This is a genomic window from Vibrio sp. 99-8-1, from assembly GCF_013114595.1.
Classification (GTDB): Bacteria; Pseudomonadota; Gammaproteobacteria; order Enterobacterales; family Vibrionaceae; genus Vibrio.
This window is the reverse complement of the sequence record NZ_VTXE01000004.1, coordinates 57,672-173,014: the sequence shown is the minus strand read 5'-3', so window position 1 is coordinate 173,014 and position 115,343 is coordinate 57,672. Positions and strand designations below refer to the sequence as shown.

The following is a 115,343-nucleotide window of genomic DNA, read 5'->3' as shown; positions in this document are numbered from 1 at the left end:
AACTAACTTCTTACAGTGAGACTCCCCACACATCCAGAAATCAAGCTGATAAACGTCGTGACCAGAGGCAAAAGAAAGAAAGTTGGGATCGATAAAATCAGGGCCTGTTTTGAACACGCGAACTTTTTTACCTTGCAGAGTAAAGTGTCTAGCCAGCGCTGCGACAACGGTTGTTTTACCACTGCCTGAGCTCGGTGCGGCCACAACGAGTGCCGGACAAGCGACTGTATAATGAGCCGTCATATTTTTGCTCTCACTCACTTTACTTACCATGCTGATCCCATTGACTAAAGTTCGGCCATAGTTTATCCAAGTCCAAATGTTGCTCTATTGCATCCGCTACTCGGTTAATACCCTCTTCACGCATCTGTTCAAAGTTACAGCCTGTCGCATCTGCCAAACCAGCCCAACGCAGTATCGCTGCACAAGCAGGTTCCGACTCGAAAATACCATGCAGATAACAACCAAACACCAAGCCGTCATCGCTAACACAACCATCTAAACCAGACTCCAAAGCTAATGGAGCATTATGGCTAATGCCTTTAGTCACACCCGCATGAATCTCGTAACCGAACACGTCAACTTTCTCTTGTTCTGGAAGTTGCAATGTTCCACTGGCGCGTCGCAACTGTTTATCATCTTTTAGCTCGGTCTCTATCGGTAAGTAACCCAAGCCAACACTCTCTCCTGCGGGTCCCTCAATCGCCAATGGGTCAGATAGCAATTCACCAAGCATTTGATAGCCACCGCAAATTCCCATGACTTTTCCGCCGAAGCGAAGATGCCTAGCGATCTGTTTATCCCACCCTTGCTGTCGAATAAAATCCAGATCGCTTCTGACGCTTTTTGAACCCGGTAAGATAATAAGATCAGCAGAGGGTAATGGCTGGTTCTTTCCGACAAAAATCAGGTCAACATTTGGATGCATACGCAGGGGGTCAAAGTCAGTATGGTTACTGATTCTTTGCACCACAGGAACCACCACTTTTAATTGCGGTTCATCACTGCTTAATTGACTAACATTGATGGCATCCTCTGCCTCTAACATTAAACCGTGTAGATAAGGCAGCACACCGATAACAGGCTTTCCGGTCTTATTTTCTAACCATTCTAATCCGGACTCAAGCAAGGCAATATCGCCGCGGAAACGATTAATAACAAAACCGGCAATGCGGTTCTGCTCTGATTCACTCAATAACGCTAATGTGCCGTATAAATGTGCAAAGACACCACCTTTATCAATATCAGCAACAATAATGACCGGTACATCGGCTTTTTCAGCAAATCCCATGTTAGCAATATCGTGCTCTCGTAAATTGATCTCTGCCGGGCTACCTGCCCCTTCTATCATTACTGCTTGGTAGTTCTCTTTTAGCCGGTCAAATGACTCAATAACATAACGCATTACTTCTGGTTTAAACTCATGGTAGGTCTGGGCGTCCATATCGGTTAACGCTTTACCATGCACAATTACCTGAGCACCAATATCGGTGTTTGGTTTTAGCAAAATAGGGTTCATATCTGTTGTCGGTTCAATACCGCAAGCATAGGCCTGAACAGCTTGAGCTCGTCCAATTTCACCACCGTCGATCGTTACAGCACTATTCAGTGCCATATTCTGTGGCTTAAATGGCGCAATCTTGATGTTTTTTCGCGCTAAAACTCGACATAGACCAGCAGTAAGCACACTCTTACCCGCATCAGATGTTGTGCCCTGAATCATTAAATAATTATTTTTTTCAAACACTTAAAACCACCAAAGTTGATTGCAAATCATGTATTTGCGAGAGTTAGAATTAAACAAGAGAGAGGTTTCAACGCAATCTATCCAGCTCAGAAACCAAAATTTAGTACTCAGTCGGTACATAACCGTATGAGTACAATTCTACGCTATTTACTATGCAACAAACTGGGATTTTTTACACTGCGAGAAATGCTAGTTGGGGCACAGTTTTATCATAAAAATAAGCAAGTTCGGTATCTTTAGTACTGTTAGAACACTATGTATTTATTGCACATGATTGCAAGCAAATCTCTAACCGTGCCACTCTGATTTAAACTGGCCGAAATTTAGTTTTATATTAAAAACACAAGTTAATTTAAACCTTAATTTTATTATTTTAAATATTAATAAATAATTATTAAAAAAACAGAATAAAAAACCATTAACAGTTATATTTAATCACAACACCTTTATTGCTTTAGTTCTATAAATCATAGTGTTAGCATTCAGAAAAATAACAAAAGGAATGAATATGAAACAAGTAATAATATGCTTATCTCTGTTAATTAGTACCCTTGCATTTGCTGAAGATAATAAAGGGTTTTATATTGGTGCCGGTATAGGAACAACAAACTTTGAAGACGACAACCTATTTAAAGACGCCAATGTGCCTTTAAACTCAGACTATGATGGGAATACATTTAAAGTTATATCTGGCTATACATTCAATAAAATAGTCTCTTTAGAGCTTCAATACACATCTTATGGTGATACTGAATACAAAAGCAATGGCGTACGTCTTGTAGACTTTAAGCATAAATCAACGTCGTTAGCAGCCAATGTAGGATATACATTTGATAATGGCCTACGTCCATTTGGAATCATTGGTATATCTAGCTTAACTGCAAAAGCAAAAGGAACATTAGCAAGCAGTAGCGATACCGGAAGTGCGATTCGCGGTGGGTTGGGTCTTGAATATACACCGCATTTTCTAAATGGCACCAGTATTAGAGCGGCATACGAGCAGGATACATTCCAAATAAAATATAGTGGCAATCCCGAAAAATATGATCAACGCGTAGATTCATTCTACATTGCACTTATTCAAAAATTTTAAAGAGAGTTAATTAAAATAGTGAATATACCTTTTAATAATACATCCGTTGTTTAGCAGGTATATTTCACTAACCACTATAAAGTTAATTTAATAATCACTTCTAGCATTTCACCAAAGCAAGGGGCAAGGGCATCTTCATCCACAGCATGGCAATAAACACCTTCAATTTGATCCGCTTGGAAATCAGCAGAGAGCGATGTGTCGTCCAGCATTATAGTGTCATTTGCCATACGCATTAACATATCTTCACCGTATTCGCTATCAGGTCCGGACTGTTGTTGTAATCGAGAACCCAATCCAAGAGTGAACACATAAATACCCTCTTTTCGAGCCAACTCAGCCATGTCCTCTGATAGGTTACGAGAGATGCGACTCACTTTCCTAAACAAGTCATTACTGGAGTCTGAATGTCTATCGTACTGTGTGACAGGACGGTAACCCAAAGTCGAATTATAAGGTCCATCTGATAAATTATTGTTTACTATTAATAGTTGATCAGAATTGGCACTAGGCGCATTAACATCTCCGGCAGGGTTTGTTACATACTGAGGAACATAGCCAACACTATCGCCGCTATAACCGCTAGCGTGAGTATTATAATAAGTTGGAAGCTCGGTGAGGTAATCGTCGATACTGCTACTTCTCCAAGAGTAGTCTGAATTGGTGTCATACACTTCATCATGTTTATACAAACCTCGTGGTGTACCACTTGTTCCGCTAGATGCTCGTAACGATCCTGTATAGACATTACCATTTGTCAGCTCGAACTTACTGGAAAAAGTATTCGGCGCACCATCGGTAAAAAACACAATCACTCTTAGATCCGCTGGATTAGGAACTTCACGCAACTGCTTTAATGCCAGATAAAAGCCTTCAGAAGGGTTAGTAAATCCATCAAATTGAAACGCGTCGATGGCGCCATTAATGCTAGTACTATTAAATCCTCGGCTGTTTGTAAATGCCTGAGGCACCTCGGCACCATGGCCATAAGCAATTAATGAAACTCGATCAAAATTTTCATGAAACTTACCAATAAAATCTTTAGACCGAAGTTTAATATCGTTGGTCACATCCCCAAGCGACCCCGCTCTTAACGACGACGAATTATCAACCACAAAAGCAATATCCACAGGACGTCTCGTTGCTTGAGCTACCGCACTAACAGGGACATCATCGTAACCAAACATATTAAGTAAACTGGTCGGCATTACTGCGCTTGCACTAATATCAATGGTAATATTACCGGCACTGTCGCTCGGGTATGAGCTGGGTAGAACTAAAGTAGGCGTACTTCCGAGAAAATCTGCACTTATATTGGCATTAAAGTAGGCCTGAGCCGCTGCATTTGCCGCAGCATCCCCTTCTTCAATCGCTCTTGCTGCAGCAATAGCAGCCGCATCTACGGCAGCAAATAACTTAGCTTTAACCAGATAAGCTCTGCCCATATCAAATGCAAGACCAGTAAGGAGGAGTAAAAAAGGCAGCGCAAGAATGGTGACCAGTTCCACCAAACCAGCTAATCTTTTTGTGTATGTGCGATTAATGGTTTTCATAGTTAATCTCGTTACTATTAATTTCGCTACAACTCGCTACCGTACAAATAGCCCTTTTATAAATAAGTGGCCTGCCCAATAGTGACATCTTCATCAACAACGAAACTAAATATTGGCCGATAGGTATAAAACACCTCGACCACATATACCGAATCATTGTCTTCCATCGTAATGGGGAAGCCTGTTAGCTCACGGGCTGCCGTATCACTGGGCAGCTCACATTGACCAGATACCCAACTGGCACAACTGGGCCAAAGCTCACTTGCTTTGTCGATGCCCGCTTGAGTCCACTTAAACTGTTCTGTGATATAAGGGTTATCACCTGTTTGACCAACCACATGACTAATATAGATAATGCCATCTGAATTCATATCAACAAATTGAGACGTAGTGGCAACCACGTCCATTATATTTTGTTCGGTATAGTCTGATGTTCTGGATATTAAATGGGCACTTTCTCGGCTAAGATTTACAATTACGCTTTGAGTATGAAGCATTTGGACAATTTCATATAACCCAAAGATAAATAATAAAAAAACGGGAATAATAAGAGTCAAGGTCACCGTTGCATAACCTTTAATTATTTTATTAATTGTTAGGACTCTATACATTGAATATCCCTCTAGAAGTTTTCATTTTTGACCGTTGCACTAACCGTAAAATTATATTTCCCATCATCCACCATGGGATACAAAAATGGACTCGATATTGGCCAAGTACAATCTAAATGAATAGCAATCAACTCCCCTGACTCTCCAAAACCAGCAACGGGGTTACCATCGATATCTAATACTCGAATATTGTCTACTGTCATTACATTACTGAACAGCCCATCGGACGATTGACTGATTTTAGCGATAACCGCCTCTTTACGGTCAGCACCATCGGTTGTGTCTGGATCGAGATCAGCTAAACCAGTAATAGCGTAACGAGCACCTTCGCTGACAGCGTGCTGCATAGTAAGCTTTACATAACCATATACGCCAAAATCGATAACCGTGAAAAGCATGAAGAAAAACAGAGACGCCACTATACTAAACTCAATTAGAGCGCTACCCTGTTGCTTGTTTTTTCGCTGACAAGTCAGCAGCTCACACTCTCGAGTGTAATAGCCGCTGTCACCAATTATTTTACTGTACATATACCTAGCATCCCAACGTACAATGGAGTAGTTGCGAAATAATATTATTTATATTTATTATTAAGTTATCAGAACATTATTCGAACCCATTAACAATTGCTCATATTATTATAGGATATACAATGCGTTCTATTATTCACTTTTGGTGATTTATTTTAATATATTTCAAAAGTAAGACATTGCTGCCAATATAACCACACCCTAATATAGAAAACTTAGCTTTACTTTATTAAATCCATTTATTCCATAGCATTGATTATAATATTAATAATCAATGCCTTATATAACAATTGTTTTAAACTTTCCTTTCGATAAGTTCATTAATATTTATTATTTCATATCTAAATTAAAGAATGTCCATTATTTTTGATTCTGGCATAGGCCGATAGAAATGATATCCTTGAATCTCTTCAATATTCCAACTACACAGTTTTCTCACTTGCGAGGCAGTTTCCACCCCTTCTGCCACTGTCGTCAAACCCAATTCCTGCGCCATCTTAGCGATATTTTTAACAAGACTCTTTGCTCGATCATTCGTTTCAAGTTGATCGATATAGGATTTATCAAGCTTCACAATATCTAAAGGGAAACTGCATAGAGTACTAAATGACGAATACCCCGTACCAAAATCATCCAGAGCAAATAAAATTCCGAAGGATTTAAGCTCTTCCATTAAAGATATAATCTCATCTTCAATGCCCATTAGCATACTCTCCGTTATTTCTATCACTAGTTGACCTGGCTGAATATGATATTTAGCTACAAGCTCCTGCAAAAACGAGCTCAAATGGATGTGATAAAAATGAGGTGCACTCAAGTTGACATGGATTGAAAACGAATTCCCTGCACTATTAGAATAAGTAGCATTTACTTTCTCGATAAACTGGCATGATTGAGAAAGAATTTTCTCACCAAGTTCAACAATCAGATCACTTTTTTCTGCCAATGGTATAAAGACTTCTGGTGAGACAAAGCCAAGTTCAGGGTGCTGCCAACGAGCTAAGGCTTCAAACCCTTTTATCTCCCCTGAATTAGCATCAACAATAGCCTGATAATGAGCATGAATACTGCCATCACGAACCGCACTCAAGATATCTCGATTGATTCTAGAAGCAGCTTGAGACCTCTCAAACATGTTACGAGTAACGCGAAGAACATGAGTTCTCTTATCCGTTTTGCCATTTTGAATAGTGTAACTTGCCGCTTGAAGAAGAGAATTCAATTCATTATCTGATATCTCAGGATCAATCATGCTAATTTCACACTTCAAATCAATTTCAATACCGTTAATAGTTTGTTTTTCAGAAAACTCTTCAAGTAATTTCGTTGCTCCTCGGCGAGCATCTTCGACATTATCTAGATTTGGAACGAGTGCAATAAATTCATAAGCGCTGATACGCCCAACTAAATACTCGGTGAGTTTGCTGCCAAACTGTGCAGCGACAAATCGTATTGCTTCATCATACTGCTCGTGCCCATAAATTTCTGCAATCAGATGAAGATTCGGCATTGATATATATAACAAAGTATAATTATTAGCTTCTAAACAACTCGCTTTCTCAATTATCGCCTTTCTGTTCCACAAACCTGATAAGTGATCTCTTTCTACAAGGCTTTCAATTAATTTAGCTTGCTCTCTTTTCTCTCGGACATCACTTACCGCTAGCATCATTACATCGCCACCTTGATATTGAATAACACTAATCTCAATATGGCAATCAATCTCATGGCCTTGGCTGGTTAGCAGCTTCCCTTCAAATTGAGTTTCACCCAAATTAAATTGGTGATAAAGAAAGTCAATATGACATTCATTTGGATCATCATCCGGACACAGCATGTCTAGAGGTTTGTTAAGAATCTCTTCTTGTAAATAATCTAGCATGGATAAGGCTGTGTTATTTATATCAATGATAACTCGATCTCTAATTAGCAACACCCCCATTGTTTGACTCTGATAGAGCGCATCCAACTTTTGCTGAGTATCTTGCAAACGTTCCTGTGTAATGGAGTTATCACTCGCCACTGCTTGTATTAATGTTGATAACCGATCGAGTTCATCTTTATTGGAGGAACTCACTCCTGCGAATTGATAGGAGCTGAGGAGTTGATTTATATCTCTCTCAAGATCAGAGAAACGCACCGCTACTCGGCGACGAAACAAAAAAGCGGTCACAATAGAAATGATTACCGCAGCAACAACAACAGCGATAAATAGGTAATTAAATAGAATGTTTCCCTTTTTGAAATAATGACGTTCAATAGTCGTAGTAATATTGGCGATGGAATGGCCAGAAATATCAATTAATTCACTCCATAACGTCATAGTATTTTTTGTTTTAACTACTTGATCAATCGTTTCAGCCCTATCATTTAGTGTAATCGCATTCTCTGCAATCAAAATAGAGTCATATTTACCAGGGAAACGGGAAGATAAATTTTGCCCCCAGATTAACCATCCAGATGAAATTGACGTACCTTCACTATCACGAACCGGGGCCACGCTGACATTCCAAATTTGACCATTCAGCAAAAGCAAACCACTTTTGCTTCTTTTATTACTATCAAGTACAGCGGTCATATTTTTAAAATGTTGCTGAACCCCTTCACTCAGCATCAATTGTGACACCAGCACCGTATCGTATTTTTTGCTGTCGCGAGTAATGGCCTCGATCACTATTTGTCGCGAATCAACAAAGATCATTAAGTCGAGGTTAAGCTCATTTAACCCACCCTGACTTAAGTTCTTTTCTCTATATGAACGGCTATCCCCATTGACTAACAGCTCGTTTGTCTCATCCCAATAGGCCCAATCAAAAGAGCGAGCTTCAACATCAGTCGACAGCTTAGTTATAAGACTTTGAGCTTGCTGGCTTGCCCTTGATAACTGCATGTGTTCAATTTCATCAATACTAATGAAAAAGAAGTAACGCGTTATGTATAAACAGCTCACGGTAATACCGAGTAGCCCAAGGACAAAGTAGAGCGCTGTTTTTGTCTGGAGTTTAAGGTTGCGCAAATTAAACCGATTCACTTCTAAGGTTATTAACTTATATATTAGCAAAGTTAATTATAAATGCCGTGACTTATTGCAACTCTATCCATCAAAACAACTAATTATTAGATAGTTATAAAATATGTACTAATGGCATCATCCCGAATAGGCGTGATGCCAATCTTTCCAAACCACTTGAAAACCACGTTTCATCACAGCTTGCGCTACATGGTCGACACTGCGTTCGTCACTTATTTCAAACTGTTCCAGCTCTTGCTGCGTATCCTCAGCGTATCCGCCCGGTTGAGTTTTTGACCCTGCAGACATCGTAGTCACACCTAATGGCAGCACATTATCCCTGAACTCTGGAGATTCCCGTGTAGATAGAGACAGCTCTACTTCAGGGTTGAGTAATCGGTAAGCGCAAATCAACTGAACGAGCTGACGATCACTCATCTCTGACTTCATCTTCACGCCACCTTCACACGGCCGCAACCGAGGAAAAGAGATGGAGTAGCGGCTTTGCCAGTAAGTACGTTCTAGATAATCCAAGTGAGCCGCAACATGGAATGCGTCAGTGCGCCACTCCTCTAGACCAATCAAAGCTCCGATACCAATTTTATCAATTCCTGCGCGGGCTAAACGATCCGGTGTTTGCAAACGGTAATCAAAATCCATTTTTTTGCCACGTAGATGATGCTCCGCGTAGGTTCTAGGGTTATAGGTTTCCTGATACACCATCACAGCATCGAGCCCTAATCCTTTCAACTCAGCATACTCTTGCTGCTGCAGAGGCTGAACTTCCATTGCTAAGTAACTAAATTGCGATTTGATCTCTGGTAGTACTTCACGAAAGTAATTCATGCCCACTTTTGTTTCGTGCTCGCCTGTCACCAGTAAAACGGAATCGAAGTTGAGTTGCTTAATCGCCTGACACTCTTGCTCTATCTCTTTTCTGTTCAGAGTGCGTCTTCGGATTCGATTTTCCATAGAGAAACCACAGTAGCTACAGGCATTGGCACATAGGTTTGATAAATACAGAGGAACATAAAAACCAATAGTGTTACCAAACCGCTGGCGAGTCAGTAACGCTGACTGTTGTGCCATTGATTCCAAGTAAGGTTCAGCCGCTGGGGAAATTAGTGCCTTAAAATCGTCTAAATCTCGCCTAGATTTATTCAATGCTCGTTCAACATCTTTAGCGGTCTTGCTATATATTGATAAGCAAATATCATCCCAATCCATTCGGGAAAAATGTTCAGAAAAACTCATCAGATTTCCCTTAATCAAGAAATGCAGTCAATGGACTAGAAGAAATGGCATGGTTTGCGGTTCCAGCTAACCCAGCCTTATACGCCATTCGGCCACTTTCAACTGCCAGTTTAAACGCCCTGCCCATGAGGATAGGGTCATTAGCAACAGCAATTGCTGTGTTGACTAACACCGCATCGGCTCCCATTTCCATCGCTTCCGCCGCATGAGAAGGCGCACCTATTCCGGCGTCCACCACCACGGGAACTCGCGCCTGATCAATAATAATTCTGAGAAAATCTCGCGACGCCAATCCTTTGTTAGAACCAATAGGCGAACCAAGTGGCATTACCGCAGCGCAGCCAACTTCTTCAAGTCGCTTACATAAGACCGGATCAGCATGACAGTACGGCATTACAATAAAACCCTCTTTTACTAGCTGCTCTGCAGCCGCGAGTGTTTCAATTGGGTCAGGCATTAAGTATTTTGGATCGGGGTGAATTTCCAGTTTAAGCCAATTGGTTTGCAAAGCTTCTCGGGCCAACTGCGCGGCAAATATCGCCTCTTTGGCGTTTTTCGCACCGGAGGTGTTAGGTAATAAGTTCACACCCGCATTGCGTAGCGGCTGCAAAATATCATCCTCTTTGTCATCGATATCAACTCGCTTTAATGCCATTGTCACCAGCTCTGATTCAGAGGCAATTATCGAATTTTGCATATTAATGGCGTTCGAGTATTTTCCCGTTCCGGTAAATAGACGAGACTGAAACTGTTTATCGGCAATTGTTAACATGATTAACCTCCTGCAATGGCTTGAAATAAGGCGATATGGTCACCTTCGTTAACGACAGTCTCATTCCAGAGCTGGCGAGAAATGATCGCTTGATTGACCGCGACAGCAGATGCGCCATTTGGCATCTGTAACAAAGCAAGCAGCGCTTCAATCGAGGTATTTTCGGCAATCGACATAGGCTTGTCATTCACCTTTATTTCTATGGTTGACATGGTATTTCCTTATTAATCCTTGGTTCTTTATCCAAATCTTGTTCAAATGACGTGGCGCAGATCGGGCAGTGAACATCTCGAGAAATCGTCAGCCGTTGCCACTTCATTTGTAGTCCGTCAAACAGCTGTAAATGAGCAAAGTTCACCTCTCCGCAATCGGTGATGGCTTTTATTGCTTCGAGCGCCTGCATCGTACCCATAACACCCACTACGGGTCCCGAAATGGCGGACGTTCGGCAGCTGTTCTCTTGTTTATCTTGCTGTTCTTGTTGCGGAAAAAGACAGTGATAGCAAGGCCCTTGCTGTTGACGAAAATCGAAGCTCACGAGTTGTCCTTGCCAACGAATCGCGGCTGCCGATATCAAAATTTTCTTCTGTTCGAAACAGGCTTTATTAATGGCATAACGAGTGGAAAAGTTATCACTACAGTCAAGTACAATATCCGCCATACTCACTTCAATACTCAGTTGTTGGCCAGTCAGTGCCGTTTGAACTGTGCGTATGGCGACTAGCGGATTGAGTTGCTTCAATTGCTCTGCTGCACAGCGAGCTTTATTGTCATTTTGATGATGATCGCGATAGATGATTTGGCGCTGCAAGTTTGACCTCTCTACGCTATCGCCATCGGCAATCACAATATGACCAATCCCAGCAGCCGCTAAATACAGAGCAGCAGGAGAGCCTAACCCTCCAGCCCCAACGATCAACAAACGGCTATTTTGCAACGCAACTTGCCCCGTTTCCCCCAGCTCTTCTAATGCAATTTGGCGGTTATAACGGAGAAACGCCTCATCAGTTAACATCATCAGCTCCCGACACCGATTCTCTCGTGACACTCAGCTTCTCGGCAAAGGCAGTAACCGCTTGCTCCACATCGCTGGCTTGAGTGATAGCACGCACTACCGCCACACTACTCACTCCCGACTGCCAAACTGCCGCAACGTTAGAAAGATCAATTCCGCCGATTGCCACGGTAGGAAATCGGCCCGCAACAGTATTGATATGTTCAGTGAGCGTCGCGACACCTTGAGGTGAGGTTGGCATCTGCTTGGTTGGGGTTGGAAAAATATGTCCAATAGCAATATAACTGGGCCGAATTGCTAAGCCTCGCTGCAGCTCGCGAGCAGTGCGAGTGGAGACTCCTAAACGAATATTGGCCGTTTTCAGAGCATCAAGATCTGCGCTGTCCAGATCTTCCTGTCCTAAATGAACGCCATAAGCGTGATGTTTGAGCGCCAGTGGCCAATAGTCATTAATAAAGACTTGCGCTTTATATTCTCGGCCAAGACGTATCGCCTCAATAATTTGTTTTTCTAAATCGGGTTGATGTTCATCTTTGATTCTAAGTTGAACGGTTTTTATCCCGAGCGCGAGTAATCTGGCGATCCAGTTAACATGATCAACCACAGGATAGAGATTACCAATTCCTCCTTCTAATGGAGCAAACGGGCAATGTGCAGTTGGCGCGAGTTCGCGTTCGGTATAACAATGAGATTGACGTGCATTCGACATAGCAATTTCCTAATAATTAATGATGGAAAATGCTTGGCGGATAGGTGCTTACAGAGCAAGTGTTTGATCTTAATTACGGACAGTATCAGATCAATATAGAGAGAATTTGCTCTTGTTCCTTTCGCAGGTGTTAGCCTGATCAAGTTCAACGGATCCCGCAATGCGGTCTCAGCCAGTTGGCACTCCGACAAGTATCGTTTGCGAGTATAAAAACAATATCGACTCCGCGCAAGCGCTTGTTAACCGCATTGCGCAAATAGTAATAGCTCAATAAGTCTTAGTGATATTTAACCAATAGCTATATCTGATTCTTGCCCTGAAGATGCCTCGGAAGCACCAATTCCGATTATAGGGCAGCAGTAAATGTAGGCGTAGCTACTGAGTTGGGGAGAGGTTTGCTGCTGTAATGTCGCTTTCTTTCGTTGTATAGCGAGTCTTCAACGCTAAACAAGTTTTTCAAATAGTTGTAGGTGGTTGCTGGCACAAACTTGTTAATTTCATTCCAATCATTATTGAATAGAAGATGACGTACCAGTGAAGCAGATATCGGTTGGTTCTCCATCTCTTTACGTGGAATTTCTATCAAGTTAATGGCGTCATAATCCAATGACGGTGTGGTTAACCAGTTCTGCATTTGCTGATTATAAAAGCGGGTGACATTACAAATAGGTTCGGTGCCAACAAAACGGTGGGTAATTCCTAACGATGGCCCGATAAAACTTCTAAACAGTTGTAGATCAACCGCGGTATGGCAATAGTTAATAACGCCATCATCTTTCAAGAAGTAACTTGGAAATGTGGCACGAGAGATGATGTAATCGGACCCTTGATGGACAATAACATTGTCGAGGTCAGAAACCCCCTCCTCAATCATATTAACCCTGTCTTGATAGGTGAAAAAAGAGCTATCCTCTTTCACCACAAAAAGGTGCAACCAATCACATTGACTTGCTGCATGTTCAACCAAGTATCTATGTCCATTGGTAAACGGATTGGCATTCATAACAATACTGCCAATTTTACCACCCGCTCTTTTTAATGATTGAAGCTTACGACAATATTTATTTAAGCGACTTTTACTATTTTCTAAAAGAACAACTCGATCTTTTACTGAAGTAAGTAAATAAAAGCCCGCCTTATTAAACATTTTATAATTTTCGGGTTTGGTATATATAAATAAATTATAGCGACCAAGGTCATATGCATAAGTCACAAGTTGAGACAGAAGCTTAGTAGAAAGTCCTTCACCCTGATAGTCATTGTTCACTGCAATGGACTTCAGTGTATTCCCCGCAAGACCACCACATGCAACGATTTCGCTGTCGTGATAAGCGCAGACAAAAAACTCCACATCAGCATCGATACCAAGTCCCATGCTGTTCAAAAAGTTATTAACCATTACCAGTTTTCGACCTGCTTTGGTTTTTATTTTTTCGAAATGAATTGTCGCTAACACTAGCTTGTCTCTATATTCTACTTACCGATAAAGTGTCTCTCTTCATGGGTTTTAAAAATATGATTTAAATCATGGTTACGCTGGAATATAGTCAAGTAATTGTAAGGTATTTGTTTAACAAGATTTTATTCGCGTCGAATTATATAAATGACAAGCCAATAATAAAAAGCACAAATTAGTAAGCGTCTTATATGCTCAAGTAAACTCTATGGCATAACAAGCAAAAAAGCCGCTCGAGGAACGGCTAAAACAACTCATTTTAGAGCATTTTAAAATGTACTTACATAGCAGTTAAGTACAATAGAGAAACGTCATCAGGAGAAAGCTGACGTGGGTTGCCTCCCATACAAACATCTGCAAGCGCTTTATCTATCCATGCATGGCTATCTGATTCTTTGATGCCTAAGTCAGAGAAACCGGCTGGAATGCCGACTTCTGACGACAACTTACGTATCAGCTCTATGGCTAACATCGCCGCATCCATATCGTTTAACAAACGAGTATCTCCGCCCATTGCTTCTGCCACTGCGCGATAAGGTTCAGGGTTTGTCTTGGCATTAAATTCACTAATAACAGGCAACAAAATCGCGTTACACACCCCATGAGGTAAGTTATGCGTCGCACCCGGTTGGTGAGCTAGTGCATGTACTGCACCTAAACCCGCGCTGTTAAATGACATTCCCGCCAAAAACTGTGCATCCGCTAACTTACCACGAGCGTCAATATTCGCACCGTCTTTCACCGCAACAGGCAGCCACTTGGTAATTAAGCGCACAGACTCTAGTGCTGTTGGCAAAGTTAAGGTATGCGCTCCCGGCGTGACTATAGACTCAATAGCATGCGTCAATGCGTCCATACCCGTTGCGGCGGTAACACTTGCCGGAAGACCTACCATTAAGCTCGGATCATTCACCGCAACATCGGGAATTTGTTTGCCGTCAACGATAACCATTTTCACGGCATTTTCTTCGTCAGTAATGACCGAGTTAGAGGTCATCTCAGCCGCGGTCCCCGCAGTTGTGTTAATCGCAACAAAGAATACACCGGGATTTTTGACTAGACCCACACCATTGTAGTCACAGATATCCCCTTCGTTGCTTGTCACTATTCTGATCGCCTTAGCGCAATCAATTGGGCTGCCGCCGCCAACCGCGATCAAACAGTCACATTCAGTCTCTTGATAGAATGTCTTTCCGTCACGAACTAACGTGGCAGTTGGGTTTGGCGTAACCTTGTCAAAGACTACATACTCAAGGCTTTTGTCGTCTAGTGCTTGATAAAGCGAATCCAAGATACCCAGCTCAATAAGATTATTATCCGTAACAATCATCGCTTTTTTAACGGCTTGTTCAGAAAGCACGTCAACCGCGTCTGCGACTGCGCCTACACCAGACAAACTTAATTTTGGTAAATTTAATGCAAATGCCATTTTAACCACCCCTATTATTTTTCTTCTACACGTAAGCCGTATGACTTAAATTTCTCAATAACCAACGCCATTTTTTCGTCACTAAGTACATCGTACTTTTGACCTGTACTTAAGATTTTCACGTAGGTTTCCGCTAGCACTTCTACTTCATGCGCAACCCAAAGTGCTTTTGCAAGGCTATCTCCGGTGGCAATACAACCATGATTTCCTAACAAAATGGCTGAGCTCTGTTTAATACCTTTGGCAACATTCGTAGCAAGTTCCACACTGCCAAATGTAGCGTAAGGAATACATGGAACTTCGGTTGTTCCAGTGACCGCTACCATATAGTGAATAGCAGGAATCGGCTTATTTAAGATAGAGATAGTGGCACAGTTGATGGCATGGTTATGAACCACCGCATTCGCTTCTTCCCGTGCTTGATAACAAGCTAAGTGAAAAGCCCATTCACTTGATGGAAGTTTACCCTGTTCAAAATTGCCTTCCGCATCAACATAAACAATATGATCTGGAGTAAGTTGCTCGTACTGGATGCCAGTTGGAGTGATTAGCATGCCATCATCATAACGAACACTGATGTTACCTGCTGTGCCTTGGTTAAGTCCTAGGCGTGTCATTTCAAGACAAGTATCAATTATTTCTTGAGATAGTTGTTTACGGTTCATATTTATTCCTTAATTGGCGTAACGCCTTTCTTTAAAATGATGTTGCCATACTTTGCGGTCTCTCCGGTTAGTACAACAGCAGAACAATTTTTTACACGTTGATAAAAACTAAAACGCTCTACACGCTCCAGTGCTGGCGGACTTTCTAAATGTTGACTTATCGCCGCCATGTACCTTTTTTCAACCGATGGATCGAGCTCATCACCTTCCACCGCGTCCATCATGACAAGAGGGCATTCGACATACTGATCAAGTTCAAAAAGAGGAATAATTCCATCTAACAACGTAGATACACTAATGCCATCAGCACGAATCACATTGTTATTAAATGTGTTAGCGGGAAAGTGCGCATCCGCTAACAAAATCTCATCACCATGGCCCATTTCACAAAGTGTCGACAGCAACTTTGGACCAATGGCCGGGTGTATATTTTTAAGCATATTTCTACTCCAACTCGTTGTAATATTGGAAATAATTGTTATTGGGACAATGACGTTACTCGTATCAGCCTTGACGGGGAGTGACAGTAGTAAACGACGGTTTCATCGCCTTTTGCGCTTCATCTGCACTTTTATATACGCCCGCTCCTGCCAGCGCGTACATTGCCGCTCCCATTACGGTGCATTCCGGTTCATCCACCACCAAAATAGGCACTTCAAGTACATCCGCTCGTATTTGATTCCAAAGGCTATTTCTCGATCCCCCGCCTACCACTACTAAGCTGTCCACTTGGAACTTACCCACCTCAGAAAGGGTGGCTAAACTCTCTTTTAGCTTGCTCGCCAGTCCTTCTAGCGCAGAGCGATATATCTCACCCCGCGTGGTGTTGATGGATAGTCCAGAGATGTGCCCACCGGTGACATCGTCTTTTTTAGGTTGAAATGACGGTATAAATTTCACCCCATTGCACCCCGCCGGTACGGCACTTCCTTCTTTGATCATTTGCGAGTACTTATTAGGCTGTTGCTGTAGATCCGGAAAATACGTACTGGAAACCCACTCCATTACCGCACTGGACAACCACTGCACCGCTGGGTTATACAAGCCCCGTTTCGCATCAAGTTCCGTGGTTAGGCCATCAGCTAAATAACTAGGGTTTAGCGTCATGTTATTGGCTCTCGCCATGAGAATTTCCCATGTACCAGAGCTTAAAAATGGTTGATTCTCTTCAACACCGGAACCAAACAGAGCAAACTGAGTATCATGTCCGGCAGAGATAACCGCCGTACTGTCTGGCACATCGAACAGTTTCGCCATTTCATGACTAACCGTTCCAATCACTTCACCCGCATCCACCATGGGAGGAAAGTGGTCTTCCGTCAGGCCAAGATAGTCAAGCGCCTCTTTATTCCATTCACCCGTTTGCAAGTTTGTCAGCATTGACGTACCTGCCATGGTGCGATCGGTAGTCAACTTGCCAGTGAGCCTGTGGTTGATCATTGAAGAGATAAAAACAAACTTGTCCATCTGTTGATAAACCTCAGGTTCATGCTCTTTGAGCCACCTAAGTTTATAAAGAGTGTTAAAGGAGTAATCTCCAACGCCGTTTTCTAAATAGAGCTTTTGACGATCCATCTCTGCTTCAACTTGTGCCATTACTGCAATGGTTCGCGAGCATTTCCAAGAGATGATGGGATAGATTTGCTGACCATCTTTATTGAATGGTGCGCCATCAACACCAAAAGTGGTGACCGCGATTGCTGAAATATCCGCCCTCTTCATGTCCGGTAGTTGAGCCGTAACATTACCAACACATTGAACTAATTTGTTCCAGATATCGTCAAAATTCCAAACGTGCTCATTGCCTGTCTGAACGGTTTCATTGCTAATATGATGAGAAGCCACAATATGACCTGATGACTCAACAGCAATAGCCCTAACGTTTGTAGCACCACAATCTAATATAAGTGCGATAGACATATTAAAACCTCAAGAGAGCGCCCCAATAGGGCGCTAAAAGATAATTACTTATATAAAGGACCGAAGTTACTGCACGCTCGGTAATCTTGCCCCTCTGCGTCTTGGCCAAATGCCGACCATGTATGAGGACGGAAAATATCTTGGCTATCAACATTGTGCATAGAGACAGGAATTCGAAGCATTGCGGCTAACGAAATAAGATCCGCACCATGGTGTCCGGAAGTTATAACGCAGTGGTTAGCGCCCCAGTTCGCCATAACGTCATAAACATTCTTAAAGGCTCCTTCACCCGTAAGACGAGGGACAAACCAAGTGGTTGGCCATGTTGCGTTGGTACGTTCGTTAAGCGTGTTATGCACCTCTTCCGGCAGTTCTATTGAATGCCCTTCGGCAATTTGCAGCACCGGGCCTAAGCCATCAACTAGATTGATACGGTGCATGGTAAATGGCATACCACCTTCAGTTAAAAATTGAGACGAGAAACCGCCACCACGGAAGTACTCTTCAATGGCTGGGCACCATTTTGTGGCGTTTAGCGACGCTTCCACATCTTGCTGAGTTAACTGCCAGTGCGGTTTCATCACTGGCTGGCCCTGCTCATCTCGTGCTTTACCTGCACCGTCAAGGGCAGCAGATCCAGAGTTAACAAGGTGGAGGAAACCAATCTCAGGACGATACCCGGTTACACGCTCAACCGCGTCTTGAGACCAATAGGTACGAACATCATGGAATATCTGCGCCTCGCCGGTAAGTAGCTTGCCGAACATCATATTGACACCATTCAAGCTGTCATTTTCCGTCGCTAGGCAGAGTGGCTCGCGAATCCCATTCCAGTCAAAAGAAGAGTTAAGAATCGCTTCGGAGAAATCACCATTTGGTAAGTGATCCGTCCAATGACGTTGACCTTGGAAACCACCTAAAATTGCGTTGTGGCCAAGTGACTCTTCACCAAATCCAAGCTCTGCTAAGCGAGGATTACCATTCATCAAGTCACGCATAATCATGGTCATTTTCACCACAGTGGCCCAATCTTCCGCTTTACGCTCTTCGGTAAATGGTGTGCCGTTGTAGTCTTTGCCTTCTTTACACCACTCTTTTACCCAAGACAAAGCAAGTTCCAGCTCTTCTTTGTCGTAAACTTCACGATCCAATCGACGTTTGATTTCCATCATGTCGACATATTCATTACGCATTCCAAGGTATTTTTGGAAGAACTCAGGGTTAACCACCGAACCGGCAATTCCCATAGAAACCGATCCCATGGATAGATAGGATTTACCACGCATGGTTGCTACCGCTAAACCAGCGCGACAAAAACGTAGAATTTTCTGTTGTACATCGGCAGGAATAGTTTCATCCCCTGCTTCTTGAACATCTTCACCGTAGATAGAAAAAGCAGGCAATCCCACTTGAGAATGTCCAGCCATTGCCGCCGCGAGGTAGACTGCACCAGGACGTTCGGTGCCATTAAAACCCCAAATTGCTTTAGGTGTATGCGGGTCCATATCAATGGTTTCTGTGCCGTAACACCAGCAAGGAGTGACGGTCATGACTAGGCCAACATTTTCGCCTTTGAATTTCTCAGCACAAGCTGCCGCTTCTACAACGCCGCCAATGCATGTATCTGCAATGACGCATTGAACACTCTCACCATTAGGGTGACGTAGATTGGCTTCAATAAATGCAGCCGCTCGCTCAGCCATGCCCATCGTTTGGGCTTCTAAAGACTCTCGTACACCCATACGACGACCATCAATGGTAGGACGGATGCCGACTTTTACTAGGTTTGTCATGTTTCTATTCCTGTATTAACGTTCTAGTCCTGCATTAATGCGACTATTTTGCATTAACGCCATATGGCTAGTTATTTCAGTTCTACTTGACCAGAAATCTATCACTTAGTCTGCGGAATCAGACTCATTCTGGGCAGGTAGCTAATAAAATTCATATCACTGAGCAGATCCTAGAGACATCGGCTCGCGCTAATGCCTCTAAAATTAACTCGTTAACGGTTATTTTTTACCGAACGGATAAAGCAATGTTTGCATTTCAGGGCTATCAATATTGTCTGCTGTAATCACTTTTACAGGGATATCCATTACTGGTGGTACGTTTTTACCTTTAAGTACCGCGTATAATGTTTTTAGTCCTTGATAACCGATTTGATAAGCATCTTGTACAACAAAACCTTGGATAGTTCCCGCCTTCAAAAAGCTGATAATGCCTTCCGTGCTATCAAAACCCACAACCAATACTTTGCCAGCTAAGTTCATGCTATCGATCGCATTTGCAACACCCAGTGTCGCCCCTTCATTAGTCGCATAAACAGCCGCTAAATCAGGATTTGCACGGTACATATCAATGGTTTTATCCATGGATTTTTGCGGGTCACCATCACTATATTGAACTTCTAACAAATTGATTTCTGGATAGTATTTTTTCATCGCGTCGATAAAGCCATTTGAGCGTTCAATCGCACTTTGCGTACCAGCAACGTGAGCAACGATACCAACCTTGCCTTTACCTTTAAGCATTTGTCCTAACGCCATTGCCGCGTCACCACCCGCTTTAATGTTGTTCGTGGCGATGAAACTCTTTGGTATATCTGAATTAACGCCAGAGTCAAAAGTGGCAATCTCAATACCTCTCGACTTCGCCTCTTCGACTGGAAGCACCAATGCATTTGAGTCTAAAGCCGCAAGTAAAATGGCTTCTGGATTCCTCGCCATCATGTCTTCCATCAGCTGAATTTGCTGAGAGATTTGAGTTTCATCCGCAGGACCAACAAAGCTAGTTTTGATGCCTAACTCTTCCGCAGCAGTGTCAGATCCAAGTTTCACTGTTTGCCAGAACTCATGTTGATACCCTTTACTAACAACAGGAATATAAATTTCATCTTTTGCTTGCGCTGTACCAAAGCCGATAGCAGCAAGTGTCAACATTAGTGGTAATTTAATAAACTTCATTGATGTTTCTCCGTGTATATAGGATATAAAGGATTAATATTGTTATTTCATTTTCTTTCTTAGTGTGTCTAGATAAACCGCTGCAACAACCACAATACCCATTGCAACCATTTGCCAGAATTGAGAGACCCCCATTAGGTTAAGTCCGTTTTTAAGGATGCCCATAATCAACGCACCGATAATGGTTCCGCCAATTGTTCCGATACCACCCATAAGGCTGGTTCCGCCGATAATTACTGCTGCAATAGCTTCTAACTCATACCCAACACCAACCGTTGGCTGACCAGAATTTAGTCGAGACGTTAAAATGACACCGGCAACACCTGTTAATAGCCCGCAAAATGAGTAAACAAACATTTTGACCTGGTCGACCTTGATGCCTGATAAGTGAGCAGCATCTTCACTGCTGCCTACCGCATAGATGTAACGACCAATCACTGTGCGCTTCAAAATATATGCAGAGATAAGAGCGATGATGGCAAAGTAGATAACAGGGTAAGGAATCAGATCGAACAGGCGACCTTGCGCCAGCATTCTGAATGTTGGGTAGTCTTGAAAATAAAGAGCTCTACCGTCAGTTAGAACAAGGTTGATTCCTCGCACTGACATCATCAAACCTAGGGTAGCGATAAAGGGTGGAATGGCTGCGCGAGTAACCAACAAACCGCTTAAGCAACCACATAGCAAGCCCGCTAGCGCCCCGGCAATAACACACATCCATAGCGGCAAACCTATTGATGCGGCTAATCCAACTGCCACACCTGAAAATGCCATGACGGAACCAAGGGATAAGTCAATTCCTGAGGTGATGATGACGTAAGTAACACCAATAGCCATGATGCCAATAACAGCGGTTTGTAATGCTACGGTCAGTAGGTTTGACACATTCAAAAAGTAAGGTGTAGCAAAACTAAAAAATACCATTAATAGCACTAGGCTAATCAGCGGAGCTAGCTTCATTAGAAGCTCTTTGTTTATCAATGTTTCTTTTGGAGCGATTGATGGTTTTACATTGGTAGACATTTTCTTATCCTTCTAAAGTGGCATATTTCATGATGTTTTCTTGAGTGGCACGTTCGGCTTCTAACTCACCTGTGATCTTGCCGTTACGCATCACCAAGATACGGTCAGACATACCTAATACTTCAGGCAGTTCGGAAGAGATAACGATGATGGATTTACCTTGCGCGGTAAGCGTATTTATGAGTTCGTAGATTTCCAGTTTTGCACCGACATCAATGCCGCGTGTTGGCTCGTCAAATATAAGAATCTCAGTATCTTTACAGATCCATTTGGCGATGATGATTTTCTGCTGATTACCGCCACTCAAATTCCCAGCAAGCTGGTCTAAATCAGGGGTTTTGATCTTCAATTTATCTTTCAAATCTTGGCTTACTTCATGACATGCAGCCTCGTCAATCACCGAAAACTTATTCGAATACTCTTTATAACTACTGAGCATGGTGTTGACATTGACGGACAAACCTAGTGCTAACCCTTCTTTCTTTCTGTCTTCAGTTAAATAACCAATACCAAGGTCGATTGCCGAGTGAACGTTCTTTATCTCAGCGCGTTTTCCAAATAGGGTGATTTCACCGCTGTCTATAGGATCGGCACCAAATAGAGCCCTAGCGACTTCCGTACGCCCTGCCCCCATAAGCCCGGCAAACCCTAAAATTTCACCACGTCTAAGGTTGAAATTAATGTTAGACAGAACCCCTTTTCGGCTTAAGTTCTTAACCTCTAATACCAGTTCATCACTCGGTTTATTGTGTCGTTTCGGAAAGATATCGCCGAGGTCGCGACCAACCATCATTGCGATCAGTTCATCAATAGTGGTTTCAGCATAATTAACGGTGCCAATATAGGTTCCGTCTCGCATCACCGTTGCTCTATCGGCGATCTGCACCAACTCTTCTAACCTATGGGATATGTAAACAATGGCGACACCTTGCGCCTTCAGCATATTCGTTACGTCAAACAGGCTTTTTATTTCACTCTCTGTTAGCGCCGCGGTTGGCTCATCCATAATTAAGATTTTGGCATTAACAGAAAGCGCTTTTGCAATCTCAATCATCTGCTGTTGCGCTACTGTTAAGTTTTCAACTAAAGTGTCGGGTTTAATATCAAGATTTAACTTGTCTAAAATCTCCTGAGCCGCCTTTTCTTGCGCAGCTTCATCAAGCATCCATTTATTAGCGCCACGAAACTCTCGACCAATAAATATATTTTGTGCAACGGTCAGTTCAGAAAATAGATTAAATTCCTGATGAATAATGGCGATGCCTTTATTTTGGGCGGCAATAGGAGAGCGAAGCTCCACATAGTCCCCTTCAAAGTGAATCTTACCTTCGTTAGGAACATGGACACCGGACAGCACTTTCATTAAGGTCGATTTACCTGCGCCGTTCTCTCCCAACAGTGCATGAACTTCCCCACGTCTTAAATTAAAATTGACGCGATTTAGCGCTAATACACCGGGAAATTTTTTGGTGATGTTTTCCATTTTCAAGATTGTAGTATTCATAAAATTATCCTTTATTTACCTCACCAATGGGCACATCCAAAGAGAACTTAGTTACGTTTGACATATTTATTCCTCAATATTGCTTTGTATATTTCAGGCAAGATTATCCCTCGACCGAACACTTAATATTCAGCCAAAACTAAAATTTTAGGTATATATATATTTTATTTATATAGACATCAGTTAACTACAACATTATTTTCTTTTAACGTCATAACATCATCTTCTGCAAAGTTTAAATTAGTAATTAAATGGTCTAACGCGTTAATATCACAAACCTTCAGCAAGCTTCTCTTATTTACCTTTGATTTATCCGCAATAAGAACCACTTTATTTGAAATTTTAATTAATGACTTTTTGATCTCATGATTATATTCATTAGAATCCCAAACCCCACTATTAAAGTCGACACCAACACAGGAAATAAAACAGACATCAAGTGACATCTTATCTAATGTTTCTCTCGCAATAGACCCATAGAACGATTTATATTTCTCAGAATAATTCCCACCCAAACTTATAATATCTATATTGGTTTTCTTTTCTAGTGCATTAATAATGTTAATTGAGTTAGTTACTACCGTGCACTCTATATTTGGTAGCGACTGGGCCAATAACCAACTTGAAGAACTTGCGTCGAGCCCTATCACTGAATGCTCATTAATTTGACTTATCGCCATCTCCACCAGCTGTTGTTTGTCTCCAACATTGCTTTTTGCACGTTTTACAAATGATGTTCCAATATCGTTAGTATCTTTGCTTATTGCTCCACCATAAACACGAACCAGCAAACCTTTTTTATCAAGCAATTTTAAGTCGCGTCTAATTGTTTCAAGTGACACTCCAAACATGTTGGAAAGTTCGTCGACTTTTACTTCACCCGTTTCATTAAGTAGTTTGCAGATTCTAGTTTTTCGCATTTCGTTTCCTCTCGAAGTGGGAGAATAATAAAATCTTATTTATAGTTTTTCTTAGACTCTCGTCACGAAATGACCGTTTTTGCCTGTTTTTGCGATCTATGACCGTTATTTATCTCAATAAATGCCCGTAACGGGCATTTTGATGGCAAGTCGGGCACTAATTTGGCCTATTTTTGATGAATTGATTAATGTTAAGTTGCTAAAACAGAGAAACGGCTAATGCTCATTTAAAAATCGGGAGTAAAACCACGATTTCGGGGATAATAAATAGACTAAAGACTCAACAACAGTCATTTTTTGTGGCATTCGTTGACAATCGGTCATAAACGGGCACAATGTGACTCCTGTCTAGGTTTTCTATTTCAAATACGTTTAGTATCTTTTACCCACAAGAGGAGCAGTAATGCGCAAGAAAAAAATTGTTGACTACGTTAATACCAACCAAGAAGCTACTGTTGAAGAACTGGCTAATATGTTTAACGTATCAGTGGAAACCATTAGAAGAGATTTAAAAGCTTTAGATGAGAAAGAGCTATTAATTCGAGTTCATGGTGGTGCCACTATTAAACAAACAAATGATGTTGGTACCTCGTTTAACAATAGAGCAAAGAACAACATCGAAAGTAAGCAGCTTCTTGTTGATGAAGCGATGGGCGAAATTTCAGAAGGTGCCGTCATTGGGCTTGATGCGAGCTCTTCAAGTTGGTTATTTGCTCAAGCAATGCCAAATATCTTATGCACAGTTGTGACCAACTCTATAAACGTAATATTAGCTTTAGAAAAAAAACGTAATATCAGCATCATTAGCCTCGGCGGTAATTACTCCGAAAAATACAAAGCATTTTACGGAAAAAATGCCAATGACAATCTGCGAGAAATGAACTTAGATTTGTGCATTATTTCGTGTGTCGGTTTTAGTGAGTCTTCTGGTGTATGGGACTCTAACGAATATAACTGTGATATTAAAAAGACATTAATATCCGTTTCTGATAAATCAATATTAATTGCAGACAAATCGAAACTGAATAGAAAAAGTCTCCTTAGAATATGCAACTATTCAGATATAAACTTAGTCATTACGGACGCAATATAGTGAGTTAAGCACTATTTATTAAAGCGTCACATTACAACAGAAAGCACTTTATATACTCAAGTGACCTCAAGGATTGTAAAATGTCGGATCTATTATGCAACACACATTATAAAAATAGTGCAGAAGTTATTCCTCAAAAAATTCGAATTGCCTTCTGGTTACTTTGCACCTGTTTTGCCATGTGGGGCTTAGCAAATAATATGACTGATGTGCTTATTGCACAGTTTCGTAAAGTTTTTACTTTAACAGATATGCAATCTGGTTTAGTACAAACCGCATTTTATGGTGCCTATTTTGTGCTGGCATTACCTGCGGCGCTGTTTATTCAAAAATACAGTTATAAAGCAGGCGTCCTTCTCGGCTTAGGGTTATTCGCCGCTGGATCACTGCTTTTTTACCCGGCTGCTCAAGCGATGGAGTATATGCCGTTTTTAATAGCGCTTTTTGTTCTGGCTGGCGGCTTATCTATTCTAGAAACCAGTGCTAACCCCTATATTCTAGCCATGGGCCCAGAGGAGACCGCTACTCGCCGACTAAACATTGCTCAAGCCTGTAACCCTATCGGTTCGATCACTGGAGTGGTGATAGGTAAGTTCTATATTCTCACCAAACTCGACTCTGCCACCGATCAAGAGCGCCAAGTCATGCCAGCTGAACAACTGGCTGAGATTCAAACAGCAGAACTTAGCGCCGTAATGACGCCCTATCTATTGGTTGCCGCGGTTATCGTCTGTATCTGGCTTGCTGTCATGTTTACCAAAATGCCTAAGATTTCTGACAACAGCTCTGCCGATGAAAAACATGACTCTATAACCGCGACTTTTGGTCGCCTAATAAAACGTAGCCACTTCACCAACGGCGTTATTGCGCAGTTTTTTTATGTAGGCGCACAAATTGGTTGTTGGTCATGGACCATTCGATATGTGATGAATGAAGTAGGCGGTACAGAAGCAGAAGCATCCAGTTATTTACTCACTTCAATCATTGTTTTCTCTATTTCGCGCTGGGTTTGTGTTGGCTTAATGAAGTATATGGAACCACAACACCTGCTATGCGCATTATCTGCATTCGCCACACTCTTTATATCCGTAATTATGTTTGTCGGTGGTGAGATGGGAGCATACGCGCTAGTTGGCGTCTCAGCGTGTATGTCGCTAATGTTCCCTACTATTTTTGGTTTATCTTTGCGTGATCTTGGCGGTGACTCTAAGTTTGGGGGCAGTCTGCTTATTATGGCGATTCTTGGTGGTGCATTACTTACCGCAATTATGGGACAAATATCTGACTCTCACGGTATTCAAGCCTCGTTTGTCGTTCCTTTGGTGAGCTTTATCTACTTAGTTTATTTCGCTGCCGTTGGTCATAAAGTCAAAGTATAGCGTGGCCTATACTCAAGTGCTCTTAAAGCGCTGGATTCGAGTAGCATCAACAGTTTCGATTAGAGAATGTCACATGGACATTCTCATTTATCTCAAAATCGGTTGTCTTAACTGATGATGCCTTTGCGGAACAGTTCTGCAATCAAGTTCCCTCGGTTTTTCGCTCCAAGCATTTGTCTCATCGCTTCAATATGGTATTCCACACCCGAACGACTTATATGTAACTTCTCTGCCATTACTCTGGTAGAAAAGCCTTCAGCCATCATTTTTGCGATATGAATTGCATTGTCACAAAATGTCCCTCTCACTTTGTATAGATTAAAGCCCTTCCCCTCAAATGCCATCCATAAGGTGTAGATCTTATTGGCAAGGGCAACGAGCTTATCTTGAAAGCGATGCAGAAATAAGCTTGGGTTAAAATCCGATTCTGAAGAGAAGCTGAAGCAGACTGACGCTTTCCAACGATCTTCTATCTCATCACTCACCGGCACTAAAATCGAGTAGCTGTTTTCGTATTCAACATTAAAACGACGACTGAATTTTTTTAGCGCCACCTGCTGCTCTTTCTCAATTAACGAACTGTTATGCAGTATTGGTATCTTTGCTGTTAACGCTCGCTCAACGTTATTGTCGTTATAACTTAAAAAAGGTGGAGGGCATCGCCAAACATACTCAACGGGAACATCCTTGGTGGAATATACCAACGTCATGTATTGAAAATCTTTTTCTTTGAATTGGGTTGTCGCGCGATCGTCTGTTCGCAAGCCTCCCCAAATATCAAAGCTGGTTAGCTCTGCACCATCAAATGTTATCGTTTCATCTTTCCAGTGATTAAACAGGGGCAGGTTCATTTTGGCACCACTCCTCAGCACGTTGTTTTGCTTGCTGTTTCTCTATGTCGTTCAACGTGAAAAGCACATCACTCAATAACTCTTTCAAATTCGGCATGCCATAATAATCACAGAAAAAATACAAGCTATAAGCTTTGATTACATCCTTATTGATACCAAAACCATGCTCTAACATCGCCCCCATCACTAAATATGCAGGCAGATATTTTTGCTCCATCGCTAGCACTATATTTTTTCGGGCAAAAATATAATCTGTTGGCACCTCTTTACCTTGGTAGTAGATGACTCCGAGTCGATATTGAGCAAATCGGTCCCCCGCATTGGCGGCTTGCTGTAATAGCTCTATCCCTTTAGCGACATCTTTATCCACGCCTTTCGCTTCTAAGTAGCAATCTGCGAGATTTGTTTTTGCTTCCATCACCCCTTGTTCGGCTAATTCAATCAGAAGTTCTGTTGCTTGATGATGTTTATCTTCATGTCGATACAGAGTCGCCAAAGCAAATTTCGCCGGAACAAAACCGCTCTCCGCGGCGAGAGTAAACCAGTCAGATGCCATGCTCAGATCTTGTTGACAATAGCGACCTTCTGCATAGAGAACACCTAACTGATATCTCGCTTCATCTAAACCTAACTCAGCGGACTTATGCAGCAATTCAATCGCGGATGCGACGTTAACTGAACGACTATTTTGTTTCATTTGGTCAGCGGCTTGTTTGTAATAATCAAGTGCTCTATCTGACATTTGTTGTGCTTCTATCTTTGACATAGGCGATCTACTTTGTTGACTTTTGATACTCAAGCAACCTCTAGACTATTGTTTCTCAAGCATTTTTCATTCCTGCATCTGGAGGTCACTTGAGTAAATCACGTTCATTAACAGCTGATTCATCTATTGATGGCGCTAACCTTCGGTTTTATTTGGAGCAATCTGGGTACGCCAAGTTACAACGAATATGGCGATAGAGATTAGACCAAACATAATTAGCCCCATTGCCCCTGACTGAGGTTCACGCTCAACGAAGGATGCCCACGACCATGCAATGCAAAACCACATACCAATAGCAGAAGCAATCAGACCAAGAGTCGCAATGATATTTAGCTTATATTGGCTAGCTATTTTTCTATATCCTACAAATGCCGCCACCGTTAACATTCCTAGCAGGTACCACATCAATGCCATCATAATTAGTTCTCCTTATCACACTTCTATATCTTTGCCGGTTTTCCAGAAATCATGAACCGCTTGCTCATCAAACACATTGCCGTAACCAAACAGCTCATCCATCACTTTCATAAAGGTATGAATTGGGCCACCAGTATAGGCGTTCGATGCATCGATCAATCTGTGATGCCAGAAATCAGGCTTGTTCCAAGGACAAGCAGTTAAGCAAATAGCACAATCGGTACCGCTATCTACCCAGTACTTGTAGCACTTCTTAGCGTCGTTATAGAATTTCTTCACCCCACGCTGGTGATGCCATGAATAATTGGGGTCTTCGCCATTTTCATACGTTGGTTCCCAGCCTGGCTCGTCATCCATAGTAATTGCTTGAGAAGGACACTTCTCCGCACACAATTTACAGTTTTGACAGAACTCCATGATGCCGTAGGTTTTTGGCGTATCGTATGCCTCCTCAGGCAGTTCCATATCCGTATAAACTTTGGCAATTCGAACCCGGGGACCAAATCGAGGCGCCATTAAGTGACCATTTCTCGCCCCTTCACCTAAACCAGCTTCGATCGCATAAGCCACGCTGTTGCCTAGGTCGTTTCCTGAAGCAACTGCTTGATAACCCAACCCACGTACGAATGACGCCAAACTGCCGGCAACCGTCGCCATTTTTGAGTACCCCATGCCGATTGCAGCGCCCGAAACAAATGAAGGAGCTGTCGCCAACGCTTCATAGTCTTCATCCACCAAAACCACAATGACGCTTTTAGGCTTAAACGGAAACTCATCCCATGAAACTTCACGCTCCTCTTCATAGTCGTACAACGGATCCCAGTTCCACACCTTATGATTGCGGGTGATGCCACAACGTGCAGCGCCTAACAACCTTGCGGCCGATTTGATGCTTTGATTGGCGTCTTCTCCACTCTCAAATTGCCATTTGTGAGGCATCAAACCATGCTGTTCCCAACCATACACTCCTGAGTTAATGGCTAACCGAGGAGAGCCGTCGGCTAAAGTATCATTCATAGCCCAACCGGCAATTTCCAGCGCCAAATCTAACTGACGCATCCCCGGTTTACTGTTGTCCAAACCCACCATTGGGCTAAACATGTTTTCTTGAAAATTCCAGCCTCCAGCAAAGTTTTGGTTTCGCTCTGGGTATTTTTCTCCCAGCGCTTTACTGCTGACAAACGCCCAAACCGAATTTTCCTGAGCCATCGGTTTTAAGACGTCAGGATCAATCGGTACTGGAAAGTTTTTATGGCTTTGGCTTTCAATTTTATTGCTCGCATAAGCGCCAGTTGCACTGACACCTGCAATTGCGGCCGCTCCTAGACCTAATTTAAAAAAATTACGACGGGAGTTGTCTTTAATTTCATTTGTACTTTCAATTTCAGTTTCTTTTGACATAATAAAATCTCGTTTGTAAAGATTTATAAATAATGTGTATTAAGCAATGGATTTATATCCCACGTTTATTTATTAACGAAATCAGTTAATGTTGGAAATGCCAACATATTGGAATACAAATGATAATCACTTTCAGAAAAGGCCTACGCTAAATGAAAGATTTTAACTACAATCAACTTATTTCTTTTGTTGAGGTCGCCTTATATTTAAATATTTCTACAGCCGCGCAACATTTAAATAAAAGCCGAGCAACAATATCAGAACATATTGAATCACTCGAATTTGAACTTGGTCACAAGCTTTTTTATAGAAGTGGTAGAAAAATCAGCCTGACTCCATTTGGTGAAAAGATACTCAGGCCATCCATTTTACTGACGCGACAAATATTTACTTGGCAAAACACTGTTGAGAAAGCGAACCCAAATACAGACCACAACTGCATTCGTCTCGCTTACGATAATGTTATGCCCAAGAAAGATATCAAAGGTTTAATGGAACACTTCCATCATCAAGGAATAGATATAGAGTGCGTTTCATTAAGCTCAAATATATCAACCGATCTGCTTACTAAAAAAGCGGTCGACATTATTATTGCGCCTAACGAAGATGAAAATATAAGTGCGGAAGTAAGACGTGAAATTGAATGGAAAATAATTGGTTCAATGCCGTACCGATTTTACGCCCATCGCGACTATTTTAGTGAAAAAAAAGTTGAACTCAGCCAATTGCTTAGCAAGATTCAAATATTGCCAAATGAGTATCAAAATAAAAGCAGTGATGAAAAATTTATATTTTCATCTAACAATAAGATTATTAATGATCTCGATCTACTTAGGAGTGCACTAGAAAACAAAATGGGCTGGGCATTTTTGCCAAAGCATATACTTGCCGAACAGTGGAACGATATCGAAGAGTTTCAGTGCTCTCTTGGCAAAGAAGGATTTGTGACCCCAATTTTAGCAAGGTGGCGTCCCGGAGAAGAGGTCATTATCTCGTCAGTATTGACCTATTTTGAACAAAATGAGGTGTCGTTTCCATAGCGACGACAACGCCATATCGGCTACAAAGGTATGTCTGCGCATAGAGTGTCATTATCATCTCATGGGCGCAGACTATGTTTTGTTCCGTTTTTTACTCTATCCAATGTGCCACGGCGTTATCAAGGCTGGCTATGATCTGCTGTGAAGAGAGGCCTTGCTGTTCTGCATAGCGTAATGTTGCGCCAAGACCGCAACCCTCTACCACATAACCTCTCTCATACATTCTAATCGCGTCATAACGTGAGTGATTAAAATCAACAATAGGTGTCACTAATTGACTGTTTTTAGGCAAATAACGAGCAGAAAAAGTAGCGTCTGTAGAGTCCATAATCCATCGTGTGGTCGCAATATTTATCCGCTCCACCCGTGACGTTTGCATAGCAATGACAGGCGCAAAAAACATGGTTCCCCCAGCAAGATTAATCTCTGGCAATCTATTTGCTAACAATGCACAAGTTGCCCGCTGAATAGGGTCAGACAGGGACTTATCATTTAAAAATAGCGACACATCCCTTGCAAAGTCACAAGTTTTCGATAATAGCTGCCGAATCAGTTGCTCTTTTCGGGTTAACTTTATTGGGTCTTTAGTGCTACCAGCCAACAACATCTCTTTGCTCAACCAGTGCTTTAACCAGACAGTGGCGTAAGTGGTTCCACCAATACCTGACTCAGCGATGAGATGCTGCTCATTCATGGCCGCTTCTCGCTTTAACTCGGGCACCATCACTGAATTTATCAGTTGTTGTTCTTCGCCACATTCACATTGATGAACCACCACATCATCCAGCTTGCTGTTGGTGAAATCGGGGAGATGATCTAAGCCGAGCTGGTAACAGTGTAAGCGTATCTTAAAACCTTTCTTTTGCAGAGCAGTCAATATGCCATGCACCAAAATCGCCGGAGTAACAGAACCATTGGTTAAGCACGGTGAAGGCAAAAAACGCCCCTTCAGAGGGGTATTAGCTTGTCCACATGCTATTAACTCGGTATCACGAGTAGGGTGATACTTCATTAACCCCTCCCCTGCACCAGCATCGCTAACAAGATGCAGATCTTTAATGGGAGCAACACCGTTAAAAGTAAAGTAATTCAACCACATGCTTTTATGCCTTGTCAGTTTCATCTTTTAAATGCAGATCTTTTAGATGCATAGGTAAACCGGCAGTCACCAAGGTAACTTTAGCAACTTGAGCGGCAATTGATTGGTGCAACCATCCAGCTTCATCGACAAATTTACGGCTTACTTCTCCCATTGGAACGATGCCACAGCCCACTTCATTACTAACTAAGATAACTTGCCCAGGCAGCGAATCTAAGGTCGTAAGAAACTCCGACTTCCACTCACTCCACGCTTTTTCTGTGGTTGAAAATAAGCAGTTACTCAACCACAAAGTTAAGCAGTCAACCAGAATACAGTTATCTTCGGTACTGTTGTCTTTGAGAGATTGCGCGAGTTGAAGTGGTTCTTCAATTAATTGCCACTCTGCCGGACGCTGACGCTGATGGTGCTTAACTCTTACTGCCATCTCTTTATCACCTACCTCGGCAGTAGCAATATAGATAACCGGTTTATTGGACAACGCAGCTTGACGTTCAGCGTAACCACTCTTACCGGAGCGAGCACCACCCAAAACTAACTCAATATGAGGCCTTATCTCCATTTATGCGCTTTCCTTTCGTTTATTCACGACTTGTTGTAAACCCTTTTCTAGCTGTTGCCATTGCTGCGGGTTTGCAGGTAAACCGAAGCGAATCGCGTTTTTCTCATCGCATAATCGGGTCAATATTTTTTGCTCGCACAATAATCGGTGGCAAGTCTCTGCGTGATCAAGATAAACCGTGGTGAATAAATCTGTACCACTAAATTTTACTCTTGAAGACGATCTATCTACCGGAGCTCTATTTCCTGCTGATGACGGGTTGATGGAAAAATGATCAGCTAAAGGGTACAACTCAAGTAGCTTTCGTAACTTCTTCATCTGCTCATTCAACCGAATCCGGTTCTGCACCTGCCAAGAAGTATCTTGTAATGCCTGACGAACAACCCAGCGGCTTGGCCCAGTTACCGTCCATGGGCCTAAATACTCTTGCACAATCTCTAGCAATTTATCACCCGCAAACAGGAATCCGACTCTTGCACCTGCCAGACCAAAAAATTTGCCGACAGAGCGCAATACTACGCAGTGATCAAACGAAGAAGTAACCGGTAACAGAGAGCCATTTTCAACACTGTCACCGAACGCTTCATCAACAATTACAAAGCCGTTTTTACTCTGCATAGTTTCAGCAAGTTGCTGCATCTGTTGTTGGCTATGAAGCACACCTGTTGGGTTGTTAGGGTTAATCATCAACACAACATCCGATCTTTCTATCTGCTGTTCGCTAGGATAATCATCATAGAACTCTATTTGCCAAGCCTGATCAAAATAATGAAAAGATTGCCAAGCATGCTGATGCTCCTTATAACCCACCCGAGGAATCGCGATAACTCCGCAATAACCAAGTTGTTTAGTGATGCAAGCGGGTAAAGCCATAATGGCTGCTTGAGAGCCCGCGACAACTAAAGGTTCAATTGAGGCAGCATAATAGTGCTTCGCCGCTTGCTCTAAGCCATCATACTGTTCAGGTAATCGATTCCAGCACTGTTCGGGCATCTCTGTCATCGGATAAGTAAAGGGGCTGACACCTGTTGATAAGTCCAACCATTCACTCACATCGCTGTTCATCTGTTTTGCTATGGCAAGCAAATTTCCACCATGAGTCATCGCCATTTAGGAGACTCCAACCAATACTGTGACTAACCAAATGTAACTCAATGTCATGCTTCCTCTCGTCACCAACTGATTGGCTTTAAAGATGGCTCGCCAGTCAGCGACCTCTCCCACTCCCATCACCTTCTTATCATGTAACACACCATGGTAGTAGGTGGGCCCACCTATTTTTATATTTAAACTGCCCGCTCCCGTGGTCATCACAACGCCACCATTAGGACTGGCACACTGTTTCGCCTGATGCTTCCAGCAATGGAAACCCTGCTTAATGTCCCCTTGAAAGGCGTACACTATGGCCGTTAGCCTTGCAGGTAACCAACCAAGCAGATCATCGATTTTGGCGCTACACCGACCAAACAGTAAATAGTGTTCTGTTTTATATCCCCACATGGCATCTAACGTGTTTGCTAGCCTTAACAGCACCGCACCCGGAGCACCGAGCAATACCATCCATACCATCGGCGCAAAGACCGCATCGTTGCCGTTCTCTAATACTGATTCCACCGTAGAAGAGACGATCTCTTTCTCGTTCATCTGCTCGGTATTACGGCTAACAATCATAGAGAGTTGATATCTGGCGCTCTCTAAATCACCGGTTTTTAACGGCTGATAAATATTATCCGCATGTTGAATCAAACTTGTACCGCCCAGTGCCAGATAGCCAATAAGTGTATTGAACACAAACCACAGCATAATGTGGATGTTCGCTAACTTAACCGATATCAGCAGAGTGATCACAACCAATGGAACCACAGCAATCACCCAAGCTAGACAGCCTTGAACTAAAGGGGACACAAAGGTTATCTTTCGACAACTATCTTCAACTTTACTCGCCCACCAGCCAAAGCCAACTAATGGATGATAGCGACTTGGCTCTCCCAGCAGTTTATCCAGCCAAAGAGCAACAGGTACGCTAATGGCAATGAGGACAATTGCCACATCACCCGTTAATGACGGATTCATTACATCAAGCAACATCAGCACAATTTGTCCGTAACTGACGAGTAGATAGCTCGTCACCCTCTTCAAAACGACTCTCATTGATAACGGCATGCTGCGAATCATCAAGCAGTAAGCCTTGATCGATTGCCCACAACCTTGCGTTTTCATTCAAAGGGACAGTTTTTGCTTGAGTTAATGCATCAGCATGATGCTCTACAATGGATTGAGCCACGGCGATATCATCCACTAACAACCAATCGATATTCGGCAGTGCATACTCTAGTGGCTGGCTATGACGGCGACCAATTTGATAGTAATTTTGCTGGCTCTCAAACACTTTATTGTGCTCTAAGGTCAATATCATTGACTGTTTGCTGATGGGCTGAGCATTTATGGCGAGATCCGCCAGAGCTTTCACCACATGTTTATCATCACTGCAAATAGGCATAGAGAACTGGCGAATATCCCAACGATTTTCTCGTAACGATTGCCACCACAATTTAAACGTTGCTAAATCTTCAAATGCCAACTCTTTTTGGATTTGAAAAAACGCTAACTCTTCAGCATCGATAAAACTGTCCGTCGGCAAATAGTCGATATCAATGACTTCTGCTCCACTGTTTTTCAATGCCCGCTTATCTTCATGCTGACCACATATCAAAAAACGTTGCCCAGCTAATGGCAAATGCTTACGCCAATCTAACTGCTCTGCTTGGGTAACAACGTCTCCGATCACCACTAAAGCTGGTCCCGATTGAGGAGAACGGTTCACTCGTTCACCAATATTTTCCAAGGTACCAGTAATACATTGATGGTCCGCACTGGTGGCGGATGAGATAAGTGCCACAGGGGTATTGGGGTTACGACCACTCTCAATCAGATTTTTAGCATGCTCTGTCAGTTTTTTTGCTCCCATATAGAGCACGACAGTGCCACCGGTATCCTGCTCCGATTTCCATGACTCCATCGCTTTCAAATGCTGATGACCACTAATAAAAGTAACGCTAGACGCTACGCCACCGCTGGTTAATGGAAAACCTGAATAAGCGGCAGCGCCCAGTGCTGCGGTTATACCGGGGACAATTTCATAGGCGATATCGTTATCAATCAGCTCTTTACACTCTTCCGTTGTACGGCCGAATATACATGGGTCACCCGCTTTTAAACGCGCAACCGTCTTCCCTGCTAAAGCGTACTCCATCACATCAGGATGCATTCCATAATTAATATGGCAGTTCTGATAACCACGATAACCAACTTGATGCAACTTAACGTGAGCAGGAACGCTGGCTAAGATTGCCGCACTAACCAGTTTGTCATAACAGACTACATCGCATTCCGATAACAGTTGCTTTGCTTTACAAGTCAGTAGCGCGGGATCCCCGGGACCTGCGCCAATAAGGTACACCTTACCGTTAGTCATGAGTGACCTCCTGCTCCTTATCTGCTGTTACCGTAGCAACGGTGGCCTTTCGACAAGCGTGAGAAAAGCTTGGGTCATACAGCTTGGAGTCGACAAAATCATCAATAGCAAAAACCTTGCTCACGATTATCATGGCGGTAGAACGGATATTGGCTTCATGCATCTTGTCTGCGATATCTGCCAGCGTACCACGAAGTATACGCTGCTCTGGGTGAGACGCCTTCTCCACCACCGCTACCGGCCAAGTTTGCGGATACACATCACTTAACTCTCTGACCACTTTGCGGATCAAAGTCGCACTTAAAAACAGGCATAAGGTCGCTTCGTGAGCAGCCAAGGATTTTAAGTTCTCTTTGTCTGGTACAGGAGTGCGGCCTGATGCTCTTGAAAGAATGATGGTTTGGCACTCTTCTGGTAAGGTCAATTCTTGTCCCAAGGCCGCAGCGGACGCTTGAAATGAAGAGACACCAGGAATGACTTTCCAGTCAATGCCTAGATCGTTTAAGCGTCTAGTCTGCTCGGCAAGTGATGAATAGATAGACAAATCCCCTGTCTGCACTCGGGCTACATCATGTCCCTCTTTTTGAGCTGTGGTGTAAACCGCGGTAATGGCGTCTAAATCCATATCGGCTGAGTTTAAAACCAACGCATCAGGTCTAGCTCTCTCTATAACCGCTTTAGGTACTAGACTGCCGGTGTAGAGTACAACAGGACAGCTCTCCACTAGTTTGGCACCTTTAACAGTAATTAGGTCCGGATCTCCGGGGCCTGCTCCAATGAAATAAACGGTCATACTGCTTCTCCAGTTTCTTGTTGTTCTATATTTTTTAGTGCTTGTCCCGCACGTTGCCCTTGCTTGGTTGCGCCATCTTCTAGTGAGTATTTTTTGTTATACCCTCTTGGAGTCACTATCCAATCATCAAATCGATAGCTGCTGCTATTACCAACAATAACCGCCGCATTCATGGCAAACTCTAACTCAACGAAATGTTCTAATGTTGATAGCTGAACCGACTGTTCATCTCTATATGCTGCATTCACCACCGCTACAGGCGTCTCTTTGCTGCGATGCTGCAATAAGATATCTCTCGCTTCGACGATATGGTTTTGACGTTTCCGCGATCTAGGGTTGTAAAAAGTAATCGCGAAATCCGCTTCCGCAGCCGCTTTTATACGCTTGATAATCACAGGCCACGGCGTAAGTAAATCGGACAGGGAAATTGTGCAGCTATCATGGCCAAGTGGAGCCCCAACCAAAGACGCACAAGCGTTGGCTGCGGTTATACCGGGAACCGTTTCAACTGAAATATCCAATGATTGTGACGAGATAAGTTCAAATATCAGTGGAGCCATGGCGTACATACCCGCATCACCAGAGCACACGAGTGCGACATTCTTTCCTTCTTGAACCTGCTTTATTGCGCTATCCGCCCTTTGCCACTCTTTTGTCATGCCACTACGCACCAATGTCTGGTCGGTAAGCAGAGGTTGAATCAACTTAACGTATAAACCGTAACCCACCACAACATCAACACTCTTAATAACCTGCTGAGCTTTAACTGACATGTGTTCCAAACTGCCGGGCCCTAAGCCCACCAAAAATAATTTAGCCATTTGCTGATTCCTGTTGTGCTGAACGCTCTTCTAACGATGAATTATCCGATGATGTCTCTTCAATTTGGGCTGTAGTCTGTAACTCTTCTGCTGGGGCAATCACCGCAAAATGCTCATCACCAAGTCGTTGATGTAATGGCGTATTATCAGCCAGAGCATTGAAAACAACTCGCCATTTATCTTCTGATATTTCTTCAATATTTTTTAGCCAGAGTCCGTCATTAATGGCGGCTTGCCCTTGCTCATGACGTTGATATATCACCATGGTTGCTCGATTTCTGCATGCTCCTGCGCACATGGTACGGGAGATTTTGATACGTTTATTTCCGGCACCAAGTCCCATCTCTTTCAATAACGTTCTCAGTTCATGGGCGAGATTTTTACTGCCCGCCTTAGCACATCGGCCGCCTTCGCAAAGTAAAATGTGGTGACTGTGATAAAGCATGGGTCGATTGAGGTCTACATGTTTAGGTTTACATTGATAACCCTCAACGACTTCGTTTCCATAGGCGTTCAGTTTTATCGGCTCTGGTTTAGCACCGTGCCCGTGGTGACGTTTTTTGTTTAACCAGTTTTTTCTGTTCTGCTGAACAAGAGACTCACTAAATTCGCGACGACAGCAGGCTAAGGTCATGTTGTAACCATCCTGCTTAAACACCCACTTCGCAACCACTAACGAGTTAGTTTTACTTAGCGTTAATGCGGCCGCTTCAGCAACCGACTGGCTCCCAGTGACTTTTTTGACATATTCCGACGGGTTTTCAATGCCTTCTGCACTATCAAGAACGGCAGGCGCGAAGGTATCAAATGACCATTGATTCTGTTCTGCAACCGTAATAATCCCCTGCTCATCACTTTTCAGATCGATACTCGAAAGAGCCGCTACTGAGTCGAGGCTAAGGTTAAACTGCTGGCTAAACTGCGCTAAACCCTCTTTGATCACTGAGGCTGGTGTATTTCTGTCACATCCTATGCCTAGCACCAAGGATTTTGGACGCCACAACACCCACTCTTTTTGCCAATTTGGGATAGAAACGTCTAGCTGATCGCTAATGACAATCGCCCCTTGAAAATCAGAGGGATTGATACCTTCAACAGTATTGTGACAAACAATGTGCGCAGGCATACGTTTGTCATACTTCCACCACTTTCTCTCTCCCGCTTGCTGCACAATAACAACCGGCTGATCATTGATCACCGCAGCAGAGACACCCGTAATGTGTTGTTCCGTTTTACTGTCCAGTTGCCAACCAAACGGAGCGCCTAACATATCCACAGAAACACTTTCAGACACATCTGAGGCGGTTGTGATCACTGCCGTCGCCTTCACGATATGTGCCACTCGTTCCGTTAATGCATTGGCACCACCACGGTGACCCGATAACAGCGAGATAGCAAAGTTGGCTTGCTCATCAAGAGTCACCACTGCCGGATCCGTTCGCTTATCGACAATTAATGGCGAAATGACACGGCTGACAATTCCAGTGGCGCAGATAAATATATGCGCATCAAAATGTGCAAACTGTTGCTCTACAAACGTCGAAAGAGGAAAACTAAGCAGTTGTGACTGATCTCCTTCCTGCCGCCCTACTTCTGCGACAAACAGCTGAGAATAGGGTAACTCCTGCTTTAACCGACGCGCATGCTTTGCGCCATGTTTGGTAATGGCATATATGGCAATGTTCATGCTAGTCAACCTTAGCCACTGAGCCGTCTACACCATTGCCCCGTAGAATGCCCCGACGAGAACGAATAGATAGCTGAACCATAGAGAAATAGCGGTGCCCTTCAGGAACCTCCTTCAAATTGCTATAGATCTGCTGCTGTTCACAACTGGCATGAGAGACATAGGTAGCACAGTCTAAAATATCCAATTCTTCTAGTTTGGCAATCAGAGCAGGGATCATTCGCCCTGCTTTGATCAACATAATGGTGTCAAACTCCTTCACCAACTGAGAAAGACACTCGATACCATAAGTCGCGGGAACCACACAAAAGCGTTCTTGGCCGTCAGCTAGAGGGATTTTAGTCGCGGCAGGAACCGCAGTAATTGAAGTGACAGCCGGAACAATAATCGGCTCAATATGCGGAGCCAACTGTTGTAACTCTTCTTGAATATAAGCCCAAGTGCTAAATACTGAAGGATCACCTTCAGTAACAAACACAACGGATTTTCCGTTTTCAATATGATCGAATATTTCCCTTGCGGCTGTTTGCCATGCTGGAACATTGATCGATGCATCTCGGGTCATTGGAAAGTGCAAAAAGCACTTCTCTCCCGCTATATCCGACTCGTTGATCGCTCCTGACACAATCTCCCACGCAAACGAGTCAGCTTGACCTTTATTTTTTTCTGGAATAGCAATAATGTCTGCTTGCTGAATAAGTCTTGCGGCTTTTAGTGTTAAAAGCTCACTATCCCCTGTCCCAACTCCAACTGAATATAATTGGCCTTTTGTAATAGTTTTCATCTTTTTCTCTCCAATCTATTCGGATATTAATTTTCTGTAGCTGAGGATTGCTCTAGCGACATTGGTTTTGTAAATGTAAATAGGTGAATCGGATTTTCTGCCTGATACCGCATGTAATGAGCAAGCGGTTGAGTTTGTGAGATATTAACCAACTGAACGTCCATATTGAGTTTTTGCTGCTTACTCCACTGATACACTTCAGCCACGGTATCTAATGTCACCGCAGAGACCACTAAGCGCCCATTTGGTAGCAATTTATGCCATACGAAAGACAAAATATTCTCCATCTCTCCGCGGCTACCCCCGACAAAAACGGCATTGGGTGAAGGGAGTTCCAATAGAGCTTGAGGAGCTTTCTCTTTGACTAACTGGAGATTATCTGTGCCGTGAACGTGGAGATTATCCTCAATAGCATCAAAACAATCACTGTTACATTCCACAGCAAATACCTGTTTTTTCCAGCACTGCTTCGCGGCTTCAATCGCAACAGATCCCGATCCTGCCCCTATATCCCACATCACATGATGTCGATTGAGTCGCAGCTGGCAGAGTACTAAATGTCGCACTGACTGCTTGGTGATTAAGCCTTTATGCGGGACACGCTTAGCAAAGCTCTCGTCATCGGAGAACTGTCCCTGCCCTCCCCAGTACGTCCGTTCACCACGTTTTGCCACCAGAATATTTAGCTCATCAAATCGCTCGGTAGAACTCGCTAATTCCGCGACGGTTAGCGTGGTAATTTTCTCCCTACTGCCCCCTAGCTGTTCGCAAACAGACAACTGCCAGTGATTCTCGTTAAACGTTTGAAGGTGTTGCGCGATCACTTGCGGTGTATTCTTACCGTCGGTCAAGATAGCAAACAGATCACCTTGCTGTAATCGGCTGACAACACCCTGCAGTTCTCGACCATGAAACGATAAAAACTGCGCATCAGACCAAGGTAGAGCCAGTCGGGAAAAGGCCAACTGAGCGGAGCTCGAAGACGGAATAAAAGCGAGCTCCTCACTGGCTACTTTTTTAAGCAGTGTAGAACCAATTCCAAAGAACAGTGGGTCGCCGGAGGCCAGTACAACAACCCCTCCCTCTTCGCTCTCGTCGATAACTTGACTGAGCCAGGATGAGAAGCCTTGTGACATATCTAAAAATGCACCTTGGTATTGAGGAAACCAATCTAGATGCCTTGCATGCCCTGCAACGACTCTTGCCTGAGTAACCGCGCTCACCGCTCGGCTGGATAGGCTCATGCATCCATCTTCAGGTACTCCGACTACGGTTATTCTGATCATACGCTTTGTGCCAATAGCGCATGAATGGTTGAGACGACAATTGGACTTCCACCTTTACGGCCAACGCTGGCAATATACGCTACGCTACTTTGTTCAATTAACGCTTGTTTTGACTCTACCGCTTTAACAAACCCAACAGGAATACCAATAATCAAAGCAGGATTAATCTCTTTGTTCGCCACCATCTCTAATACTTCAAACAGAGCGGTAGGCGCATTACCAATACCAATAATCGCGCCATCCAATAGCCCAGCATCTCTTGCTTTGCGCATAGACCAAATGGCACGCGTATCACCCCGTTCTTTCGCTGTTGCGATAACATCATCATCACCGATAAAACAGTGAGTCTTGTTGCCATACACTGACAACCTTTGGGCGCTCAATCCACTGGTGATCATGGTGACATCACTAACAATCGGGCACCCTGCCTTTATGGCTTCTATGCCTTTCTCAACCGCTCCTTCACTGAATCGAAACAGAGAAGAAAACTCAAAGTCACCAGTAGTATGAATGGCACGTCTAACCGCTTGCCATTGATTATCCTGAAAGCTATGCCCGCCATGAATCTCGTTAATTTCACGATCGATAATCGAAAATGAACCTTCTTCTATTTGTCGCCCTTGACGGGTCATCTGTTTCATTTTGTCCATCTATTTTCTACCTTAGTTATTATTATCGAGTCGTTACTCGATCGGCTCATTCCGTCAACCGATCAGCAATATCAACTCTTTCTTCTGGATAGCAAGCTAACAAGCTTCCATCAAAATCAATAAGTAGCACGTTGATTTGCAGTGCATCCGTGGTATACGCCATAGCGTGTTGATGCGTTTCCTGACATAAGCGGGTGAAGTAGTGGCCATGCTCTTTCCCCCTCAATAGGTCTAGAACATGTCGACCAGTATTGGCCTGTTCAATTTGTCTACAAAGTGGCTCAGATATTCCCTCTTCACTGGCAATATCAGCTAAACGGGTAAAATCTATGGCATGCCCAGAGACGTGTGTCATCATTCGACCGGACACCAACTTGGCCATTTTTCCTATCATGGCAACCATGGTGACTCTTTGTAGTGCATAGCGCTTCGATGCTCTGAGTCCTACGCCCAGAAAATCGCCCGCCTGAATAAATGCCATAGTTGAAAGTTGTGGCAGCAATGCCATAGCAGCTTGTTCCGAACGACTGCCGGTGGTTAATACCACATGATGGTGATGATTGGCTTGCGCGATCTGAATCGATTGTCTCACTGAAGCCGAAAACGCTGAGGTGGAGTACGGTTTTACCGTTCCTCTGGTACCCAGAATCGATATTCCACCTATCAACCCTAGTCTTTCACTGATGGTCTCTTTAGCAACCTCTTCCCCCTTGGGAACACAGATTTCCAGCTCTAATCCAAACTGTATATCGCGATTATTCTCTGTTTGTGTCCACTCCAAGGCTGCCATCTCTAGAATATTGCGCTTTGGTACCGGATTAATAGCAGGTTGCCCCACTGGTAGCTCTAAACCGGGCAATGTAACGACCGCAACGCCTTTGCCGCCAATCAAAGAGATGCCGCTCCCTCTGGTTTTTCTAGCAATACATTGAATTTCAATACCATGAGTACAATCAGGGTCATCGCCAGCGTCTTTAACCACTCCAGCAATAACTTCATCCGACCCTTCAAGGCGTGCTAATGCAAAGGTAACAAACTCTCTATTTGGCAGTTGTATTTCAATATCCTTAAATGGTTGTCCATGAATAAGATATCTCACTGCCGCTCGCGCTGCCGCTGCCGCACATGCTCCCGTGGTGTATCCACCGCGCAGCTCTGTTTTACTGGCAGAACGCTTTAGTCTTCCCACGAGATGTACCGCTTAGTTAAACAAAGAAAATTGGGATGGCCGCAAATATGGCCATATGATGCTTTTGCCACAAGACAGATATAGATAGTGACGAGTTGCTTAATACTGCCACTCTATTTATGTCAAAAGAGAAGGTTATTGCCTGACTGCCCATTGCATCGTTACCTTAATGTATGGCTATCTTGATATTTCGTTATCTAGATATCTGATTTTATTGCGAAATAACTTCATCAAGTTACTTTGTATCCCCAATAAATCTATGCGCGCCATGGCAATAATTTTCAATTACTGAGTGATCCCGCCCAGACTATTGGAGTGTCTTGTTGTTAGCAGGTTCTGACTTATGATGATTTTGCACTACAGACAAAACATCATTTACAGTTGCGGGTACAGTTTAGGATTTTCACCTAATTCACTTTTAACCTTATCTCTAAGGTATGCACTAACGACAAGAAAAAGTGTCGCATAGCCTAGAAATAGTTAATTTGATTAATATCAAAATTACTAACACGCAAATGACGTGGAATTAATAAATAAGCAGCATTTCACCATAGAACTAAAAACTGAATGCCATACAGTTCAACACCCTAGAGAGTTTTTATCCAATGAATGGCGACACTCTTCAAGTCTTTGAAAAGTTTCTAGTTTAGTGAACATCATCACGATTACTTACATTAACAGTGGTTTTGATAATTAACTGTTATTTTTCCCATGGACAGTGAGCAGATAAAGTCACATTTTGTGAATGTGACCTGAGTCAATTACGCTAAAGTCACATTTACATCTTTCAACACTCTTTATCCTCGTTGCTAGACTATATTGTTCTGCTTTTTCCGCAAAAAATTAGCGAATATGCCTCATTGACCAAATAATGAGCTTGTAATTAGCCACATTCAGAAGAGAATCATTACAAAATCACAATTGAAAAATGTTATTTAAATCAAAAAAATGCATCTTTTTTGTAAAATAGTCCAGTAATTACATAAAGTTCACCTAATATTCGTTGACTTCCTACGATATTGATTTAAGCTCCCAAACGGCTAGAAAGAAAAGCTTTTGTTTTAGGATTTACAAGTAAGTCGTTGGTCAGCTCAAAACTCTCCGCCGTGTTGTAACTAAATAGCAATCTATTTTTTCCGCGCTATCTAAATTTTCCCATAAGGGATCAACACAATTTTTATTAGGAATTAAGACTATGTCCAACACAGTGACTGGTACAGTAAAATGGTTTAACGAAACTAAAGGTTTCGGTTTCATTCAACAAGAAAACGGCCCAGACGTATTCGCTCATTTCAGCGCAATCCAATCTGACGGCTTCCGTACTCTTGCTGAAGGTCAAAAAGTTGAGTTCACTGTAACTCAAGGCCAAAAAGGCCCACAAGCTGAGAACATCAAACCTGTTTAATTTGGTTTTGATACATCGCTAAAAATTTTATAGCCAGTCTTCACGACTGGCTATTTTTTTGTCTCTGTTTCACTGTCTCGTCCCCAATGCGCAGAAGCAAAATTGAGTCGCATCCAAACTAACAAGCTATATCTTCCTTAAGATCAAAGCTAAGAGAAACTACCACCATGGCTTTAAAACCGACCATTTTTAAGTTCCGAATCGCCCTTACCGATTTAAATCGCGATTATTATGATTCAATCAGCTTAACCACTGCTCTGCATCCATCAGAGACTCACCAACGAATGATGACCAGAGTACTTGCGTACTGTCTCAATGCCTCTCCTGAGCTTACCTTCACTAAAGGCCTATCTACCATTGAAGAGCCGGATATTTGGTGTAAGACACTTGATGAACAGTTACAACTTTGGATAGATATTGGTGAGCCTGATCCAGAAAGGGTAAAGAAATCTACCCGATTGGCCAAAAAAGTGCTTATCTATAGCTTTAATAGCAAATCATCTGTTTGGTGGACACAAAACTCAGCTAAACTTAACATGCTTGATGCTTCAGTTTTTCAGTTCGATCATTCCGAGATATCGCAACTTGCAGAGCTGATTGAAAGAACCATGGATATTTCCGTTATGCTTACGGGTAACTCTGCTTACATTTCAGCAGCAAAAGGTGAGTGTGAAGTAACGTGGCAAACATTGAAGGAGTAGGTGTTGATGCGTGAAATCATCGTCAGTAGTTTAAAGCAGCAACTTGAAATTGCTGGAGTGGATACGCTTCATCTATCAGATAAAGAAGCCAAGTTATTCGCACAGTTTATCGAAAAACAGGCCGCCTTTTTTGATGCTGTTTGTAATAAAAAAAGCGACCAGAATCCTCAGCTATTACTTCTTGGCCTGTTAACCAAACAGCATGTAGAAGCGACCCATACTTTAGAATCTCAACTGGACGCAATTACTGCTATGCATGATGTGTTTGCTAACGCAGTCGGAAGCAAACAGTCTGATAAACTGAATGCTGATTCAGTTATAGAGCTGTCGTTAATCACTAAGCTCTGGTTGATGCTACAAGGCAACCTCGACATGGACTTTAGCTTGGCGAATGATCATGCAACCCAGACCGCAGAACTCCTGTCTAAAGCTCTACGAGCACACAGTCAAGAGATCCGCACAGAGCTTATCGCCAGTTTCTATCACGGCAAAGAAACGGTGCCATCACCGCAATGGTCCAATAAAGTACTCAATTGGGTTAAATCCATTACGAAGGCTAATTGATCTTTCGAGTAGCCGTTTTGTTCTATCTAAAAGCGTCAACATGTTAAGTAAAGAGCTCTATCAAAGGGCGACGTTAATCTCACTTCTCTTTTATTATTAGCTCACTATGTCTTCCACAACGTTTTCACTACGTGATAACCGAACTTAGTTTTAACGATAAATGGGGTTAAAACCTCATTACGAAACACCGCTTTATCAAACTGTGGAACCATTGCACCTTGACGAAACTCCCCCAAATCGCCACCTTTTTTCCCAGATGGACAAGTGGAGTATTTTTTTGCCAGTAAATGGAACTTAGCACCTTTTTTTAGCTGTTTTAAAATGTCATTCGCCTGAGCTTCATGTTTTACCAGAATATGGAGAGCAGCAGCAGTTCTTGCCATGATTTTTTCCTGTATCTAATCATTTTAAGTAATTTTAACGGATTAGCTCAACTTCTTCAGCATATTGCCGATAAAAAGTATTCAAATAACCAATGTAAGGGAATATACTAGTATTCAGGTGATAATACGGTATGAGTTAATAAGATTCATCGTATTGACAATCAAATCACCCACTAATATTCCCCTATTCGACAGACAGATCTCGCTAACTAGTTAGGATTTTGATATGAAAAGCAAGGCTAACCAATCCCAAGGTATGCTGCTATTTAAACTCTCTTTAAATCAACAGAGTTTTGCTATAGGAACCCTAAAAGTCAGAGAGATAGTCCCGTTTACCAAGACCACTCAAATACCACACTCTCATCATCATGTTATTGGTACGGTAACTATTCGTGATTTAACTGTTCCGGTTATTGATATGGCTGCCGCTATCGGCTTTAGAGCCATTCCTGCGGAAGAGTATCAGAATAGCTATCTTATCGTGACGGACTGCTTACGGACTGTTGTTGCTTTTATGGTGAGAAGTATAGATAAAATCATTGACTGTGATTGGCACGCTATCGAACCATCACCTGAAACCGCAGGCAGAAATGTCTTCGTTACCGGAATCACTCGACACAATGACTCTATTGTTCAGATGCTTGACGTGGAACTGCTGTTGTCGAAAATCTACCCGCAAGACGCATCAGCTCGTATTCCTATCCTGACAGATGTCGAAAGAGAACGTTTAAAACCTATCAATATTTTGCTCGTGGATGACTCAGGTATTGCACGTAAGCAACTTTCTGATGCTCTGGACAGTATTAATATCTCTTACTCTGTGTGTAAAAACGGTTTAGACGCCTTAGAGCTCATGCGTAAATTTGCACAAGAGAACAATCCAGTTGAGCTGCTGGTTAGTGACATTGAAATGCCCGGGTTAGATGGCTATGAGTTGGCATTTGAAGTACAAAATGATCCACAGTTGTCTCATACATACCGTATATTGCACACGTCATTATCCAGTGAAATGAGTGCAGATAGAGCGCACCAAGTTGGTGCTCACGAAGCACTGGAAAAATTTGATGCTACAGAGTTAGTACAAGCGATGTTGCGTGGCGCAGAGAAGATAGAGAACAAAGAACTTTAATAGCAGCCTTGTTTTGATCACACTAAAGCCGCGACCTATGTCGCGGCTTTTCATTATGACTATTCTGCTTCTTCCAATTTCACAAGCTTGGTATTGCCACCATGTATTTTCTCTCTCCGCTTCTGTATCAAAGCATAGAAACCGGGAATGAGGAACGTTCCCGCCAGCAACACACATAACAACCCACCTGTTAATGATACTCCTAACGAGTTCTGACTGATATGCCCTGCCCCTGACGCAAATATCAATGGTGTAATACCCAATATAAACGACCAAGAGGTCATATTCACGGCACGAAAACGCAAGGTTCCACCTTTTACGGCTGCATCTTCAACGGCCATATTGTTCTCTTCCCGTTCATTCTTGGCAAACTCTACAATCAAAATCGCATTTTTAGCCGCCAACGCGATGAGCAGTACTAAGCCTATTTGTGCATACAGGTTAAGTGGAATGCCGGCGATATTGATTGCAATAAAGGACCCCAAAGTCGCAACGGGCACCACCAATATAATGGCGATCGGAATACTCCAACTTTCGTACTGAGCAACCATAAAGAGATAAATAAATATCAAAGCCAATGCAAACGCGTAGATAGCTTGGTTACCCGCTTTCACCTCTTGATACGCCATGCCTGTCCATTCGTATTGATAACCTTGAGGCAGTACCTCTTTTGCCGCTCTTTCCATCGCAGCGATAGCATCACCACTGGAGTAGCCATCAGCAGGCTGTCCCTGAATAACAGCAGAACGATACATGTTATAACGCCAAGCAACATCGGGCTCAAACACTTGCTGGTAACTCACCAGAGTACTCAGCGGTACCATATCGTTAGACGCTGAACGAACGTGAAAACGGCTCAGCTCTTCCATGCTGTTTCTATACTCGCTGTCCGCTTGCATTGTCACTCTAAAGTTCTTACCAAACATAGTGAAATCATTCACATATATGGAACCTAGATTTCCCTGTAAAGTTTGGAATATCTCGCCTAGCGACACCCCTAACTGCTTCGCTTTCTCTCGATCAATATCCAGATAATAGTGAGGCACATTGGCTCTAAAGGTACTGAACGTATACTGTATCTCCGGTTGCTTATTGGCCTCTTCAATCACTTCCGCCATAACTTGTGCCAAATCCGTACGGCTACGACCTAAAGTGTCTTCCAGTACAAATTCAAACCCGGAAGCGGCTCCCATTCCCGGTACCGCGGGAGGACCCATGGCAAATACCATCGCTTCTGGCATCTCAATGGCGGCTTTGGCATTAATACGCTGCGAGATAGCAAATGACGAATGATCACCTTGCAGATCATTTCTCTCTTGCCAGCTCTTAAGCTTAATAAACAACGATGCTCCATTTGACGCTGCAGCTCCCGTCATAAAGGCATAGCCATTAGCAACCGTTACACCATCAATACCCGGCTCTTGCTCGACTATTGACATCAACTTGGCGCTCACTTCTTCTGTTCGCGATAGAGAAGCAGAATCCGGTAACTGCACATTTACTAGCAAAATGCCTTTATCTTCTTGTGGAACAAACGCCGTTGATGTGTTGCTACTTAGGAACGATACCGCAGCAACAGCTAGGGCAAAGAACGCCGCAAGTAATACGGTTTTCTTGACCAAAAAGCCCGCGACCTTGCCATACTGACTAGTGACTTTGTCCAAACCACGGTTAAAGGCTTTAAACCAGTTGGCGGTATTGCCTCCTCCTTGTTTAAGAACCAATGAACACATTGCAGGAGATAAGGTTAAGGCATTAATTGAAGAAATAACCACAGAAATACAGATAGTCAGCGCAAACTGGCGATACATGATGCCTGTGATTCCCGGTAACATGGTAACGGGTAAGAACACCGCAAGTAACACCAAAGTAGACGTTATAATTGGCCCCGTAACCTCTTTCATTGCTTTTAATGTGGCTTGAGCAGGCGTTAATTTAGGATCATTTCGCATCGTGGTATCGACATTTTCGATGACCAATATTGCGTCATCCACCACAATCCCGATAGCAAGAATCAACCCAAACAAGGTCACGGTATTAATGGTAAAACCCGTTAATAACATAAATGCGAATGTGCCGATTAACGATACAGGAATCGCAACAACCGGAATCAGTGTCGCTCTCACACTACCTAAAAATAGATAGGTAACCGCAATAACGAGCAATATCGCTTCGATCAGTGTTTTCACAACACCTTTTATCGATTCCTCAACAAAAACCGTGGTGTCATAGCTGGTTTCATACACCATTCCTTGCGGGAAATTCACGCTCATATTGTCGAGCAGCGCCATCACCGCTTTGCCACTTTCTAGCGCATTGGCATCCGATTGCAATGAGAGAGTGACAATTGAGGCTTCTTGTCCTCTAAACTGTCCATTGCCATCATAAAATTTCTTTCCAAGCTCTACGCGTGCAACATCCTTAAGATAAATTGCCGAGCCATCATTGTTTGCTCGCAGAACTACATTTTCAAACTCTTCAACAGACTCTAATCTTCCTTTTGTCACCAAGTTAAACTGTACTTCTTGTGCATTATTGTATGGTGGTGCGCCAATTTTACCCGCTGCAACTTGAACATTCTGTTCAGCCAACGAAGCATAAACATCTGACGTGGTTAAATTTAAGCTGGCCATTTTCTCTGGATCGAGCCAAACCCGCATGGCGTATTCGCCGCCACCAATCACACCAACTTCACTAATGCCTTCTACTCTGGCAAGTTGATCTTTGATGTTGAGATTGACGTAGTTGACCAAAAACTGATCGTCATACTGGCCATCTTCAGAGTAAAAGTTCAGTACCATCAATAAGTCGGGAGAACGTTTCTTTACCGTAACCCCAACCATTCTCACTTCTTGAGGCAGCTTAGACTCTATTTGCGACACTCGGTTTTGCACATTAACCTGAGCCATATCAGGATCAGTGCCAACATCAAAAGTCACGTTAAGGTTATATGAACCATCATTCGCACTTTTCGAAGACATATAGATCATGTCTTCAACGCCGTTTACCGATGTTTCAATAGGGTCAGCTATCGCTTGCTCTACCGTTTCTGCACTTGCTCCAGTATAGAAAGCAGTCACACTCACAGAGGGAGGACTGATTTTAGGGTACTCAGCCACAGGCAGTTGAGTTAAAGCAATGCCCCCAGCTAAGGTTAAAATAATGGAAATAACCAGAGCAAACTTTGGTCTATTTATAAAAAAGCGACTCAACATATTAAGACTCCTCTTTATTTGACAATAATTCCATTGAGGCCTTATCTAGCGATACTTCCATACCGTTTCTAATGCGTTGAAGTCCTTTAGTGATAATCACATCTTGTGGCTGTAACCCTTGTTGAACAATGGTGCCAGCGTCTGTTTGAGCACCAAGAGAAACATTAACTCGTTCTACAACATTTCCCTCTCTCAGTGCCATAACAAAATCTCCTTGTAGATCCGTTTGCACTGCTCTTCTCGGAATAACAATGACCTCAATTTCATTTTTTTCAACAAGAGAGATCTTCACATGCTGCCCCGGAAGCAAGGTGTAATCTGGGTTTTCAACGATGGCGCGCATCGCCAGCGTACCTGTTTGTAAATCAATTCGGTTGCCAATAAAATCCAATCGCCCTACTTGGTCCAATTTTTGTTGGTTTTCTAAAATGATTTCCACATCAATACTGTCGGCGGCACCTGACCCATCACCTTGGCTATTTTCGATCCCCATCATCAGCCTTTCTCTTTCACTTATTGTAAAGTTGGTGTGTATTGGGTCTAAATTAACAATGCTGGTCAAGATACCGGATGAAGGTGAAATCAAATCACCGATGCTGGCGTAGCTTTCGCTAATTCTTCCTGCAAATGGCGCGACGATTTTAGTATAAGAGAGGTTAACTTCTGCTAATTTAACTTGCGCTTCACTGGCCTCAACCTGTGCTTCTGCGCCTAACTTTGCCGCCGTTAATGCATCAAACTCGGACTGGGAAATGTTCCCCTTAGGTAACAGATTTTCTGCTCGCTCAAAATCCATATTGGCTTTCTTCAAGTTAGCATTAGCCTGCGCTATAGACGCTTTTGCACTAGCAAGTTGCGCTTCAAATGACGAAGGCTCTATTTGGTACAGCAATTGGCCCTTTTCTACCATCTCACCTTCAACGAAATGACGAGATTTAAGATAGCCTGAAACTTGCGCTGTAATCGTCACATCGTCAACGGCACTGACTCGGCCAACATACTGTTTGTTGCGGTTATAGCTGCTCACTTCAACATTCTGAACAGAAACCATTGGCGCCATAGATTGATGATTACCGGTATTGCTTTCACCGCAACCCGTTAACACAATAGCTGAAGAGATTAGTGCGATAAGTGTTTTTTTTCTCATTAAACAACCATTAAATAAGTAATTGAGGATAACTTTCTAGGCCGATTCTTATATATCTCTCACTAATCAATGTCCGAGTTGTATCAAGACTTACACTGTAATTGTTTCAAAATATTAATGAGCATGTATCCATTTCATGAGTACCTCATCATTAACTAATCAACTATTTGCTAATAGTTAGAGGTAACGCCACATCCAAAAACATCAGTGTGCGTTATACTAATTTTTACATTTCCTCGTTTCATATGATCGGTTTTCCAACTATAGAGACAATAAGAGAGCATTGAGAATGGATATATTCATACCGCAAAATTTAGATGATGATTTATTTTATGACGTGGTTGATGAAGTTGATGTTCTTTGTGAAAACAGTGCTAATACATTGATAATGTTGGGGCACGAGCCAAACAGCCGCGAGCTGTTAGATAAGCTTTTTCGCTCTATACACACCATAAAAGGGGACATTAGTCTTGCTCAAATATCTCCTTTGTTACCTTTACTCACTGCCGTTGAGGATATATTGGGCATGATGAGAGAAGGGGTTATACAGCACAACAGTATCATCTCGGATTTATTGCTCACCCTATTTGAACAAGTGAATGCCTTTGTTGATGATTGCGGTAAGATAGGATACGCCGAATATGACTCGGATATGTATGCGCAGGCAACACGGGTTGTTTCCCAAGTAAAATCTGACAACATCCAAGATCACCCTGCTCTTTTAACTCAAACCTTACATATCTTAGAGCCTTCCCTTGCAGAAGATACCGAAAGCAAGCTGGTGACACATGAATTTGATGATCTTAGAGTTGACTGGGCACAAGAGGTAGAACCCGATTTGGTGTTTTTTCACTCTTTAATGGGACCGGTTGAACAGAGAATTGATAACTGGCAAGGCCGCAGCGGACGTCAGTTAAAGTTGGCACTATTATTAAATCAATACGCGGGCAAACCAATTGACGAAAATCAGCTACGAGCAGCGGTATACCTCCATGATGTAGGTATGTCGTTATTGCCTATTGCGCTGTTAAGACAGTCTAGTAAATTATCAGAAACAGAAATAAATAGGTTACGAACACACATTCAACGAGGCGCGAATATATTGTTAGAGATGCCTCACTGGTCAGAAGCACAGCAATTTATACTTGAGCATCATGAAAGAGTCGACGGGAAAGGCTACCCTAAAGGACTTACGCAAGAGAACATTACTGATGGCGCCAAAATAATCGCCATCGTTGACGCATTCGAAGCGATGACCCATGACCGTGCTCAGGAAATTCATCGCAAACGCCCTATCGTCCACGCATTACAAGAAATTACTCACGCGAGCGGCAGCCAGTTTTGTCCTTACTGGGTAGGAATACTGAATAAAGTAATGTCTTCCATTGTCACCAGCTAGTCACTAGGCCGATGCCGCGAGTCTACGCATAAACCATAGACAAGCGCCCATAAAAAGGGCGCTTGATAACTCAAAAACCGATCTCTTATCTAAGTTTAAACTTCTCAACCACTTGTGTTATCTGCCCATTGATCACAGCGATATTTTCTGTCTGCAGTGAGGTTTCTTGACCGTTAGCATTGAGCTGACTCACCATGTCGTTAATTGAAGACATGTTACGGCTCACCTCTTGCGTCACACTGCTCTGCTCTTCTGCCGCCGTTGCAATTTGAGTACTAAGATCATGGATTTCAGTGATATGACTTGTAAGACCATTAATACGCTGGCCTACCAATTCGGTACTCTCAAATGTTTCATTACAGGTATTTTTGGTGGCATTCATTGACTCTGAAACAGAGTGGCTACCTTGAATCAAACTCTCCAACGCTTGTTCAATTTCACCGGTACTGATTTGAGTACGACTTGCTAAAGCACGAACTTCGTCTGCAACTACCGCAAACCCTCGACCTTGTTCACCCGCTCTTGCAGCTTCTATTGCTGCATTCAGTGCTAGCAAATTCGTCTGCTCCGCAATATCACCAATCACACTTAAGATTGAACTGATTCCCTTCGTCTCATCACTCATATTGTTAATGCTACTGGCGGTATCTTCAACTTCAGCAACCAAAGAGGAGACTTTCGCTTGCGCACCACTAACCACCTCTAACGATTCACCACTCATCGTTGAAGCTTCTGAAGTAAATTGCGCCGTTTCTGCTGCATGATGTGCTACTGACTCAGCCGTCGAGTTCATCTCTTCAATCGCGGCTACGATCTGTTCTGTCTCTACGACATGTTGCGACAGTATCTCAGAATTGTTCTGTGTTTGAGCGGTTAACGCCGCAACATCACTTTGTAATTTGACCGTCGAACCTTCTATCTCTAGCATCATTTTTTGTAGATTTTCAATAAACGCATTTACACCTTGTGCGATTTGCCCTAGATCATCATCGGAGTTCACCTCCAAACGCTGGGTGAGATCACCATCGCCACTGGATAAACTCTGTATCGTTTTTTTCAGCGCGAGTATTGGTCGATAGAGGCGATTTAAGATCAGCAGAGCCAAAACAATACTGACAAACAGATAAATAATAGTGGAAATAAATGCCGCGTGTTTCGCTTCCTCAATAGAGGCAAAAACCACGCTCTTATCTAACGATATAAGCAGATACCAGTTCTTATCCGCTAACTCTATACGCTTTGAAAACAGAACCTTGTCACTGTCGTCTAACTGATACTCTACAATTGATGATGATTGGCCTACGACTTTATTCGCCACTTCATTAAGCGATGAAAATTGGGTTAACTTGTCACCATTGTTTACCATATCTAAGGTACTTGCTAATGCAGTGGTATCCTCACTAATGATTATTGCTATTGCACCTGGCAAATTAATATCTTTAACCGCTTTGTTCAGCACGTCTAAAGAGACATCCGCCAATACAACACCAGAACCAAACGTTTCGCCAATGCTAACCATCAGCTCACCGGTCATAGCATCGTTGTAAGCTTCTGTATAAATTAATTGGCCTGTACTTTGTGCCTGCTGATACCAAGGTCTTTTTCTTGGGTCATAAGAAGAGGGATTCTTGTTATCAATCCAGCCATCAAAATTGGAAGAGACATAAGCATCACCATTTTGCATGCCAACCATAACATTGCTTACGCCAGCCCCTAAGCTCGCAACTCTCATTCGCTCTGCATGATTGTCACGGTATTGATAACTTCGATAATCATTTGCCAAATTATGGATAGCTGACGCCTTAGACGTCATAAAGTTCTCTACTCTCTTGGCTTCTACTTCTACTCTTTGTTGAGTGTTTTGATAAATAGTTGCTTGAAGAACATCGCGTTCATTAACAAAAGACAAATAGTTTGCGGTTCCCACTGATACAGCAACCAAAACAGAAATTGAGGCAAGCAGAGCCCCTTTAAAGCTTAGTTTTAACATAAATTACCTTAAAAATTCATCGGGATAAATTGAGACAAAGCTAGAGTGACGTTAAGAGAACTATCTATAAATCAAACGATTTTTTATTAATATGTTATTTAGTTTATTAGATTATACACATAAGTAACGAAGTATTAATGTGTTTGTTAGCAATAATAATCACTGTTTATGTTAAAACTTAACCGCCTGCTTGTTTTTCATACAATGAGCAACTTGAATACTAAACTCATTTAAATAACGCCTATAGAAATGGGGGGTTTCCACCAGACATAAAAATGCCCACATTAAGTGGGCAAGATAGGTTAACCCGCTAATCTAATGCAGGTTACGGCACACCGTGTCCTTTCGATGCAACCCAGATACGGAACCATTGCTCTCGAGTTAGCTCAATATCAAGCGCGTCAACTGCAGCTTTCACCCTTTCGATTTTTCCAGAACCAAGGATAACCAGAGGGTGAGAAGGCAAGCGGCGAATCCAAGCATAAATAACTTGATCAATACTGCTTGCTCCAACCTCACCTCTAATTGCCTCAAGCTCTTCTCGAATGGCAAGTTCTTGTTGAGACGTTCCTAAGATTAAGCGACCACCCGCTAAACAAGACCACGCCATTGGTTTTGTTCTCAACTGCTGCAACTGATCCAGTGTTCCATCTTCGGTAACATCAAAATTGATGGGATTTATCTCTACTTGATTGGTCACCAGAGGCTTATCCAAACGAGATTGCAGTAAGTTAAACTGGCTCGGAGAGTGATTAGATACACCAAAATGATTTACTTTTCCCGCACGGCTTAATTGATTAAACGCCTCTGCGACTTCATCTGCATCCATCAGGGCATCTGGACGATGTATAAGCAAAACATCAATACTATCAACATTTAATCTTGATAAAGAGTTATCAACAGACTGAAGAATATGAGCTTTACTAGTGTCGTAATGATTGATTTTTCGTTCTGGCGTTTTATCTCCGCATAAATGAATATCACATTTAGTCACTATCTGTATCTGCTCGCGAATGCTTGGATCTATTTTCAACGCCTCACCAAACAACTGCTCACACTGATAGTTACCATAAATATCAGCATGATCGACGGTAGAAATTCCCAGCTCAACATGCTGCTTTAAAAATGACAAACGCTGCTGAGCAGACATTCCCCACTCCGCCATTCTCCAGTATCCCTGAACTATTTCTGAGAACTCTGGGCCTTGAGGCGCAATTGATACCTTTGCAACCATTCATTTACTCCTTAATAGTAAAACCACGATTTTGCTCAACTTTAGGCTTGTTTTAACTAATGCACAATGCAAAATAGGGGATAGTTCGAACCAGAGTACGAAATTATGAGTTTTTCACAGCGTTTAAAAGAGTTGATTGGAGAAGAGAGTGTCAGCGGTTTTGCCAGACGAGTAGATATGAGCGAAGCACTTATCCGCAAATACCTCAAGGGAAGCGAGCCAAGCTTAAGCAAAGCCAACCAAATTGCCATGAAAGCTAACTGTTCATTAGAGTGGCTTGCTACTGGATGCGGCTATTTATATCGTCAGGTGGAAGTTGTCGATATGCCAGCGTACTTAATGGCTCATGAAGCCGTGTTAAACAGAAATATTCCTGAGCAAGAACAGTCGCAACACCGACTTGTTATTTCTGCATATCAATACCTTAGGGCTCATAAAAAAGCCGATGGTTATTTAGATAAGCAGGGGATGATGGCGTTTATTCACCGCCATCAGGGCTAAAAAGTTTCAGCAACTTTACAAGTAAACAAAAAGCCGCAGCTTATTAGAAAACATAAAAGCTATTTTAATGTATCTCTCTTCACCAGCGTCGCCGGTATCATAAGCTTAACCATGCTGCTGTCACTATCTTGAATTTGCCCGACTACAATTTTTACTACTTCTTTAGCTAATCGTGCAAAATCTTGCTGGAAAGAAGATAACCGGTAACTCATCCAGTCAGCTTGAGGGGTGTTATCCATTCCGATAATTTGCAAATCCTCAGGAATGGAATTCAGAGAACATTAGCCACGAAAGATGTCGCTAATGCGCAAAAATCGATGCTTCTGTGTGGTTATGGTGCATTCTTTATCTACCTATTCTTCAGCGTCCTAGGGGTTCTGCTTTTCATTTTTTATGATGGTAAAGAGTTTGCAAACAGCAACAATATTATTCTCGACTTTGTTTTAAACCATACAAACCCAATTGTAATCGGTTTGATTATGTCGGCATTATCGGCAGCAGCAATGTCGACTCTCGACTCCACCTACAACTCTATCGCGACAGTGGCGACTTTTGATATCTATAAGCGCTTTTTTAATCCACACAAAGCGGCCGATCATTACGACAAAATCGCTCGAAAACTAAGCTTAATCGCTGCTGTTTTAGTTATTATTCCTGCGTTAGGCGCTATCAACAATGAATCAGTGTTAAAAACGATTGCAAGCTTAACCTCTATATTTGTTGGTATTCGTCTTGGATCATTTGTTCTAGGTTTAGGTTTTTCTAAAGCTAATGAGAAAGGCGTTATTGCGGGCAGTATCACCAGTACAATCGCTATCGCTATCTGTCGGCTGTTCGACATTGCATGGCCATGGTACGCCCCTATTGGTACTGGCGTGTTTTTGCTCTTTGCCATCATTGCGAGTGCGCTATGGGGAAGCAATACCACACAACAGCAGCAATTTATCGAACAACAAAAAACACTATTCTCTAAACCTTCTACCAGTCAAAGTATGCTGCTAGTTTTTGCCTTAATTACTATCGGCCTTTGCTTTTTCATTCCTAGCTGGCTTAGTTCAGTTCTTATGTAACAGGCACAACACATGTTATCTATTTTTGACATTTACAAAATTGGTGTCGGCCCTTCGAGTTCGCACACCAATGGCCCTATGATTGCTGGTCATCAATTTATTGAAAAAAACGCCGCTTTATTATCAAGCATTAAACGCATCCAAGTGGATCTATATGGTTCTCTTTCTCTTACCGGTAAGGGCCACCACACCGATCGTGCTTCTATATTAGGACTATTAGGAAATACACCCGAATCGATAGATATCGCTGCGGCGAACGAACAATTACAGCAATGTATTAAAAGCAAAACACTGATTCTCAATAATACTTACCAGATTGAGTTCGATATAGAAAATGATGTGGTGTTCAATAAAGAAAGCCTTCCGTTACATGAGAATGCAATGACGATATCTGCCTATGATAGTGACGGTCGGCTTATCGACAATGAGAGTTACTTCTCTATTGGTGGCGGATTTATTGCCACTGAAAAACAGTTAAAAAGCGCAGAAAACCATCAAACCATTGAGGTTGAGCTGCCATTTACTAGCGCAGATGAACTATTGCTAAGAGCACAAGAGAATGGTTTGAGCATAGGTAGCTTGGTGTTAAGAAACGAACTCGCCTTTCGTAGCGCAGCGGACACCCAAAAAAAGGCCGACAAAATTTGGACCATCATGTCTCACTGTATTGAACGCGGTTTAACCACAGAAGGCATTCTAGACGGTGGTTTACACTTAACCAGACGAGCTCCTGCTCTGCTAAAACATTTAGAAGCAAACCAATCTCTCGGAGTTGATCCCATGGAAATAATGGATTGGGTCAACCTATTTGCTTTTGCAGTAAGTGAAGAGAATGCCGCAGGTGGACAAATTATCACCTCGCCAACCAATGGCGCTTCAGGTGTTATTCCGGCTGTTCTCAACTACTACCACACATTTATTCGTCCTCTTAAAAGCAAACAGATCGAAGATTTTATTGCTGTCTCTGGTGCTATCGGCATGCTTTACAAAATGAACGCCTCTATTTCGGGTGCAGAAGTCGGCTGTCAGGGCGAGATTGGTGTCTCTTCATCGATGGCCGCCGCTGGGTTAACCGCATTACGAGGAGGCAGCAATGAACAAGTATGCATGGCCGCTGAAATTGCCATGGAACATTCATTGGGTATGACCTGTGATCCGATTGCAGGGTTAGTTCAGGTACCGTGCATAGAGCGGAATGCCATGGGAGCAATGAAGGCAATTAATGCATCACGAATGGCACTTAAAAGGACAAGCAAGTGTTTAATTTCGTTAGATAAAGTAATTGAAACCATGTTCAAAACGGGAAAAGATATGAATAAGAAGTATCGTGAAACCTCGTTAGGTGGGCTTGCACTTATTCATCTAGCACCACCTTGCGAATGAGATGGATTTAATCAACATGCCAGACCATCATTTTTACTGTCTGGCATGTTGTAACTCCATTGTTTACTGCTTTTAAATGTGCCAATTAAGATAGCAATAACTGTTCAATGACTTTCATCACACCAGAGTCTTTATTACTTGGAGCAGAAAAACGAGCGTGTTTCTTTACTTCTGAATGCGCATTTTCCATCGCATAAGAGTGATAACTGGCTTGCAGCATCTCGATGTCATTAAAATAGTCACCAAAACTCATCGTCTGTTGATGAGTAAACTGTAAAGTGCTTTGCAAATGACGAATCGCCGCCCCTTTTGATGCTTCGGCATTCATGACATCCAGCCAAACCTTAGCACTAACAACCACTTGGTGATCATGAGAAAACTTCGCATTTATGCTAGGGAATAGGTTCTCTTCAGAGCCTGAGAAATGACAAATCGCGACTTTAATAAACTCATCATCAACCGATAGCAGGTCATCAACATACTCACAGCGATGATAGTACTTCTGAATCTCTTTAAGGGCTTCAGGTTGTTGCGTTTCAATGTAAGCCGATTTCTTGCCGCACAATACAATGTATGCCCCCTCTATCAAGCGAGATTCCGCAACAATCGCTTTAACCGACTCTTTGGTTATCGTACAGCTATACAGCTCTTTACCTTTGTGCATCACCAGGGTGCCATTTTCAGCAATAAACATCATACGCTCTTGTATAGAAGAGAATGTCTGCATTAGGCTGTAATACTGACGTCCAGATGCAGCTGCAAATATGATTCCATTGTCTTCAAGCTTTTGATACATATTAAAAAAATTCGGGTCAAGCTGACCAAACTCATCCAGTAATGTGCCGTCCATATCTGCGGCAATAAAGGTGATGTTCTGTTGAGGCATTCGAGGTACTCGGTAATAAATGAAGTAAATGTGGGCTGAACCACAAAAGTAATCGAAGTATATAGCAATTAACGTTGTTTATAACGAGTTGAGGCAAAAAAAACTGCAATGACATGACTAACATAAAAGTGGACGCAAAAAGACCGTTAACTACCGCGGCAAACGTGACTTCAGCTAAGGGCTTCGCTAAGCAATGAAAAACATGGATAAAAGGCCAAAAGAATCTCGCTAATGTAACCAACTGTGGTAAAGTCTGCCCGATACCACCTTATAGAAAACAGTATGCTTAACCAATTATACAGTGCCTTCCCCGCTGGGGTTCGCTTTATGATCCTTTCCGCTCTCGGCTTTGCCTTGATGTCAGCTTGTGTAAAATACGTCGGCCAGTATGGAATCCCAGTATTTGAAATTGTTGCCGCTAGAGCGTTAGTTTCACTCATCATCAGCTACATTGATGTAAAAAGAAAAAGAATCTCTGTCTGGGGAAACAATCGACCTTTGTTATTGTTGAGAGGGGTGGTTGGAACCATCGCGCTTATTTGCGTCTACTACGCGGTAACCACGTTACCGTTAGCAGAAGCGACAATACTTCAATATATTCATCCAGTATTTACTGCACTTTTGGCCGTACTATTCTTAAAAGAACGCGTTCAGTTCTCCACCTTAGTTTGCATCGTATTATGTCTGCTAGGGGTGTTTACTATGGTAAAACCCACATTATCAGTAAGCTCCGCCTCTGCTCTTCCAATGATGAGCGTCATCATAGCCATTTGCGGCGCATTTTTGAGTGCGGTAGCGTATGTCATTGTCCGAAAACTGAGTACAACTGAAGACCCATCAGTCATCATTTTCTATTTCCCAATGGTGGCATTACCGGTTTCACTGCTGTTAATCGGTGACAATTTCATTTGGCCTAGCCTGTCCATTACTTTGATTCTGGTGTTGATTGGTATATTCACACAAGTTGGTCAAATTGGGCTAACCAAAGCCATGCAAACCCAAGCGGCTGGCAAGGCATCAGCATACTCGTACGTGCAAATTGTCTTTTCTATCATTCTGGGGGTTATCTTTTTTGGCGAAGTCCCATCCGGTTGGACTTACTTAGGAGGCAGTTTGATTGTGTTGGGAGCCCTGTTTAACGTGTTTGGTCAAAAGATAAAGTTTTTTCATCGATTAAGATAAATGAGTGAAAAATCTCTAGGTTCTACAGATGATTAGCTATTGAAGAATTCTCAATATTGACTAAATTTAAATAGGAACGAGTGTTAAGCTCTTCATACCATACTCAAGTAAACTCAAGGGGCTGGCGTTAGCTGTGACAAAAAACCAAACGACTTTGAAAAAGACAAATGCTCTAGCTTCAACGTTAAATGAGATAGAAGAGACATTATTACCTATCTTAGTCATATCTAACGGATTAGTGACGGCCTGCAACAATAGTTTTGCGGAAGAGTTTGGTCTAAAACCGTTGCAAGTGGTTGGCTGCCCTATCGAAGATAGGCTTTCTATCCCACGCGAGCAATCATCGTTAGTTCAGTTACTAAGTCAGGCAAGCCAAGAGAAAAGCAGTCTTATATTTCATGCTACTTTTAGCAATCAATACCACTATCCCATGCCGGTAAAAGTTCACCTTCGTTCCCTTGACGAAAGTGGTATTCATTACCAACTGTGTTTTAAGATCACCGAAAACAGATCCATCGATCCAATAACAAATTTACCTAATGGTTGGGCAATTCGCTCTCAAGCGGATTACTTGATGGACCTACCTTCTTCGCCGATAAACAACTTTGTTATCGTTTTTTTTAACGTAGACAACTTCTCCACCATAAACTTTCGCTATGGCTTTGATATTGGTGATGACTATTTAATAGCACTCGGCCAAAAACTCAAACAGACCATTGGTATATATGGCCTTGTGGTTCGTTTTAATAATGCCAAATTCGGTATTTTGGTAAAAAACCAAGACAACTTACCGGTTAACTCCTTTCAATCTTATATTGAGCATATTTGCCAAAACCTCTGTGCCATTGCGGATACACCGCTAGCTGTTTCAGACAACATACAGATCAGCAAATCTTTTAGTATCGGTGTCAGCGAACGCAATACACTCTATGAAAGTTATCATGCCATGGAGATCGCAGCAGAAACGGCAATGCTTCAATCAAGTACTCACAGTGTTTCAAAATACTGCTTCTCTACGGTTAAAACCCCCGGAGATATACTGTCTCGCAAACTGATTATAGATGAGTTTCCAACTGCGATAGAACAGAGCCTATTTCATGTTTTTTATCAGCCACAATATAATCTCAATGATGGTTCACTTATCGGTTTTGAAGCTCTATCACGATGGAATCACCCAAGTTTAGGCAATGTTGCTCCTGATATTTTTGTTGGCATTGCAGAAGATATTGGAATGCATTTTGAGTTCGATCTCTGGGTAATTACCCATGTATGCCGTCAAATTGTCACTTGGCAAACAGCCCAGTTTGACCTGCCTAAAATTGCCATAAACCTATCTTATAAAACGCTGGAAATGAGTACTTTTGTCGATAGGTTGGCAAACATCATTACTCAGGTAGGATGCCCCACTTCTCTCATAGAGCTAGAGATCACCGAAACAGCTTCCGTTAAAAACCTTAAAGCGCTAAATGACAACATTATTGCCGTTAAAAAATTGGGAATAAGTATTGCGGTTGATGACTTTGGTTGTGGTTACTCATCATTAAGCTTAATTAAAGAGTTCCATCAGTCGTTGGATAAACTGAAAGTTGATCGCTCACTGATAGAGAATATTTGTAACACAACCATCGATCGAGAGTTAACACGACAAATCATCGAGCTCAGTAAGGTATTGAATGTGCAGATACTTGCTGAAGGAGTTGAAGAAGAAGAGCAGAGCAAACTATTGCAGCAACTCGGATGTCACTACGCTCAAGGGTATCTATTTGCCAAACCCATGGACAGGGAACAAACCGAGCAACTGCTACAAGAGAACACCACTAGCAAACAGTAGCTCTGGTCTATTCATGCCGATTATCTATTTCTGTTCTTACCGCGAGCCGTTCTCGCTTTATAACTTGAAGCCGCTTTAGCTTGCGAGTCTAATATCGATTCTACCGTTAGTACCATAGGTTCACGAGGCTTAATATCTACGGGGAAAGTACGCATTCTTGGCGGAATTTCGCGCTCTTCTGCCGTTGGTTTTGGCATGCGTTTAAAGCGAGACAAATAGAAAGCTTCCAATCGCTCTCTTGCCCACTCAGTTTTACGTAGGTATTTCACGCTGCTAGCAATAGATGGGTTCATATGAAAACAGTTAAATCGCATCGCTGTGTCTAGAATATCCCAACCGTAGTGATCCACTAACTCCACCAGCATCTCCTCAAGTTTGAGACCATGAAGTGGGTTATTTTGTTGTTCTTCTAGCATTGCTATTCCTCGGTAACGATTTTTGGAGGGGCATTGTATACTGTGTCATCTTATATACCCAGTATTCTATAACCAGTACTCTGTACCCAAGCGACCTCAGATGCAGAAATGAGCGTTGTATCAACAGGTTCAGTTCAAGAAAGATAATCACAGAAACAGGCAGCTTGAAGCTACTTGCGTATTTTACTTAATCGTTATTACTTAATTGTTATTACTTAATCGTTATTGCTATGCCCTCAGAATGACTTTCAAATACCGCCACTTGTAGAGTCTCTTGTTGCTTATCTTCAACTTTCTTTTGCCAGTGCATCACTTTATGACTCACTAATGCGCTGGCGTTGATAAACATAACAACGTCACGATTAACCTGATTCATCGTTTTATGCTTCAGTTGCTCAATAACGTCGTACTCTTTATCTTCTACCGACACTTTCACCAGTACGTAACCATCTTTACGTAAATTGAGCTGAAGTTGTGTATAGGCTTGATTAGAGAAGGGGCAACTCAGTTCAATTTTATCAACCCAACCCTGCTCAACATCAAAGCGAGCAACAACAGCCGTACTGTAGTAACGAATGGTATCGGAGCAAAATGATTGGTTCTCTTCTTCTAAACCACAATCATATAAATCGGCAGATTGCTGTAACTGCTGCAAAGATAACTTGTCCGTTGGTTCGCTAATGACCGTGGCAAGCCATCCGGAAGTAAAAGCGTTGGCATACAAAGGGGTCACGACAAACAACAGCAGTAAACAGGCAATTCTCTTCATTACACTCTCTCAGTAAACAATAACCGCTTTCGGCAGTGTACTCGGTTTTATTCTCACTTTCCTACGCCTTAACAATGAGCTAGCTAACAGTTTAGGGGCGTAGAAGAGAGAAGGATGTTCAGCTTGGCAACTCAGCATACTATCAATATTCAGTTAATCGGTAATCAGCTAATCAATAGGAACGTTGGCACTAATATGAAACTCTACTTTATCGTCATTGCACTGCTTTTATCATCACATCAACTGTTTGCTGCGACTCTGGCTATATCAACAACAACCAATAGCCGTAGTTACCCGCTTTCTGAAGAAAATGCCGTTGTAGCTAGCTTAAATAAACAACGATATACGTTATCAGTGACGGATGTAGAGGGAGAGTGCTCTGCTAACGAAAAACAAAAAGTAAAGTTCAATAAGCCGATCTCACTTGCTTGCAATACAACAACAGAGCTGGAGCTCAATATTAGATTTAAAGGCGACTACGCCTTTTATTTCAGCGACAAAGACAACACTTTATTGATTAAGCGCCAAACAAAAAAGAGCAGTAAAACAACGTTTAACCGCCCTATACCTAAGGTTCAGTGCCAGCAATACGCCGGTGGCGAAGTGTCCATCCGTGTTACCAACACCTTTGTTAATGGCGATCTTGTTAGAGATGCCTATAGCCAACAAACCGCCGAGGTGATTAATGGTCACGTTTCTATTCTCCCCTCTCCAGACAGCGGTGGTTTAGTACTGTTGGAGCTTGTAACACCGCAAGCAGATAAACAGCCACTGAACTGGAACAACGCCAACATCTATTTTGTCATGGTGGATAGGTTTAAAAATGGCGATACCACTAACGACCACGCCTATGGTCGCCGCAGTGATGGAAAAGATGAAGTGGGCACCTTTCACGGCGGAGACTTAAAAGGGGTCACCGCTAAGTTAGACTACATTAAAAGCTTGGGGACTGACGCGATCTGGTTATCCCCTATTGTTGAACAGGTGCATGGCTTTGTTGGTGGCGGCTCTAATGGCTCCTTCCCGTTTTACGCCTATCATGGATACTGGACCCGAGACTTCACTAAAATTGACCAAAACTTTGGTCGCGATGAAGATTTAGCAAAATTAGTCGAAGAGGCGCACAAGCGAGGCATTAAGGTGTTACTCGATGCGGTAGTCAATCATTCTGGATACTCGACTCTTGCCGATCTGCAATTTGATGGGGTTGATGTTCTCTCTTCCTCGGCAGAGCTACCTGAAAAATGGCGAGACTGGTCACCAAAAGCAGGACAAAACTGGCATAGCTACCATAGCAATATCGATTACAACAGCCTCAACTGGGCCAACTGGTGGGGAAAAGATTGGGTTAGAACTGGCCTGCCAAACTATCAACAACCAGGCACGGGCGACATTACTATGTCGTTGGCCGGTCTGCCTGACTTTATTACGGAATCAAACAAAAAAGTCACACCACCAAATTGGTTGCTAAACAACCCGGGAACACGCGTAGTCGCAAGAGAAAATTACCGCGTGTCTGACTACCTTATTGAGTGGCAGTCAGATTGGGTTAAGCGCTTTGGTATTGACGGTTTTCGCGTTGATACCGTCAAACATGTGGAAGGAGAAGTGTGGCAGCGACTAAAACAGCAGGCTTCATCGAAACTTAAACAGTGGCAACAGCAGAACAACAAAAGGGGGGATGACTTTTGGATGATAGGAGAAGTTTGGGGTCACAGTGCTTATCGCAGCCCCTATTTTGACGATGGCTTTGATGCATTAATAAACTTTGATCTGCAAAAGAAAATGGACAAAGGTGCTGCATGTTTTAGCCAAATGGCGGACACTTACCTGAGCTACGCGAATACCATCGCAGAAGAAAAAGATTTTACTCCGGTTAGCTATATCTCTTCCCACGATACAGAGCTGTTTTTCAGTCGTTTTAATTCACTACAAATGCAACGAAACGCCGCAAATGCACTGCTGCTCACTCCCGGCGCCGTGCAAGTATATTATGGTGACGAAGTGGCACGAAATATTGGCCCTTACGCTGATGACTTTCACCAAGGTACGCGGTCAGACATGCTGTGGGAGCTGGATAAAGAGAGGGAGAAACTGCTTCAACATTGGCAGAAACTGGGGCAATTTAGACAAACTCACCCTGCGGTTGGAGCCGGTAGGCATAGTGACATTGAACAAGAAAACGCATACGTATTTTCTCGCATACTGAATGACGATAAAGTCGTGATCGCTTTTATAGGCCAATAGCAGGTTATCGTTTACAGCAGATTATCATTGCCAGCAGATTATCGCGCAAAAAGACACCATATAACCAATTGATAAATAAACAGTTACAGCGTTCACTGCTGAATTTTTATCTAAATATGGTGTTAATTCATTCAAATTTTGACCTATCACGCGATTCTATAGTAAATACTTCTATATAATCTGCCGCTTATTTCACCAGTATCGGAGTCATTTGAGTGATGTTTAAAAAACTGACCGTCATTGTATTATCACTATGTGCATTCTTTGCCCAAGCATCGGAACGTGCCGAACAAGCATGGCAACTGATCGATCAAGGTGCTTTATTAGTGGATGTTCGCACTCCACAAGAGTTTGCCGATGGTCACTTAGATAATGCTATAAATTACCCATTGAATACGGTAACCACTGCATTTAATAATGTCGATAAAAACCGATTGATCGTAGTGTATTGCCGAAGTGGCAACCGTTCAGGCCAAGCACTACGCTACTTAAAACAAGTTGGCTACACTCGTGTATTTAACGGTGGCGGCTTGCAAGAATTACTAAAAGCCAAACCTTAGCGTTTGGCCTTTAGCTTGGCAGTACCTATTGAGCTAAAACGTAATCCAGAGCACCAGTAATAGCGGCGACCTGAGCCTGATTACATTCATCATCGGTTACCTGAGCGCTGTCCGGGTACACTTCTGTCGTGGTATGGTACTTAGCATCGGTCATTCCACCACACAAACCAAGACTCTCCATTGGATAGTAAATCACACCAAACTGAGCAATAGGCGAGCCAATAAGCTCCCCTTGCGCATCGGCTTCTGCAATGTGTGTCACCTTCGATACCGACTCTATCACCGCTTTTTGAAAGTCAGCTTGAGGTTTTAAACTATCACCGACAGTATAAAAACCATCCGGTATTTCACCCGCTACATAGTCAACGCCATCTCTTGCTGCTAATGCCGGCCTAAACTCACTCTCATCCGTATCCGTTGTTTCATGCAGGTCAATATGAATCAGTATCTCTTCATCGATGCCACCAACAAGGTTCATCAAATTCGCCGACTCTTCTGCCGGACTGTTAGAGTAAAATGAACGATTAGGATCAACCGCATTCGGGTTCCAACGGTTAATGGTTTCGTAACCCCAAGGGCTAACACAAGGTACCACTAGAAAGTTAAATACCTCTGTGTACTGGTTTGCAACAGACTGCAAAAACAGTAACGCACCATGAACGCCACTGGTTTCATAACCATGCACACCCCCTGTTATCAATACAACGGGCTTATCTTTGTTCCACTGCTTATTTCGAATAGCAAACAACGGATAGCGCGACTCGTGGTAGCTTAACGCGCCGTATTGCTGCACATCAAATTGCTGCGCTAGCGCCTCTATTTCACTGACGACGTGTTGATGATAACTGCGGTGTATCGAATTTTGCTTAAACCAAGCGGCTATTTCTTCCTCACCCCATGGTGTGCCTTGTTCGCCTATCGGGTATTGATGTTGCATCATACTGCTGTCCCTTTACTGCCCGTTACGTCATTGCCAATCGTTGTGGCTGACTTTTTCGTTTTTATTCCCATCCAAAAATCACAAGCCACACGGTTTGCTGTGGTTGGGTTTCCCCACGCACCACATACGTCAACAGGCTTTCCTGAAGAACGAATAAACTGTCGGCAATTCCCACAACATTTTTTCATTACATTTTCTCTAGGCGTTATTACTGGCCAAAATTACTCGCCTAAACAGACAATAAATAGTGATTTAATGCCTTGATAAAATTGGAGCTTTGACGGTGATAACGCTCTTTTCCTTGATAACAAGCTTCCACAATAGCCTGTTTATTATCAAACTCAACCCGTTGACACAATAATGCAAAGAAATCGATGACAAACTCAGGGTGATACTGCACGGTTAAGTTGCCTTTTTGGTCGATGGTCACTGCATTTTCGCAGTGTTCACTATAACCAATTCGTCGAAAGCCTTTCCCTAGCGATGTGACCTCTTCTTGATGCATAAACAGAAGTGATTCACCACTCAATGGCAGTGATGAGAAATCATCAATGTAGACGGGTTTCAGCCCCACGGCAAACCCCTCTTTCCGTTGTTCTACTTTGCCCCCCAAAGCTTTATGGATCATTTGATGGCCGAAGCAGATACCAAATAGTCGCTTCTGTTTCTCGTCCAACTGTTTGACTAATTGCTCTAGCTGAGCAACCCAACTATCATCATCGTTAACGCTGTATTTACTTCCACTCACCAGCCAGATATCGGCCTCTAACTGCTGATTGGCAGTTGGAAACTCATCAAGATAACAGTTCCAACTTCCATACAGTTCAAACCCATCATCAAATAGCTTTGCTAATGTTTGACTATAGTCACCAAACTGCTCAATCGCTTCTGGATAATGATCATCACACAATAAGATGGCGACCTTCTTTTTCCCCATAACCCTTCGTCCTCTCCAACACCCTGCTCGTGTTACATAAATGTTAACTAGTTAGTTTTACGATAAATATCACATCTTTTGCATATTCTCCACCGTAACTTTGTTGTTTATCACCGCTATTCATCTGATCATCATCAAGAAATCACATTAAGTAGTCTCATTTACTCTTTGCGGATTCATTGTCATGTCACAACAATGCAACTGATTTATAACCTTTACTGTTGATAATACGTTTTCGTACGAAATATTAACTATATGAATGCGTTGTTGCTCCCAATTAATGACGCAACTGTTTCGAATTAACAGAGAAATACCCAACACTATGCAGGTTATTTCTAATGTAGTTATTTTTAATGTGATAAAAATCACCTTTCAATATGTACTGATACATGGCGAAAGGAATACGAGGTAAAAGATGGATACCCGAATGACTCTCAGCGCACTATCTTTAGCGATAGGTGCCACTCTAACTGCTCCAGCAATGGCTGACATTATCATCTCCGAATACGTAGAAGGTAGTGGTTACAATAAAGCCATTGAAATCGCAAATACCGGTGATACGGCACAATCTCTTGACGCATACACTTTAGCCAAATCAAGTAATGGTGGCGGTACATGGGGACAAACACTGTCACTTGCTGGCAAATCTATTGCGGCAAATGATGTATTGGTAATTGTGACTTCCGACAGCCGTGCCTCTGCAGAACTAAAAGCCAAAGCAGATGAAACCAATGGCGGTGTTGTAAACTTTAACGGTGATGACCCAATCGCCTTATTAAACGCCGATGGCACTGTTCACGATATTATCGGTGTAATGGGTGATGTTGATTTTGGTAAGGATAAAACCCTTGTCCGTAACCAAGACGCAATGACACCATCAAGCAGCTATGTCGAATCACAATGGACAGTGAAACCTATCAACGATTTCTCTGGCTTAGGATCACTAGAAGCGGGTGAACTACCTGAACCATTTGCCTGTACCCAAGATGGTGCAACACCGACTTTCACCTCTATCCAAGAGATCCAAGGTTCCGGTTCATCTTCACCATTTATCAACGGCTATCCTTTCGTTACGACTGAAGACTACTTCGTGAAAGGGGTTGTTAGTGCAGTAACAACAGGTTTAACCAAAGGGTTCTACCTACAAGCACTAGAAAATGACTATGATCCAAACACTTCTGAAGGTTTGTTTGTTCATACCAACCTATCTAGCTCTGAGTTCAAGCCTGGTGATGTGGTTTGTGTTAAAGGTAAAGTTCAAGAATTTTACAACCATACTCAACTTAAAACAGAAGCAAACCAATGGGTAAAACAGGGTGAGCAAGCAGCACCAATCGCTACCGACATTGAAATCCTACCTTCTGATAGCAACTTTGATGAAACCTTAGAGCGTTACGAAGGCATGTTAGTGTCAACGACTGAAGCGTTGGATATGCGTGTGACTCGTACATTCGGTTACGACTACGGCTCACGCAGAAACAACATGGTTCTTGCTCAAGGCCGCATCAGTATGCAACCAAACCAGCAGTTTGTTGCTGGCTCTGAAGAAGCGAAAGCTCAAACAGAAGAAAACGCTCAACGTCGATTGATTGTTGAATCGGATCAAAAAGCAGGCAACGGTGAGATACCTTACTACCCTGAGTTTGGTCGCACTGATATTGACCAAGATGGTTCGACAGAAGACTACATCCGTATTGATGACACCGTGGTTGGTCTAGAAGGTGTAATTAGCTACAGCTATGGTGATTACCGCATTATCGCCACCAATCAGCTTGATGCATACAATTTTGTACACAATGATGACCGTACTAGCGCACCAGATCTCGATGAAGGTGACCTACGTATTGCAACGTTTAACGTACTTAACTACTTCAACTCTCCATACGGCGGCGACAGCAACCAATTTGGTAGCAACCGTGGTGCTAAGTCGGCAGCAGAGTTCGAAATTCAGCAAGCGAAAATTGTTAATGCCATTATCCGTTTAGACGCTGATATCATCGGCTTGATGGAAATTGAAAACAACGGTTTTGGTGACGGTGCCGCGATTCGTCAATTGGTTGATCACATCAACGCCAACATCGCTGATAAGAAGAAGCAATATACATTTGTTGCTATCGACTCAAACAATGATGGTAAAAAAGACCAACTTGACTCAGTAGGCACAGACTCAATCACAACGGGTGTTATTTACCGTAAGAAAGTAGTTAAGCTGAAGCAGAGCCGCGTAATCCCAATGCCAAGCCAACAAGCGCCTGAAGTATTGGATGCCGATGGCAAAGTCATCGAAGACGGTAAAAACTACCAGCGTGACACGTTAGCACCTACCTTTAAAGTGAAAGGCGGCAAAGAGAAAATTACTGTTGCGATTAACCACTTTAAGTCAAAAGGCTCTAAATGTTGGGAAGATGCAGCACCAATCGACCAAGGTGGTCAAGGTGGCAAAGACGCAGATAAGCAAGGTTCTTGTGAGAACTTCCGTGTAGCTGCCGCTGTTGCCCTTGGTGATGCTCTAAATAAAATCAAAGGTCATAAAGTTATCTTAGGTGATATGAACTCATACGGCATGGAAGACCCAATGCTGATATTGACGGACTACAGCCAAGAGAAATATGGCAAAGAGATCAAAGCAGCGCGTAACACATCTATCGCAGGTGTTCCTCAGTTTGGTGACGAAGGTGCCGTAATCACTCAAAACTATGGTTACATCAATGCAGTTGCCATGATTCACCCAGATAGCTGGAGTTACTCATACAACGACGAAGTTGGCGCACTGGATCACCTACTGATCAGTGATAGCCTAAAAGACAAAGTTGTTGATGCAACGGATTGGCATATCAATGGTGGCGAATCAACACTGTTTGACTACACCACTAAGTACAAAGGTGACCTACCTTCGTACCAAGATCACTTCCGTGCATCGGACCATGATCCAGCAGTTCTAGAACTGAACATTTACGGTGGTTCTCTTGGCCTTGGCGCTCTATTGTCGCTATTTGGTCTAGGTATGTGGCGTCGCCGCAAATAACCTAACTCACTTAGCTTTCAACAGTTAGTTGAAAAATAAAGCCCTGCCATCGAAATTGGCAGGGCTTTTTTTAAGGTTCTGTACTTTGTTTATTCAATAGTCATCTAATTTTTCCGTTTTTAATGAAGTAATCGGATAAAAAGTCTATAAATGAACGAATTCTTTGTGGCTGGTGATCAACATCTTTATAGATTATATACATAGGTAATTTAGTGGGTTGATACTGCTCTAATACTAGTGTTAACGCCTTTGAAGTCAGTTCTTCTTCTATCATCCACCTAGGCATTGCCGCCACACCCTGACCAAGTTTTGCCATCTTCACTAGCATTTCAGGATTATCACTCCTGAAACACTCATTAACTTTTATTTTTAACTCTTCTTTTCCATCATTGAATCGCCAAAGATTTGATGGATTCGATAGAGCATAGGTAAGGCACTTATGCTGCTCTAAATCACGTGCGTGAACAATTGATGGGTGATCGGCTAAATAATTAGCTGACGCAAAATAGACAAGTTGATTATCCATCAACCATTTGGCTCTTAATCCTGAATCTTTGAGGTAAGTTGCTCGAATTGCAATATCGATATCATCCTCAATTAAATTAATAAACTTGTCTGATACCGACACATCAACAGTTAAGTTCGGATTCAAGTTCATAAAATCATTGAGTGGTGAAGAAAACAATCGCACGCTAAATGCACTAGGCACTGAAAGCTTTAATGTCCCCGATACAATAGTTTGCTCCTGCCTTATCTGAGACTCAAATGTACTCAATTCTTCAGTCAACTTTATGGCTAACTTCAAATATTGTTTACCACCATTTGTCAGGCTAATTGCACGCGCATGACGGTGAAACAAAGTGATGCCAATATCTTTTTCTAACCAGGCTATTTTCTTGCTAACAGCACTTTGAGTGATATTTAGTTCATTCGCAGCAGCAGTAAAAGTTCCATGAAGAGCAACACGAGTAAAAACAGTCAGGCATTGAATCTTATCCATTGTCATTCCAATTTGGAATATTAATAAGTCAAATACTAGTCTACTAAAGACGAAATTGGAATGCTTAAATATCGACATCAAATAACGAGGAGATAAACTTATGTTGATTATTCAAGGGTTGCTGATTACATTTTTTCTGTTTGCAAGTTCCATCAAGATACTGGGATGGATTAAAGCCGTATATGAACCTCAATTAGCTTTTTTTTATAAGTATGGCCTCAATCGAGCTTCAATGGTTGCTGTCGGGATAATTGAAGCGACTGGTGCGATAGGAATGCTAGTAGGTATGATTACAGAAGAGTCGCTACTAAGCGCCTTTGGTGCGGGATTAATTGCTTTAACTTCCATAGGGGCAATGTACTTTCATTTTAAATTTGACACTTGGAAAGAAGCCATTCCTTCGATGCTGACATTATTATTTTCTCTACTGTTGCTATCACCATTATTAGAGTTAGTCATTAACCGTTAACATGAACAAAACTGAGAGATTCTTTGTTAAACCGATAAGCTAAAGCCTTGTAAAAAGAAAAGGGGCAACAGCTTGTTAGAAAGCTTGCAAAATCAGACACATTAATAGCTTGCAATAAAACTCGCAAGGATAGACACCTTACACATAAAGAAAGCCCTACCATCAAAATTGGCAGGACTTTTTTATCACTTCAAGTAAAAGCAAACATGGGTTTGGCTGTGCTATTTAGTTTTATTGCTGATCTTGCTGTTTGTGGTGGTTTAACAGCGTTAGTAAAAACAAACGTATTTCATTGCTTAGCGCATCATTGGTGGTGCTTTCGATACAAGCATTTAAAACAAAGTCTTCCACTTGTAAGTAGAAATCGGTATGAGGTTGAGAAGTATCTGATGTGGTCATAGTGACTCCGCGTGATGGGTTAATTATTATCACCACACAAAGGTCCTAATCATTGGGTGGTGAACTGAACAAGGTTAGGACTACCGCTCACACGAAACGGCCAACCCGAAGGTTGCCCCGCTCAGCTCACCATAATTCATTCATTGGTCGTTAAAGTAGACAATTTCATTAAATTTGGATGCGCTAAAGCCGCACATAAAGAACAACGCAATGTTGGCATTTAAATGCTGTGTGATAAACGGGGTCCTAAACCCGACACTGGATTTTGCCAGTACGGGGTAAGCATATGATTTCTAGTGTTGAAGTGTCAATACGTTGTGGTTGGTTTGAATTTTAATTTGCTTTAATTGAGTGCGGGTTTTGTATCAGCGTGATTGCTAGTTTAGCGAACTGTGGAAGGATAAAGGCAATATTCGACTTCACTATTTTTTAACCTGTAATGAAGAAACGGAAAAGCCCTAGCATTTCTGCTAGGGCTTAGAATGTGGTGGAGAGATAGGGATTTGAACCCTAGATAATTTTCCTCTAATTCTAAAACATCCTTTTTATTTCAGGATGTTACCCTAATGCATCAAAAGTCAGGGTTGAACAAATGTAATTCACATACACCCTACACAGAACATGATGTGTTTGTCAAGAGATTATTACTCACTCATAAGCTTTTGATACATGTAAGCACAATATCCGCATAGTTCGCTGTCACTTATTTCTTCTGGTGGAATATTACCCCCGCAGCGCATACAACTAGCAGCGGCAGTATATCCACATGAAGCACAAACCCTGTCCTGAACAAGATATATACCATCACCGCATGAAGGACAATCAACAGTTGGAACATCGTTACCATCGGTCATTGCTAGGTAATGGTCAGCCGCGTAATATTCAGAAATAACTTTATTAATAATCTGTTCATAGTCTTCGACGTGACCACATGATCGACAGTTAAATTGAGCATGTAGTGCTTCTATCGACCTCTTGTGTGGCTCAATTAACTCTGAACCACATTCTTGACATTGATATCTTGTGAATGCGTCACATATTGAACTATTTATGTAACTAAGCGACTCTAGTGCAGAGATACAAAGAGACTTCTCTTTCTCATATACTTCACTGATTTCGACCATAATTTGCCAGCTTTCTTCCCCCAATAAGCTTTTTGGATCTTGGTTCAACTCTCCAGCTATAAAGTCTCTAATAATTACAAATGAATCTGAAATCAACTGTTGTACAGAGGTAGGACTTTGAGAACTATAGTAGTGTTCAATGTTGTTTCTATATGCGTTAATTTTCTCGAGTCGATTCCAGTTGACAACTATACCTAATGATTTGAAACGCTCTTTGATATTTTGTACATCAACGGTTTTCTTTCCCTGTCCTATCCATCGAATAGCTCCTTTGGAATCGATTTGTGGTAATACTCTTTGTTTGATTAGTACTTCGTCTGAGTCCTCAGGGCTCAATTGACACAATCGATGCTTAAAAAGCAGCAGTATTCCCGCAAATATATTTCTTGTAGCAGATGGAATTCTGCGCTCATCTTTGGATTCGTAGTCTTCTAAGCCAATACATATAGAATCAATAGCATTTTGCAGTATAGACATTGATCGTTTCCTTTTAGCTAACACTATTACACGATATTAGTTATTAACTTTTTTCCACTCATGTACATCTACGAATATAGATTCTATTCCTTCTGATATGTCAGATATATCGTCTAAGTACAATAACCGCAGATTTTTTATAGATCTGGAGCATACAACGTAAAGAAGATTTCTCGTGTTATCTAACTCTATTTTCGCAGACTCATCTTCCAATATTTTCTTTTGTTCTTCTTCATTAGACTGAAGATAGTGGAAATAATTCTTAAACTTGTTTTTTCCTTTATGTCCATTTCCAAAACTATGCTCCATTATTATTGCAACATTATCATACTCCTCGCCCTTAGTCCCATGGTAAGTATGATACTTGATATCCAACTCATCTGTTTGGTTAAGGAAATTGAACCAATACAACCATTGTTCAATTGATATAGATAAAAAACTTTCTGCCAGCGAAGATTTTTTATTATACTCGTCATCACTATTAGAGGAGTCGGTATTAGTATTTCTTATTGCTGCAAGGCTATATAGTTGTGACTTAATGTATTTCTCTATAGAGCCGTAGTCAGAAAAATCATCTCTGTTTAAGTTGAGATTGTGTCTTAAAATAGGATCTAAAGCTGGATTTTTTTGGTTTTTTAATGCGATATTGGATACTGACCTTATTACGCGTAACAAAGAATTGTAAGAATTATCTCTTAATTGATTGATAAGGGAGTTAGCTTCATTAAAAGTGATTTTTCTTTTAGTATCTCCCAAAATATCGTAGTATGAAGTATTGGGGTTATATAACTTTTCATAAAGTTTAATAAAAAGATAAACTTGGCTAATTATAGGACTTAAATTTTCTCTGTCTTTAGAAAGAAGTTCTGTATTGACGTTGTCAAAGTATACACTCTCAAATTTTGAATATGTATCATAAATGTCACCAAATTTATTTAGCTGGCACATAATCTTATTTGTTAGAACAAGACAGTCTATTTTCTCATTACCAATATCTCTCTTGTATTCAGACAAAAATACATTAGTTAAATCTAACTTATTCTGATTATTTTCGGATGAATAATAAAATTTCACATTACCTTCTCTTTTTTCTGAAAAGGGAACTTGACAAATATGATCATTCCTTACTTTATTGATAATATTGATCACTTGTTCGTGAGATCGTCTGTTGAATTCCTTATTAATTATATGCAAATTATTATGATATGTTTCAATATTTTTCCCTATTCCACTACCATAAATATTTTGAGCGGTATCTCCAAAGTAGCCCACTAGCCAGTTAAACCCATTTAATGCAGAGTAATCGTGTAGTTCCTTCATAATCAAAACTACAGATTTCGCTGTATCCTGATATTCGTCTACAAAAACAAATGGATATTTATCAATGATCACTTTTTTTAGAATGGGGTAAGTACGAATCATTTCGTAGCTGTACTCCAAAAGAGTGTCATGACTAAATTTCATTGATCCTAATCTATCTTGGTTACTAGCGCTATCGTAATCTACGCGGTTATATACTCCTTCTGTTATTTTATCAATACTGACTTGATAACGACGCTTTCTGTAGATCAATCTTATTATTGATTTAAAATTTGCAACATTTGATATTATGCTCGTTAAACAATCTGGATCGGGTATGTCTATATAATCTTTATAACTTTTTTTAAAATCAGCAGCTTTTAAATTCTGAGATTTATAAAATAAGTCCTCAGTTTTATAAGCATAATCTACAAAGTCATCTCTTTCATTGCTTTCTAATTCTGCGAATAACTTGTATTTTGATTTTTTGTCATTATTATTGAGATCTTTTTCTATGGCTTGTAACTCAAGCTCTAACTTATTCTTGTGTAGTGAAACAAGCTGAGGTTGATATATTCTAATAATGTTCCATAATCTTTCATGAATAGTTGAAATTTCAATTGTGTCGGTGGTGCCAATTCGCTCCCGAATTTCTTTAACAGCTACATTTGTATATGTTATACACGCAATTTTCTGATTGTGATTTATAATTGTATTTAGTTTGTTTTTTACCAGGTAACGCAAACATTCTACCAAAGAGTAAGTTTTACCAGAACCAGCTCCTGAGTCAAAACGAAAGCTAACATGATTATCAATACATTCAAATAAAGTATCTTGAATTTCTTGCTCTTTAATCTCATTTGAATTCATTGATTTATCTCCTTTCTGGGGTTTCTGAGGCTAATTTTGAACCTAGCCATTTGAAACCATCCAGAATGTAATCAGGTAACAGAGGTCGGTCTTTATCTTTACAGGTCAATAGTTCGTAAATCAGATTACTTGAGAATTCTCCCTTCTTACTACTTTTAGATAGTTTGCTTTGAATTTCAAATGAGCTATTAAGTATATTGCTAATATTTTTGTCTGTCCCAATAATAGATTTATATACTCTTGGCATAGTGGACTCAATAGCAGAATTTATAACTTTATTAGAGTGATTTGTTAAAATTAATGCTTCTTCTAGGCTTGTAGCGAAATAACCATTAATACTATCTTTTTGAAACACAACATACACGTTATTCTTTCCATAGTACTCCATAGAGTCTATATTATTTTTTCCTGTTAATTCTATTAATGTTGAGTTTGTCGTTATTCGGTTGGTCAATGACCTCATTTGACTAAATCTTGGTTTAACTCCTCTTACATAAACAACCCCATCTTTGTTTTCTCTCTGACCGCATTTAGTGCAAGTAAACTTCTTTTCGTGTGGCTTATTTTTTTCACAATCAGCCCTTTTTATATCTAAGTCCGTAATTATCAAGCATGGGATAGATAACTCCTTAATTAGGGGAAGATATACTTTTCCATGAGCACCGTTTATATTGAACACGGAAATATAATAGTTTTTTAATGTCTGATCTTGTTCAATATAGGTTTGTAATAGAGATTCCTCTGTAGTACCTTCCACAAAAATAACAGCATCACTAAAAAACAATTCAGATACTTTATATTTTATGTGTTTTTTTATGAATACTAAATCATTGCTAGCACTAGAATCGTCAACAACTTTTTCATCACTTAAAACTCTGACTTCTGATGATTTATCCTTTGGCGTCAGGTAGTTTATGTTATTAAATGAATTGCTACTGTGTATCTTGCTATTGACGATGTGTGACGAATGTGTAGTAATAGCAATCTGACAATACAAGGATAACTTTTCTTCTTTAGATGAAAAATTGGCATTTTCAATTGCTTTTTTTACCGTGTTATCAATTCTATTTATAAAGAACTCCTGCATTTGAGGATGCATAAATGCTTCTGGTTCTTCGATAAATAATAAATTAATGCGACTTCTGTGTGAATCATTTTGATAACTATCAATGTAATGTATTATTTCACCTATTATATTAATTAAGTTAATATAACCTAACCCGAATTGATCTTCTGGTATATAAATATCACCGTCACTAAAATTGTATTTTATAAGCCCTTTTAGTATTGATTCATAAGTGACATTGCCAGTAAGATTGAGACCCACATGATTGGTGCTTTCTACTTGTTTTAAAACCTCAGATACGTCGGAGCTTTTGCCTTCAACTTTTTCAGTAATCTGACTGTTTATTTTCTTTACTTCTACTTCAAGGTCTTTTTTTGTGTTGCTATCGTTTTCAAACTGAAACCTTACAATCTTAGTGTATATCTCGCTAAGTACATTCTCTTTAAGGTGACGGTTTGCTTTTATTTCTTTTATATTTAGAAGGCTAGATATGGAAAAGTTTCTTACTATGTTGCCATTCATGTCTATGTATTGAAATATAAAGGATTTATAGTCGTCACTTGCGTCTGAAACATCACCGTTCAATAAACTGCAAAATGAATCAAATTCCTCTTGACTGTTTAGAGATTGTGACAAGATATTGGTCACACGCGTAAAAAAATCTTCTGATTCAGCTACTGTTATTTTTAGCTTTATTATTGCTTTTTGCACATCACCATCTTTGGCATCAATTGGTAAAAAGCTCGATAAGTTTGTAATTAAGTCATCACCACTAACTTGCATTTTTACCATTAGAGTTATTTCTATTTCTGGTGTAGAACATACTTCTATAGCTAGTTTTTCCCCTCTCGCATATATGTCCTTATATTGCTCTAGTAACTGATTTAAGTAGTAAATGTTAAAATCTGTAGCTTTTGGTTGTGAATGAGAGCATACGAATTTTATTGCATTAGCAATTGTGGTCTTACCTGAATTATTTTTGCCAATTATCAATGTTGATGAGGGGGCAACCAAAGATGGGGGATCAGAAGGTTTGTCTTCTAGATCAATAGCTTCAGGCATTACAAATCTAACAATATTATTATTAGAGCCAAACTTCCTATAGTTTTTTATTTCTACACTTTCTAAATACATGTGAATCAAAGCCTTATCTACTATATAAATAGCTTAATCAGTAAGCTATTGTTTATTCTAGTTGTTGTTTAGTCCAAATCGTCGAGTTGCTAGTATATCTTTCCAGTAGCTTTCTCTTAGAAGGATATCTTCCTTAGTAGTGTGGGTGTCTGCTATCTCTAATATGGAATATTGAAAGTTGCTCACGTAGCCAATCCCATTATCCTTGATGAGTTGTCTAAATCTTGAGTTTCCACCATGGCCTGAGCGAGCATAGTCAGACCAGCGTTGCCAAATACCTCCATCACCAGTTGCGCTTCCTACATAGTGCTTACCTGTATATAAATCGGTAATCAAATAGATTCCAGAAACGCCTGATAGAGCTGTTTTCCAGTCGTTAACCTGCTGTTTCACTATGATATCAAGCTTTTTTCTAGAAAGGCTGGTACGCTGATATCCTTTAAAACTTTCAACAGCTAACTTTTCTGGCAACATTTCATAGACTTCAAACGCATTTGGCCAGTTTTCCGCTACCAGATAAGATTGCCTTCCAGACCTGGCAAATGACACTTTTAATCTTCCCGCATACGTCTTGAGTTCTTCGACTTCCTGAGTTTTGTAATCATAATGGTCTTCATTCCACTCACATTCTATAGAGTGATAGGCTCCAGCAAATAGCCATGTATCAGGCTCAGGTAACTGAATCAAAGAAACGATAAAATCTAGGTTAAAATTTTTTTTCGATTGCCAGCTTTGCCACTCTTCAAAATCGCCTGCTAGATACACCTCAAGCGGGTTGTCCTGTCCATTCCAAACCGCCAGATGTACTTTAGTTCTTTTGGGAACTATGTCGTTACATAAAGTGGTTAGAAAATTGAATAGGTCCATATAAGCGTTTAGTCCATAGAAGTTGTAGATGGGAGATGTCTATTTCTTATTATTCGAAATATCAACAAGTTAGAGTATATATTATCCATATACTCTGCGTATAAACTCTGATCTGTATCTGATTCTAGTACATCAAACGTTGAGGTATTAGTCAGCTAATCAGCGTGAAGAGATAAGGAGGAATGAGACAGAACCGTTTTCTGCCTCATATGTTTTACACTTACAGCGATAGCTCTGTTTCATCTATTGAAAGCGCATTTTGTAACAAAGGTTCTCGAAGAGTAGGGACTTCCATAGCAATAGATGAGGATAGCTTATCGGTGAACTTGCGAGCAAGAGCGTGGTTACCCTTGGTTTTGGCCAGTAGCAGCATGAAGACATTCTCAATAGTCTTCTCTACGACTTTTCGAGTTTGTACATCGACCAGTTTCAACTCCTGGGTAGCCCGTTCCAGTTCGTCTTCTACGATATCCAATTCGTCCCGTTTTGTATTAATAGAAGATTCCATCGCTACATAACCATTGCCAGTACTTCAACACTCTCTTGTAACTTCTGCTGCTCAGTATGCAAGATTGCAAGTTCTCGTTGCTGGTTTTTTACAAGATTGTCAGCTTCTTAGCTTACAAGGACAGGCACCTTAAACATCTTTTCCTGCGGTGAAAAAGTCACCAAAAGAGCCGTTGTTTTTTAGACGCTTTTCTTTAGTTAATGATGACTGTCCTTTCAGGTTTTGCTACTTGGTTACCCAAACCAGCTTTTAAACTTATTCATAAAGCCAGTGTTCTTTTTCCAGATCCAGTAGATTCCCTCTTCCAGCTCTGTCGTTGTCATATTTTTCGGCTGATAAACGGCATGGCTGCCATCATATTCAGACCAGTCTTTTGTCAGGATCCGGCCATCGTTATCCAGTTTGGTAAACACCTCTGAACCCGGAAACGGGATCATGTAGTGAGGGATCACTTTGTCTACCTTAATATCGTCGATAAACTGCTGAGTCTGCTTAAAGATCTCTGGTGTATGCTCATCAAATCCAAACAGGAAGTCACCCCAGACTTCTATACCGTGCTCTCTGATCTTCGCTATATACTCTTTCATCTTTGCAGGCTTTACGAAGCCTTTTTTCTGGGATTTAAGCGCCTCTTCAGAAGGGGTTTCTATCCCGAGTAATACTGCCTGAAACCCTGCATTTTTTGCTGCTTTTAGCAGTTCTTCATCTCTGGCGATAAGTACCGTTGTCTCACCATAAAACTTCATGTCTAGCGGAGCGATGGCCTCAAAGAGCTGCAATGCATACTCTCTGTTATGAGTCAGGTTATCCGAATGAAGCTCAACCCAGTCAATACCTTCTTGCTTTAAATATTTCAGCTCAGCAACGATATTCTCAATAGGACGCATCTGAAATTTATTGAAAAACTTATGCACCAGACAGAAATTACACTTGTACGGGCATCCCCTTGTGACGACAACTGACCATGTATAACCATACTCTGAAGGGGAAATAATATTGGTCGGGTAAGGGTTTAGTTTACTAAGGTCTACAGGCTCTGTGCTCTGGTATTTTTCTTTAAGAAGACCTTGCTCAAAATCGCTTAGCATCTGTTGCCAGTAATTTTCGACTTCACCAATGATCAGGCTGTGTGCGTACTCTTTCGCTTCATCCTGATTGAACTGAGTGTGAAGCCCTCCGAGAATGACGGTTTTTCCCTTTTCATAGAAGGTGTTAGAAATCTCGTAAGCACGGTAAGCGTCTGGAGTAGACATGAAGATGACGATTAAATCTGCATCCGAATCGAAATCGGTAGTCATTCCAATGGTTTCATCGGTCATATCAAGCTGATAGTGCTTCGGTGTTGCCGCCGCGGCTGCAAATATGTTCTGAGGAGGCCCGCCTGTCTCTGCTTTGTATTTTGAGTAATCACTGCCGGACGAGGCTTTAATTAGGTAAATTTTCATCGTTGCTGTCTCCGTCATGCTCGGTTCATCAGGTTGAAAATAGTGTCATCTAAATAGAAGTAAAAGAGTCCCATCACTAACCAGACTGCGATGATTATCCAGTACAGAATAGGGTCATCCCTTCTGGTTACCCTTTCAACAAAGTAAGCTTCTTTTGCGCGGATATTTTCCACTCCCCAGAACAAGCAAAACATCCCCCAGATAAACAACAGATTAAATTTAAAGGCAAACGCAGCCAATATAAGAGCTAATATGGTCTTCCAGCGTTTAGGGATATATTTACTGTTCATAGTCTTTCTCCAGAGTAAAAACTAATCGCTTAGCGGCACATTTTGATGCAGCGTGAATTTCAGACATGTCTCCAAGTGGCACCAAGGATTCAGAATTGAAATAAATACCAGTGAGCCCAGTCGCCACCTCGTAGCATGCTTTTTCTGATGCGTCTTTAAAGGATAGGCGAAGCTCGTCGGAAATGGTTTTTATAAAGTTGCTGTTCCAGATTCGCATTCGGTGTTGAATGTTGGTGTCACTGGTTGCTGCGGAGGTAATCGCAAATGCTGCTAATGCCAGTTGGTTATCGGCATACTCGGCATCAAACAAAAAGTTGAGAAGAGCAGTGACGCGATTTTCTTTCGGAAGATAATCCAGCATTTGCTGTGTTTGTGTGTCGGATTTAGCAAAGAAGCGATCCAGAAAAGCTTCGATTAACTGCTCTCTGTTTCCAATATTGTGTCGCAGCAGGGTACGACGCATTCCTGCTTCCTCTGCAATTTTTTCTAGTGTCGTTCCGCTGATACCGTCACGGATAACAACTCTCTCGACAGCATCAAGAATGGCTTCGGTTCTTTCAGCTTTAAGGCTAGGACGTGGCATTGTGGTCTTACACTATAAATAATCAATGTTGACAATTTATAGCAAAGCACTCAGGTTGTAAATAATCAAAGTTGATTATTTATTGCTTGCGCCCCTGCATTTGCCATTAAAGCAGTTCGCTCATTTCTGGCACACTGTCGGCTTGCGCTAGCAAGTATTCACATTCTATTTGGATGAGTGATGCACATAGTTCTATGTGTTCCTGAGGTTCTGAGTCTGGAACCCGAAAAGATAATGCGCCTGATGTTTCCGCACCAAGCTTACGAATCAGCCCGAACGTATTACTTTTGGAGATAGTCGTATTTTGTATCATCTCCTCAAAGGCTTCTCCTTCAGGAAGGAGATTTCTGAGATAGTTCTCGATACTACGAGGTGAAGCCTGATCATCGAAAGGGATATGTGGCGAAATCGGGAAACCAGTGTGTTTCCATTCATCTTCATAGGTGAATGAGAACTCTGTTTCTGTTCCGACAGGAAGAATCAAACGACCAATTTTGATATTCGTACCGATAAACACGTCTAACTGTTGTAACTTACTCATTCCAACCGTCCTCATTGCTTCTCATGCTGTTTTTATCTTGGGAGGTTATTTGGCTATGTGGACGAACAAGTAGGTTCAAGTCGATAAGTCGTAACGACAGCCCTAAGATATCCATGAGGACGAGTACATTGGCAAAGGTGACACTGGTATCACCTTTTTCTATCTTCATGACTGTCCTACGAGATAAATTAGCTTTTGAAGCGAGATCATCAATACGCCAGCCTCTATTGGTGCGCTTTGAGCGAATGGCGCTCCCCAGCGTTTCCATACTGAACTCAGTATTCAAATCAGGCATAGGTTGCGCTTTTACCATCTTACCTTTTTTCATAAGTGCCTTTTAATGTACTTTTATCACTATTAGGTTCGTCTTAAAATATAAGTTCACTATAACTCACTTTTGGGAAGGTGGTATAGAAATTACCTATAAGTGTAATTTAAGTCACTTATGATTGGTTTGCTAATTCAATAGGCGTTGTTTTCTCTGTTGCTGTTGCTTTGGCTTTCGCACAACCGTTTTATAACTCGCCTTTCTAGCGAAAGGCTCAGGCAGGACAAAACTGTTTGAGTTAGGAATCGATCGCTCCCATGTTTTACGTGGGAGTGTATACCGGAGTTTAAATTTACTGACGGATGTTGGTTTTCTCAGTTAATGGAGCTGTCCTTTCACATTTTTTGAGTTTCTTCATCACGAAGAGTTAGAACTTCATAACCTGAACTTGTCACCAAAACGGTATGCTCAGATTGAGCTGACAATTTCTTGTCTCTTGTAACAACAGTCCAACCGTCTTTTTTGGTTTTCACTTTTGCAGAGCCTTGGTTGACCATTGGTTCTATGGTAAATGTCATGCCCTCTTTTAAGGTAAGGCCTGAATTTTGTTTACCATAATGAAGAACTTGAGGCTCTTCATGCATCTCACGACCAATACCATGCCCACAATATTCTCTTACAATACTGTATCCATGTGATTCGGCATAACGTTGAATTGCATAGCCAATATCACCAAGCCTAGCTCCTGGCTTTACTTGCTTAATGCCTTCCCACATGGCTTCATATGTTACTTTCACAAGTCGCTTTGCGGTAGGAGGTGCGTCAGGCATTACATACGTCTTACTTGAGTCAGTAATAAACCCGTTCTTCTCCAGTGTTATATCTAAGTTAACGATATCTTTAGCTTTTAGAAATTGGGTTCTTTTTGGTACACCGTGGCATACAACCTCGTTAACTGATGAGTTTAAGACAAACTCATAGTCATATTGACCTTTGCTTGCTGGTCGGGCGTTGAGTTCGTCAACGATGTATTTTTCAACGAAGTCGTTGATATCCATCGTCGATAGACCGGGCTTAATGTAAGAGTCCAAAGCGGTAAACACCTTTGCCAGCAATCTTCCAGATTCTCTCATTAGCTCAATTTCTTCACCGCTTTTGATGGATACTGGGCTAGTCATTCGTCTTCGCCTCGTTATTTTTAACATTTTCAGCCGATACCGAAGCAGACGACATTAACTCTGAAACTAACTGGTTATATGTAAGGTTCGGGTGCAGCTCTGCCATCATTCCAATCTTGATCCAAAATTCTGCTTGAGAGTTGATAGAGCGATGCATGGCACCACTAGCTTTTCGAATCTCCTCATGAAGACTCTCTGAAATTTTTACGATACCCATAAGTACACATATATTATAAAACGTATATGTATTGTATACGTTATGTATATTTCTTCAACATTGATTTATTACAGAGAATCACACAGCCATAGTGAATTAGTATCTTGTTAGGATGGAAAAATAAAAATCAGTCATTTTCATCAGGCATTAAATCGCAAAGGAATTTTGCAAAAGATAGGGAATTCCCATTAATGGAGGCAGATTCCAAAGCAGCCAGGTAGTTAACACGCTCCGTTACTGGTACAACTGTCCAGCGATAGCCTCCTAATAAGAAACAGAAATTCATTAAAAACCGACACGTACGACCATTTCCGTCAGGGAAAGGATGAATATACCCTAGGAAAAAATGACCTAATACTGCTTTAACGGCATAACTTGGTTCTTCAACAATTAGCTGATTTAGAGCGTCCATGCAATCCATCAAACTTTCGCTTGGCGGTGGAACATGCATAGAGGTTCGGATCATGATTGGTCCTTTACGATAGCCAGCGAGATCCTGAGGGTTGATTATTCCTGCCGTTACGCAAGGGGAAAATAGCGCGGTGTACACTTCGGTAATGCCAACATCAAGGAGATAGGCCAAATCAAAATTATCTTTACCATCTTGATGGGCTTCCTCAATTAACCCTTTTAATTTTTCAAATGCTTCATAGTAACCTCTGGCGGCCAATGCATCCTTATGTTTTTTATCAGCCTCTATAGTTTCAGCGTTCCATTCTCCTTTTGCGACTTTTTCTATTAGATCTTCAGAAACGACATAGCCTTCTATAGATAATGAGTGATATGCGTCTGAAACGTAGAGTTTATCCATACTCTCAACGATTTGATTTAAAGGAGTTTCGAAGAAGTCACCAAACTTAACTTCATTAAAGGTACTTTCTACACTGTCGCGAAGTTTGGCCCATAACATCCTGACGCGGATAGCCGCAGGTGCTTGCTGACTATGGTTGCCAATATCAATAAGTGGGGCATCAAACGGGTTCTCGGACTGAATTGTGTCAAAACCAGCAGCCTCTATCATAGTTTTTAGCTTTCTGGAGTCTGCTTTGCGGCCGCATTCCTTGTACGCACCCACTAACCTTTTGGCAGAATTAAGATTAGTGGATTCAATCAATGCGGCTGCTACTTCATTTACATCTGACTGGCCAATAGCAATTTGCACCGGTAATGGATTTAAGCGATAAACAGAAGGGGCGAGACTGGCAAGGGCGTATTCGAGAGACAGGACTCGCACGCTACTATATTCTACTATTTTGGATGAGAGCGTTTTAGTTGGGAGAACCATCAAACTCATATCGTTTGGCAATGATACATTGCGTTGCTTGCCGTTTTGTGTAAATACAACTAACTGTTTGGGAATGGCGTTGTTTGCAGTGTGAAGGTCAAGAGATGCTTCCGGGCTAAGCCAGTAATCGTCCCCATATGAGTCATTCATATAGCAGCCGATAAAGTGCCAGATCGACTCAAACCAGAGTGCAGACTCACCGGCTTTCTCGGCAGACATGTCCGCATCAAACAGATACCACCCCCGGACAATTTGCTTAAGGTAGCCACTCTGAACTAACAATGTCCGGACTTTAGGCGCAATATCGGCACTATTAGCAATATTGCCTGAAGAGACAGTTGAAACTTGTCTTAATGCTTCAGCTAGTTTTTGATTTCCTGTCTTGGCCATAATGCCTACTCATCATTCAGTTACTTATTTATATGGGATTTTATTACTTACTTTTACGAGATGCAATAACTTACTTTTACGCACCCATAAAACTTATTTTTATGACCAAAGGCATTTATAGATGTCTGTATACACTCCCATGCAAGCTAACATGGGAGTGTATGTTTATAAGTTTACTCCCCCATTACCGTACCCTCTCGACGGGGATCGGCACCACCAATCAGTTTACCGTCACTAAACACCACACCGTGCAGACCGGAGTTTAGGTCGCGGATATTGACCTTAAAGCCCATCTTCTCCAGTGCTGGTTTAAAGCGGACAGCATCGCTGTCCTGCTCAAGGTCATAAGTACCAAATCGGTTCACCAGATGCGGCATATTGATGGCGTCCTGAATATCCATTCCCCAGTCTAAATGCGCAATCAACGTCTGAGCGACATAACCAATTATCCTTGAGCCACCCGGAGAACCCACCGCCATATAAGGTTTACCCTTTTCCATTACAATGGTTGGCGCCATTGAAGAACGCGGACGTTTACCCGGCTCAACTCGATTGGCAACAGGATAACCATTTTTATGGGACGAGAAGGAGAAGTCCGTCAGCTCATTGTTGAGGATAAAGCCGTTACTCATCACCCTTGAGCCAAAACCATTTTCGACGGTACTGGTCATGGAAATAATATTGCCTGCCTTATCAACAATCACAATATGAGTGGTACTTGGCAGTTCAATGGAGTCATCATCGGCCAGCGCTATTTTGTTATCCCACGGCGGATTACCGGCAGAAACCTCTGTCAATGCTTTGCCTTTACTGATCAACGATGCCCGTTCAGCCAGATAGGCTTTATCAAGTAGTCCTTGCGGCATTGGCACAAAATCACTGTCAGCCATATAGCGGCCGCGATCAGCAAAGGCCAGTCTGGATGCATCACCAATGATCTGCCACGCTTGCGGATCGTCAGCTCCCATGCCTTTCAGATCAAAGTGACTGGCGATACCAAGTATCTGCCCGACGGTTAACGCACCTGAACTTGGAGGACCCATACCGCAGATATCGTACTGATGATAACCAGCGCAAACCGCCTCTCTCTCCTTTACTTTGTAAGTGGCAAAATCTTCCATTGCCAGAAATCCGGGGTTATCACTGATTCCGGTAACCTTAGCAACGATGTCTTTGGCTATCTGACCGGAATAGAAAACCGATTCACCTTGTTCCGCCAACATTCTCAGGGTTTGCGCGTAAGGCTTATTCACCAGCACACTGCCTTCTGGGCGTGGCAACCCCTGCGCAGTAAAGAAGTAAGAGCGGGTATCGGGATAGCGACTAAGGCGTTTTTTATCACGGGCAATGGCGGAAGCGAGACGTTCGGAAACCGCAAAGCCTCCGTCGGCCAATGTTATGGCAGGTTGCAGCAGTTCTGCCCATGGCTTGCTGCCATACTGCTGATGCATGTCAGATATCAGTTTCACCGTCCCAGGAGTACCTACCGAGCGACCGCCAACCACGGCATCATAGAACTTCAGTGGTTTACCGTTACTGTCCTGAAACAGTTCTGGCTTAGCCGCTAAAGGAGCCGTTTCCCTGCCATCAAAAGTAGTGAGCTTGTCATTTTCTGCATTGTAATAAACCAGAAATGCACCGCCTCCCAACCCAGATGACTGAGGCTCCACCAAGCCAAGTACCGTTTGCACTGCTACCAGCGCATCGGCAGCGGTTCCACCGTTTTTCAATACCTTATAACCGGCATCAACGGCAAAGGGATTAGCCGCTGCCACCATAAAGTCATCAGCAATGACACTCTTTTTCTGACTGATTTTACTGGTAAATTCAGGAGCAACACTGTCTGCAACATCTGTTGCAATGGAAAAAGGAGAAATTAAGGCCAGACTAGACGTCAATATTGTTTTTTTAATCATAACATTCCCTGTGATTGTACTGTGAATGACAACCAAGATAACGGGCTGTTGAGAAGCCGTTACTACCGCAGGTTTAGGGCAGGCAAAAAAGCCTGAGGAAACTACTCTAACCTTTTGAAAAATAAAAACTCGCCTTGAATTCGTATTTTGTGATCTTGTGGTAATTATGTCAGAGGGTTAATCAGTGTATCCAGAATGGCCAGTAAATGTGCTTCGTCACTCACATCATTAACTTGGTCATTGGTTCGGTTGGGGTGCCCGTTAGTACTCTATCGTACATGTGGTAAGGGTAAAGGATACTTGTGATTTGACTTAAATTTGGGATTGTCGCCTCTACCTTCATATTGAACATAAATGACAAATATTTAGGTGAACTTACTTGAAACTGACACTTTCAAAATGTGGATTTTTAACAGTAACCTCAAGCAACATCACATCATCCAATACAGCAAGAATTTCCTTACCGTCTGAACTGAGCAACATACATTCCTGTCGTGACTCATTTCGAGTTGTATCGAGCGCTATACCAAACAGCGTTACACCAGACTCCATCGTCAACTTCACCGGGTAACGGTACATACATGCAATTTCGATATAATCATATTTCTCACAACTAATCATAGAATTTCCCATAGAACTTCCTAGTTAGATCTTGAGAATTAAACTAGACCAAACTCAAGTATGTTGCAAATTAGACTTCAGGGGAGTTACCGAACATTGGGTTAAGCGGTGAGCAACGCACACCACCCAACCTAAACCATTAGGCAGTCAACCCATAATGAGGGAAAGGGGTGATTGTGCAGATTCATACGCCTTGGTTATATAGCAGTTTGAGTCTTAAAAAATTAAGTTAAGCCTAATCTCACTAAGTGCTTTACATTGCCTGAAAACACTGTACTATCCGTCTCGCTCTGTTGTTCAGAGTTATTAATGTAACAATAAGTCAAAGTTCGCCAATCAGATTCATCCATGTTGTTGTTTTTGTTCTAAGTGTTCCTCTAGTCTCATCGTCTCATTGCAATAATTCGGCCAAAGCAGCTTCGCGACGTCGCGATGTTTTTAATTTTTTATAAGGGACACATTATGTCTAACACAACTGGTACAGTAAAATGGTTCAACGAAACTAAAGGTTTCGGTTTTATTTCTCAAAGCAACGGCGGTCCTGACGTATTCGTTCACTTCCGTGCTATCGCTTCAGAAGGTTTCAAAACTCTTGCTGAAGGCCAAAAAGTATCTTTCGCTGTAGAAGAAGGCCCTAAAGGCCCACAAGCTGCTAACGTGCAAGCTATCTAATACAGATAAAGTGCTGAGTGTTGGTGAAAGCCAACACTCACATTCTTTTCAATAATTCTCATACTCCCCTCTCCTTACCTTTCAAAGCTAAACACAACTCAAAGCAACATCCACTATTCGATTACCACTCTCCTACTAAAATTCATTACATTCACCCAAGCCATACCGATCTCAGCCATAAAAAATACTCTTAATAAGATCAATACAACTCGTCATATATGCTCAAGTGAATCAAGGTGCTAGATATTGAACGGTATCAACAGCTTCAGTTCAAGAAAGATAGTCGAAGCAATGGCACCCCCTTTTAAGGTTATCTGACGCAGAATTGAACATATTGGGGTTATTTAAATATAGTGATGTCACTTCCACAAAGAAGCGCATCATCCATTTAATCGTTCTATCTATAAGGGAAATACTAAATTTGTAATATTTTGTAATTCACTTATCAACAATAAAAAATCAAATAAAAGGTTATCGCTTTATAGATAAAGAAAAACTGCACTAAAAACATCTCTTTTCTCGACGACTATAACGTCACATATCTAGATAAATATAACTCCACATTTCTTATGTATGTAAAATATTTTTTTACATTGCAATCAATTTTATTTTAAATCAAACAATAAATTTCATGAAGTTATGCGATTTAAATAACACAAAAAGAAAATATGAGATGCAAATCACAACCATTTTCCTATCACTTTTAAAAAATAATTTATTCGACAAGGTTCAAAATTCCCTCCTAAAAAACAGCACGAGTAACTTAGTCATTATTTACAAATTTATCACTTAAAAAATAGAACATTCGTTATTTTTCAATCAATCAACTTTGATAACAAGGCATCTTCACGCCTATTTATTTCGTTTACAACGTCAGCTTTTATTTCAGCTATTTGAGATATTAACAAAATTAGTAATTTGAATTTAAATAGAAAAAGAGAATGGGTATCAATAATTTTAAATATCCATTTATCTAGTAAATAACTTCTATATCACTAATGGAGTATTCCAAATGACAAACCAATATCCAGCTGAACCGTTCCGTATTAAATGTGTTGAAACTGTATCTATGATCGGACGTGAAGAACGTTTAGAGAAAATGAAAGAGGCGGGATACAACACCTTCCTTTTAAATTCCAAAGATGTCTATATTGATTTGCTAACTGATAGTGGTACCAGTGCGATGAGTGACAATCAATGGGCAGGCATGATGCTTGGTGATGAAGCTTACGCTGGTAGCGATAACTTCCACAACTTACAAGCTACCGTTCGTGAGTTATTTGGTTTTAAACATATAATCCCGACACACCAAGGTCGAGGCGCGGAGAATCTGCTTTCGATGATGGCCATTAAGCAAGGCCAGTATGTTGCAGGCAACATGTACTTTACTACCACTCGTTACCACCAAGAGAAAAACGGTGCAACTTTCGTTGATGTGGTTATTGACGAAGCACATGACGCGACAATAGATATTCCTTTTAAAGGAAATATTGACCTCAAAAAGCTTCAAAAATTAATTGATGATAAAGGCGCTAAGAACATTGCTTATATCTGCTTAGCGGTAACGGTTAACTTAGCAGGCGGTCAACCCGTATCTATGGCGAATATGCGTGCGGTTCGTGAATTAACCAAACGACATGGCATAGACGTATATTATGATGCGACACGCTGTGTTGAGAACGCCTTCTACATTAAAGAACAAGAAGAAGGCTATGCGGATAAGAGCATCCAAGAGATCGTACTTGAGATGTTCAGCTACGCTGACGGTTGTACCATGAGCGGCAAAAAAGACTGCCTCGTTAACATTGGTGGCTTTTTATGTATGAACAGCGACGAACTTTACTCAGAAGCACGTGAGTTGGTTGTGGTTTATGAAGGCATGCCATCATACGGTGGATTAGCTGGTCGAGATATGGAAGCTATGGCTCGCGGTCTTCGTGAAGCGATGCAATATGAGTATATTGAGCACCGTATTAAGCAAGTTCGTTACCTTGGTGACAAACTACGCGCAGCTGGTGTGCCGATTGTTGAACCTACAGGTGGCCACGCGGTGTTCTTGGATGCGCACCTATTCTGCTCACACTTGAAACAAGATCAACTCCCCGCGCAAAGCTTGGCGGCAAGTATCTATGTAGAAACAGGTGTGCGGAGTATGGAGCGCGGTATTGTTTCTGCTGGACGTGATGTCGTAACAGGTAAAAATCACATTCCAAAACTTGAAACGGTCCGATTGACGATTCCTCGTCGTGTATATACGTATGCACACATGGATATTGTTGCGGATGGCATCATTAAACTATACCAAAATAGACATAATATTCGTGGTTTAGAGTTCGTCTACGAGCCTAAACAATTGCGCTTCTTCAATGCACGATTCGATTATCTGCAAAAATAAAAAAACAGCCCCGTTTATACGGGGCTATTTTTTATATCCCTAATTTAACTTTAGTTAATATTAATTCAGTAACGTGAGATCTATTATGAAAAATACCAAGTTAATCGGTGGTGGTCTTATTATTGCAGGAACATCAATCGGTGCGGGAATGCTATCTTTGCCAATAGTATCGGCTGGATTAGGTTTTAGCACAGCATCTATTATAATGCTAATATTATGGGCACTTATGACTTACACTTCTTTATTAATGTTAGAAGTGCATCAATATGCTAATCAAGATGCTACATTACATACCTTAGCTAAAAAGTTTTTAGGCGAAAACGGAAAATATTTAGCTGGATTCGCCATGTTATTTTTATTTTACTCTTTGTCTGCCGCATATATCGCTGGTGGCGGTTCGCAATTTGTCGACAGAATATCCTACGTATTCTCCATTAATATTAACCACACAGCCGGTGCCATTATTTTTGCAATAATCGTGGCGCTTATTGTCGCCGTCGGCACGCATTTAGTGGATAAAGTTAACCGAGTACTGTTTGGTTTAATGATGTTGGCAATGGCATTTGTTATTGTTTCACTCGCCCCCAATATTAGCGGTACATTTTTAGCCAGTAACCCTATGGGGATAGGATTAATCTATGTGGCATTGCCTGTGGTATTTACATCGTTTGGCTTTCACGGCAGTATTCCGGCAATTGTCAATTATTTAGATGGTGACACCAAAAAACTAAAAGTAGCCATGTATATTGGCTCTTGTGTACCGCTATTAATTTATGTGTTCTGGCTTTTATGTTCATTGGGTGTGGTTAGCCAAGCAGAACTCACCACCAATTCTAATCTTAGCAACTTGATTAGCTCTTTATCCGCAACATTAAATAGCGACCGTTTGTCATTAACTGTCGGGCTATTTGCAGATCTTGCGCTAGTAACCTCCTTTCTAGGCGTCAGTTTAGGACTGTTTGAGTTCTTACTTGATACCACTAAAAAACGCTTCCAAGGTAATCGCTTCTACGTGGCTTTATTAACATATCTGCCGCCATTAGCTTTTGCTCTTTTCTATCCTGAGGGCTTTATTATGGCCTTAGGATACGCCGCCATAGCGCTTGTCATTCTTGCCATCTTTTTACCTGTTGCGATGGTCATTAAATCGCGCAGTCAATACACAGATGGTCACAACTGGTACCGAGTTAAAGGAGGAAAGATAGGGCTGCTCCTCAGCGTCGCGATAGGTGTTTTAATTATCGTTTCTCAACTTTTGGTTAGCATTGGAGTGATTTGATATGAAAGGTGTTATTTCCATTCAAAGTCATGTTGTGTATGGTCATGCAGGGAACAGCAGTGCTGTATTTCCTTTACAACGAATGGGGTTAGAAGTTTGGCCCATTAATACGGTTCAGTTTTCTAATCATACGCAATACGAAGAAGGCTGGACGGGAGAAGCGCATTCCGTTGATCACTTATCTGATCTCATCGTTGGTTTAGATAAAATAGATGTGCTGCGTGACTGTAACGCCGTGATCTCTGGTTACCAAGGCAGTGAAAAACAGTGCCACGTAGCAATAGAATTGGTCAACGCAGTAAGAGAGCGCAATCCTACGGCAATGTATATTTGCGATCCTGTAATGGCCGACCCAAGTAAAGGTTGCGTGGTAGCGAAAGGTATCGAAACGATGCTGGTAAATGGGATGATGCCTATGGCTGATGTTATCGTGCCAAACCAGTATGAACTGAGCAAATTTGTAGAGATGGAAATTTACTCGGTTACGGATGCCATAAAAGCATGCAAGGCCGCCTTAGCGAAAGGGCCGAGGATTGTGTTAGTAAAACACCTACACCGGTTAGAGGACTCAAAAAAATATTTTACTATGATGCTGGCCTACGACGACAAGTTCTATATTTCTCATGCACCCAAAATAAGTCCAAAAAAGCCGTATGTTGGCGTTGGAGATCTTATAACCGCGGTGTTTACAGCAGGCCTAATGAAAGGTTGGTCTGCGGTGAAAGCATTTAAGCACTGTAACGAGGCGGTATACGGTATCGTACATGAAACCTATCTCTCACAAGAGTGGGAGTTACAGACCATAGCCGCTCAGAATCATTTGCTGGATCCGTCCGAATCTTTTCCTCTTGGAGAGTGTGTTAAAGGAAAACATAGCTGGAACTACTATTCTGCCTAAAAACCAGTTGAGTCACAAACCGAGGCAAAAAGAGCACCGCACGCATCGGTATCATCGAAGGGAGCCTGTTATTTATGACGGCTCCCTTTTAAAATTCGCCTGAAAATCTCATGGCAACTCTAATGAAAAAAATCTTAAATCCGTTCATATTGTTGTCACATCCATACGCTAAATTAACATCATACCCAGTTTGCACGGAGGTATGATGAGTATGATTGCAAAAGATATTCTTACTTTAACTTTCTTGGTTGCAGGCGTCTCCTGCCTGTTGTTGGCTCTACCAGTAGATACGGGTTCTGACGAACTTATTATCTTCATTAACCGGTTTGTTCTGCTATCTTCCGCCGCGATTTTCTTTCTTCTCAGCTACTTATCTTCCCAGAGGAAGGAATAAGCTCTAGCCGCTGATTTCTTCTCTACTCATCGGCGGCTAACCATAACGTCTTCTAACGTTTATTACTGTCGTTTTTATTCAATCTTTCACCTAGCCATTTGGGTACTCTTGTTGCATCCAAAGCGAAGTACTTGTTCACAAACGGTGGTCGCTTTTACATTTATCAATGAATCAGGTAACAAGCGATGTTTAAGATTAAGCCAATCGAAACCTTACAAGAAATCAGCCACTTAAAAGAACTCTACTTTGCTCAAGCTACGGCACCATTAGATGGAATGTGGCACTTTGGATTTGCTTCTATGTCGGCGCATTTTGGTTTTTATGAGCAAGAGAAATTAGTCGGATACTGCTGCATCAACAGCGATGGCTATATGCTGCAGTTCTTTGTGACGGATAAAGCAAAGTTAGATCCACGAGAATTATTTACCCTGATTGCTGAGCAAAATAGTGCGGTCATCGGCAGTGTGAATGGTGCGTTTGTTAGCACAGCAGAACCTCAGTACTTGTCGCTCTGTTTAGATAACTCCTCAACATTTAAAGTCAATGCACTGATGTACAAGCAAAAGGCGCCTAGCACAGAACCCCAGGAAGCCATGCTCGATCTAACACTTGCTGAGCAACAACAACTGGACGACTTTGTCACCTTTGCAGCGACCAATATTGGAGCTCCGGAAGAGTGGTTATCCGGATACTTTGCCAACCTTATCAGCCGTAAAGAACTGTTTGGCTACTGGAGTAATGGCGAGTTACTTGCCTCTGGTGAGTGCCGTTTGTTTGACGAATATCAGACTGAATATGCAGATCTAGGCATGATTGTCGCTCAATCTCAACGCGGTAAAGGTATTGCAACTCAAGTACTTAACCGCTTGGTGAACTCTGCCAATGAGCGAGGATTAACCCCAATCTGTTCAACTGAAAGTAGCAACTTAGGGGCACAAAAAGCGATCAAACGCGCAGGTCTAACGTCGCAGAATCGTATTATTCAAATTGAATTTAACCGAGACTAAAACCGTTATCAAAGCCCTTGTCTAACCTGACTAGGGCTTAGTTTCTAATTGTTCCAAACTAACATATAGTAATAGGTAAATGCTTAACAAACTAAAGAAGCTGATATGATTCACTGGTTACAGCCATCAAAGTCTGCCGACATTGCCAAGTATGTTGATTGCTATTGGTTAATTGAAAAAACGGCCAACGCCACCAGCTATCAGTACCCAAAACTCAATCCTGATCCCTCTGCGCATTTGATTATTTCCCCCTCAAATCAACCCTATCACTATGATTTAGGGCCGGGTTCAGCAACTGGGATAGGTTGTCATTGGCTGTTCCCACACAAACAAACCTTTCAATTAGACCACAGCAAACCTTTTGTACACTTGGGAGTAAAGTTTCATATTGGTGCGTTATATTCACTGGGGCGCTTTGCCGGTAAAGAAACAACACTAGACGGAGTTGAAGAGATCAATCTGTCGAAGGAGTTTAGTCATCTAAATGTGGACGAAAACAGGCTCATTGAACTCGCTCGACATGACCCTCATCAGTGCGGCAAGCAGTTGGATAATTTGCTGTCTCCGTGGATAGCTAACGCCAGCGAAGATCAATATAGCAAGATCACTAAAAAAGCGCTTCAACTGTTAGACACCAGCACTATTTCAGAATTAGGTGCGCAACTTTTCTGTTCGCAACGAACATTAGAGAGAAGTTTTCAACGAGTGACAGGCCTGACATTAAAACAGTGCCAGTCGATGAATAAACTTGAAGCGCTGCTGGAGTATCTCACCCAACGTGGTTCTGAAGATATCGACTGGGTGGCAGTCGCGTACGAATTTGGCTTCAGTGACCAACCTCATCTGATTCGCCACCTAAAAAAACAGTTAGGGTTAACACCTAAGACCTATGAAAAAGAGAGAGGACTCACTATAGACGTTTACGGTATGAGTTCCAGCTCTAGCTGAAGGTGTCGACAACATGATCAACTGAACATTGATAAAATGACTAAACTTGCTATTTAATCACATTCTCTTCAACGGCTTAACCACACTGTCTAAGCCTTCTACTTTTAGTGCCAAACACAACTGCATTAACTGCCCCAACTCTCCTTCTGGAAACTGTTCTTTACGAGCAAACCAAAGCAAATACTCTTCAGGCAAATCAATGAGCACTCGGCCTGCATACTTTCCAAACGGCATCTGCATACGCGCCAATTTTATTAAGTTCTCTTTCTCTAACACTGCACTTCCTTAACGTTTGATAAAACCTATTTTTTCTACTTGGGATAGCAGACAATATTGTGAAATATAACCGTTTCACTCACCGCCCGATAGCCATGATCTTGATCGGCAAAGAATCGAACACTTTTTCCTTCAGAAAAGCTCTGCCACTCTCCCTCAATCAATAACTCTATCTCACCACTTAAAACACAAACGTGTTCAACCACGCCAAATGCATGGGGCGAAGAGATCTGTTGGTGATGCTGCTTTAAGGTAATCTCGAACATCTCCATGGCCGTATCCGCAGCGAATGGAAACAGCGTTTTTACCTGCATATTGTGGTCGTCAGGAAAGGTATTTTCGCTTAATCGTAGCGACTGTTCCGTGGCAAAAAAAGCGGAGAAAGAGACATTTAATCCGCTGGCGATCTGCCAGAGTTTCGCAATGGTTGGGCTAGACTCCTGTCGCTCTATTTGGCCCAGCATCGCTTTAGAAACGCCGGTAAGTTTCGCTGTCGCATCTAAGCTAATCCCTTTGCTCGCTCTTATCTGCTTCAAGTGAGTGGCTATATTGGCTTTAAAATCTGAATTTTCCACGTCAAAACCCCATTGTGCGTTATTACGCACAATGATAAGCTGACCCAATGTGCGCTATTACGCACAAGGCTACCATTAATTAATAGTGAAGAAAACACCATGAAATCACTTTTTCAATTACGTTATATCTCTGCTGGATTTACCGCCATTGTGGTGGGATACACAAGCTCCATCATTATTGTTATCCAAGCCGCGACAGCATCAGGAGCAAGCAACTCATACATCGCTAGCTGGTTATTCACTCTTGGTGTTGCCATGGGATGTACATCGATACTCTATTCTTGGTTTTTGAAAACACCACTCTTAATGGCGTGGTCTACTTCTGGTGCTGCAATGTTGGTTACTGCTGTCTCTGGCTATCAACTTGAGCAGATAGTGGGCGCCTTTATTGTGAACGGCATACTCATTGTCATTACCGGTTTAATTAAACCACTAAACCGCCTACTCACTAATATTTCTCCTCAGATCGCCACGGCAATGCTGGCCGCCATTCTACTCCCTATCTGTATGGCTGCATTCTCCCCCGTGAATGATGATGCTGTGACCTTTTTCGTTATGTTCATCAGTTTTCTACTGGCCAAACGTTATTACCCCACATTTGCGATGCTGATTCTACTGATTGTCTCACTCACCTTAACCATGATTAACGGCACATTTGACCAGTCTGAACTGTCGCTGACACTTCCCTACCCTATTTGGATGTCAGCGCAGTTTGATGGAGCAGCCATTCTCAATATTGCGCTCCCTTTGTATATCATCACCATGCTTTCACAGAACTTACCCGGTATTGCCATGATCAAAAGTCATGGCTATCACATTAACACGTCACCCGTATTTATTGGTTCTGGATTCATCAATGCTCTACTCGCTCCTTTTGGTGTTTTTAGTGTCAACCTTGCCGCTATTTCGGCGGCAATTTGTATGAACGATGATGTCGATAAAGATACAAAGCAAAGATATAAAGCGGTTATATGGGCCGGTATTTTCTATCTTGCGGCCGGTGTGTTTGGGGCGACCATTGCGGATATTTTTATGATACTGCCTGACTCCATTAGCAAAATCCTCGCTGGCTTAGCGCTTTTTGGCACCTTAGTGATGTGTTTAAAAACCATGGTGCTCCATTCTGAACATCGTGAAGCCGCTGTACTAACCTTTATTATTGCATCATCAGGTGTCTCTTTATTCGGTATCAGTGCACCAATACTTGGACTGATTAGCGGAACGACCTATAGCAAACTATTTGCAGTAACAAGTAAACATTGACTTAATAAGCCCGATGCTTTTAAGTAAGGCATTAATCGCCGATAAGAGGAAGTCAGTATGGAACGCACAGTATATATAAATGGACAATATTTCCCTGAATCAGAAGCGAAGGTTTCTGTATTTGATCGCGGCTTTCTTTTTGCTGATGCGGTCTATGAAGTGACCTCTGTTATTAATGGCAAGCTGGTTGATAGTGCAGGACATATGGCCCGTCTTACCCGCTCATGTCGTGAACTTGGCATAACTCTCCCCGTTGAAGAGCAAGAGTTGCAGGCCATTCATAAAAACCTTATTGAAAAAAATCAACTTAATGAAGGTGGCGTTTATCTTCAACTGACCCGTGGCAGTGATGGCGATCGTGATTTTGGCTACCACCCAGACACACCCCCAACATTGGTGATGTTTACACAGGTGAAAGCCCTTTTGCGCTGCCCACAAGCAGACAAAGGTATTGGCGTTATTTCACTGCAAGATATTCGCTGGAAACGCCGCGATATAAAAACCACCAGTCTTTTAGCTGCATGTATGGCCAAACAAGCCGCCAAGGAAGCAGGCGTAACTGACGCATGGCTTATTGAGGACGGGTTTGTCACGGAAGGAGGGTCGAATAATGCCTACATTGTTACAGAAGACAATGTGTTAGTGACTCGCCCTCTCAGCAACGACATTCTGCATGGTATTACTCGCGCCAGCTTACTCAAGTTGGCGGACAGCCTAAACCTTACAGTAGAAGAACGTCTATTTACCATAGAAGAAGCGTACAAAGCTAAAGAAGCGTTTATTAGCTCGGCGACAACGTTCGTCTGGCCTGTGGTAGAAATTGATGGTCACACCATTGGCGATGGCAAACCGGGGACCATTACCAACAAAATGCGAGAAATTTATATAGAGACGGCAACGAGCAATATAAGTTAGCTTGTTAGAGCGTTTTAATTGAATAAAAGTCGCGCTCTAAAAGTCTGTCGTTTCTAGATACGATTTATTCATTATCTCCCGCTTACTATTGCAGCAATTTACTGTATAGTGCGGGAGAAATCTCCCACAAGAACAATAATATAAAACCAATGCTTTGGCTGACAGTTGTGTCTGTATTGCGACATCGGCTTGGGCTACATGTAATGTCATTTAGTGATTAAGGTTCTCCATGCCAATATCCAGCGCTATTCAACTAATCCTTCTCGCCGCCATATGGGGAAGTTCATTTCTGTTTATGAGAATCGCAGTACCCGCGCTTGGGCCTGCAATGATGATAGAACTTCGCGTTCTTCTGGCAGCTCTGTTCCTATTTGTTGTTGCGATTGTGATGAAGCGAAGACTGGACTTTTTCCAGTATAAAATGCATTTCTTTATCATAGGATTATTTAATACTGCCCTGCCTTTCTTACTCTTTGCTTACGCGGTGCAAACCTTAAATGCTTCGACACTTTCAATATTAAATTCAACCGCTGCTATCTGGGGCACCGCTATCGGTGTATTCTGGACCAAAACACCATTAACCCGTAAAAAAACCGTCGGCTTATGTCTTGGTGTATTGGGTGTTGTGGTGTTAGTTGGCTGGGATGCAGGACAACTGGAAGAAGGCTCCGGACTTGCCATTTTTGCAGGCATTATGGCTGCGGCCTGTTACGGTATTGCCAGTAACTACACCAAAACCGCGCCACCAATGTCCTCATTTAATAATGCACACGGCAATATGTGGGCGGCTTCCCTTATCGTTCTTCCTTTATTACCCTTCTTCCCTGTGAAGGAAGCGATAGGAGTAGAAATAAGCCTCTCTGTTATCGCGCTCGGTGTTCTTTGTACTGGAATTGCTTACCTGCTCTACTTTAAATTGATCGCAGATGTCGGCGCCGCATCGGCACTTTCTGTTACCTTTCTTATTCCTGCGTTTGGTATTTTCTGGGGACACCTTATCCTAGATGAACCGATTGGCTGGAATACGGTATTTGGCACCTTGTTGGTGGTATCAGGTACGATGTTAGTGACTGGATTTTCTTTGAAAGCCTTTGTAAATAAAAAGCTTCGAAAGGCACAAAGCAGATAATAAATGAGACCGTCAAGGGCGCAACGCCCTTGACTCGCCACGAACTTACGCTAATTTAAACTTGTTAACCACTGACGATAATTGTGTATTGGCCCCCGCCAGATTCGTCGCCTCTTCTGCGGTATTTAAACCACTATCAGAAAGCTCTTTAGCCATATCCCTAATGGTTGCCATGTTGGCCGCCACTTCACCAGATACCTGACTTTGCTCTTCAGCAGCGGTAGCAATCTGATTATTCAAATCATTGATTTGCAGTACCGAATCCGCGATTTGATTCAGTTCAGACTCTACAGTATTGGTCTGCGAAACCGTCTCTTTACAGGTTGTTTGGGTAACATTCATCGCCTGAATTGCAGAGTATGAACCCTGTTTTAATTGAGCAAGTGTTGACTGAATATCCTCGGTACTCACTCTGGTCTTTGCTGCCAAGGCTCTAACTTCATCGGCCACCACCGCAAAGCCTCTTCCTTGTTCACCTGCCCGGGCAGCTTCAATCGCCGCATTCAACGCCAATAGATTCGTCTGATCAGCGATATCGCTGATGATATTAAGCACATCGGTAATCGCCGACGTATCTTGCTCGATAGTCTCTATACTTTCTGACGTTGACTGCACATTTTTTACCAGCTCAGAAACGGTAACGGTTGATGATCCTACACTTCCTCTGGACGCTTCGACTTGGCTGCTCATAGATTGAGTAAAACTGGACGCACTTGAAGCATTGCTTGCCACATCATCTGCGGTGGCACTCATCTCTTCCACCGCGGCAGCAACTTGCTCTGCTTCCTGATTATGTTTGATCAGCACTTCACCGTTTGCACTCACCTGCGATTCTAAGTTTGTTACGCTTGCAGCAATGGATTCAGATGCGCGAGACACATCCTTCATTAAAGACTGCAAATTGGCAATAAACTGATTTATATCCTGCGATATCTGTCCTAGGTCATCATTCGAGGTCACTGGCAGACGCCGAGTAAGGTCGCCATTCCCCTGAGCAAGGTCATGAATAACGGACTTGAGCGAAAGAACCGGTTTGTAAAGAAAGTACAGCACGCCTACAACCGTAACGACTGCCGCAATGATCATTAAAACGGAAGAGATCATCGAGTCATAAAAGGCGTTTTCTATTTCTTCATAAACAACCGACTTACTGACTCCGAAAAACAGATACCACTTTTTCCCATCCGTCAGTTCAATCTCTCTGGTAAAGCCGATTTTCTCAACCCCTTCGACCTGATAATCAACCACCGAGAGTCTGCTTGCTTTCATTCGGTTATAGACTTCACCCATCTGAACATCTTGAAGAGAGGTGTTAACTTTTAGGACATTAGAATTAGACGCCAGAGACTTGCCGTTTTCATCAAGAATGGCAGTAACAGAGCCAGAGAATTCGATATTGTCGACGGTGTTACTTAATATTCCTAAGCTTATATCCGCCAGTACCGCACCATTTCTGGTTGATTTAACGATGGAAACAACCAAGTCATTAGTGCCTGCAATTTCGTAGGGGTCAGTGATGATGACATTATTAGAGGCTTTCGCCTGCTTGTACCATTGTCGCGTGGTCGGGTTGTAACGACTTTTATCGCCAATACCATTTTTGAATAGATCTGAGTTATCCGAGGTGTATGAAGAGCCATCATCAAAACCAAACAGAATGGCTGATACGTCGCTGGTACTTTTTACTAATCTTGAAATCGCGACATAGTTCTTATCAAATGTCTCACGCTCACTGTACCTTGCTAACTCATCAACAGCGTCAATTTTACCACCGAACCAGTTTTGCAGCTTATCCGCTTCACCATTCACGATCATCAAGGACTGCGAGTTAATATGCTCTTTAAGAGAGGATTTCAGCGTGTCATATGAAAGCATATTTGATATCAATAAAACGGTGGCGACTAACACAGTGACAAACAAAATTATTGATGCTTTAAAGCCTATTTTTTTAATCATTTCACACCTTTAGCAATTAAGAACTCACCCGAGCGGGCTACCTTCTTTAAACACAATATCCATATAGAATTGTGATGGTATCTCTCACTACATATACGATTTGTTAATGAGATCAAGCATGCATAAGGTCAGCACTTTTTAACCAGAAATGAGCAGTTTTTAGTTAGGTACTTTAGCCAGAGCTTCTGGATATCCTCGCTGATTTGCCAATTGAACGGCTTTGCGCTCAACCTCTGCGAGCTCTAGATTTAAATGATTTGGGTGCTTCTGCTCTATTGATTGTTCTTTTGTAGGGGACTGTTCTTTAATAGGAGATTGTTCTGTTACGAAGGATTGGTCATTTCTGCCTAGCTGGCTTACCGCTTTTGCAATTTTAGTTGCAGCTTGATAGGCAGATGACGCTTTCACTATCTCTACTCGTGCATAGCGTTTGTCTGTGAAAGAGACATCGACAGCTCTTAGTGAGGGGTCGGAACCTGGGATCTGTTGTGCTCCATACAGCGGTTTGCCCGCTTCGATAGCAGAACAGAACATTGGAACAAAGCGACTAAGGTGTTCAATGGCACGAGAGGTTCTCTCTTTTTGAGCCCCCTCAGGCCAACCAACTCTCATTTTCTGCTCAAGCTCATTGGCTAACTTGGGTTGAGAGCTGTTCTCATTGGATGACGACAGTCCCTGTTTAAACAGAGTAATCTCTTCTGTCATACCATGCAGTTGAAAGTATCCATCCGGATATGGCGTTAACTGAGCCATCCCATCAGGGGTGCCTCTTTCACCATGAAAAATCACTTCAGGCCAATGCATTTGACTCTCAGGCCAGCGAGTAACAAAGGCAGATTTAAACTCCACTAACCGTTTTTGCGGCTGTCGAGTCACATCATCTATAGTACCGCTTCGATAACCACAGGCATTGACAAGGTAATCAACCTCGAGTGAGTGATAATGACTACTATCATCGACATAATTTAGGTTCCAACCACTTCCGTGGAACTCCGCGCCTTGCAATAAACAGCCTGTGAATAGCTGGCATTTAGGGTGAGACTGCAAAGTCAGGGTGACACTGGCGGCCAGCCTAAACACACTTAATCCAAACTCCTGAACCACCACGACTGGATACTTAATCTTGTCTAATGCGACATGTTTAGCAAACGGAATAAGCCACTCATTAATGGTCTCAGGATGCTTTAACTGAGTTTGCTGCGCTAACGCTTCCAACTCATCTCTGTCAAATAGTCGATAATAATCATCCGGATTACCAAGTACGGCATTGCTTTCATCGAGCTCCACCAGATCTCGATATGCCGCCTGAATGGCGATTAACCTCGGCAGCAGAGCTTGCGGCTCACCAACATCGGTTATCGGTGTAGCGATGACGGTTGGACGAATATTAAGAGCATGTGGATAGAGGCGAACAGTATCTATCGATTGTTTTAGAAGATCCAGACACTGCTGTTGGGATATTTCTCGGTAGAGGTTCCCCCCAGCATGCAGATGACAGATAGGAGGCCCGCTGACCAAGCCAGCTCCACGCTCGATGAGCGTTACCTTAAATCCTTGTTCGCAAAGATGCAGTGCCGTTGTAGAACCAGCAATTCCCCCCCCTATCACACCGATATGCGGAGCAGAATTATGTTTCATTGATTTATCCACCTTAATGACATCACCTTATCGTTCTATCAAACGATTTCTCTGCAATTAAGTTGCATAAAGGTCGGTTTGATACAGTTACTTTTTGATCTAGCGCAAAGATTATAACCGCAAATCAAAGGGATTTGTTAAGTAGATCAGGAAAAATTTCATATCGTAACAATATGAAATGACTTAGATAACCTTTTCAATTCTCATTGAAAAGTAAGTAAGGGATTAGCGTTTTACTACGCTATTTCGGACAACCAGAGTAGGTTCAAGTTGAAATTGTTCTGGTTCCGAACCTGCGCCGTCAATGCGATGCAGTAATCTATCAACCGCGGTTCTACCCAGCCTAAATTTGGGCTGATGTATGGTGGTTAATGTCGGGACCATATACTTGGAAATATGAATGTCATCATAGCCAATAATGGAGAGTTGTTGTGGAATGTTTACCTGCTTTTCATTTGCCGCGTTAATCAAACCCATGGCCATCATATCGTTGCAAACAAACACGGCGGAAGGAAGCGGGCCATTATCAAATAGCTGATTAAACGCTTGATATCCACCATCGCATTCAAAATTAGACTCAATCACCCATTTGGGATCTACAGCAATATTGGCTTCTTCCATCGCTTTGCAAAAACCTTGATAGCGAATTTTTGCCTGATGGTGGTGCATAGGGCCAGTAATACAACCAATTTGTTTATGACCATTTTCAATCAGGTACTTACCCGCTAAGTAACCGCCATGCTTTGAGTTATCGTTTATTTTATCGCTGGTAAAGTGAGTCTCACCCCAATCCATGACTACGGTTGGAATATTTGGATATAAATCAAAAACATCTAAATATTGCCCTTCTAGAGTGGAACAGAGCAATAACAAGCCATCGACTCTTTTCTCAAGCAGGGTGCTCAGCGAGGCTTTCATTCTTGCTTCATCACCTTCGGTGTTACATAGGATCAGATTATAGTTTTGCTCATAACAGCGTCGCTCCACCCCTTTTACTACCTCACCAAAAAAAGGGTTCGTTGAGGTAGTCACCAGAAGACCAATGGTTCGGGTACGGTTCATTTTTAGGCTTCGCGCCAATGCCGATGGTGCGTAATGCAGATCTTTTGCCGCTCGCTGCACTCTCTCTGATATCTCTTCACTGACATATCGAGATTGATTAATTACATGGCTAACAGTAGAGGTTGAAACACCTGCTCGTTTTGCAATGTCTTTCATTGTTGCCATGAAAATCGTCCTTTAGTCATTCATCTGTTGTTGTAAAAAAGCGTCAGCTTCAACCCGTGTCGGAATAGAGGTTTGTGCTCCAAAACGAGTTACCGAGATTGCCGCCGCAGCATGAGAGAACTTTATCGCTTCTTCTAAGGACATGCCTTCTAGCATACCCGTCAGTAGAGCGCCATTAAAGGTATCACCGGCGGCTGTAGTATCTATCGCGTTCACTCTAAAGCCTTTTATTACCTTACCACTCTCGTGTTGCTCATTCTCACCACTGATTTTGGCAGCACCCTTTTCTCTGACACTTAACCAAACCCCTTCCGCACCTAGCGTTATCATCACCATGCTGATGCCTTTGGCGTGAAGGATATCTGCGGCTAGCTGCGCGGAACGCTCATCGAATACCGTGACACCGGTAAGCAGTTCTGCTTCAGTCTCGTTTGGAGTAATAATATCGACGCAAGAGAGCAGTTGGTCACTAAGCGCGGTGGCGGGTGCAGGGTTAAGAACCACAGTGGTAGCCGATGCTTTAGCCATTTTGGCTGCAAGCTCAACACCACAAATAGGGGTTTCGAGTTGCATTAACAAGTAGTCTGCATTCTCAATAAGCGGTATGTGTGGTGTAAGACGCTCGGCATCCAATTTACCATTTGCTTCTGCGGAAATACAGATGCTATTTTCGCCGGTATCGGCAACCTGAATCATAGCGATACCGGTAGGGGTATCTTGCTCTTCCATCACGGCTGACGTGTCTATGCCCGTCGCCTGAAAATTCTGTTTCATCTCTTTGCCAAAAGCGTCATCACCTACAGAGGCAATAAACGCGATATCTGCGCCAAGACGAGCAGCGGCAACCGCCTGATTCGCTCCCTTGCCTCCCGGGATAACTTGATAGCCAAAACCGTGTAATGTTTCTCCCGGTCTTGGGAAAGACGGCACTTTTAGCACATGGTCAGCATTAACACTTCCCAATACAACTAGCTTACTCATATATATTAACCTCAGCTCTGGATAAGAAAGCGATCAGCTGTTACCTACCCTGACATAAAACTTATTGATTAAAGAGGACGACTTTAAATCCTCAGCAGATTACGTATCTGTCCGCCGATAACCTTAATCAATAAACTTTATAAAGGGAGGAGGAACTCCTCCCTTTTTATTACCGATTAAAGAATCAATTATTCCATTACGATTTTAAGAGGTACTGGAATGTAAGCTTCTACTTTTTCGCCTTTTAGAACTTTGTCAGCAGTCTCGATACCTAGCGCACCGATAAGTTCTGGTTGTTGTGCAACTGTAGCAGCAAGTTGACCACGTTTTACAGCTGCAATACCGTCATCTGTACCGTCGAAACCAACAATAACAATATCTTTGCCTGATGCTTGAACAGCGCGTAACGCACCTAGAGCCATTTCATCATTTTGAGCAAATACAGCTTGAACATTAGGGTTAGCCGCCAATAAGTTTTCCATTACATTTAGACCTTTAGTACGGTCAAAATCTGCTGGTTGGCTCGCCAATAGCTGCATGTTGCTGCCTTTAACTGCATTCATGAAACCTTCGCCACGCTCACGAGCAGCAGAAGTACCAGCGATGCCTTCTAATTGGATCACTTTTGCATCAGGTGCAACAACTTCAGCAATAAAGTTACCGGCGAGTTCACCACCTACAACGTTATCTGAAGCAATATGGCTGACTACTTCGCCGCGAGATGCACCACGGTCCAGCGTCAATACTGGGATATTTGAACGGTTAACCATGCGGATAGCGTTAGATACAGCATCAGAGTCTGTTGGGTTGATTAAAATCGCTTTTACGCCACGAACAGTAAGATCTTCTACGTTCGAAAGCTCTTTACTTGGATCGTTTTGAGAATCCAATACGATTAGCTTATAGCCCAACTCCTTCGCTTTTGCTTCTGCACCATCTTTCATTGATACAAAAAACGGGTTGTTTAAAGTGGATACCACGACTGCTAAAGTATCCTCGGCAAAAGCAGAAGTACTCATAGAAGCAGACAAAACAGCAGCAGAGATAAAAGTTGCAATCTTTTTCATTTGTATAGTCCTTTGTTACGTAGGGAGGCCAGCTTATAACTGACCTATATTTTTAATATTGTTACTTGTTTTTGTTATCAACCAGTACCGCCAGAAGAATCACAACCGCTTTGGCTATCATCTGGTAATACGAAGATACGTCTAATAAGTTGAGAGCATTGTTTAGGAAGCCAATAATTAACGCCCCTATTAACGTTCCCATGATTCGTCCGCGGCCACCGGCTAAGCTGGTGCCACCAAGAACCACCGCTGCAATGGCATCTAGCTCATAAGCCATACCAGCTGTAGGTTGTGCAGAAGATAAACGAGATGTGACGATAATGCCGGCTAACGCCGCTAATAAACCACATACCGCGTACACACCAATTTTAACTTTATCTACATCAATACCTGACAGGCGAGTCGCCGATTCATTACCGCCAAGTGCATACACATAGCGTCCGAAACGAGTGTGGTTAAGTACATACCACGCTGTGGCAAAAACGATAACCATGATCCAGACAGGAACAGGAATACCTAATGTGTAGCCCGTACCAAACCAGGCAAATGCATCGGCAGTGTCTGTGAATCCCGTCGAAATAGGGCGACCATCGGTATATACCATGGTGACACCGCGCAGCAAGGTCATGGTCACTAAGGTGGCAATAAACGCCTGTACTTTACCTTTGGCGATGATAATGCCACTGATCGCACCTAATGCAGCCCCTGCAACCAATGCTGTTGGCACAGCAATCAGCACGGGAACTTCCATCGCCACTAAGCTGGCGGCAAACGCACCACATAACGCCAGCACAGAGCCCACGCTTAAGTCGATTCCCGCCGTCAATATAACGAGCGTCATACCTACCGCAATGATGGCGTTAACGGATGTCTGTCTTAGAATGTTTAATACGTTATCTACCGTAAAAAAGTTGGGATTTAAAAACGACACCACAGCGATCAAAAACAGCAGCGCTATTAGCGATTTCTGTTCAATTAACCATTCTTTACTCAGTAATTTTTTATCTTGCATGGTTTCAGTCTTATTGGTTGTTAATAGAGTACTCATGCTGCCTCCTCATCAATTGATTTTCCGACAGCGCAAGCCATTAGTTTTTCCTGATCAGCGTCTTTAACATCAAATTCTCCGCTGATGTGCCCTTCATGCATCACCAATATCCGGTCACTCATTCCAAGTACCTCAGGCATTTCTGAGGAGACCAAAATGATGCTCATCCCTTCTGTTTTAAATTTATTAATCAGTTGATAGATCTCTTTCTTTGCACCAACGTCAACACCCCGAGTTGGTTCATCCAAAATCAGAACTTTAGGGCGCGTCATTAGCCCTTTTGCGATGGCCACTTTTTGCTGGTTACCACCCGACAAGTTGCCGATAATTTGGTTGCGGCTAGGGGTTTTAATATTGAACAAGCCAATAAAGTCATCCACCGCCATCACTTCATCTTTACTCTGAATATGAATGCCATTGGTTAACTGCTCTAAACAGCTTAGCGACATGTTTTCTTTTACTGACAAGCTTAAAATTAGGCCATCGCCTTTACGGTCTTCTGATATGTAGGCGATACCACTGGCTAGCCCTTCTTGTGGGCTACGTGCGTTAACACTTTTGCCGTCCAAAATAACGTCACCGCTCTCTCTCTCTAGTGCACCGTATATCACTTTCATAAGCTCTGTTCGCCCTGCACCCATCAGGCCAGAAATACCTAATATTTCGCCTCTATCTAGGCTGAAGCTGACATCGTTCACGCCTTGTGCAGACAGATTTTTTACTTCTAAGCAGGTGGTTCCATGCACAGCGTCTATGCGGGGATATTGCTCATCAAGTTTTCGCCCTACCATCATCTCAATAAGGCGGTCTTCATCAGTATCCACAACAGCACATTGACCAATGAACTTACCGTCTCGTAATACGGTAATGTCATCACACATTTGGAAAATCTCTTTGAGGCGATGAGAAATGTAAACAATACCGCATCCTTCTTGACGCAATTCATCAATCACCTTAAACAGTGATTCTGTCTCTGTGTCGGTCAGTGCGTCTGTAGGCTCATCCATGATGATCACTTTTGATTCAAATGAGAGCGCTTTTGCAATTTCAACCATCTGCTGCTCACCGAGGCTAAGCTCTCCAAGCGGACGTTTAGAGCTGTGTTTGACATTAAGCCTAGCGAGTAGCTGGTCAGCCTCGCGGTACATATCAGCCCAGAGAATCCGCCCCATAGGCGATGTCTTTTCTCGGCCAAGAAATATATTCTCTGCAATGGTAAGTTCAGGAATAAGGTTTAGCTCTTGGTGAATAATACTGATGCCCGCTTCTTGAGAATGTTTAGGTCCCTCAAATGCAGCCGCTTCACCTTGATACTTAATAGAACCCGCATCTAATGAATAGATACCGGTTAGAACTTTCATTAGAGTTGACTTACCTGCACCGTTTTCTCCCAACAACGCCATCACTCTTCCCGGATATACGTTGAGGCAGGCATTATCCAGCGCTTTTACGCCCGGAAATGCTTTGTCGATGCCGTTAAGTTCTAAAATTGGTTGAGTCATTCTCTGTTCCTCTATACTCAGGTTGTTGGTATTCAAGGTTAATTAAAAAACCACACCTGTTTGGAAGATGACGTTTGCATAAGGGGTACATTCCCCTGTTCTTACTACGGCACGACTCTGATGTGTTCTCGCTTTAAACTCTTCATGAGAAACATATGAAATGGCGATTTTCTTACCTGTTTCGGCGCTATCCTTATCCAACACTGCAATCAACTGGCTATGAAGCTCTGGACTCACTTGACGTGTTTCCTCAGCAATCACCACACCTTCAATTTGTGACTCTTTTAGCAAAGTCTCTACTGTCTGAATAAACCCCGGAACACCATGTGTAAGCGCTAGGTCAATTCGCTCTACTTCAGCAGGAATTGGCAAGCCTGCATCGCCGATGGCTATTTCATCAGTATGGCCAAGCGTGGCAACAAGATATGAGAGCTCAGAATTTAACAACGATGTCTTTTTCATAAATAGGTTCCGTATTCATTACCAGTGTGAGTACCAATAGATAAGAGTCTTTTCCCTCTCATCGAAACGTATCGATGAACTTACAAAAAAAACACATCGAAACGTTTCGACAAATAATAGCGGTTAAATTTTTTTTAGCTTGTAATGAAAAATAGATGTGTGATTTAAGTCTAAGGAATTGGTGTTTCTATGGATGGAAAAAAGATCTTTATCACTTTTAAAGTAATTATTCGTAACAAAAAACCTTCCAATTTTGGAAGGTTTTTTGTGATCAAAATCTAAATGAATCGGCGCTATTTAAGAATACGAGCTCTAAATTTACGACCTTTAAGCTTTCCGTTTTCTAGTTTAACTAAGGCTTGTTTCGCTATGGATTTATCCACCGCTACGTACGATCTCATGCTGAATAAGTTAATCTTACCGACTTTTTTACCATCGATCCCGTTCGCTCCAGTCAGTGCGCCAAGAATGTCTCCCGCCCTTACCTTCTGCTTTTTACCGCCTGCGATTTCAATGGTTACCATATTGGCTTGGAAAGGCTTAAGGGATAGCACAGAGTCATCTGGTAGTGCCACGGGCTCAATTGGCAGGTCCATATACTCATCTATCATTGCTATACGGTGCATCTCTTTATCACTAAATAGACTGCATGCCATACCTTTGCTTCCGGCTCTGCCTGTTCGGCCAATTCTATGCACATGCACTTCCGGATCTCTTGATAACTGATAGTTAATCACCATGTCGAGGTTATCAACATCTAATCCTCGTGCGGCAACATCTGTGGCGATCAATATAGAGATGCTTTTATTAGAGAACTGCACCAAAGATTGGTCACGTTCTCTTTGCTCCAAATCACCATGCAGGTCAATGACATCGAAGCCCGCGTGATAAAGCTCGTCAGCGACTTCTTGTACTTCTCGTTTGGTATTACAAAAAATCACCGAAGATTCTGCCTGATATTTTAGCAATAGTTTCTGTACCGCTTGTAAGCGCTCTTCGTTATCGGTGATTTTATAAAACGTTTGTTGAATAGTGCTACTGGCGTGGGTTGACTCTACTTTCACCAACTCAGGCTTCTGCATTATACGGGTAGCAATAGATTGAATCTGCTCTGGGAATGTTGCACTAAAAAGCAACGTTTGGCGCTGCTGGGGTGCTTGGTCAATAATGGCATCCAACGCATCTTGGAAACCCATATCAAGCATTCGGTCCGCTTCATCCAATACCAGTGTATTAAGTTCAGCAAGATTAATGCGGCCTTTCTCCAAATGGTCAAGAATACGGCCAGGAGTACCCACCAAAATATGCGCACCGTGCTCCAATGAACCTATTTGTGGCCCCATTGGCATTCCGCCACATAAAGTCAGCACTTTAATATTATGAATGGTACGTGCCAGCTTACGAATCTCTTTTGCTACTTGATCGGCTAACTCTCTTGTTGGGCATAAAACCAAAGATTGAACTCTAAATCGCTTAACGTTCAGGTTGGTTAATAAACTTAATCCAAAAGCCGCGGTTTTTCCGGAGCCTGTTTTCCCTTGCCCAATAACGTCTTTTCCAGACAACATTAAAGGAAGGCTTTGCGCCTGAATCGGCGTCATTTCGCTATACGCCATAGACTCCAAGTTTTGTAACAGCGCTGGAGAAAGTGATAACTGGGAGAATGAAGTATTGCTCAAGGGAGTTCCTTTTTTAAGGTAGAAAAACAGATTGTACAAATTAGCCGTGCAAGATAACCACATAATGAGAGTAGCACAACAATTATCCAATCATATTGTCAATAAATTTTACTTTGATAATCAAATAATCTATTTTATAGATAACTTGAATTACAAACTGATTATTATATGACCAGCAAAGATCGCTTTTTATCCCCCCATTCTCACCATTTTACTAAGCACAACCATAGCGGTGAACGAAAAACCTACTATGTATTGGCTCTCACCGTAGTCACTATGCTTGTTGAGATTATAGCGGGGTCATATTACGGCTCAATGGCACTACTTGCCGACGGCTGGCATATGGGAACTCATGCCGCAGCGTTCTGCATCACCTTGTTTACTTATCACTATTCTAAAAAACATGCTCACAGTGATGATTTCTCATTTGGTACAGGAAAAGTGAGTGTACTAGGAGGCTTTACCAGTGCCATTGCCCTTAGTTTAGTCTCACTATTAATGATCGTTGAGTCGATACACCGACTCTTTTCACCGCAACAGATACAATTTAACGAAGCCATAATTGTGGCGATTGTTGGATTAATTATAAATACGATATGCATGTGGTTATTGCATGATAATCACCATCATGATGCCAATGGACACCACCATAACCATAACCATAACCATCATGAACATGAACATGAGCATGAGCATGAGCATGAGCATGAGCATGAGCATCATCACGACCACAACCTAAAAGCCGCTTACCTACATGTTTTGGCTGACGCATTAACCTCATTACTGGCGATCGCGGCACTAATCATAGGTAAGTTCTTAGGTATTATTTGGTTAGACTCGATAATGGGTATTGTTGGTGCCATCGTCATTATCAACTGGGCCGTAGCCTTGGTAAAACAGACCAGCCCAATTTTGCTCGATGCCAGTATCAGCGACCAAGAAAAGCAGCAGATAAAATCACAGTTAACGCAGTTGGGTGCAAAAGTAACCGATCTTCATATTTGGAAAATAAGTTCCGATCACTACTCTGCCGCGATCGTTTTGCAGAGTGATCAAGCCGTTAATAGTGAAAACTATAAACGAAGCTTAGAAAAATTTGTTAAAATCAAACATCTAACGTTAGAAATCAATCAGGAAGAGTAAAATGCAAGCGCTAAACAAGTTGAATCACTTGTTAATTGAGTTCTATGACAAGCTATCTTCATGGGAACAATCTGTTGTAAAAGAGACAGGCTATTCATTAGCTCAGGTTCATACTATTGAAGTACTTGGCAATCATGGCTCAATGCGCATGAAAGAGCTGGCAGACAAACTAGGTATAACAACTGGCACCTTAACCGTCCAAGTTGAAAAGCTAGTACAAGCTGGCATGATTGAGCGTTGCCCTCACGAGAATGACAGACGCTCAATTGTGGTGGTGTTGACTGAAGATGGTCAGCAGTTACATCAACACCACAATGAGCTACACCTAAAGCTCACCCAAGATCTCACTAGGCATGTCAATTCAAAACAGAGAGACATGCTGGTGACATGCCTTGAGAAAATGAATCGTGAGTTTTAAGTTTTAGCTGTTATCTATTTCTCGAATGACTCGACATGGATTTCCCGCAGCAACTACGTTGGCGGGAACATCTTTTGTAACCACAGCTCCCGCACCAATGACACTGTTGTCACCAATAGTAACGCCCGGGCACACTATCG

Annotated in this window: 106 protein-coding genes, 2 pseudogenes and 2 riboswitches (2 of these 110 cut by a window edge); of the genes and pseudogenes, 30 read left to right on the top strand and 78 right to left on the bottom strand. The window is 42.1% G+C overall.

The window, feature by feature from the left end:
- On the bottom strand, positions 1-273 hold the start of the coding sequence (locus F0227_RS03465) for a cobyrinate a,c-diamide synthase (RefSeq protein ID WP_253822017.1). 1,077 nt of this gene lie to the left of the window's left edge; the window shows 273 of its 1,350 coding nt (coding positions 1-273); the start codon lies at positions 271-273; its stop codon lies beyond the left edge, outside the window.
- Positions 263-1,723, bottom strand: a complete 1,461-nt coding sequence (locus F0227_RS03460; protein ID WP_171751787.1) for a cobyric acid synthase — start codon at positions 1,721-1,723, stop codon at positions 263-265. Before F0227_RS03460 ends, F0227_RS03465 begins: the two co-directional genes overlap by 11 nt.
- Before the next feature lie 532 nt (positions 1,724-2,255).
- Here F0227_RS03460 and F0227_RS03455 point away from each other — a divergent pair.
- Entirely contained in the window at positions 2,256-2,840 is a 585-nt protein-coding gene (locus tag F0227_RS03455) for a porin family protein (protein ID WP_171751770.1), read from the top strand.
- Between the two features lie 74 nt (positions 2,841-2,914).
- Here F0227_RS03455 and F0227_RS03450 read toward each other — a convergent pair whose 3' ends face one another.
- From F0227_RS03450 to F0227_RS03360, 19 genes are all read right to left on the bottom strand, one after another.
- Complete coding sequence (locus tag F0227_RS03450; protein ID WP_171751769.1) at positions 2,915-4,393, bottom strand: vWA domain-containing protein; 1,479 nt, start codon at positions 4,391-4,393, stop codon at positions 2,915-2,917.
- A 56-nt stretch (positions 4,394-4,449) separates the two neighbouring features.
- Positions 4,450-5,004, bottom strand: coding sequence for a TadE family protein (locus tag F0227_RS03445; protein WP_171751768.1), 555 nt, complete (start codon positions 5,002-5,004; stop codon positions 4,450-4,452).
- A gap of 11 nt (positions 5,005-5,015) precedes the next feature.
- The gene (locus F0227_RS03440) at positions 5,016-5,534 is read right to left on the bottom strand and encodes a TadE family protein (RefSeq protein ID WP_171751767.1); all 519 of its coding nucleotides are present in this window, start codon (positions 5,532-5,534) and stop codon (positions 5,016-5,018) included.
- A 346-nt stretch (positions 5,535-5,880) separates the two neighbouring features.
- Positions 5,881-8,484, bottom strand: a complete 2,604-nt coding sequence (locus tag F0227_RS03435) for an EAL domain-containing protein (RefSeq protein ID WP_345775790.1) — start codon at positions 8,482-8,484, stop codon at positions 5,881-5,883.
- A 198-nt stretch (positions 8,485-8,682) separates the two neighbouring features.
- A complete protein-coding gene (gene thiH, locus F0227_RS03430) occupies positions 8,683-9,798 on the bottom strand; it encodes a 2-iminoacetate synthase ThiH (RefSeq protein WP_171751765.1) in 1,116 nt (371 codons plus the stop codon).
- Between the two features lie 10 nt (positions 9,799-9,808).
- Positions 9,809-10,570: a thiazole synthase gene (locus F0227_RS03425; protein ID WP_171751764.1), complete on the bottom strand. Its 762-nt coding sequence runs from the start codon at positions 10,568-10,570 to the stop codon at positions 9,809-9,811.
- Positions 10,571-10,572: 2 nt separating this feature from the next.
- Entirely contained in the window at positions 10,573-10,782 is a 210-nt protein-coding gene (gene thiS, locus F0227_RS03420; protein WP_216613312.1) for a sulfur carrier protein ThiS, read from the bottom strand.
- Positions 10,770-11,585: a HesA/MoeB/ThiF family protein gene (locus F0227_RS03415; RefSeq protein WP_171751763.1), complete on the bottom strand. Its 816-nt coding sequence runs from the start codon at positions 11,583-11,585 to the stop codon at positions 10,770-10,772. The genes thiS and F0227_RS03415 overlap by 13 nt, the downstream gene beginning before the upstream one ends.
- Positions 11,575-12,294, bottom strand: a complete 720-nt coding sequence (thiE, locus tag F0227_RS03410) for a thiamine phosphate synthase (RefSeq protein WP_171751762.1) — start codon at positions 12,292-12,294, stop codon at positions 11,575-11,577. Before thiE ends, F0227_RS03415 begins: the two co-directional genes overlap by 11 nt.
- A gap of 99 nt (positions 12,295-12,393) precedes the next feature.
- Positions 12,394-12,491: riboswitch (TPP riboswitch) on the bottom strand.
- 149 nt (positions 12,492-12,640) lie between these two features.
- Entirely contained in the window at positions 12,641-13,750 is a 1,110-nt protein-coding gene (gene citC / locus F0227_RS03405) for a [citrate (pro-3S)-lyase] ligase (protein WP_171751761.1), read from the bottom strand.
- A 280-nt stretch (positions 13,751-14,030) separates the two neighbouring features.
- Positions 14,031-15,179 (bottom strand): lactaldehyde reductase, encoded by a 1,149-nt coding sequence (fucO, locus tag F0227_RS03400; protein ID WP_171751760.1) that lies wholly within the window; start codon positions 15,177-15,179, stop codon positions 14,031-14,033.
- Between the two features lie 14 nt (positions 15,180-15,193).
- Positions 15,194-15,844, bottom strand: coding sequence for an L-fuculose-phosphate aldolase (locus F0227_RS03395; RefSeq protein WP_171751759.1), 651 nt, complete (start codon positions 15,842-15,844; stop codon positions 15,194-15,196).
- Between the two features lie 2 nt (positions 15,845-15,846).
- A complete protein-coding gene (gene fucU, locus F0227_RS03390; RefSeq protein ID WP_171751758.1) occupies positions 15,847-16,284 on the bottom strand; it encodes an L-fucose mutarotase in 438 nt (145 codons plus the stop codon).
- Positions 16,285-16,348: 64 nt separating this feature from the next.
- Positions 16,349-17,764, bottom strand: coding sequence for an L-fuculokinase (gene fucK, locus F0227_RS03385; protein WP_171751757.1), 1,416 nt, complete (start codon positions 17,762-17,764; stop codon positions 16,349-16,351).
- 44 nt (positions 17,765-17,808) lie between these two features.
- On the bottom strand, positions 17,809-19,557 hold the full coding sequence (locus F0227_RS03380; RefSeq protein WP_171751756.1) for an L-fucose isomerase: 1,749 nt from the start codon (positions 19,555-19,557) through the stop codon (positions 17,809-17,811).
- Between the two features lie 219 nt (positions 19,558-19,776).
- Complete coding sequence (locus F0227_RS03375) at positions 19,777-20,730, bottom strand: ABC transporter substrate-binding protein (RefSeq protein ID WP_171751755.1); 954 nt, start codon at positions 20,728-20,730, stop codon at positions 19,777-19,779.
- Between the two features lie 42 nt (positions 20,731-20,772).
- Positions 20,773-21,753, bottom strand: a complete 981-nt coding sequence (locus F0227_RS03370; RefSeq protein ID WP_171751754.1) for an ABC transporter permease — start codon at positions 21,751-21,753, stop codon at positions 20,773-20,775.
- A gap of 4 nt (positions 21,754-21,757) precedes the next feature.
- Positions 21,758-23,257, bottom strand: a complete 1,500-nt coding sequence (locus tag F0227_RS03365) for a sugar ABC transporter ATP-binding protein (protein WP_171751753.1) — start codon at positions 23,255-23,257, stop codon at positions 21,758-21,760.
- 179 nt (positions 23,258-23,436) lie between these two features.
- Positions 23,437-24,177, bottom strand: coding sequence for a DeoR/GlpR family DNA-binding transcription regulator (locus tag F0227_RS03360; protein ID WP_171751752.1), 741 nt, complete (start codon positions 24,175-24,177; stop codon positions 23,437-23,439).
- 403 nt (positions 24,178-24,580) lie between these two features.
- Between F0227_RS03360 and F0227_RS03355 the strand changes: the two genes are divergently transcribed.
- Positions 24,581-25,270, top strand: a complete 690-nt coding sequence (locus F0227_RS03355) for a DeoR/GlpR family DNA-binding transcription regulator (protein WP_171751751.1) — start codon at positions 24,581-24,583, stop codon at positions 25,268-25,270.
- A gap of 80 nt (positions 25,271-25,350) precedes the next feature.
- Positions 25,351-26,649 carry an L-fucose:H+ symporter permease gene (fucP, locus tag F0227_RS03350; RefSeq protein WP_171751750.1) on the top strand — a complete coding sequence of 433 codons (1,299 nt, stop codon included), beginning with the start codon at positions 25,351-25,353 and terminating at the stop codon, positions 26,647-26,649.
- Between the two features lie 107 nt (positions 26,650-26,756).
- Here the strand turns inward: fucP and F0227_RS03345 are convergent, their stop codons facing one another.
- The 4 genes from F0227_RS03345 to F0227_RS03330 all read right to left on the bottom strand — a co-directional run bounded on the left by F0227_RS03345 (position 26,757) and on the right by F0227_RS03330 (position 30,084).
- Entirely contained in the window at positions 26,757-27,500 is a 744-nt protein-coding gene (locus F0227_RS03345) for a helix-turn-helix transcriptional regulator (RefSeq protein ID WP_171751749.1), read from the bottom strand.
- Positions 27,481-28,266: a tetratricopeptide repeat protein gene (locus F0227_RS03340; RefSeq protein WP_171751748.1), complete on the bottom strand. Its 786-nt coding sequence runs from the start codon at positions 28,264-28,266 to the stop codon at positions 27,481-27,483. The genes F0227_RS03345 and F0227_RS03340 overlap by 20 nt, the downstream gene beginning before the upstream one ends.
- Positions 28,267-28,401: 135 nt before the next feature.
- Positions 28,402-28,683 carry a tetrachloroethene dehalogenase gene (locus tag F0227_RS03335; RefSeq protein ID WP_171751747.1) on the bottom strand — a complete coding sequence of 94 codons (282 nt, stop codon included), beginning with the start codon at positions 28,681-28,683 and terminating at the stop codon, positions 28,402-28,404.
- Positions 28,684-28,698: 15 nt separating this feature from the next.
- The gene (locus tag F0227_RS03330; RefSeq protein ID WP_171751746.1) at positions 28,699-30,084 is read right to left on the bottom strand and encodes a reductive dehalogenase; all 1,386 of its coding nucleotides are present in this window, start codon (positions 30,082-30,084) and stop codon (positions 28,699-28,701) included.
- Positions 30,085-30,236: 152 nt separating this feature from the next.
- On the opposite strand from F0227_RS03330, the gene F0227_RS03325 reads away from it, so the two are divergent.
- On the top strand, positions 30,237-31,124 hold the full coding sequence (locus F0227_RS03325; protein WP_171751745.1) for a LysR family transcriptional regulator: 888 nt from the start codon (positions 30,237-30,239) through the stop codon (positions 31,122-31,124).
- 91 nt (positions 31,125-31,215) lie between these two features.
- On the opposite strand, the gene F0227_RS03320 is transcribed toward F0227_RS03325, so the two are convergent.
- From F0227_RS03320 to F0227_RS03265, 12 genes are read right to left on the bottom strand one after another with little or no spacing between them, the layout of a single operon-like run.
- Positions 31,216-32,223: a hypothetical protein gene (locus tag F0227_RS03320; protein WP_171751744.1), complete on the bottom strand. Its 1,008-nt coding sequence runs from the start codon at positions 32,221-32,223 to the stop codon at positions 31,216-31,218.
- Positions 32,224-32,227: 4 nt separating this feature from the next.
- A complete protein-coding gene (cobU, locus tag F0227_RS03315) occupies positions 32,228-32,785 on the bottom strand; it encodes a bifunctional adenosylcobinamide kinase/adenosylcobinamide-phosphate guanylyltransferase (protein ID WP_171751743.1) in 558 nt (185 codons plus the stop codon).
- A complete protein-coding gene (locus tag F0227_RS03310; RefSeq protein ID WP_171751742.1) occupies positions 32,786-33,895 on the bottom strand; it encodes a threonine-phosphate decarboxylase in 1,110 nt (369 codons plus the stop codon). It abuts the gene before it with no gap.
- Complete coding sequence (cbiB, locus tag F0227_RS03305) at positions 33,896-34,873, bottom strand: adenosylcobinamide-phosphate synthase CbiB (protein ID WP_253822019.1); 978 nt, start codon at positions 34,871-34,873, stop codon at positions 33,896-33,898. It abuts the gene before it with no gap.
- Positions 34,863-36,260, bottom strand: a complete 1,398-nt coding sequence (cobA, locus tag F0227_RS03300; protein ID WP_171751741.1) for a uroporphyrinogen-III C-methyltransferase — start codon at positions 36,258-36,260, stop codon at positions 34,863-34,865. Before cobA ends, cbiB begins: the two co-directional genes overlap by 11 nt.
- A complete protein-coding gene (gene cobM, locus F0227_RS03295; protein WP_171751740.1) occupies positions 36,253-37,053 on the bottom strand; it encodes a precorrin-4 C(11)-methyltransferase in 801 nt (266 codons plus the stop codon). Before cobM ends, cobA begins: the two co-directional genes overlap by 8 nt.
- Positions 37,050-37,874 (bottom strand): precorrin-3B C(17)-methyltransferase, encoded by an 825-nt coding sequence (cobJ, locus tag F0227_RS03290; RefSeq protein ID WP_171751739.1) that lies wholly within the window; start codon positions 37,872-37,874, stop codon positions 37,050-37,052. The genes cobM and cobJ overlap by 4 nt, the downstream gene beginning before the upstream one ends.
- Positions 37,867-39,561 (bottom strand): cobalamin biosynthesis protein, encoded by a 1,695-nt coding sequence (locus F0227_RS03285; protein ID WP_171751738.1) that lies wholly within the window; start codon positions 39,559-39,561, stop codon positions 37,867-37,869. The genes cobJ and F0227_RS03285 overlap by 8 nt, the downstream gene beginning before the upstream one ends.
- A 1-nt stretch (position 39,562) precedes the next feature.
- Positions 39,563-40,345, bottom strand: a complete 783-nt coding sequence (cobI, locus tag F0227_RS03280) for a precorrin-2 C(20)-methyltransferase (RefSeq protein ID WP_216613311.1) — start codon at positions 40,343-40,345, stop codon at positions 39,563-39,565.
- Between the two features lie 26 nt (positions 40,346-40,371).
- The gene (cbiE, locus tag F0227_RS03275) at positions 40,372-41,631 is read right to left on the bottom strand and encodes a precorrin-6y C5,15-methyltransferase (decarboxylating) subunit CbiE (RefSeq protein ID WP_171751737.1); all 1,260 of its coding nucleotides are present in this window, start codon (positions 41,629-41,631) and stop codon (positions 40,372-40,374) included.
- Positions 41,628-42,281 (bottom strand): precorrin-8X methylmutase, encoded by a 654-nt coding sequence (locus tag F0227_RS03270; protein ID WP_171751736.1) that lies wholly within the window; start codon positions 42,279-42,281, stop codon positions 41,628-41,630. Before F0227_RS03270 ends, cbiE begins: the two co-directional genes overlap by 4 nt.
- Before the next feature lie 46 nt (positions 42,282-42,327).
- The gene (locus tag F0227_RS03265; RefSeq protein ID WP_171751735.1) at positions 42,328-43,470 is read right to left on the bottom strand and encodes a cobalt-precorrin-5B (C(1))-methyltransferase; all 1,143 of its coding nucleotides are present in this window, start codon (positions 43,468-43,470) and stop codon (positions 42,328-42,330) included.
- A gap of 310 nt (positions 43,471-43,780) precedes the next feature.
- Positions 43,781-43,932, bottom strand: a riboswitch (cobalamin riboswitch).
- 733 nt (positions 43,933-44,665) lie between these two features.
- Between F0227_RS03265 and F0227_RS03260 the strand changes: the two genes are divergently transcribed.
- The 3 genes from F0227_RS03260 (at position 44,666) to F0227_RS03250 (ending at position 46,140) form a co-directional block, all read left to right on the top strand.
- On the top strand, positions 44,666-44,875 hold the full coding sequence (locus tag F0227_RS03260) for a cold-shock protein (RefSeq protein WP_171751734.1): 210 nt from the start codon (positions 44,666-44,668) through the stop codon (positions 44,873-44,875).
- A 167-nt stretch (positions 44,876-45,042) separates the two neighbouring features.
- Complete coding sequence (locus F0227_RS03255; protein ID WP_171751733.1) at positions 45,043-45,576, top strand: YaeQ family protein; 534 nt, start codon at positions 45,043-45,045, stop codon at positions 45,574-45,576.
- Between the two features lie 6 nt (positions 45,577-45,582).
- Positions 45,583-46,140, top strand: a complete 558-nt coding sequence (locus F0227_RS03250; RefSeq protein WP_171751732.1) for a hypothetical protein — start codon at positions 45,583-45,585, stop codon at positions 46,138-46,140.
- A gap of 104 nt (positions 46,141-46,244) precedes the next feature.
- Here the strand turns inward: F0227_RS03250 and ppiC are convergent, their stop codons facing one another.
- Positions 46,245-46,523, bottom strand: a complete 279-nt coding sequence (ppiC, locus tag F0227_RS03245; protein WP_171751731.1) for a peptidylprolyl isomerase PpiC — start codon at positions 46,521-46,523, stop codon at positions 46,245-46,247.
- Between the two features lie 226 nt (positions 46,524-46,749).
- On the opposite strand from ppiC, the gene F0227_RS03240 reads away from it, so the two are divergent.
- A complete protein-coding gene (locus F0227_RS03240; RefSeq protein WP_171751730.1) occupies positions 46,750-47,652 on the top strand; it encodes a chemotaxis protein in 903 nt (300 codons plus the stop codon).
- 59 nt (positions 47,653-47,711) lie between these two features.
- Here the strand turns inward: F0227_RS03240 and F0227_RS03235 are convergent, their stop codons facing one another.
- Both F0227_RS03235 and F0227_RS03230 read right to left on the bottom strand, forming a co-directional pair.
- The gene (locus tag F0227_RS03235; protein ID WP_171751729.1) at positions 47,712-50,867 is read right to left on the bottom strand and encodes a multidrug efflux RND transporter permease subunit; all 3,156 of its coding nucleotides are present in this window, start codon (positions 50,865-50,867) and stop codon (positions 47,712-47,714) included.
- Between the two features lies 1 nt (position 50,868).
- Positions 50,869-52,014, bottom strand: a complete 1,146-nt coding sequence (locus F0227_RS03230; RefSeq protein ID WP_171751728.1) for an efflux RND transporter periplasmic adaptor subunit — start codon at positions 52,012-52,014, stop codon at positions 50,869-50,871.
- A 289-nt stretch (positions 52,015-52,303) separates the two neighbouring features.
- Here F0227_RS03230 and F0227_RS03225 point away from each other — a divergent pair, with 289 nt between their 5' ends.
- Positions 52,304-53,413, top strand: a complete 1,110-nt coding sequence (locus F0227_RS03225; protein WP_171751727.1) for an HD domain-containing phosphohydrolase — start codon at positions 52,304-52,306, stop codon at positions 53,411-53,413.
- A gap of 85 nt (positions 53,414-53,498) precedes the next feature.
- Here the strand turns inward: F0227_RS03225 and F0227_RS03220 are convergent, their stop codons facing one another.
- Entirely contained in the window at positions 53,499-55,403 is a 1,905-nt protein-coding gene (locus tag F0227_RS03220) for a methyl-accepting chemotaxis protein (RefSeq protein ID WP_171751726.1), read from the bottom strand.
- Between the two features lie 325 nt (positions 55,404-55,728).
- Complete coding sequence (locus tag F0227_RS03215; RefSeq protein WP_171751725.1) at positions 55,729-56,637, bottom strand: aldo/keto reductase family oxidoreductase; 909 nt, start codon at positions 56,635-56,637, stop codon at positions 55,729-55,731.
- A 105-nt stretch (positions 56,638-56,742) separates the two neighbouring features.
- Between F0227_RS03215 and F0227_RS03210 the strand changes: the two genes are divergently transcribed.
- Positions 56,743-57,138: a helix-turn-helix transcriptional regulator gene (locus F0227_RS03210; protein WP_171751724.1), complete on the top strand. Its 396-nt coding sequence runs from the start codon at positions 56,743-56,745 to the stop codon at positions 57,136-57,138.
- A 59-nt stretch (positions 57,139-57,197) separates the two neighbouring features.
- Here the strand turns inward: F0227_RS03210 and F0227_RS03205 are convergent, their stop codons facing one another.
- Positions 57,198-57,404: a substrate-binding domain-containing protein gene (locus F0227_RS03205; protein WP_345775791.1), complete on the bottom strand. Its 207-nt coding sequence runs from the start codon at positions 57,402-57,404 to the stop codon at positions 57,198-57,200.
- Positions 57,405-57,407: 3 nt separating this feature from the next.
- Between F0227_RS03205 and F0227_RS03200 the strand changes: the two are divergent.
- Together F0227_RS03200 and F0227_RS03195 are read left to right on the top strand one after the other, a co-directional pair.
- Positions 57,408-58,208, top strand: a pseudogene (locus F0227_RS03200) (sodium:solute symporter); the annotation flags it as partial.
- A gap of 12 nt (positions 58,209-58,220) precedes the next feature.
- Positions 58,221-59,591: an L-serine ammonia-lyase gene (locus F0227_RS03195; protein ID WP_171751721.1), complete on the top strand. Its 1,371-nt coding sequence runs from the start codon at positions 58,221-58,223 to the stop codon at positions 59,589-59,591.
- An 85-nt stretch (positions 59,592-59,676) separates the two neighbouring features.
- On the opposite strand, the gene F0227_RS03190 is transcribed toward F0227_RS03195, so the two are convergent.
- Positions 59,677-60,477 (bottom strand): HAD family hydrolase, encoded by an 801-nt coding sequence (locus F0227_RS03190; protein WP_171751720.1) that lies wholly within the window; start codon positions 60,475-60,477, stop codon positions 59,677-59,679.
- 282 nt (positions 60,478-60,759) lie between these two features.
- Between F0227_RS03190 and F0227_RS03185 the strand changes: the two genes are divergently transcribed.
- Together F0227_RS03185 and F0227_RS03180 are read left to right on the top strand one after the other, a co-directional pair.
- Entirely contained in the window at positions 60,760-61,659 is a 900-nt protein-coding gene (locus F0227_RS03185; RefSeq protein WP_171751719.1) for a DMT family transporter, read from the top strand.
- Between the two features lie 133 nt (positions 61,660-61,792).
- Positions 61,793-63,490: a GGDEF and EAL domain-containing protein gene (locus F0227_RS03180; RefSeq protein WP_216613310.1), complete on the top strand. Its 1,698-nt coding sequence runs from the start codon at positions 61,793-61,795 to the stop codon at positions 63,488-63,490.
- 20 nt (positions 63,491-63,510) lie between these two features.
- On the opposite strand, the gene F0227_RS03175 is transcribed toward F0227_RS03180, so the two are convergent.
- Entirely contained in the window at positions 63,511-63,906 is a 396-nt protein-coding gene (locus tag F0227_RS03175; protein WP_171751718.1) for a VF530 family DNA-binding protein, read from the bottom strand.
- Between the two features lie 211 nt (positions 63,907-64,117).
- Positions 64,118-64,675: a hypothetical protein gene (locus F0227_RS03170; RefSeq protein WP_171751717.1), complete on the bottom strand. Its 558-nt coding sequence runs from the start codon at positions 64,673-64,675 to the stop codon at positions 64,118-64,120.
- A 195-nt stretch (positions 64,676-64,870) separates the two neighbouring features.
- Between F0227_RS03170 and F0227_RS03165 the strand changes: the two genes are divergently transcribed.
- Together F0227_RS03165 and F0227_RS03160 are read left to right on the top strand one after the other, a co-directional pair.
- A complete protein-coding gene (locus F0227_RS03165) occupies positions 64,871-66,922 on the top strand; it encodes an alpha-amylase (RefSeq protein ID WP_171751782.1) in 2,052 nt (683 codons plus the stop codon).
- 218 nt (positions 66,923-67,140) lie between these two features.
- Entirely contained in the window at positions 67,141-67,482 is a 342-nt protein-coding gene (locus F0227_RS03160) for a rhodanese-like domain-containing protein (protein WP_171751781.1), read from the top strand.
- 25 nt (positions 67,483-67,507) lie between these two features.
- Here the strand turns inward: F0227_RS03160 and F0227_RS03155 are convergent, their stop codons facing one another.
- The 3 genes from F0227_RS03155 to F0227_RS03145 are packed head-to-tail and all read right to left on the bottom strand — an operon-like array spanning position 67,508 to position 69,359.
- Complete coding sequence (locus tag F0227_RS03155; RefSeq protein WP_171751716.1) at positions 67,508-68,422, bottom strand: M14 family metallocarboxypeptidase; 915 nt, start codon at positions 68,420-68,422, stop codon at positions 67,508-67,510.
- Entirely contained in the window at positions 68,419-68,610 is a 192-nt protein-coding gene (locus tag F0227_RS03150; protein ID WP_171751715.1) for a hypothetical protein, read from the bottom strand. Before F0227_RS03150 ends, F0227_RS03155 begins: the two co-directional genes overlap by 4 nt.
- Positions 68,611-68,651: 41 nt before the next feature.
- On the bottom strand, positions 68,652-69,359 hold the full coding sequence (locus F0227_RS03145) for a type 1 glutamine amidotransferase (RefSeq protein WP_171751714.1): 708 nt from the start codon (positions 69,357-69,359) through the stop codon (positions 68,652-68,654).
- 415 nt (positions 69,360-69,774) lie between these two features.
- On the opposite strand from F0227_RS03145, the gene F0227_RS03140 reads away from it, so the two are divergent.
- The gene (locus tag F0227_RS03140) at positions 69,775-72,384 is read left to right on the top strand and encodes an ExeM/NucH family extracellular endonuclease (RefSeq protein ID WP_171751713.1); all 2,610 of its coding nucleotides are present in this window, start codon (positions 69,775-69,777) and stop codon (positions 72,382-72,384) included.
- Positions 72,385-72,484: 100 nt separating this feature from the next.
- Here the strand turns inward: F0227_RS03140 and F0227_RS03135 are convergent, their stop codons facing one another.
- Positions 72,485-73,384, bottom strand: coding sequence for a LysR family transcriptional regulator (locus tag F0227_RS03135; RefSeq protein WP_171751712.1), 900 nt, complete (start codon positions 73,382-73,384; stop codon positions 72,485-72,487).
- Between the two features lie 100 nt (positions 73,385-73,484).
- On the opposite strand from F0227_RS03135, the gene F0227_RS03130 reads away from it, so the two are divergent.
- Positions 73,485-73,853, top strand: coding sequence for a DoxX family protein (locus tag F0227_RS03130; protein WP_171751711.1), 369 nt, complete (start codon positions 73,485-73,487; stop codon positions 73,851-73,853).
- Positions 73,854-74,084: 231 nt separating this feature from the next.
- Here F0227_RS03130 and F0227_RS03125 read toward each other — a convergent pair whose 3' ends face one another.
- The 16 genes and pseudogenes from F0227_RS03125 to F0227_RS03050 all read right to left on the bottom strand — a co-directional run bounded on the left by F0227_RS03125 (position 74,085) and on the right by F0227_RS03050 (position 90,331).
- On the bottom strand, positions 74,085-74,252 hold the full coding sequence (locus tag F0227_RS03125; RefSeq protein ID WP_171751710.1) for a hypothetical protein: 168 nt from the start codon (positions 74,250-74,252) through the stop codon (positions 74,085-74,087).
- 644 nt (positions 74,253-74,896) lie between these two features.
- Positions 74,897-75,853, bottom strand: a complete 957-nt coding sequence (locus F0227_RS03120; protein WP_171751709.1) for a hypothetical protein — start codon at positions 75,851-75,853, stop codon at positions 74,897-74,899.
- Between the two features lie 36 nt (positions 75,854-75,889).
- A complete protein-coding gene (locus F0227_RS03115) occupies positions 75,890-78,022 on the bottom strand; it encodes a UvrD-helicase domain-containing protein (RefSeq protein ID WP_171751708.1) in 2,133 nt (710 codons plus the stop codon).
- A gap of 4 nt (positions 78,023-78,026) precedes the next feature.
- Positions 78,027-80,222, bottom strand: coding sequence for an AAA family ATPase (locus F0227_RS03110; RefSeq protein ID WP_171751707.1), 2,196 nt, complete (start codon positions 80,220-80,222; stop codon positions 78,027-78,029).
- Positions 80,223-80,279: 57 nt separating this feature from the next.
- Positions 80,280-81,089, bottom strand: a complete 810-nt coding sequence (locus F0227_RS03105) for a GIY-YIG nuclease family protein (RefSeq protein WP_171751706.1) — start codon at positions 81,087-81,089, stop codon at positions 80,280-80,282.
- Between the two features lie 220 nt (positions 81,090-81,309).
- On the bottom strand, positions 81,310-81,564 hold the full coding sequence (locus F0227_RS03100) for a hypothetical protein (RefSeq protein ID WP_171751705.1): 255 nt from the start codon (positions 81,562-81,564) through the stop codon (positions 81,310-81,312).
- 266 nt (positions 81,565-81,830) lie between these two features.
- The gene (locus F0227_RS03095) at positions 81,831-83,042 is read right to left on the bottom strand and encodes a radical SAM protein (RefSeq protein ID WP_171751704.1); all 1,212 of its coding nucleotides are present in this window, start codon (positions 83,040-83,042) and stop codon (positions 81,831-81,833) included.
- Between the two features lie 14 nt (positions 83,043-83,056).
- Positions 83,057-83,332 carry a hypothetical protein gene (locus F0227_RS03090; protein WP_171751703.1) on the bottom strand — a complete coding sequence of 92 codons (276 nt, stop codon included), beginning with the start codon at positions 83,330-83,332 and terminating at the stop codon, positions 83,057-83,059.
- Positions 83,322-83,915, bottom strand: coding sequence for a TetR/AcrR family transcriptional regulator (locus F0227_RS03085; RefSeq protein WP_171751702.1), 594 nt, complete (start codon positions 83,913-83,915; stop codon positions 83,322-83,324). The genes F0227_RS03090 and F0227_RS03085 overlap by 11 nt, the downstream gene beginning before the upstream one ends.
- Positions 83,916-84,114: 199 nt before the next feature.
- Positions 84,115-84,456, bottom strand: a pseudogene (locus F0227_RS03080) (HipA N-terminal domain-containing protein); the annotation flags it as partial.
- Positions 84,449-84,784: a helix-turn-helix domain-containing protein gene (locus tag F0227_RS03075; protein WP_171751701.1), complete on the bottom strand. Its 336-nt coding sequence runs from the start codon at positions 84,782-84,784 to the stop codon at positions 84,449-84,451. The gene F0227_RS03075 and the pseudogene F0227_RS03080, both read right to left, overlap by 8 nt.
- Before the next feature lie 335 nt (positions 84,785-85,119).
- Positions 85,120-85,902 (bottom strand): type I methionyl aminopeptidase, encoded by a 783-nt coding sequence (map, locus tag F0227_RS03070; protein ID WP_171751700.1) that lies wholly within the window; start codon positions 85,900-85,902, stop codon positions 85,120-85,122.
- The gene (locus tag F0227_RS03065) at positions 85,895-86,119 is read right to left on the bottom strand and encodes a ParD-like family protein (protein WP_171751699.1); all 225 of its coding nucleotides are present in this window, start codon (positions 86,117-86,119) and stop codon (positions 85,895-85,897) included. Before F0227_RS03065 ends, map begins: the two co-directional genes overlap by 8 nt.
- Before the next feature lie 127 nt (positions 86,120-86,246).
- Entirely contained in the window at positions 86,247-87,794 is a 1,548-nt protein-coding gene (locus tag F0227_RS03060; RefSeq protein WP_171751698.1) for a Fic family protein, read from the bottom strand.
- A gap of 173 nt (positions 87,795-87,967) precedes the next feature.
- Positions 87,968-89,710 carry a gamma-glutamyltransferase gene (ggt, locus tag F0227_RS03055; protein ID WP_171751697.1) on the bottom strand — a complete coding sequence of 581 codons (1,743 nt, stop codon included), beginning with the start codon at positions 89,708-89,710 and terminating at the stop codon, positions 87,968-87,970.
- A 375-nt stretch (positions 89,711-90,085) separates the two neighbouring features.
- The gene (locus F0227_RS03050) at positions 90,086-90,331 is read right to left on the bottom strand and encodes a Rho-binding antiterminator (protein ID WP_171751780.1); all 246 of its coding nucleotides are present in this window, start codon (positions 90,329-90,331) and stop codon (positions 90,086-90,088) included.
- Between the two features lie 462 nt (positions 90,332-90,793).
- On the opposite strand from F0227_RS03050, the gene F0227_RS03045 reads away from it, so the two are divergent.
- The 7 genes from F0227_RS03045 (at position 90,794) to F0227_RS03015 (ending at position 97,924) form a co-directional block, all read left to right on the top strand.
- Positions 90,794-91,003 carry a cold-shock protein gene (locus F0227_RS03045; RefSeq protein ID WP_171751696.1) on the top strand — a complete coding sequence of 70 codons (210 nt, stop codon included), beginning with the start codon at positions 90,794-90,796 and terminating at the stop codon, positions 91,001-91,003.
- A 1,012-nt stretch (positions 91,004-92,015) separates the two neighbouring features.
- Positions 92,016-93,398, top strand: a complete 1,383-nt coding sequence (locus F0227_RS03040; RefSeq protein WP_171751695.1) for a tyrosine phenol-lyase — start codon at positions 92,016-92,018, stop codon at positions 93,396-93,398.
- 85 nt (positions 93,399-93,483) lie between these two features.
- Positions 93,484-94,677: an aromatic amino acid transport family protein gene (locus tag F0227_RS03035; protein ID WP_171751694.1), complete on the top strand. Its 1,194-nt coding sequence runs from the start codon at positions 93,484-93,486 to the stop codon at positions 94,675-94,677.
- Position 94,678: 1 nt separating this feature from the next.
- Entirely contained in the window at positions 94,679-95,575 is an 897-nt protein-coding gene (pdxY, locus tag F0227_RS03030) for a pyridoxal kinase PdxY (protein WP_171751693.1), read from the top strand.
- Positions 95,576-95,780: 205 nt separating this feature from the next.
- Positions 95,781-95,969 (top strand): hypothetical protein, encoded by a 189-nt coding sequence (locus F0227_RS03025; protein WP_171751692.1) that lies wholly within the window; start codon positions 95,781-95,783, stop codon positions 95,967-95,969.
- Positions 95,970-96,154: 185 nt separating this feature from the next.
- The gene (locus F0227_RS03020) at positions 96,155-96,976 is read left to right on the top strand and encodes a GNAT family N-acetyltransferase (protein WP_171751691.1); all 822 of its coding nucleotides are present in this window, start codon (positions 96,155-96,157) and stop codon (positions 96,974-96,976) included.
- Between the two features lie 105 nt (positions 96,977-97,081).
- Positions 97,082-97,924, top strand: a complete 843-nt coding sequence (locus F0227_RS03015) for a helix-turn-helix domain-containing protein (RefSeq protein WP_171751690.1) — start codon at positions 97,082-97,084, stop codon at positions 97,922-97,924.
- A gap of 57 nt (positions 97,925-97,981) precedes the next feature.
- Here the strand turns inward: F0227_RS03015 and F0227_RS03010 are convergent, their stop codons facing one another.
- Together F0227_RS03010 and F0227_RS03005 are read right to left on the bottom strand one after the other, a co-directional pair.
- Positions 97,982-98,200, bottom strand: a complete 219-nt coding sequence (locus F0227_RS03010) for a DUF3820 family protein (RefSeq protein WP_171751689.1) — start codon at positions 98,198-98,200, stop codon at positions 97,982-97,984.
- Between the two features lie 35 nt (positions 98,201-98,235).
- A complete protein-coding gene (locus tag F0227_RS03005) occupies positions 98,236-98,775 on the bottom strand; it encodes a helix-turn-helix domain-containing protein (protein ID WP_171751688.1) in 540 nt (179 codons plus the stop codon).
- 99 nt (positions 98,776-98,874) lie between these two features.
- Here F0227_RS03005 and F0227_RS03000 point away from each other — a divergent pair, with 99 nt between their 5' ends.
- The 3 genes from F0227_RS03000 (at position 98,875) to F0227_RS02990 (ending at position 102,082) form a co-directional block, all read left to right on the top strand.
- A complete protein-coding gene (locus F0227_RS03000) occupies positions 98,875-100,038 on the top strand; it encodes a benzoate/H(+) symporter BenE family transporter (RefSeq protein WP_171751687.1) in 1,164 nt (387 codons plus the stop codon).
- 57 nt (positions 100,039-100,095) lie between these two features.
- Positions 100,096-100,953, top strand: coding sequence for a D-amino-acid transaminase (locus F0227_RS02995; RefSeq protein WP_171751686.1), 858 nt, complete (start codon positions 100,096-100,098; stop codon positions 100,951-100,953).
- Between the two features lie 229 nt (positions 100,954-101,182).
- Complete coding sequence (locus tag F0227_RS02990) at positions 101,183-102,082, top strand: DMT family transporter (RefSeq protein WP_171751685.1); 900 nt, start codon at positions 101,183-101,185, stop codon at positions 102,080-102,082.
- 45 nt (positions 102,083-102,127) lie between these two features.
- Here F0227_RS02990 and F0227_RS02985 read toward each other — a convergent pair whose 3' ends face one another.
- The 9 genes from F0227_RS02985 to dbpA all read right to left on the bottom strand — a co-directional run bounded on the left by F0227_RS02985 (position 102,128) and on the right by dbpA (position 113,642).
- Positions 102,128-104,038 (bottom strand): methyl-accepting chemotaxis protein, encoded by a 1,911-nt coding sequence (locus F0227_RS02985; protein ID WP_171751684.1) that lies wholly within the window; start codon positions 104,036-104,038, stop codon positions 102,128-102,130.
- A 159-nt stretch (positions 104,039-104,197) separates the two neighbouring features.
- On the bottom strand, positions 104,198-105,676 hold the full coding sequence (locus F0227_RS02980) for an FAD-dependent oxidoreductase (protein WP_171751683.1): 1,479 nt from the start codon (positions 105,674-105,676) through the stop codon (positions 104,198-104,200).
- Between the two features lie 225 nt (positions 105,677-105,901).
- On the bottom strand, positions 105,902-106,903 hold the full coding sequence (locus F0227_RS02975) for a substrate-binding domain-containing protein (RefSeq protein ID WP_171751682.1): 1,002 nt from the start codon (positions 106,901-106,903) through the stop codon (positions 105,902-105,904).
- Positions 106,904-106,915: 12 nt separating this feature from the next.
- A complete protein-coding gene (rbsK, locus tag F0227_RS02970) occupies positions 106,916-107,884 on the bottom strand; it encodes a ribokinase (protein ID WP_171751681.1) in 969 nt (322 codons plus the stop codon).
- Between the two features lie 188 nt (positions 107,885-108,072).
- On the bottom strand, positions 108,073-108,951 hold the full coding sequence (rbsB, locus tag F0227_RS02965) for a ribose ABC transporter substrate-binding protein RbsB (RefSeq protein WP_171751680.1): 879 nt from the start codon (positions 108,949-108,951) through the stop codon (positions 108,073-108,075).
- Positions 108,952-109,012: 61 nt separating this feature from the next.
- Positions 109,013-109,999 (bottom strand): ribose ABC transporter permease, encoded by a 987-nt coding sequence (gene rbsC, locus F0227_RS02960; RefSeq protein WP_171751679.1) that lies wholly within the window; start codon positions 109,997-109,999, stop codon positions 109,013-109,015.
- Positions 109,996-111,501 (bottom strand): ribose ABC transporter ATP-binding protein RbsA, encoded by a 1,506-nt coding sequence (gene rbsA / locus F0227_RS02955; protein ID WP_171751678.1) that lies wholly within the window; start codon positions 111,499-111,501, stop codon positions 109,996-109,998. Before rbsA ends, rbsC begins: the two co-directional genes overlap by 4 nt.
- Before the next feature lie 42 nt (positions 111,502-111,543).
- Positions 111,544-111,963, bottom strand: a complete 420-nt coding sequence (rbsD, locus tag F0227_RS02950) for a D-ribose pyranase (protein WP_171751677.1) — start codon at positions 111,961-111,963, stop codon at positions 111,544-111,546.
- Positions 111,964-112,256: 293 nt separating this feature from the next.
- Positions 112,257-113,642 (bottom strand): ATP-dependent RNA helicase DbpA, encoded by a 1,386-nt coding sequence (dbpA, locus tag F0227_RS02945; protein ID WP_171751676.1) that lies wholly within the window; start codon positions 113,640-113,642, stop codon positions 112,257-112,259.
- Between the two features lie 168 nt (positions 113,643-113,810).
- Between dbpA and dmeF the strand changes: the two genes are divergently transcribed.
- A complete protein-coding gene (gene dmeF / locus F0227_RS02940; RefSeq protein WP_171751675.1) occupies positions 113,811-114,785 on the top strand; it encodes a CDF family Co(II)/Ni(II) efflux transporter DmeF in 975 nt (324 codons plus the stop codon).
- 1 nt (position 114,786) lies between these two features.
- Positions 114,787-115,203 carry a MarR family transcriptional regulator gene (locus tag F0227_RS02935; protein ID WP_171751674.1) on the top strand — a complete coding sequence of 139 codons (417 nt, stop codon included), beginning with the start codon at positions 114,787-114,789 and terminating at the stop codon, positions 115,201-115,203.
- A 3-nt stretch (positions 115,204-115,206) separates the two neighbouring features.
- Here the strand turns inward: F0227_RS02935 and F0227_RS02930 are convergent, their stop codons facing one another.
- On the bottom strand, positions 115,207-115,343 hold the final stretch of the coding sequence (locus tag F0227_RS02930; RefSeq protein ID WP_171751673.1) for a sugar O-acetyltransferase. Its footprint extends 427 nt past the window's final position; 137 of the gene's 564 nt are visible here — the last part of the coding sequence; its start codon lies beyond the right edge, outside the window; the stop codon is at positions 115,207-115,209.

Bases quoted from the DNA above. Each gene is read 5' to 3' on its own strand.
- F0227_RS03460 (WP_171751787.1), bottom strand. From the start codon at position 1,723: ATGATTCAGGGCACAACATCTGATGCGGGTAAGAGTGTGCTTACTGCT.
- F0227_RS03455 (WP_171751770.1), top strand. From the start codon at position 2,256: ATGAAACAAGTAATAATATGCTTATCTCTGTTAATTAGTACCCTTGCA.
- F0227_RS03450 (WP_171751769.1), bottom strand. From the start codon at position 4,393: ATGAAAACCATTAATCGCACATACACAAAAAGATTAGCTGGTTTGGTG.
- F0227_RS03445 (WP_171751768.1), bottom strand. From the start codon at position 5,004: ATGTATAGAGTCCTAACAATTAATAAAATAATTAAAGGTTATGCAACG.
- F0227_RS03440 (WP_171751767.1), bottom strand. From the start codon at position 5,534: ATGTACAGTAAAATAATTGGTGACAGCGGCTATTACACTCGAGAGTGT.
- thiH (WP_171751765.1), bottom strand. From the start codon at position 9,798: ATGAGTTTTTCTGAACATTTTTCCCGAATGGATTGGGATGATATTTGC.
- F0227_RS03425 (WP_171751764.1), bottom strand. From the start codon at position 10,570: ATGTTAACAATTGCCGATAAACAGTTTCAGTCTCGTCTATTTACCGGA.
- thiS (WP_216613312.1), bottom strand. From the start codon at position 10,782: ATGTCAACCATAGAAATAAAGGTGAATGACAAGCCTATGTCGATTGCC.
- F0227_RS03415 (WP_171751763.1), bottom strand. From the start codon at position 11,585: ATGTTAACTGATGAGGCGTTTCTCCGTTATAACCGCCAAATTGCATTA.
- thiE (WP_171751762.1), bottom strand. From the start codon at position 12,294: ATGTCGAATGCACGTCAATCTCATTGTTATACCGAACGCGAACTCGCG.
- fucO (WP_171751760.1), bottom strand. From the start codon at position 15,179: ATGGCATTTGCATTAAATTTACCAAAATTAAGTTTGTCTGGTGTAGGC.
- F0227_RS03395 (WP_171751759.1), bottom strand. From the start codon at position 15,844: ATGAACCGTAAACAACTATCTCAAGAAATAATTGATACTTGTCTTGAA.
- fucU (WP_171751758.1), bottom strand. From the start codon at position 16,284: ATGCTTAAAAATATACACCCGGCCATTGGTCCAAAGTTGCTGTCGACA.
- fucK (WP_171751757.1), bottom strand. From the start codon at position 17,764: ATGTCTATCGCACTTATATTAGATTGTGGTGCTACAAACGTTAGGGCT.
- F0227_RS03380 (WP_171751756.1), bottom strand. From the start codon at position 19,557: ATGACAAACCTAGTAAAAGTCGGCATCCGTCCTACCATTGATGGTCGT.
- F0227_RS03375 (WP_171751755.1), bottom strand. From the start codon at position 20,730: ATGAAGTTTATTAAATTACCACTAATGTTGACACTTGCTGCTATCGGC.
- F0227_RS03370 (WP_171751754.1), bottom strand. From the start codon at position 21,753: ATGTCTACCAATGTAAAACCATCAATCGCTCCAAAAGAAACATTGATA.
- F0227_RS03365 (WP_171751753.1), bottom strand. From the start codon at position 23,257: ATGAATACTACAATCTTGAAAATGGAAAACATCACCAAAAAATTTCCC.
- F0227_RS03360 (WP_171751752.1), bottom strand. From the start codon at position 24,177: ATGCGAAAAACTAGAATCTGCAAACTACTTAATGAAACGGGTGAAGTA.
- F0227_RS03355 (WP_171751751.1), top strand. From the start codon at position 24,581: ATGCGCAAGAAAAAAATTGTTGACTACGTTAATACCAACCAAGAAGCT.
- fucP (WP_171751750.1), top strand. From the start codon at position 25,351: ATGTCGGATCTATTATGCAACACACATTATAAAAATAGTGCAGAAGTT.
- F0227_RS03345 (WP_171751749.1), bottom strand. From the start codon at position 27,500: ATGAACCTGCCCCTGTTTAATCACTGGAAAGATGAAACGATAACATTT.
- F0227_RS03340 (WP_171751748.1), bottom strand. From the start codon at position 28,266: ATGTCAAAGATAGAAGCACAACAAATGTCAGATAGAGCACTTGATTAT.
- F0227_RS03335 (WP_171751747.1), bottom strand. From the start codon at position 28,683: ATGATGGCATTGATGTGGTACCTGCTAGGAATGTTAACGGTGGCGGCA.
- F0227_RS03330 (WP_171751746.1), bottom strand. From the start codon at position 30,084: ATGTCAAAAGAAACTGAAATTGAAAGTACAAATGAAATTAAAGACAAC.
- F0227_RS03325 (WP_171751745.1), top strand. From the start codon at position 30,237: ATGAAAGATTTTAACTACAATCAACTTATTTCTTTTGTTGAGGTCGCC.
- F0227_RS03320 (WP_171751744.1), bottom strand. From the start codon at position 32,223: ATGTGGTTGAATTACTTTACTTTTAACGGTGTTGCTCCCATTAAAGAT.
- cobU (WP_171751743.1), bottom strand. From the start codon at position 32,785: ATGGAGATAAGGCCTCATATTGAGTTAGTTTTGGGTGGTGCTCGCTCC.
- F0227_RS03310 (WP_171751742.1), bottom strand. From the start codon at position 33,895: ATGGCGATGACTCATGGTGGAAATTTGCTTGCCATAGCAAAACAGATG.
- cbiB (WP_253822019.1), bottom strand. From the start codon at position 34,873: ATGTTGCTTGATGTAATGAATCCGTCATTAACGGGTGATGTGGCAATT.
- cobA (WP_171751741.1), bottom strand. From the start codon at position 36,260: ATGACTAACGGTAAGGTGTACCTTATTGGCGCAGGTCCCGGGGATCCC.
- cobM (WP_171751740.1), bottom strand. From the start codon at position 37,053: ATGACCGTTTATTTCATTGGAGCAGGCCCCGGAGATCCGGACCTAATT.
- cobJ (WP_171751739.1), bottom strand. From the start codon at position 37,874: ATGGCTAAATTATTTTTGGTGGGCTTAGGGCCCGGCAGTTTGGAACAC.
- F0227_RS03285 (WP_171751738.1), bottom strand. From the start codon at position 39,561: ATGAACATTGCCATATATGCCATTACCAAACATGGCGCAAAGCATGCG.
- cobI (WP_216613311.1), bottom strand. From the start codon at position 40,345: ATGAAAACTATTACAAAAGGCCAATTATATTCAGTTGGAGTTGGGACA.
- cbiE (WP_171751737.1), bottom strand. From the start codon at position 41,631: ATGATCAGAATAACCGTAGTCGGAGTACCTGAAGATGGATGCATGAGC.
- F0227_RS03270 (WP_171751736.1), bottom strand. From the start codon at position 42,281: ATGGACAAAATGAAACAGATGACCCGTCAAGGGCGACAAATAGAAGAA.
- F0227_RS03260 (WP_171751734.1), top strand. From the start codon at position 44,666: ATGTCCAACACAGTGACTGGTACAGTAAAATGGTTTAACGAAACTAAA.
- F0227_RS03255 (WP_171751733.1), top strand. From the start codon at position 45,043: ATGGCTTTAAAACCGACCATTTTTAAGTTCCGAATCGCCCTTACCGAT.
- F0227_RS03250 (WP_171751732.1), top strand. From the start codon at position 45,583: ATGCGTGAAATCATCGTCAGTAGTTTAAAGCAGCAACTTGAAATTGCT.
- ppiC (WP_171751731.1), bottom strand. From the start codon at position 46,523: ATGGCAAGAACTGCTGCTGCTCTCCATATTCTGGTAAAACATGAAGCT.
- F0227_RS03240 (WP_171751730.1), top strand. From the start codon at position 46,750: ATGAAAAGCAAGGCTAACCAATCCCAAGGTATGCTGCTATTTAAACTC.
- F0227_RS03235 (WP_171751729.1), bottom strand. From the start codon at position 50,867: ATGTTGAGTCGCTTTTTTATAAATAGACCAAAGTTTGCTCTGGTTATT.
- F0227_RS03230 (WP_171751728.1), bottom strand. From the start codon at position 52,014: ATGAGAAAAAAAACACTTATCGCACTAATCTCTTCAGCTATTGTGTTA.
- F0227_RS03225 (WP_171751727.1), top strand. From the start codon at position 52,304: ATGGATATATTCATACCGCAAAATTTAGATGATGATTTATTTTATGAC.
- F0227_RS03220 (WP_171751726.1), bottom strand. From the start codon at position 55,403: ATGTTAAAACTAAGCTTTAAAGGGGCTCTGCTTGCCTCAATTTCTGTT.
- F0227_RS03215 (WP_171751725.1), bottom strand. From the start codon at position 56,637: ATGGTTGCAAAGGTATCAATTGCGCCTCAAGGCCCAGAGTTCTCAGAA.
- F0227_RS03210 (WP_171751724.1), top strand. From the start codon at position 56,743: ATGAGTTTTTCACAGCGTTTAAAAGAGTTGATTGGAGAAGAGAGTGTC.
- F0227_RS03195 (WP_171751721.1), top strand. From the start codon at position 58,221: ATGTTATCTATTTTTGACATTTACAAAATTGGTGTCGGCCCTTCGAGT.
- F0227_RS03190 (WP_171751720.1), bottom strand. From the start codon at position 60,477: ATGCCTCAACAGAACATCACCTTTATTGCCGCAGATATGGACGGCACA.
- F0227_RS03185 (WP_171751719.1), top strand. From the start codon at position 60,760: ATGCTTAACCAATTATACAGTGCCTTCCCCGCTGGGGTTCGCTTTATG.
- F0227_RS03175 (WP_171751718.1), bottom strand. From the start codon at position 63,906: ATGCTAGAAGAACAACAAAATAACCCACTTCATGGTCTCAAACTTGAG.
- F0227_RS03170 (WP_171751717.1), bottom strand. From the start codon at position 64,675: ATGAAGAGAATTGCCTGTTTACTGCTGTTGTTTGTCGTGACCCCTTTG.
- F0227_RS03165 (WP_171751782.1), top strand. From the start codon at position 64,871: ATGAAACTCTACTTTATCGTCATTGCACTGCTTTTATCATCACATCAA.
- F0227_RS03160 (WP_171751781.1), top strand. From the start codon at position 67,141: ATGTTTAAAAAACTGACCGTCATTGTATTATCACTATGTGCATTCTTT.
- F0227_RS03155 (WP_171751716.1), bottom strand. From the start codon at position 68,422: ATGATGCAACATCAATACCCGATAGGCGAACAAGGCACACCATGGGGT.
- F0227_RS03150 (WP_171751715.1), bottom strand. From the start codon at position 68,610: ATGAAAAAATGTTGTGGGAATTGCCGACAGTTTATTCGTTCTTCAGGA.
- F0227_RS03145 (WP_171751714.1), bottom strand. From the start codon at position 69,359: ATGGGGAAAAAGAAGGTCGCCATCTTATTGTGTGATGATCATTATCCA.
- F0227_RS03140 (WP_171751713.1), top strand. From the start codon at position 69,775: ATGGATACCCGAATGACTCTCAGCGCACTATCTTTAGCGATAGGTGCC.
- F0227_RS03135 (WP_171751712.1), bottom strand. From the start codon at position 73,384: ATGGATAAGATTCAATGCCTGACTGTTTTTACTCGTGTTGCTCTTCAT.
- F0227_RS03130 (WP_171751711.1), top strand. From the start codon at position 73,485: ATGTTGATTATTCAAGGGTTGCTGATTACATTTTTTCTGTTTGCAAGT.
- F0227_RS03125 (WP_171751710.1), bottom strand. From the start codon at position 74,252: ATGACCACATCAGATACTTCTCAACCTCATACCGATTTCTACTTACAA.
- F0227_RS03120 (WP_171751709.1), bottom strand. From the start codon at position 75,853: ATGTCTATACTGCAAAATGCTATTGATTCTATATGTATTGGCTTAGAA.
- F0227_RS03115 (WP_171751708.1), bottom strand. From the start codon at position 78,022: ATGAATTCAAATGAGATTAAAGAGCAAGAAATTCAAGATACTTTATTT.
- F0227_RS03110 (WP_171751707.1), bottom strand. From the start codon at position 80,222: ATGTATTTAGAAAGTGTAGAAATAAAAAACTATAGGAAGTTTGGCTCT.
- F0227_RS03105 (WP_171751706.1), bottom strand. From the start codon at position 81,089: ATGGACCTATTCAATTTTCTAACCACTTTATGTAACGACATAGTTCCC.
- F0227_RS03095 (WP_171751704.1), bottom strand. From the start codon at position 83,042: ATGAAAATTTACCTAATTAAAGCCTCGTCCGGCAGTGATTACTCAAAA.
- F0227_RS03090 (WP_171751703.1), bottom strand. From the start codon at position 83,332: ATGAACAGTAAATATATCCCTAAACGCTGGAAGACCATATTAGCTCTT.
- F0227_RS03085 (WP_171751702.1), bottom strand. From the start codon at position 83,915: ATGCCACGTCCTAGCCTTAAAGCTGAAAGAACCGAAGCCATTCTTGAT.
- F0227_RS03075 (WP_171751701.1), bottom strand. From the start codon at position 84,784: ATGAAAAAAGGTAAGATGGTAAAAGCGCAACCTATGCCTGATTTGAAT.
- map (WP_171751700.1), bottom strand. From the start codon at position 85,902: ATGACTAGCCCAGTATCCATCAAAAGCGGTGAAGAAATTGAGCTAATG.
- F0227_RS03065 (WP_171751699.1), bottom strand. From the start codon at position 86,119: ATGGGTATCGTAAAAATTTCAGAGAGTCTTCATGAGGAGATTCGAAAA.
- F0227_RS03060 (WP_171751698.1), bottom strand. From the start codon at position 87,794: ATGGCCAAGACAGGAAATCAAAAACTAGCTGAAGCATTAAGACAAGTT.
- ggt (WP_171751697.1), bottom strand. From the start codon at position 89,710: ATGATTAAAAAAACAATATTGACGTCTAGTCTGGCCTTAATTTCTCCT.
- F0227_RS03050 (WP_171751780.1), bottom strand. From the start codon at position 90,331: ATGATTAGTTGTGAGAAATATGATTATATCGAAATTGCATGTATGTAC.
- F0227_RS03045 (WP_171751696.1), top strand. From the start codon at position 90,794: ATGTCTAACACAACTGGTACAGTAAAATGGTTCAACGAAACTAAAGGT.
- F0227_RS03040 (WP_171751695.1), top strand. From the start codon at position 92,016: ATGACAAACCAATATCCAGCTGAACCGTTCCGTATTAAATGTGTTGAA.
- F0227_RS03035 (WP_171751694.1), top strand. From the start codon at position 93,484: ATGAAAAATACCAAGTTAATCGGTGGTGGTCTTATTATTGCAGGAACA.
- pdxY (WP_171751693.1), top strand. From the start codon at position 94,679: ATGAAAGGTGTTATTTCCATTCAAAGTCATGTTGTGTATGGTCATGCA.
- F0227_RS03025 (WP_171751692.1), top strand. From the start codon at position 95,781: ATGAGTATGATTGCAAAAGATATTCTTACTTTAACTTTCTTGGTTGCA.
- F0227_RS03020 (WP_171751691.1), top strand. From the start codon at position 96,155: ATGTTTAAGATTAAGCCAATCGAAACCTTACAAGAAATCAGCCACTTA.
- F0227_RS03015 (WP_171751690.1), top strand. From the start codon at position 97,082: ATGATTCACTGGTTACAGCCATCAAAGTCTGCCGACATTGCCAAGTAT.
- F0227_RS03000 (WP_171751687.1), top strand. From the start codon at position 98,875: ATGAAATCACTTTTTCAATTACGTTATATCTCTGCTGGATTTACCGCC.
- F0227_RS02995 (WP_171751686.1), top strand. From the start codon at position 100,096: ATGGAACGCACAGTATATATAAATGGACAATATTTCCCTGAATCAGAA.
- F0227_RS02990 (WP_171751685.1), top strand. From the start codon at position 101,183: ATGCCAATATCCAGCGCTATTCAACTAATCCTTCTCGCCGCCATATGG.
- F0227_RS02985 (WP_171751684.1), bottom strand. From the start codon at position 104,038: ATGATTAAAAAAATAGGCTTTAAAGCATCAATAATTTTGTTTGTCACT.
- F0227_RS02980 (WP_171751683.1), bottom strand. From the start codon at position 105,676: ATGAAACATAATTCTGCTCCGCATATCGGTGTGATAGGGGGGGGAATT.
- F0227_RS02975 (WP_171751682.1), bottom strand. From the start codon at position 106,903: ATGGCAACAATGAAAGACATTGCAAAACGAGCAGGTGTTTCAACCTCT.
- rbsK (WP_171751681.1), bottom strand. From the start codon at position 107,884: ATGAGTAAGCTAGTTGTATTGGGAAGTGTTAATGCTGACCATGTGCTA.
- rbsB (WP_171751680.1), bottom strand. From the start codon at position 108,951: ATGAAAAAGATTGCAACTTTTATCTCTGCTGCTGTTTTGTCTGCTTCT.
- rbsC (WP_171751679.1), bottom strand. From the start codon at position 109,999: ATGAGTACTCTATTAACAACCAATAAGACTGAAACCATGCAAGATAAA.
- rbsA (WP_171751678.1), bottom strand. From the start codon at position 111,501: ATGACTCAACCAATTTTAGAACTTAACGGCATCGACAAAGCATTTCCG.
- rbsD (WP_171751677.1), bottom strand. From the start codon at position 111,963: ATGAAAAAGACATCGTTGTTAAATTCTGAGCTCTCATATCTTGTTGCC.
- dmeF (WP_171751675.1), top strand. From the start codon at position 113,811: ATGACCAGCAAAGATCGCTTTTTATCCCCCCATTCTCACCATTTTACT.
- F0227_RS02935 (WP_171751674.1), top strand. From the start codon at position 114,787: ATGCAAGCGCTAAACAAGTTGAATCACTTGTTAATTGAGTTCTATGAC.